We start from the raw sequence: 111,021 nt of genomic DNA on the forward strand, positions 1-111,021 counted from the left end.
GCATCTCTACGTCGGTGGCGTCACCAGAAGCAGCAGGGGCCTCGGACTCAGCGTCCTCAGCAGGCTTGTCCGGAGTCTCCTCGGCCTTCTCGGAGGAATCCTCCGACTCCTCAGCAGCCGGTGCGGACTCGCCCTCGTCACCGATGATGGCGATGACCTCGCCCACGTCTACGGTGTCATCTTCCTCTGCCTTGATTTCGAGGATGGTGCCGGCGACCGGGGACGGGATTTCGGTGTCGACCTTGTCGGTGGAGACCTCGAGCAAAGGCTCGTCGACCTCAACGGTGTCGCCGACGGACTTCAGCCACTGGGTAATCGTGCCTTCGGTTACAGATTCGCCCAGTTCGGGCATCACAACAGAGTGTGCCATAAGTATTAAGACTCCTCGAAAGTTGGAATTATTGAAACGCTAGTGTTCGATTCTACAGCGTGTTTATAAAAGGCGCGCACGGGTGGGGTGAATTAGGGCATCCTCCGCACGAAGGGGCTCAAGGATGCCTCCGGTAGGCTAAAGAGCCATGTTCAACCCCTTCCGCCGCAACAGCTCTAAGTCCCAGCTGCGCCCGCCCCGCGCACCGGGGGAGACGATTCGCGCAGAAGACGCCCGGGAGCTTCAAACCTGGGCACAGGGACGCGCATATATCGAGGCCTTCGTTGAGCCGGAAACCGTGGTCAACGAGATGTCCGTGGTCGTAGTTGATGAGAACGGCGCCTTCATCCGCCGCCGTATCGGCGGGCCGAAAGGGATCGATGCGGTAGCCAAGCTGCTTCGATGCGATGTCTATGACGTCGAGGAGACCGGCTATCCGCAGCGCATGCGTGAGCGCATTGAACGCGAGCGCATCCTGCGCAAGAGGGAAGAGCAGCGTGAACGCCGCGAGCGCTTTGAGAAGCGCCAGCAGCAGAATAAGGACTAGTCCTTCACGATGGTTGCGCCCGCATCCGCGAGCTCGGCAAGCGCGGCGGCGCCACGGGACTCATCGACAGGTGCGCAGTAGCGTGCCAGAACGCGGACGGCGAAGCCTTCCTTAACTGCGTCGAGCGCCGTGGCCCGCACGCAGTGATCGGTGGCGATGCCAACGATGTCCACGGCGGTGATGTTGTGCTCGCGCAACCAGTCTGCCAATGACACACCATCGGCCGCGCCTTCGAACCCGGAATACGCAGCGGTGTATTCGCCTTTGCGGAAGTAGGCTTGGGCGGCGCCGATGGATTCGTGCATGGCGGCGCCAAAGGAATCGGCAACGCAGTGCACTGGCCAGGAATCGACGAAGTCGGGCGATTCGGAGAAGTGGCTGCCTGGATCGATGTGCCAGTCCTGGGTAGCTACGACGGTGTCATAGCTAGGCTGAAGGGCACCGATGCGGTCGGCCACCTCGTTGCCTTTTTCGGTGGCAAGTGCGCCGCCAGGGCAGAAGTCATGTTGGACGTCAACGATGATGAGTGCAGGCTTCATACGCGGTAATTCTATAGGCTGGATGCCGATGAAATCACCGATTCCTTTTTATCTACAAAAAATCCTCGACCGCGTTCACGACCACGATTCCGGCGAGGTCGCGGACTATATCCCGGAGCTGGCCAGCGCAAACCCTGAGCAACTCGGCGTAGCCCTGTGCTCTGTGACGGGGCACCTGTACAGCGCTGGCGATGCGGAGAACCGCTTTACCATCCAGTCCATCTCAAAACCCTTCGTCTACGCGCTCGCTTTGAGTGAGTTGGGCTTAGATGCGGTGCGTGATGTCGTCGGCCTCGAGCCCTCTGGGCAGGCTTTCAACGAGCTTTCCCTAGCCAAAGACCACCGTCCGGTAAACCCGATGATTAACGCCGGCGCCATTGTGGTCAACCAGCTCATCAACGGTGTGGATTCCTCCGTGGAGGACCGCGTGGAAAAGATACGTAGCTTCGTCTCGCAGCTGGCGGGGCGCGAGGTAGACGTCGATAAGCGCCTGTGTGACTCCGAGCTCGAGCACGCCGAACGAAACCTTTCGCTCGCGCACATGCTGCGTTCTTATGAGATCATTCAGGACGATGCTCACGACGCGGTACTGTCCTATACCTCGCAGTGCGCGCTGTCGGTCGACGTGCGCGACCTCGCCGTCATGACCGCGACCTTGGCCAATGGCGGGCGCCAGCCGGTGACGGGGGAGAAGATTCTGGACGCCGATGTGTGCCGCATGACCTTGGCAGTGATGAGTTCGTGTGGCATGTATGACGGCGCGGGGCGGTGGATGGCGGAAGTGGGAATCCCCGCTAAGTCGGGTGTGGCCGGCGGGCTCATTGGTACGCTGCCGGGGCAGATTGGTGTGGCGACGTTCTCGCCGCGCCTCGACGAGCAGGGAAATAGCGTGCGTGGCACCGCGATTTTCCGTGAGCTCTCCTCGGACATGGGCCTGCACCTGATGTCCACGGAGAACCGCTTCGGCGTGCACCCGGTGCGCAGCGTCGACGAGGATGAAGAGACCGCGATTATCCGCCTGCAGGGTCACATCAACTTCACCGCCACGGAGGCCATCCTCCACGAGCTGGAGGAACGCCAATTCTCCGGCAAGCGCCTAGCGCTGGACTTCTCGCAGGTTTCCGGCCTGCACACGGTGGGCCGGCGCATGCTCAAGGAAGGCCTGCGCCGGCTGCGCGAGGGCGGCAACGAGGTGGCGCTTGTCGACGATAACGGGGTCGTCACCGACCGCGCCATGTCCGACGGCACCGTCCTCCCGCTGGCGGACAAGGAGGACTACGTCATCGCCGGCGAAGAGGTGTGAGCGGCCTGAAGCCGCACACACGAGGGGCCGAATTGAAGCCGCCCACACGAGATTAGGACTCGGAGATCTCGCGCAGCGTTGCCACCACGGTGCGCACCGGTACGCCGGTGGCGCGCTTCGGGGTGTAGCCGCGCGGAGCGGAACCGTTCCAGGAGGGGCCGGCGATATCGATGTGTGCCCACTCGATGCCTTCGCCTACGAACTGCTTTAGGTAGGTGCCGGCGAACTCCATGCCGCCCTCGCGCTTGGCGTTGATGTTGCGGATGTCCGCGGCCTGGGACTTAATCTCCTCGTCGTGCTCCTCCAGCAGCGGCATGGCCCACGCGTTTTCGCCCACCTCGCGGCCGATTTCGGCGATGCGATCGCGGAAGACCTCGGAGCCCATAACGCCCGCTGTGCGAGAGCCCAGCGCCACGATCTGCGCGCCGGTAAGAGTAGCGGTCTCGATGAGGTAGTCGGGCTTGTCCTCGCTGGCGCGCGCAATGGCGTCGGAAAGCACGAGGCGGCCCTCGGCGTCGGTGTTGAGCACCTCTGAGGTCAGGCCACCGTAGTGGGTAATGACATCGCCCGGGCGGGTGGCGCCAGAGCCCGGCATGTTCTCAGCCAGCGGCAGGGTAGCGGTGATCTGGACCGGCAGCTTTAGCTTGGCAGCCGCGATAATGGTGGCAGCCATGGCAGCCGAGCCACCCATGTCCGAGATCATGTCCCACATACCGTTGCCCGGCTTCAAGGAAATACCGCCGGTATCGAAGGTGATGCCCTTGCCCACAAGAGCCACGTGCTTCTTGGCCTTCTTGGGCTTCCAGCTCAGGCGCACCAGGCGCGGCGGGCGGGCCGAGCCCTTACCCACAGCCAAGATGCCACCGAAGCCCTGCTTTGCCAGCTGCTTTTCATCGAGCACCTCGACGTCAAGCCCGGCTTCCTTGGCCTGGCTGGAAATGATGGCGGCGTAGGACTCCGGGTAGAGCTCGTTCGCCGGGGTATTCACCAAGTCGCGGGTGAGCAAGACAGACTCTGCCACGGTGCGAGCGGCCTCGAACTCCTCGGAGGCGGACTTATCAGCCACAACGACGAAGGTTGCCGGCTGTTCCTTTTCCGTGAGCTCGGTGGAGCGGATGCCGCGGTAGGCGTAGCCGCCAAGGATGAGGCCTTCGACGGCGGCGCTCACACCGAAGTCCGCGAGGGGGGTCACGATGGTGCCCACGCCCGCGGTGGCGCGAGCGGCGCTGCCCGCGGCGCGGCGCAGTGCTTCATCGTCGAGTTCCTCGACGCCGCCCAAACCCAGCGCGATGACCTGTGCAGCGCCCGCCTTTTGCGGGGCGGGGACCTTCACGATTTCCCCAGCCTTGCCCGTCGCCCCCACTGCGGTGAGCGCCTCATACGTTGAGCGCAGCGCCGAGGAGCCGAGTAGGGAGGTACCCGGCACCTCGAGCCCATCCTCGCCAGCAAAGGTTGCGATTAACAGGGCGTCCGCCTGCTTGGGGGCCTTCTTGGCCAGCTCAACGGTGGGGAAAGAGCCGCGTGCGGGCAATTCGAACGTGGTAGAAGCCACGATGTCCTCCTTGAGAAAAGTGACAATGGGATGCTCCTCACACCCTACCCGTGTCCATGATGTGGAACGCGTCAGGGGCGATGCGCTCAAGGGGTGACTACGCCGCTAAGGCATTTCTGCATATCTATAGGTGTTGGGGGAGTACGCTATGATACATGTTGAATTACACCGTGACGCGAACTGAAAACCCCACCTCCCCGGAGCACCTGCAGGAGATTTTGGCTAACCCGGGCTTTGGCAAATACTTCACCGACCATATGGTGACGATTGACTGGACCGAGGACAAGGGATGGCACGACGCGCAGGTGCGCCCCTACGCGCCGTTCAGCATGGATCCAGCGTCCACCGTCTTCCATTACGGCCAGGCTATCTTCGAGGGCATCAAGGCCTACCGCCAGCCCGATGACAGCATCGCCACTTTCCGCCCGGAGCAGAACGCGCAGCGTCTGCAAGCTTCCGCGGAGCGCATGGCCATGCCGCAGCTTCCGGAAGAAGAGTTCATTGAGTCCCTGCGCCAGCTTGTCGACGTCGACCAGGCCTGGGTCCCCGAAGCCGGCGGCGAGGCAGCGCTGTACTTCCGCCCCTTCATGATCGCTACCGATGTGTCCCTGGGCGTGCACCCGGCGCACTCCTACCGCTATGTTGTCATCGCTTCCCCGGCCGGCGCGTACTTCTCCGGTGGTATCAAGCCGGTGTCCGTCTGGCTGTCCACCGACTTTGTTCGCGCCGCCCCCGGCGGCACGGGTGCGGCCAAGTTTGCCGGCAACTACGCGGCCTCCCTGCTCGCTCAGGCGCAGGCAGCGGAGAAGGGCTGCGACCAGGTGGTGTGGTTGGATGCTATCGACCGCACCTACATCGAGGAGATGGGTGGCATGAACCTGGCCTTCGTCTACGGCGAAGAGGGCAACCAGACTCTGGTAACTCCGGCGTTGTCGGGTTCGCTGCTTCCGGGCATTACCCGCAAGTCCCTGCTGCAGGTGGCCGAAGATATGGGTTTGAAGGTCGAAGAGCGTCGCATCACCTACAAGGAGTGGGAGCACGACGTTGCCTCCGGCGCGATGGTGGAGGCCTTTGCCTGCGGTACCGCTGCCGTCATTACCCCGGTGGGCCACGTCATGGGCACCGATACTGACTTCCACATCAACAACGATGAGGCCGGTGCCACGACGATGGCCCTGCGCGAGCGACTCACCGGCATCCAGCGCGGGGCCGTGGAGGATACCCACGGCTGGCTTCACACGCTGGTTGAAGCGAAATAAGTGGGTTGCCTAGGCGAGCTCGGCGGCCAGCTGCACCAGCGGCAAGGCCGCGAGCGCGCCGAGGGGGAAACCTTCACTCAGGTTTAAATCAAGCAGTGGGGTTAGTCCCAGCTCTTTGAGAGCAAGGGCATAAGCCGGTTCGGGGGTGGTCGTCCCTGCGCGCAGCCAGCCCTTCACGCCGGGCGCGGTGCGCTCGGCCAAGACGGCGGCGGTGGCGGCCAGTGGACCGTCGATAAGCACCGGCGTCCGCCGCGCCGTGGCTTGCGCGATGAAACCCACCAGCGCCGCGAGGCTCGGGGAACCGATGGTCTGCACGACCTCCCAGCCCTCCAGGTTGCGGGCGCGGAACATGGAGTCGCGCACGACGCTCACGCGGGCTTTCCACATTGCATCCGTGATGCCGCTGGCCAGAGTATTCGTCCCCACAATCGCCACCGGTTCGGTATGGGTAATCCGGCCCATGACACTGGCGGCGACGGTGTTTGCGCCGATACCACAATCAGACGTGATGAGCAGATCTGTGCCCGAATCGATCTCTCGGTCAGCCGTAGCCATACCGAGTTCGATGTGTGATTCGCACTCTGCCGGGGACATAGCGGCGGAGGAGTCGCCAGGCTCAGCGCTGGTGGACTCTGTGCTGCATTCGACGAAGTCGATGCCCGCTCCTGCACGCTCCGCGGCGCTGAAGAGATTATCGCGCCACCGATCTGCATCGTTGGGGGAGTGCTCTGTGGCCCCTGTACCGTCGACGGTGCGTTCAACGTTGGCATCAGTGCCCTCAAAGACGATGGCTCGGGGGCGCTGAAGGGGCTTCGCCTGCGGGGAATCCTGCGCTGCCGCCAACCACGCGGCAATTTCTGCTACGCGGTTTGGGTGAGCTGCGGTTGAAGGGCGCAGCTGGGGAACGGCGGTGAATTCAGGCATGTGTCCTCCGGATTAGACGGTGGCTCCGCGCTCCACCTGCGGGCGCGGGGTGCGCCACTTACGCGGCTGGGAGGCGCGGGAGTACGCGTAGAAGCCTAGGCCAAAACCGGCCTCGGTGGTGCCGGGGAACTTGAGGCGTACGGCGTTATTGCACTTGCGCGCGAGCCAGAAACCCTCGACAGCGAAGACAACGATGACCGCCATGGCGCCGATAGAAATGATCTGGGATAGGCGCGGATCCCGGCTGCCGACGAACATGAGCACCAGCAGCACGATCATAAAGGGCATGACCCATTCGTTGATGAAGCGGCGGGAATCTACCCAATCACGTACGTACCGGCGAACCTCGCCCTTATCGCGGGCGAGCAAGTAGCGCTCGTCACCGGCGGCCATGCGTTCCTGTGCCACCTTGTTGCACTCGCGGGACTCTTGACGCTCCTTGCGCTTATATTCCTTCCATTCCGCCTTAGACATGGAAGCCTTGAGTTCCTTGCGGTGCTGGTAGCGCTGCGCGTCCGACATCCCCCGGGGATCACGCTTGACGCCGCGGGCGATTTCCTGCGCATCACGCTTGGGCGTGGGGCGGCCCTTCGGCGGCGTGTAGCCCTTGCGGTGCGGTTTCTCGGCGGCGGGTTGCTCTTCCGGCGCCGGGGTCTGCTCGGCGGGGGAAGAAGTCTTGTCATCTTTTTGCCACGGAAGTTTCACGCTGTTTAGCGTACAAGGTCTAGCAGACATAGCGGGAATAGGCCCGCGGGAGAGAGCGTTGTGGTGAGGGAACAGGACACCAGTGAACCACTAGTGAACTGTGAGGCATCCTTTCTTCCTCACCTGTGAGGGGGTAGGGTGGGCTCCAGAAAAATTCCGCATATATAAGAGGAGAAATCATGACCGCTCCCGCATCTGCAACCGGAGTTATCCTGACCGAGGCCGCTGCCGCCAAGGCAAAGTCCCTGCTTGAGCAGGAAGGCCGCGACGATCTGTCACTGCGCATTGCTGTCCAGCCAGGTGGCTGCGCGGGTCTGCGCTACCAGCTCTACTTCGATGACCGCACCCTGGATGGTGACAAGGTGGACACCATTGGCGGCGTCAACCTCGTCGTGGACAAGATGTCCATCCCTTATCTCACCGGTGCCAAGATTGATTTCTCGGACACCATTGAGGCCCAGGGCTTTACCATCGACAACCCCAACGCCGGCGGCTCCTGCGCTTGCGGTGACTCCTTCAATTAAATTCAAGTAAAGTCACGTTGACAAAACGATAGAGCCCTCGTCCGCAGTGTGCGGCGAGGGCTTCGTCAGTTTTGTTGTTTGGACTAGAGCTTCACGGGATAATCGCGCTGCTCAATCTTGGGGTCGATGCGCTCTTCCACGAAGATGCCGTGCCAGATCATGAAGGACAGAACCGTCCACAGGCGGCGCGAGTGATCGGATACTCCGTCGCGATGCTCCTTGAGCATCTCCAGGACTTCCTTCTTGTCGAAGATGTCCTCGGTCTGAGATTCCGTGATCTGGTCCTGGGCCCAACCGTAGAGTTCATCGCCTGCCAGCCAGTGGCGCATGGGAACTGGGAAGCCCAGCTTCTTGCGGTGTAGCACGTGCGGCGGGACGATCTGCTCCATGGCCTTGCGCAGCGCGTACTTGGTGGTGCCGTGCGAAATCTTGAGGTCATAGGGGATGGTCTCCGCGACCTTAAACACTTCCTTGTCAAGGAAGGGCACGCGCAGCTCGAGCGAGTTGGCCATGTTCATCTTGTCGGCCTTGACCAAGATATCGCCGCGCATCCACGTAAACAGGTCGAGGTGCTGCATGCGGGCTACGGGGTCGAAGTCCTGAGACTGCGCATAAATCGGCGCGGTCACCTCGCGGTGGTCCCATTCCTGTTTAGCCCAGGGCAGGACGCGCTGGAGCTGCTCGAAGTTGAAGGAACGAGCATTTCCGTAGTAGCGCTCCTCCATGGTCATGGAACCGCGGTTGAGTAGGGACTTGCCCTTCATTCCTTCGGGGAGCACCTGCGAGAGCTTGCCCAAGCCGCGGCGCAGTGGGGAAGGAATCTTCTCAAACGGAGCCAGTGAGAGCGGTTCCTTGTAAATGGTGTAGCCACCAAAGAGCTCGTCTGCGCCTTCGCCGGAAAGTACCACCTTGACGTGTTTGCGGGCCTCTTGGGCGACGAAGTACAGCGGAACGAGGGAAGGATCCGCAACGGGATTGTCCAGGTACCACATGATCTTCGGGACGGCGTCGGCGTACTCCTCGGGGGAGACAATTTTGACGATGTGCTCCACACCGATTGCCTCGGCAGACTCGGCGGCGACATCCACCTCGGAATAGCCTTCCCGCTCGAAGCCAGTAGTGAAGGTGAGCAGGTTCGGATTGTGGCGCTTGGCCAAGGCCGCAATGGCAGTGGAGTCAATGCCGCCGGACAGGAAGGAACCTACGGTTACATCGGCACGCATGTGCTTCTCGACGCTATCCTCCAACGCCCGTGCAATCTTGTCGAAGAGCTTTTGCTCTTCGCCCTGCTTAACGGGCTGAATAGGGAAGCGAGGCTTGAAGTAGCGCTCAGACACGACCTTTTCGCCGGGACGAAGAGTAACGGTGCAACCTGACTCGACGCGGCGAATATTGGCGTGGAGGGATTCCGGTTCCGGCACGTACTGCAGGTCGGTGTAGTGCTCGATGGCGCGCTTATCAAGGCTGAGATCTAGACCTAGCGAATTGGCCATCGAGAGGATGCACTTCATCTCGGAGGCGAACACCGTGCCGGCATCCGTGGTGGCGTAATAGAGGGGCTTGATGCCGAACTGGTCTCGGGCGGCGAACATCGTGCGCGTTTCGGTGTCCCAAATGACGAAGCCAAACATGCCACGTAGGTGCTCTACTACGTCCTTGCCCCAGTGATGGTAGCCGACGACGATGGGCTCACCATCGCCCTCGGTGTTAAAGGTGTAGCCGGCGGCGATGAGCTCTTCGCGCAGCTCGACGTAGTTATAAATCTCGCCGTTGAAGGTGAGGGCGTAGCGCTGTGGGTTGTCTTCGGGGCCCCAACGCAGCGGCTGGTGGGAGTGCTCGAGGTCGATGATGGACAGGCGGTTAAAGCCAAAAGCCGCCTCATCGTCATGCCAAGTACCAGCAGCGTCGGGGCCGCGATGGCGCATGCACTGGAGGGACTGCTCGAGTGCCTCCACGTGTTGAGCGGCGTTGCGATCGGCGCTGAGCAGCGCGCAGAGTCCGCACATAAACTTGCTTCTCCTTATATATCAAGGTCTATCCTCGACACACTTTACGGCTGGAGTTCGGCGATTTGCGAACCCCGCGCCGCGTTCCCCGTTAGGGTGCGAACTTTCGGATGATGTACAGCAGTACGCCTTGTGAATTGAGTCATAGGTGGAAGGGGGAGGGTGGGGTAGCTGGTGTGACCTTGCGCAGGTGGGCCGGTAACATCCCGTACGTTCACTATTTATAGAGCGGAACTAACACCTGATCAGTCCAGCGAAAAGGTCTGAAATTCAGGCATGATCCTCTATCCTGATTGGGTAGGAATGCTCTGTGAGTATTCGAGAAGTTTGTGTGCACAGAAAGGCAGAACACACGTGGGACAGCGTAAGCAACGCAACCTCGGCCGTAAGGCAGGCTTGGCGGGCGTTATCGCTCTGGGCGGTCTAGCTCTGGCAGGTTGTGACGTCGCAGCGCCGACGGCCGTTGAAAATCTCCTAGGTATGGGTTGGCCGAAGGGTGTTACCCCTGAGGCTCACTCGATGTACAACTTCTGGATCTGGGTCTGGGTTGCTGCATGGATCATCGGCTTTATTATGTGGGGTCTCTTCCTCACTGCCATCTTCCGTTGGAGCGCGAAGAAGGCCGAGAAGGCTGGCAAGGGCGAGTTCCCGAAGCAGCTGCAGTACAACGTGCCGCTGGAGATGGCATTGACCATCATTCCGATCCTTATCATTATGGGCCTGTTCTTCTTCACCGTTCAGGCACAGCAGAAGGTTACGGCTTTGGATAAGAACCCTGAGGTCACCGTTGACGTGACTGCCTTCCAGTGGAACTGGAAGTTTGGTTACGCCGAGAACAAGGTTGATGGCGAGAATTACAATGGCGCCGATACTGAGCGCCAGAAGCTCGCTGAGGAATCTGCTGTGGATCCAGAGGGTACTGCGAACCCCAATCCGATTCACGGTAAGTCCATGGGCGACATTTCCTACCTCAACTTCAACAAGATTGAGACCGTCGGTACCACCGAAGAGGTTCCGGTTCTGGTTCTCCCGGTAGACACTCCGATTGAGTTCCGTCTTGCCTCCGGTGACGTTTCCCACGCATTCTGGGTTCCGGAGTTCCTGTTTAAGCGCGATGCCTACGCACACCCGGAGAAGAACTCCCAGGAGCGTCGCTTCCAGGTTGAGAAGATTGAGGAAAAGGGTGCCTTCGTCGGCCGCTGTGCTGAGATGTGCGGTACCTACCACTCCATGATGAACTTCGAGATCCGCACCGTTGACCGCGCGGACTTTAACGAGTACCTCAAGTTCCGTGAGGAGAATCCGCAGGCAACTAACGCCGAGGCCCTTGAGCACATTGGTGAAGAGCCTTACGCAGTTACCACTACTCCGTTCAACTCGCTGCGCGATACCCGCGATGCCGACAACTTCGTTGACACCTCGTCTGCGGCATAAGAAAAGGAACTGATACACAATGCGTGCAACATCTAAGGTCTTTTACGCAATTGCGACCTACCTCTTCGTGTCGCTCATCGTCTACATCATTGGTGTTAACTACGTCAAGGATGATGGCTACCTATACGGCACCGAGTGGGTCGGCATCGTCGGCATGGTTCTTGCCATGCTTCTCTGCATCATGCTGGGCGGCTACCTCCACTTCACCGATAACCGCGTTGACGTTACGCCGGAAGATTGGGAGGAGGCGGAGACTGAAGATGGAGCCGGTATCCTCGGCTTCTTCTCTCCGAGCTCCATTTGGCCGCTGTGCATGACCGGCTCCATTGCGGTGCTGGGTCTTGGTATCATCTACCTCTACTTCTGGATGATCATTCTGGGTGCTGTCTTGCTCGTGACGTCCGTTACCGGCCTGTCCCTGCAGTACGGTCTTCCGAAGGAAAAGCACTAAGGCTTAGCCACTCCTGCCGCGCGATTTAGCGCCACGACTTCTCACGCCCCTGCCACACAACGTGGCGGGGGCCTTGTCGATCTTCAAGGCGTCGTGAAGCGTTGTAAAAAGTTCCCGGAGGCCCCAAAAAATTTGTGTAGCCCGGCAGGCTGGGGGAGGGCTTGGGGTGGCAGGATGGCTGGGAGCAGGTCGGCCGTAGGAATTCCAGCACGTTAACGTGCGTTTTTACGGGGGTCATCCGAAAGTTGCAGTCCTGCACTTACGCGGGCGAATAGGGGTGTGATTTATCTCATTGGGGCACGTCATGGGGAAGTAGCTCTGGCGGACGGGCTTCGGGTAGTTGACGTGTTTTGAATGGTTGCCGCCTTCATTAGCACGTTGCACTACCTGCAGAGATGGGGCGTCGTAAAGCGCGGTGAAAAGTTCCCAACTATTTCCTGAATGATTTGGGGACTCCGGTCGCGCTGAAGATAGTGAAGGTCTATGCTCTGGGCTCAAAAAAATCGGGGGGGAAATGAGATGACTTATGCGGCTAGACCAGCCATACTGTTATGCGTGACGAGCGTAGTTTCTAACCAAGGTATGGCAGCACCACGTGTTGCCGCGCTGAACCGACCCAACATGGTCAGCGTTGGCACCATCGTGTTCCTGTCTCAGGAATTGATGTTCTTTGCTGGACTGTTCGCGATGTGGTTCACCTCGCGTGCGAACGGCCAGGAGGGTGACTGGGCTGAGCACACCGCGCACATCAACGTGCCGATGGGCTTCATCATTACGACAGTCCTGGTTCTTTCCTCCGTGACCTCTCAGTTCGGCGTGTTTGCAGCAGAAAGGGGTGATGTATACAAGCTCCGACTCTGGTACTCGGTGACCATCGCGTTGGGTGTTGTCTTCCTAGGCATCATGGCGTTCGAGTGGACAGAGTTGATCATGGCTGGTGTCACTGTTCAGTCCAGCGTGTTCGGTTCGGTCTTCTACATTCTGACCGGCTTCCACGCGGCTCACGTGACTGCGGGTCTGATTTCCTTCGGAATCATCTTGGCGCGCATCGCCCGCTCCAAGTTCACGCCTGCACAGGCCACCGCGGCAATGGCAGTGTCCTACTACTGGCACTTCGTTGACGTTGTGTGGATCGGCGTGTTCGTAGTCATCTACCTAGTTCAGTAGGCCGTAGTCGCCGGGGAGCAACCGGCCTACAGCCATTCATTTCCATGTACGAGTTATCTAAAGGAAAATGATGGATAACATCCAGCAGCCCGCCGCAGTGGAAGACACCACTGCCGCGGCTAAGAAGACCCGCCGTCGCCGCAAGGCGAAGCGCACGCTGGCTGGCGTCTTTGCGCTGAGCATCGGCCTTACCGGCGCTGGCGTCTTGGCTTCTGCCTTGACCCCTGACGCGCAGGTGGCTACAGCCGCAAAGGATGACCAGGCACTCGTTCAAGAGGGCAAGGACATCTACGAAGTCGCTTGTATTACCTGCCACGGCGCTAACCTGCAGGGCATCCAGGACCGCGGTCCGTCCCTCGTTGGCATTGGCGCCGGCTCCGTGTACTTCCAGGTTCACTCCGGCCGCATGCCGATGATGTCTAACGACGCTCAGGCTGAGCGCAAAACCCCGCGCTACACCGAGCAGCAAACCCTGGCGCTTGCCGCTTATGTTGCTGCCAACGGTGGCGGTGCCGATATCGTCTACAACGAGGACGGCTCCGTAGCGCAGGAATCCCTGCGCGGTGCTAACTACAACGGGCAGATTCAGGCAGAAGACGTAGCTAAGGGTTCTGAGCTTTTCCGCATGAACTGCGCGTCCTGCCACAACTTCACCGGCAAGGGCGGCGCGCTGTCCTCCGGTAAGTTTGCCCCGCCGCTGGCTCCGGCCAACGAGCAGGAGATCTACCAGGCAATGCTGACCGGCCCGCAGAACATGCCGAAGTTCTCTGACCGTCAGCTGACCGCAGACGAGAAGAAGGACATCATCGCCTACCTCAAGTCTGCAAAGGAAACCCCGTCCCCGGCCGGCTGGTCGCTCGGCGGTCTCGGCCCAGTGGCTGAGGGTCTGGCAATGTGGATCATCGGCATCAGCCTTCTGTGCGTTGCCGCTATGTGGATTGGATCTCGCTCATGAGCAACGTAAAGAAGAATTACTCTCGCAAAGAGCTCGATGCTATGAGCAACGACGAGCTCGCAGCACTCGGCACCGAGCTTGACGACGTCACCGTCGCATTCCGCAAGGAACGTTTCCCGGTCGAGGGTGACCCCGCTGAGAAGCGCGCCGCCGGCAATGTCACCTTCTGGCTCATTGTTTCTGTACTGATGGGTATCGCCTTCCTTGGCGTTTACCTCTTCTGGCCGTGGCAGTACAAGATGCTGGGGGAGGATGGCCTGTGGTGGCACACCCTCTACACCCCGCTGCTGGGCCTGACTTCCGGCCTGTGCATTCTGGGCCTGGGCTTCGCCATTGTTCAGTACGTCAAGAAGATTCTCCCGGAGGAGATCTCAGTTCAGCGTCGCCACGACGGTCCTTCCGAAGAGGTGGACCGCCGCACGCTGACCGCCCTGCTTAATGATTCTTGGAACACGTCGACGCTTGGTCGCCGTTCCACCATCAAGGGTCTGCTCGGCGGCGCCGGCGTTCTGTTCGGCCTGACGGTTATTGCGCCGCTGGGTGGCGCCATCAATAACCCGTGGAAGAAGCGCCACGATCTGAACTACGCCGGCGACGGCACGCTGTGGACCTCCGGTTGGACCATGCATGAAAAGGGCGTCAAGCTCTACCTTGCTCGCGACACCGGTACTATCGCCGAGAAGCACGAAGGTGAATCCGGCACTCACTACACCACCCGCGGTGTTACCCGCCTGGTTCGTGTACGCCCGGAGGACCTTGCCGCCGGCGGCATGGAGACTGTCTTCCCGCTGGCTGCTGAGGATGTTAACGATGGTGCTGAGTACTCCGAGGACAAGGACGTCTACGAGAACCACATGCACTCCATCCATGGCAACCGTAACGCCGTGATGCTCATCCGCCTGCGCAACGATGACGCCAAAAAGGCCATCGAGCGCAAGGGCCAGGAGGACTTCCACTACGGCGATTACTACGCCTACTCCAAGATTTGTACCCACATTGGTTGCCCGACCTCGTTGTACGAGGCTCAGACCAACCGCATTCTCTGCCCGTGCCACCAGTCGCAGTTCGACGCTCTGCACTACGGCAAGCCGGTCTTCGGTCCGGCAGCCCGTGCACTTCCGCAGCTGCCGATTGACGTGGACGAAGAGGGCTACCTCATTGCTAAGGGCAACTTCATCGAGCCCGTCGGACCTGCATTCTGGGAGCGTAAGTCATAATGAGTAACAAACTTGCACAGATGGGTAACAACATGGACGAGCGGTACTCCGCTGCCGGCGTCCTGCGTACCCAGCTCAACAAAGTCTTTCCCACTCACTGGTCCTTCATGCTCGGTGAGATGGCACTGTACAGCTTCATCATCTTGGTGCTGACCGGCATCTACTTGGCGCTGTTCTTCGATCCTTCCATCACGAAGGTCATTTACGACGGCGCTTACACCCCGCTCAACGGTGTGGAGATGTCGCGCGCCTATGCAACTGCGCTTGACCTCTCCTTCGAGGTCCGCGGTGGTCTGTTCGTGCGCCAGATGCACCACTGGGCAGCACTCATGTTCATGATGTCCATGATTGCCCACATGCTTCGCATCTTCTTCACCGGTGCGTTCCGTCGCCCGCGTGAGGCTAACTGGATTATCGGTTGCGCCTTGATTCTCTTGGGCATGATCGAGGGCTTCCTCGGTTACTCCCTCCCGGACGACCTCCTCTCCGGTGTCGGTCTGCGAATCATGTCCGCCATTATCCTGGGCCTGCCGATCATCGGCACCTGGCTGCACTGGGCCATCTTCGGTGGCGACTTCCCGTCCGACCTGATGCTGGATCGTTTCTACATCCTGCACGTGCTGGTTATCCCGGGCATCATCCTGGGTCTGATTGCAGCTCACCTCATCATGGTCTGGTTCCAGAAGCACACCCAGTTCCCTGGACCGGGTCGCGCTGAGAACAATGTTGTTGGCGTCCGCATTATGCCGGTCTTCGCCACCAAGGCCATTGGCATGGGCATGATGGTTGCCGGCGTGCTGGCACTCATCTCCGGTCTGATGACTATTAACTCCATCTGGAACCTTGGCCCGTACAATCCGTCTCAGGTTTCCGCTGGTTCCCAGCCGGATATTTACATGCTGTGGACTGACGGTGTTGCTCGTGTCATGCCGGCATGGGAGCTCTACATCGGCAACTACACGATTCCGTCCGCCTTCTGGGTTGCACTGCTCTGTGGCTTGATGGTTGTGTTGCTGTTTGCTTACCCGTTCATCGAGAAGAAGCTGACTGGTGACGACGCCCACCACAATCTCTTGCAGCGCCCGCGCGATGTCCCGGTTCGCTCCGCTATCGGCGCGGCTGCCATCACGTTCTTCCTTCTGGTGACGCTGTCCGGTGGTAACGACCACGTGGCTCACTTCTTCCAGATCTCCCTGAACGCGATGACCTGGGTTGGCCGTATCGGTCTCATCGTCCTGCCGCCGATCGCTTACTTCATGACCTACCGCATCTGCGTTGGTCTGCAGCGCTCTGACCGTGAGGTCCTGGAGCACGGTATTGAGACTGGCGTTATCAAGCAGCTGCCGAATGGTGCCTTCATTGAGGTTCACCAGCCGCTTGGCCCGGTGGATGACCATGGACACCCGATTCCGCTCGAGTACTCCGGTGCCGCGGTTCCGAAGCAGCTCAACCAGCTTGGTCTGGCTGACTCCGAGACTCAGGGCATCTTCTCTTCCGATGACCCGTCCATCGTCTCCCGCGTCAACGAGATTCGCCACGAGAACCACGCTGAGGAGGCGGAGATGTTCCGCCAGCTCAACGAGTCTAATCGCCGCGAAGACGAGGAGAACGGCCGCATCTAGCGCCTTCACTCGCTGAAACACGCTCACAAGAGCCCGTGCTCCTTTCCAATACGAGGAAAGGAACACGGGCTCTCAGCGTTTCTGTATCCGCTGTGTAGCGCTGTGGCGGGCGGAAGGCCGCCAGTGGGGCCCTAAGCCGGCAAAGTGGCCTATAACCCTGCCAGAGTTGGGCAGAGCGGCCGAAGTTAACGTGCCGTTAACCGTGAATCAACTCTGCCGCTTGTGGCTTGCAAGGTGGCTGGCCTTAGGTGAGTAGAGGAATAGTACTGGGGCCGGCAGAGAAATCCGCTAATAGACACAGTGTTGATCCCTTCTTCTGTGGTGTTTTAGGAGTGCACTGTGGGTAGATTGGGGCTTTTGATTCCTAGCATTACCGGTGTGTGACCAAGGTTACAACGTTATTTTTGTACCCGGTTCTGGTTCCAGGGATGCGCTATTGGTCTAGCGGTCCTGTGGTGGATTGTGACTCCGTTGTGGCAGGTCGTTGGCTGTATTCCCAACCGGGCTACGCCTATTGGCGTCAGAACTTGGCGGGTGATGTCTTTTAGGTTTCCGTTTGATAACAGGACGGTAACGAACCCAGTTTTGCGTTTCTGACTCGACATCGCTTGTGATGATTTCGTAACCTATTCGAGACATTGAGTTACCGACACGGTGTACACATCACCGGTGCTCAATACGAACTGAAGATTTAAGCGCCGCGTCTGGCCCCTCCTAAAACCGGGGGCCGAGCGGAGATGGCTCTAAAGGAATGGGTCATCGTCGAACGCTAGGCCCGTCCCTTGGGTCAGAGCTTTTGCCCGCGTCATCAAGAAGGTGAATGAATGATTCGCCGTCTTGGCGGGCGAAGTAGGCGCATAGGAAGATTTGGAGTTTAAATTCGTGGCTAAGCACCGTCGTCAGGGCAACGTGAACACCCGTCGCATCGCATCTACCGCTGCTATCGCAGCAACCGCAGCTGTTACCGTACCGGCTGCCGCCAACGCAGCCGAGGTCGTTGTTCCGGACACCGACATCCGTTTTGAGGTCGCCGGCTTGGAGAACGTCCCTAACATCCAGCAGCTGCCCAACGTTGATCGCTACATCCCTGCCTTCAAGGCAAACCAGGGTGGCGGTTACGCCGCCGCTGTTGAGTCCCCGGCGGCACCGGCCCCGGCGCCGACCCAGTCCGTGGGCGAGAAGGTTCTTGAAGCCGCTCGTTCCGCGATCGGTTCCCCGTACGTCTACGGCGCTAACGGCCCGAGCGCCTTCGATTGCTCTGGCCTGACCTCCTGGGCTTACCAGCAGGCTGGCGTGTCCATCCCGCGTACGTCCCAGGCGCAGGCATCTGCCGGCACCCCGGTGTCCCTCGATGCGCTGCAGCCGGGTGACATCATCGTGTACTACTCCGGTGCATCTCACGTTGGCATCTACACCGGCCATGGCACCATCATTGACGCTCTGAACTCCGGTACCCCGGTGGGTGAGCGTTCCCTGAACTACATGCCGATTCACTCCGCAGTTCGCTTCTAAGCGCACTCGGTAATCGTCCTAACCCCTTCCGCCGCTCTTGCCATGTTGATGGTGAGGGTGGGGAAGGGGTTCGGCTATTCTTGTAGCCGTTATGTTTTTGCTCGACTGAGGGTATAATTCAGTTATCTACTAACCTTCTCTAAGTTTCGGGGGTATCCATGTCGCGTCGTGGCATTGCGTGTGCCGTTGCTGCACTCGCTTTGAGCACGGTTCCAGTTGCCGTCCTTTCACCGTCGGCTGTGTCCCAGGAGGTTTCTCCGGAGCAGCAGCAGGAAGGCGCTCCGCAAGCGGAGGATCCTGAAGACCTGCCCGGCCTCATTGAGCGCATGGCGGACGTCGCCCAGCGCGTGTCTGCCAAGGGTGAGGAAGTCAAGGGGCTCGAGGATGAGCTCGCTGAGTCGGAGAAAGAGATCGGCGAGCTGGACTTAAAGGCCGAGGAGGCACAGCGTACTTCCGAAGACGCCTCAGCTGCCGTGGCCGAACAACAGGAACGCATCGATGCTCTAGCGCAGAAGCGCTATCGTAGGAATGCCGCTGCAACGTCGGTCTCCGCCGCCCTCAATGCAAATGACGTGGCCAGTGCGGTAGAACGGATGGGCTATCTAGGTGCCCTATCCAAGGCCGCGAAGCGTGAGGAAGACGCGATGGTCGCGGCTTCCACAGCGGCCGACGATGCGCATCAAGGGGCAGTTGATGCCGCCGAGGAGGCACGCCATAAGCGCGACGAGCTGCAGGTAAAGCGTGACTCGGTGTTGAAAGAAAAGACCGAGCTGGAAGAACAGCAGAAGGAACTCGAGGCCACCGTTGATGGCTTAAGCCCAGAAGCGCGTGAGGCATGGGTCCAGCACTTCGGTGGATCCTCCGACCTGGACCTGGCCGCGCTGGCCGATGGCTCTGGGTCTGCCGCTGTGGAAGCCGCTCTCAGCCGTATTGGTGCCCCGTATGGCTGGGGCGCAACGGGTCCTGATGTTTTTGACTGTTCTGGCCTGATGGTGTGGAGCTATCAACAGATGGGCAAGAGCATTCCGCGTACCTCGCAGGCGCAGCTCGCCGGTGGTACGCCGGTGCCGCTGGACCAACTCCAGCCGGGCGATATTGTGGGCTATTACCCCGGCGTTACCCACGTGGGAATGTACATCGGTGACGGCCAGATTGTTCATGCCTCCACCTATGGCGTCCCCGTGGCCGTGGTGCCGCTGAATTCCATGCCGGTGGAAGGTGCCGTACGCTATTAGGACATGGCGCGCACACTCCTCGTCACCAATGACTTCCCGCCCACCATCGGCGGGATTCAGTCTTATCTCCGAGACTTTCTGGTGACCCTCAACCCGCAGGACGTCATCGTCTTTGCCTCGACCCAAGACAGGGACGCCGCTGCGGAGTATGACTCGACGCTGCCTTATACCGTGGTCCGCTGGCCGCGCTCCATCATGCTGCCGACGCGTGCCACGGCCCGCCAGATGCAGCGCCTTATCCGAGAACACGATATCGAGACCGTGTGGTTTGGTGCCGCGGCCCCACTCGCGCTCATGGCGCCGGCAGCGCGTGCTGCGGGAGCGCGCCGCATCGTAGCCACAACGCACGGGCATGAGGTGGGGTGGTCCATGCTTCCTGGGGCACGACAAGCCTTGCGCAGGATCGGCAAGTATTCGGATGTCCTCACGTATATCTCGGACTACACGCGCAACAGGTTGGAGCCCGCGTTCGGCTCGGGTGCGCGGTGGGTTCATTTGCCCTCGGCGGTCAACCTGGAGGATTTCACTCCACCAACCGCAGACGAGAAGCAGGCGGCCCGCGCGCATTTCGGGGTGGGCTCCGGCCCAGTAATTGTCTGCATCTCCCGCCTGGTCCCGCGTAAAGGTCAGGACCAACTCTTGCGCGCTATGCCAGCTGTGCGTGTGCGGATCCCGGATGCGCAATTACTCATTATCGGACGCGGCCGCTACGAGCCGACCTTGCGTGAACTTGCGCATCTGTACTACCCAGACGCCGTGATTCAGGAGGCGCGGGATACGGCGGAATTGCGTTTGGCCCTCCATGCAGCCGATGTATTCGCCATGCCTGCACGCACACGAGGCGGCGGACTCGACGTCGAGGGACTCGGCATTGTTTACCTCGAGGCGCAGGCGGCGGGGCTGCCAGTGGTTGCTGGAGATTCCGGCGGAGCACCGGAAACGGTGACTCCGGAAACAGGGCTCGTTGTGCGCGGGTCTTCGGTGCCGGAGCTTGAGGAGGCGCTGTGCACGTTGCTTGGCGATGCCCCCCGGGCCCACCGTATGGGGGCAGCCGGGCGCCGCCACGTAGAGGAGCGCTGGACGTGGGAAATCATGGGCGCACGATTGCGCGAGATTCTCGAATGTGATCGAGGGCAAGCCGGGGTATATCCTACTAGTCATGCTTGAACACACTCCCTCCGCTGAAGACGGCCGCAGTGGCCTCACCATCGGGTTCGATATTGGTGGAACAAACCTGCGCGCCGCGGTGATTGATCCCGCCGGAGAGATTGTGGATTCGATGAGCGTGCCGACGGCCGCGGAAGCGCGAGAGCTCGAAGATGACATCGTGCGTTGCGTCGACAGCCTCGCAGCTTCTCATGACATTGATGCCGTTGGACTTGCCCTCGCAGGGTTTTTGGATCCCGAATGCGAAATTGTTCGTTTTGCTCCGCATTTGCCGTGGCGGGACGCCCCCGTGCGTGAAATCTTGAGCAAGCGCTTGGATGTTCCGGTCCGGCTTGAGCACGACGCCAACTCGGCCGCGTGGGGGGAGTGGCGCTTTGGTGCAGGGCGCGGGGCGAAGGAATGGGTTTTCTTCGCTGTTGGTACCGGCATTGGAGCCACGCTATTTAATGACGGCACGATTTACCGCGGAGCTTTCGGCACTGCCCCTGAGTTTGGGCACCTCGTTGTTTCACCGGGCGGACGCCAATGCTCGTGCGGAAAGCGCGGCTGCCTCGAACGCTATGCGTCCGGAACCGCTCTGCCGGACACCTGCGCGGATCTGCGCGGTGACTTTGAAACCACCCTCCCGGAGAATCCCTCCGGCGAGGAGATCACCGTGGCCGCTCGCCGGGGAGATCCCCTAGGTCTGGCTGTCATGGATAACTTCGGACAGTGGTTGGGGCAGGGACTATCCATGGTGGCGGATGTCCTTGACCCCGAGCTGATCGTCATCGGCGGTGGGGTATCCAAGGACGCGGATCTGTACCTAGATCGGGCACGGGAAGCCATGGCTAGCCAGATTGTCGGGGCCGGTCACAGGCCTCTGGCCCGAGTCGCAACCGCGAAACTGGGTTCCGCGGCGGGTATGATTGGTGTCGCTGATCTCGCCCGCCAGGAGCACCGAGGTTAACACCGCACATTTTTCTTTCACTGGACAGCGCGGCCTGTTCGGCATAAACAGATAGGACTATAAGCGATGCGAAACAAGTGGTACTGGGCCTTTAAGCACATCTTTTTTGGCCCGGCCCTTCGAGTATGGAACCGCCCATGGTCCGAAGGAATGGATCGCATCCCGGAATCCGGTTCGGCTATCTTGGCATCCTCTCACCAAGCCGTCATGGATTCTTTCTACTTCCCCCTGTTATGCCCGCGGCAGATTACTTTTCTGGCTAAGAGTGAGTATTTCACCACCCCCGGTTTCGTTGGCGGCCTGCAAAAGTGGTTCTTTAGCTCCGTGGGGCAGGTGCCGATTGACCGCGTCAACAAAGACGCGAGCGACGCCATGCTAGCGAGCGCGCAACGCATTATCGGCCGTGGGGATCTCTTTGGAATCTACCCGGAGGGAACTCGTTCGCCCGATGGACGCATTTACAAAGGGCGCACCGGCATGGCGCGCATCGCGTTGACCACTGGTGAGCAGGTAATTCCGATCGCCATGATTAATACCCGGAAGGCAAACCCGATCGGTTCATGGATTCCGCGCCCGGCTCGCGTCGGCATGCGCGTGGGTGAGCCCATCGATCCCCAGGCGTGGGCTGCCGAGCGCAACCTTGATCCACAGGACCACGCTACCGTGCGCGCCTTCACGGACTACGTGATGAAGCAGCTGGCTGAGTTGGCAGGTAAACCCTATGTCGACGTGTACGCCTCCGATGTGAAGGCATCCCTGCAAGCTGGACACGGCTACCCGGAAGGGGCCGAGCCCGGTTCGGAGGCGCAGTAATCTGTGAGCTCTTCTCTCTCTCAACGCCTTGCCTGGCCCGATGTAGCGAAAGGCATCTCCATCCTGGGCGTCGTGCTTCTGCACATCACGCTCACCGTTCCTGAATCAGGGGAGACGTGGCTGGCGGCCTTTAACGTCTGGCTGGATCCGCTTCGCTTACCTCTGTTCTTCTTGGTGAGCGGCTTTTTTGCCCAGAAGGTTTTTCGCTTTAGCTTCGCGGAGCTTTTCACACGCCGCCTGTGGTACTTCCTCGTTCCCTATGTGGTCTGGATGCTCGTTGAGCAACAAACCAAACGCGTGGAGTACCACTGGGTCTTTGGAGATCCCATCTTCGATGTTGACCAAATGACAGCTAGCCTGCTCGTGGGCCATTCCATGGCATGGTTTTTGCATTCGCTGATTCTGTTCAACATCTTCTTGTGGTGCGTACGCAAGCTCCCCGGGTGGGCAGCGATGGCGCTGAGCTTTAGTCCGATTCTGTTCATCGCTTGGCAGGCGCAATACACCTCGATTGCGAAGGCCATCATGTTTCTCCCGGTCTTTGTTGGCGCTGCCTATTTCCGTGATGCCATTTCCGACTTCGCTGCAGCTATCGAGGCACCGTTTAAGGGCATATGGGATCACCGCAGTTTTTGGGCGTATTCCGGGATGACAGTGGCCTACGCCATCGGCTTTTTTACTCGCCGCGCGTGGGATAACTTCTCCGGAGAAGTTGACGTTACGTGGTTGTTGCCTGGTACGGAGGCGCTGGTGAGGGATGACGTTCATATCCTTGTTCGCATGGTAGAGCAGTTTTTCGAGGTTCCAGTGGGAATCGCGGTGGCGGTGGTGGTGTCCTATATTCCGGCCCTGACCACCGGTCTGCGTTTCATCGGTGCTCACACGCTGCCTATCTATCTTGGGCATCCCATCGGCCTCACCATTCTTTATGGCTACCCCATGGCGCTCCATCCTCGGGAGGTTAGCCTGGCGGGCCAGTGGCCGCTGGAAAACACGTGGTTCTGGCTTAGCATGTGCGTTCTTTATTGCGCTGTTGCGTCGCTAGCACTTTGGGCTTTGGGCAAGGTGCCCGTCGTGGGCTGGACGCTTAAACCGCCGCCGATCGGTGCGAGTCGGCGAAAAACGGAACCGTCGTCTGTAGGCTCAAGCCTGAGCCAGCAGCTCACCGCGACAAGAAACACGACGAGCAAGAAATAGTCGTTGCCCGGAATCTGCTGCCACCACGACCACGTCAGTTCCAGCTGCTCATTGTGCGGGATGAGCCAGTGGCCGCGGGCCAGCAACGTCAGCCCTGTGAGGGCAGCTAGGAACCAGTGTCGGCGGGCGGTCAGATAGACCGCTGCCAAGCAGAGCCACGTGAAATGGTGAGACCACGAGACCGGGGAGCACAGCAGCGCCGCCGAGGAAGCGAGTAGCACGAGCTCAACCTGCGATGACGTATGTTCCATGAGCCACCACAGAAGCGCGACGATGGCGATGCATCCGAGAACCCAAAGGGTCGTTGCTTGCTCGGGGACAATACGGCTTAGCAAGCCACGGAGTGATTGGTTGCCGGAGTAGGCCAGCCCACCGATGCGCGAGGAATCACGGAGGGTATCGGTCCAATACACCGCTGAGCTCGCCGGGGAGGCGAGGTGCCCCACTACACCACATGCGACAAAGGAGACCACCGCCGTGGCAAGAGCGCGCCAGTCGCGGCGAACGAAAAACACGGCGAGGAAGACCGCTGGGGTGAGCTTGATGGCTATTGCAATGCCCGTAAGCACACCACGCCACGAGCTTCGTGGGCTCAGCAGTAGGCAATCTACAATGACTACCGCGGTCAACAAAAGGTTCACTTGGCCGAAGCTGAGCGTCTCAGTAACCGGTTCCATCAGCATGCAGGCGCACAATGCCCACGAGGACCACCAACCAGGTCGCTCAGTAGCACAGCTCCGAGAAATCACGGCATACAGGCAAACCCACAGCGCCCCGAGCGATGCTGCGGTGAGAAGAATGGACAGCGGCCACAACGGGAGCCATGACACCATGGCGAAAAGCGCTGCAGCAAAAGGCGGGTAGGTAAAAGGCAGCGAAAAGCCGTTGTCGAGCACATAGCTCTGTGCGAAAAGGTTTTCTCCGCGTAGAAGCGCGCGTCCTCCCTCGCGATAGACATCGAGGTCAATGTGGTAATAAGGCGCAATGCTGCCGCTGCTGAATAATGCCGGAAGCTGGATAATCCACGCTAGGGAGGCCAGCCCTGCTATGAACAAGGGGAGGAGAGGGGAGGAGAGAGCTTTCTTCACGCAGTTGAGTATAGACCCCCAGTGGGCAGGCCTATGTGGGCGGGAGACTAGGATACGGGGCGTGCGCTACTTCTACGACACCGAATTTATCGAGGACGGATCGACCATTGAATTGGTCTCCATCGGAATTGTCGGGGAAGACGGTAGCGAATACTACGCGGTATCCACAGACTTCGATCCGGCCAAGGCAAACGCATGGGTGCGTGAGAATGTTTTGGATAAGCTGCCGAGTCCAGCAGATCCGGTCTGGAAATCGCGCGAAACCATCCGCGAAGATCTCCTGAAATTCCTTGGCCGGCACTCCACTCCCATCGAGCTGTGGGCCTGGGTGGGCGCCTATGACCACGTGGTTGTTGCGCAACTCTGGGGCGATATGGCGAGTCTGCCCAAGGGCCTGCCGCGCTATACCCGGGAGCTTAAGCAGTATTGGGAATTCGCCGGCCGCCCCAAGCTGCCTCCAGTCCCGAACGGCAACCATGACGCGTTGGTCGACGCCCGCCATAATCTGGCCAAATTTCGGGTTTGTGAACAGCACTTGCCATTGACTAGGGGCAATCGCGTTAATAAAGCGTGAATTAATACCGTAGCCGAAATGCCATTAACTAACGCGCGATAGACCCAAGATGGTTAAATACTGGGTGTGAGTTGGACAGTAGATATTCCCAAAGAAGTGCTCCCTGATCTGCCACCGCTGCCGGAGGGGATCAACGAGAAGTTCCAAGATGCGATTGCCCGCGAGGCAAAGCAGCAACCCAGCTGGGATCAGCTGCAAGCCGATAACGTGCGCAAGATCCTGGAATCCGTCCCACCTATCGTCGTGGCCCCAGAGATTGAGGACCTCAAGCGCAAGCTTGCCGACGTCGCCTTGGGCAACGCCTTCCTCCTCCAGGGAGGCGACTGCGCGGAAACCTTCGAGTCCAATACGGAGCCGCACATCCGGGGCAACATCAAGACGCTGCTTCAAATGGCAGTAGTTTTGACGTATGGCGCGTCCACCCCGGTGGTGAAGCTGGGCCGTATCGCTGGCCAGTACGCGAAGCCGCGCTCCTCTGATCTGGACGCAAACGGCTTGTACAACTACCGCGGTGACATCGTCAACGGCGTAGAAGCCAACGAGGAATCCCGCCGCCACGATCCCGCCCGCATGATCCGTGCCTATGCGAACTCCTCGGCGGCCATGAACCTGGTCCGCGCACTGACCCAATCCGGTACTGCTGACCTTTACCGACTCCACGAGTGGAATCGCGAGTTTGTGGCCAACTCTCCGGCAGGCGCTCGCTACCAGGCCCTGGCGAATGAAATTGAGAACGGCCTGGCCTTCATGAACGCCTGCGGAGTCTCAGACGAGACCCTGCGTTCGGCACAGATCTACTGCTCCCACGAGGCCTTGCTGAAGGATTACGAGCGTTCCATGTTGCGCTTGGGTACGGACTCTAACGGCGAGACCAAGCTCTACGACCTGTCCGCTCACCAGCTGTGGATCGGCGAGCGCACCCGCGGCCTCGACGATTTCCACGTCGCTTTCGCCTCCATCATCGGCAACCCCGTGGGCATCAAGCTTGGCCCAGGAGTAACCCCGGAGCAGGCTGTGCAGTACGCAGAGCGTTTGGACCCGAACCGTGAGCCTGGCCGCCTCACCATGATCGCCCGCATGGGCCACGACAAGGTGCGTTCCGTCTTGCCGCCGATCATCAAGGCCGTGGAGGACTCCGGCCACAAGGTTGTGTGGCAGTCCGATCCGATGCACGGGAATACCTTCACGGCATCGAACGGCTACAAGACCCGCCACTTCGACAAGATCGTCGACGAGGTTCAGGGCTTCTTCGAGGTGCACCGTGAACTGGGTACCCACCCGGGTGGTGTCCACCTAGAGTTCACCGGCGAGGACGTCACCGAGTGCCTCGGCGGCGCTGAGGACATCACGGACGTGGATCTGCCGGGCCGCTACGAGTCCGCCGTGGATCCGCGCCTGAACACCCAGCAATCGCTGGAGCTGTCCTTCCTTATCGCGGAGATGCTGCGCAACTAGAAGTTGCGCAGGCTAATATGGCCTCCAGAGAATCGGCCACGTGCTGTATTCTCCGGAGCCAAACCACCAGGCCGCCACGGCGACGGCCAAGGTGGCAAGCCCGACGAGTATGAGGAAACCAATAAGCGCGATGGCGCTGCGGTTGCTCAAGGGGCGCTCTTCCGGCTCCTCCTCGGCACCGGCCGGGGGAAGCGGCGCAGAAGGTTCTGCTACCGCAGGGGACGGTGCCGGGGGATTTACCGGTGCGGCCGGCGGGAGAAAAGCATCGTTTCGAGGCTCTACACGGGTTTCCCGCGTGGGCGGTTGGGGCGCCGGGATCGTGGACGTGGCTTCGAAGACCCGGGTATTGCCTGCCCCCGAAAAATCCGTGGGCACAGCGGCTGTTCGTGCAGCAGCCGAGTTCCGCGGGACGGGGACGGTGAATTGCGGGAGCTGCAGTTCGCGGGATACATCATCTAGCGCATCGAGGAATTCGCCGGCATCCGCAAACCTTTCGGCCGGCTGGCGCGCGGTGGCGGTGGCCACGAGGGCGTCGAAAAGCATAGGCACCCCCTCGATGCGTGAGGACGGCGCCACCACATCCGCGTGCACGCGCGCTGTGGCGTGGGCCAGTGGGGTCTCGCCGTGGAAGGGGACCGTGCCGGTCAGGAGTTCAAACAGGACAATTCCGGCCGAATAGACATCGGAAGCCGGGGTGATATCCGCACCCGTAACCTGCTCGGGGGAGAGGTAGCTGACGGTGCCGACGATTTGACCCGAGCTATCGTGTTCCGCCTTGGTGGAGCGCACCAAGCCGAAATCGCCGACCTTAACGCGGTGGTTGTCCGTGATGAGAACGTTGTCTGGCTTGATATCGCGGTGCACGAGGCCGGCGTGGTGGACCTCGGTGAGCCCGGCCAGCACGGAGTGCATGACGCCGGCTGCGGCATGTGGCGGCATGGGGCCGCGTTCAGCAAGGAGCTCGCGCAAGGTGCCGCCGGTGATGAGCTCCATGATGAGATAGATGGGCAACCCATCCGCGGAGAAATCATGCACGGCGACGAGGTTGGGATGGCTGAGCTGTGCCATGGCGCGGGCCTCGCGCTCGAAGCGGGTGACGAAGACAGGGTCATCGTGATAGCGCTCATCCATGACCTTGGCGGCCACTGCGCGGCCCAAGCGCATGTCGACACAGCGATACACAGTGGACATGCCGCCGCGAGCGATCGGCTGATCGATGCGGTAGCGTCCCTCAAGAATGTCGCCCACGTTCAGCCTTGTCATGGATTCCAGTATGGCCGATCAGCGCCCCAAAGTGTGATCCGGCTACAGTTGTGTCCGTGACTAATTCTGAGAACAACTTCGAGAATCCCCACCCGGAACTACCGCAGCTCCTCGCCGGGGAAAAGCTGCTGACGCTCGCTGAGGTTGCTGAAAAGCTCGATCTCCCCATCACTCGCGTCTTCGACCTGCTCAACGCGCGTAAATTCATCGTGTGGCGAAACGCCGAGGGGGAGCGCCTCGTTCCAGAGGCATTCTTCAATTCCAAGGGCGTCATTTCCAAGCACGTGTCCGGAGTGATTACGGTCCTCTCCGATAACGGCTGGGGCGACAATGAAATTCTGGCGCACCTGTTTACCGAAGATGAGTCCCTGCCAGGCCGCCCCATTGACGCGCTCCACGGGCACCTTGCGCGCGAGGTTATTCGGCGCGCGCAGGCTTCGGCGTTTTAGCAGTAGCAGCCTCATCCATGGCCGCGGTGGTGCGTGGAACACCATCGAAAATCCACTGCGTTGCTGACCACGCCACGACCACCATGGCGATGTCCCAGAACCAGTTATAGAGCTGGTGGTTTCCGTCGCCAGCGAAGGCCACTCCGATAAAGAGGGCCACGCCGGTGGTTAGTTTGATCAAGGGCAGCGGTGGGCGGAAGGTTCCCATGAGCGTGAGCACGGAGGCGTAATACCAGGGAAGCGTCACAGAGTTGAAGACGAACGCCACCTGGTAGGCAGCAGCCGTAGCGGCAATCGCGCGGCGCACGCCCGTTCGCCCCCACCACCACACGACGACGAGGCCGAGGAGCATGAGGATCATCGCAATTGAACGCAACACGCTGAGCACCCCGTTATAGGTGGTATCGGGGGAGAAGACCTGGATGAGCGGTACCAGAATGTCGGCGAGCAAGGTAGGGCCGGCCAGGGGATTGATCACCTTGGAATTGCCGCTGATTTGTGACAACCAGCCCCACGAGCTTCCCGACGCCCACGTAATCACCGCCACCGCCAGCGCGACCTCCGCCACGGCAACGACGCCGGACAGGAGAAAGACCCCGAAGCGCTTGAGTGGCGTGGTGCCTTTCGGCGCCCAGTGGTGCAGCATGAGCCACACGATAAACGGCGCGGCGAATACAGCTGTGGCTTTGAGCGACACCGCTACGCCGACAAGAAGGAGGCTGAGATGAAACTTGTTGTGAACCGCGGCGAGCAATCCCAGCGATACCAAGCCCACCATGACCGATTCATTGTGCATGCCGCCGATGAGGTGCAATAGAATCACTGGATTCGCTACACCCAACCACAGTGCTAGCGCCGGATCGCCCCCGATGCTGCGTGCAAGGCGTGGAATCGACCAAGCGATGGCGGCAAAGCCGAGGACCGATATCGCCTTATAGACGATGATGCCCGCGGCGACATTGTCCCCCACGAGGTCGGTTACCCCGTTGCCCATCCACAAGTGCAGCGGACCATAAGGCGTAGTGGTGTTGCGCCAGTCGTGTGAGACTTCCAGCAGGAAGGGGCCGGGGTTAACAGCCGCGCCTTCGACATAAGGATCGAAACCATCGCGCACCATGGCTCCCTGCATGAGATAGGAGTACACGTCCCGCGAAGCCAGTGGGGCCGCGCACAACAGCGGGGCAACCCAGCACATCAGCATTCGGCGGATGTCAGACAGCGCGCCGTCGGGTTGCGGGTTCTTGAGCTGTGGGGCGATGAGATAACGCCCAGCCAGGACCCACGCGGCGACCAATCCAAAGAGGCCAACCCAATAGAGGACTATGCCGATGTTGCGGCCGTGGCCATACGCGAGGAATCCGATGTTGAGTGCCTCAAGAAAGCCGCCGCGGTTCCGGGTTGCGCCACCAGAGAAGGAGGCGAGAGCAAGGATCGCCGCGGAGACGATGCCCAAAGGAAGCGGGTTGGGAATGCGCAGGGATACGCGCGTGGATGCGGAGCGGGCCATGCTACATCCGGCGTGCGGTGGATTTGTGGGCAAGCTCTTCCAGCGTTGCCGTGACTTCGGGGGCGACCTGGGCATTATGAAGGTGGTCAAGGCCCGAGCGCGTGAGATCGCTGATGCGCTGCTCGACGACATCCGGTGCCCCGGAATCGGCAATGATCTGGGCCATGCGGGCAATATCTGCGGGATCCTCCGTCTGGCCGATGAGGCGGCGAAGCTCCGCGGCAGCAGCGGGATCAGTGGCATCCGCACGTTGCAGAGCCAATGACAAGAGGACCGTGCGCTTGCCCTCGCGCAGATCATCACCGGCGGGCTTGCCAGTAATTGCTGGGTCACCAAAGACCCCCAACAAATCATCGCGGAGCTGGAATGCGACCCCGATGTCTTGTCCATAGCCGCGGAAAGCGGCAACAAGCTTTTCGGGTGCTCCCGCTACGGCTGCGCCCAAATGCAACGGGCGCTCGATGGTGTACGCAGCGGTCTTGAAACGGTTTACTGAGTCCGCCAACGTTGCATCCTCGGAGCCTTCCGCTTCGAGGCAAATATCCAGCATTTGCCCGCCAATAACCTCGCGGCGCATCGCCCGCCACGGCGCCCGAGCGCGCGCGAGCGCCTCGGGGCTCAGGCCGGAATCCTGGAGCATGTCCTCGGCCCAGACCAAGGCCATGTCGCCCACAAGGATGGCGAGAGACTGCCCGAAGAAGTCAGCGTCACCGCTGAGCCCGAGCTCCCGATGGCGAGCGGCTACGCCACGGTGGACGGTGGGATTGCCGCGCCGGGTATCGGAAGCATCCACGATGTCATCGTGGATGAGAGCACAAGCCTGGATGAATTCTAGGGAAGAAGCTGCGCGGAGCATCGCCTGCGGGGACTCCGTGCCCTCGAGCCCATGTGCGCCGATAAAACCTGCCCACGCGTAGAGAGGGCGGATACGTTTTCCGCCGTCCAGTACGAAGGATTCCAAATAGGAGATCGCGTTAGTCACCGGGGAACCGATGGACGCGATGGCGTCGCGCTGACTATCTAGGAAAAGCTCGAGCTCCTCACGTACGGCTACGGGAATATCGTCCAGGGAAGGTATTTGCGGAGTAGTCACGCCTGCCACTCTACCTGGGCAGGCTCACGGATTAGACGCCAGGTTAAGCGGTACCGGCTGGTGCTAGCGGCACTGCTGATTGCAGGATGGCGAAGGGGCGTGAATCGGCGGGGTAATGGAGCTGGCGAAGGAAGTCACTAAAGCCCATTTTGCGGTAGAGGCCGAAGGCGGAGTTGGCTTCATTAGGAACCTCCGGTGTGGAGAGCAGGATGTAGCGGGCGGGGAGGTTCCAGGCCAGCGCTTCGAGCAGTGCACGGCCCAGACCGTGGCCCTGTGCCTCGGGTACTACGTGGATTTCCGCCAACTCAAAATAGTTGTGGAGAACCTCTTCTTGCTCTGGGGTTGCGCCGCCGTTGTTGGAGAGTGCTCGGCGGAGTTGCTTATCCCACCAGGTATCAGGAGAGCCTAGAAAGCCGTAGGCAAAGCCGGTGATGCCGTCTTCGGAGGTGGCCGCCACGCAGGAAAACCCCGGACGTATGAGATCCCCGCGCCACCGCATGATGGAGCTGTTGCGTACTGAGGGGTCGTAGTTCATCGCTGCAATATAGATATCCACCAAGTGCGGGAGGGCAATGGCGAACTCTTGGGGGCTTAGGCGGCGCAGCGTGTAACTCACATGTCTAATAACAACAGATTCTTGCGGTATGTGAAAGCAGGCGGCGAACCCTTCGCAGGCAAATTTGATGTGCATGTTCGAAAAACGTGGAGAAGTTCGTTAAAACTATTGTCAAATTCGAACATGTGGACTAAGGTTGGGGGTGGATGTAGGAAGGTGGCTTTAAGGTGAATTGCGTCAACGAACAACGACAGGAAATCAACAACACAGTCTCTATTGACAAGCTCAGGAAGAAGCCCAAGGGGGAGAGGTCATGGCACAGGTAATCTCAGCAACAGCAGCGGCGCGGAGCCGTAACCGGGAGGCGTTGCAGTGCGTACGCCGCGATCGTTTCGTGGGTCAAGCGTTGGATTTGTTGGTGGAGGCGCGCCAGAGCGCGGCGGAGGGGCGTTTCGCGGACGCTTTGGAAATGGCCTATCGCGCCTCGCTGCGCGCTGCCGGTGCTCGGGTGGCGGCGTCCACGGTGTCACGTCGCCGGCGCTTGCCTACCTCCGCTTGGGAGCAAGTGGCGCTCATCGGCCCGGCTGATGCGCAGTGGGCAGCGGAGTTTAAGGACTACTCGCGTGTGCGTTCGCGAGTGGCATCCGGACTGGATCCGGTCCCTGATCCTGATACGGTCTATCGCTATGTGGCGCTTGCCGCCCGCTATGTGGATGCGACTGAGTCTGAGCTGGGCTTCGGTGGTCTCGCGGCTTAATGTGGAGCGCGGGGCCACAGTAATGGGGCGTAGTGCGTTTAAAACGTGTGGACTGTCTTTGCGGGAACTATCTCGCTATCCTTGACGTTATAGAGGTAGTAATCCTATTTCCCAGTTCCACTACCTAAACCCAACCCACTACGGAGGATGCTGTGGCCCTTTCTGAGCACGAACAGCAAGCGCTGCGTGAAATTGAGCAGTCGTTGCTGGCCAATGATCCTGATTTTGGTGCGTCGGTGTCCGGTGAAACTTCTTTCGGCGCAAACTCGGGCGCTATCACCCTCCGCGGAGTTGCCTTGATTGTTGTCGGTCTCTGCATGATGGTGGGCGGTATTGCGTTGGCCCAGCAATCCCTGTGGTTTGTGAGCCTCTCGGTCCTCGGCTTCCTAGTCATGTTTGGATCCGGCGTCTGGATGCTGCGCGGAAACTCGGAGGATTCTCTGGTTGCAGCCGGTGCGCAGTCGTCCACTCGGGATCGCGGCAAGCAATCCAAGAAGGGTGGTAGCGACGTTGGAAACCGCCTCGAAGACAATTTCCGTCGTCGCTTTGAAGGCCGCTAAGCGCATAAGCACATAGGCGCCTAAAGGCCGGTTCGAAGAGCCCTCCGCTTTAAAATCAGCGGAGGGCTCTATTAATTGCGGTGGCCTAGGGCAGGATGGCTTCGGCCATTGCGTAGAGGGTTTGCGTTGCGCTGTTGAGCTTTTCCGGTGAGCCGTCCGCCAGTTCAGAGGCGCGGACGATGGCCGCATTGAGCAACGAGATATCTACTGAGGAAACTCCGGGACAGAACTCGTCAACGATGGAGGCGAATCCGCCATGTGATTTCTGTACTTCCTCGTCAGCAAAGGCTTGGGGGAAGTGCTGTGCGGCGGTCATCAAATGGCCGTGTGCACTATGAATGAAGAGATCGAGCGTGGCGTCGACATAGGCGTGGATGCGCTTCTTGGGCTCCGGGGAGGCTATCTTCATGGCGGCCTCGAGCTGCTCATTCCACGATTGGGTCGCCTGAATAAGCAGCTGTACCAGTAGATCGTGCTGGGATGATACGTATCGATAGATGCTGGGGCGGGCAAGCCCGACTTCTGCGGCAACTTCGGCCAAGGTGGGGACTGCACCATGGCTAGTGATGATCAGCTTTTCGGCAGCCTCAAGCACCGCGCGGTGCTGGACGGCGCGGTGCTCGGCTACTGTCGTTTCAGTGATCTTTGGCATGCGTGTGAGTCTACGTTAAGCTGCGCATTCTTTGCTTATCGCTGGGCAGAGGCGGTGGCCGGTGTTAAGCGGCCGTCGACCATCTCATAGACCTTGTCGCAGTGATCGAGAACCTCGTAGTCGTGAGTGACCATGATGCCCGCGACGTTAAAGTCGTGGCATTCTTTTGCCAAGAGCGCAACGATCTCCTGGGAGCGTGCACGATCCAGGGCTGCGGTGGGTTCGTCGACAAGCAGCACCTGGGGGTCGCCAACGAGTGCGCGCGCGATGCCAACGCGCTGCCGTTCACCGCCGGACAAGCTGCCCGGGCGGTGCTTGGCGCGATGTTTCATGCCAACCTTGTCGAGGAGCTCAGTGCTGGAATAGCGCCCAGTCTTACCAATGACTTTGCTGGCCAGCTCGAGCTGTTCCTCCGCAGTCAACGCGGAAGGAAGGTTACCGGTGGACTGGAAGACGAAGCCGATGTGGTTGCGGCGGATCTGTGCCAGTTGGGCGTCGCCAAGCTGCACGATGTCCTCGCCCGCGACGAGGACCTGGCCGGAATCGGGCGTCGTCAATGCGCCCGCAACAGCGAGCAGCGTGGACTTGCCGGAACCTGATGGTCCGACCACGGCAACGAATTCGCCGGGATCGATGCTGAGATTGACGGAATCGAGTGCCTTAACCTGCGAATCGCCATCGGTGTAGCTGACAGTGACGTCTTTTAGTTCTAAAGCAGGGCTCATCGGTTTTCTCCTAGGGCTGCGAGGGGGTTGGTTCGGGTGACACGGACAACGGCGATGAAAGCGCCGAGCAGACCAGCGACGAAGAGGATGAGGCCGCCACTGATGACGGAACTGAATTCGGTGGCATAAGGCATGGCGGTCTGCTCCAGGAGGCTACCCAAGCCGACGGCGACAAGCGCACCCGCCAGGATGGACAAGACAAGGATGACGACTGCCTGGCCGAGGCTATCGCGCAACAAGAAACCCTTGGTCGCGCCCATCGCGCGGAGGGTGGCGATATTGCCGGCCCGCTGAATGGTCCACACGAGGAAGAAGGCGCCGGTCACGAGTGCGGCGATGACGTACAGGAACCACGTGATCATGGACAAGGTCATCATCTCGGCGGTGTAGCCGGGGGATGAGTCGAAGCTTTCCTTGAGGGTTCGAACATCCAGGCCGGACTGTTCCGAGAGGGCCTCGGTGTCGGGCTTGTCTGACGTGCGGGCGACGATGACGGAGGCTTCGTCATAAGCGTCTGGGTTCACGGCTTCGCCGTGGCGACCGCCAGCGTGGATCTCTTGCCAGATGTCGAGCGGAAGGTAGGCCACGTCCACGTGTCCGAAGGTGCGTTGATTATCGGTAAACCCAATGACATTCAGCGGGATATCCAAGCGATCGAGCGTGATGGTGTCGCCGAGCTCGATGCCCTCGTCTTGCAGGGTGGAGGAGACGATGATGTCGTGCTTGGTGTTGCTGGGCTGGCCGTCGACCCGGTTGGTGTCAAGTGCGGGCAAGCCTGCCGGTGCCACGAAGGAGTCCGGTTCTACTCCCAGCAGGGTCAGGTCCACTGCCGTGCCGTTTTGGTTATGGGCATTGGCGATGGTCAGGCCAAGAGGAGCGGCTTCTTCCACGCCGTCGTGCTGAGCGAAGGACTCGCTATCAGAGGCATCGACAACCGAGCGGGTGAAAGCTGAGTCTTTCTGGGTGCCGTCGGCGAAAGCGACGACGTCGGCATCCATTGCTTTTAGTCCGGAGACGCCGTCGTTGACCAAACCTGCTGTGAGGCCGGAGATGATGACGACGAGCATGGACATGAGGGCAAGGACAACGCCCATGAGGATGAATCGGGTACGCGCGAAGAGCATCTCGCGCCAAGCTAGATACATAGGGGATCTTCCTAGTGGGTGAAGAAAACTAATGGAGCGCCATCCCGTGGTTCTCAAGATGGCAACACACTGTTTCTATCATGGAAACGATGCGTTTCTAAAAAGAAGCGGTGGTGGCGGCGCTTTTTGACGCTTTCCCTTAATTCCCCACTTTCACCCACCGTGTGTGGCCTAGAGGTCGGAGTCCTGGGTGCCGCTGACGGTTTTGTCAGGGGTGGGGAGGGTAAAGCTGCAGGATTCTGGGGCTGGTGGGGAGATCTAGCTTCTAAGGGGCGGAAGTTGCGTGGGTGATCGCGTGGGAAAAGCCTCTGCTTCGGTGGTGTGTCAAGGGGGTGCCGGGAAAACTTCCCACCGTAAAAACATCCTTTTATCTGGAGGTTTATTGTGACACGCGGGCGAGTGGGGTGCTAAAGGTGTTGGCGGTGGGGGAAAGTGGGGTAGAGTGGGGCGCAGCGGAGGAGAATTGTTCTCTTGTCGCGAGAGGAATCCGGAGTTTTCGAGTGACAGGAAGGTGGACCCGGGGATGTTTCTCGGCACCTACACTCCCAAGCTCGATGACAAAGGGCGGCTTACGCTTCCAGCGAAGTTTCGCGAAGAACTGGCCGGTGGCCTCATGGTCACCAAGGGGCAGGACCACTCGCTTGCGGTGTACCCGCGCGAGGAGTTCGCGGCACGAGCCAGGAAGGCTGCGGCTGTGTCTCGTACCAACCCGGACGCGCGTGCGTTCATCCGTAACTTGGCAGCGAGTGCGGACGAACAGCGCCCCGATGGGCACGGGCGTATCACGCTGTCTGCAGGCCACCGTGAGTACGCAAACCTGACGAAGGAATGCGTGGTTGTGGGCTCGGTCGACTTCCTCGAAATCTGGGACGCAGCCGCATGGGCTGAATACCAGGCGCAAACTGAAGACGCTTACTCGGCAGCAGACGCCGATGACGTACTTGCCGGACTGCTTTAGGGCTAGCCCGGTGCACTGGGAGTGCGTGTACGGACTCTGCCCGAGGAGGATGAGCTGGTGTACTTCCCCGACATCAGAACCCTTCCTCGGACAGGGCCCTATACGCACTCGATTTTTTATCGACCACATCAGACAGCAGCCTCAGGCGCCTGAACGGAAAGGGGGACAGCAGCTGTGGACCGCAATGGCACCATTACCTACGACGTGAATGACAACCACGGCCATGTCCCCGTCATGCGTGCGCGCATGGCTCAGCTGCTCGCCCCAGCGGTTGAAGCGGCAGGGGAGAACGCAGTGATTGTCGACGGCACCCTCGGCGCCGGCGGCCACAGTGAGTACTTCCTCAACTGCTTTCCCGCCGCACGCATCATTGGTGTGGATCGTGACTCCGCTTTCTTGAGCAATGCTTCTCGCCGTCTCAGTCCCTTCGCTGACCGCTTCGTCGCCGTCAACGCGCGCTTCGACGAGGTGGGCAGCGCCATTGCGCAGGGCGAGCACGAAATTTTTTCTATCGCGCGGGAGCACGGCATTGCCGGGGCGCTGTTTGATCTTGGTGTGTCATCCATGCAGCTCGATCAGATCGACCGCGGATTTGCGTACAAGACCGACGCGCCGCTGGATATGCGCATGGACCCACGCCAGGAAATGACGGCCGCCGACATTCTGAATACGTATAGTCACGGCGAGCTTGCCCGCATCCTCAAGACTTATGGTGATGAGCGCTTCGCCGGCAAGATTGCGTCCGCTGTGCTCAAAGAAAGGGAAAAGGAACCTTTCAGCAATTCCGCGCGATTAGTTGAGCTGTTGTACGCCGCTATCCCGGCGGCAACTCGCCGCACCGGCGGCCACCCTGCGAAGCGAACCTTCCAGGCTTTGCGCGTCGAGGTTAACCGCGAGCTTGAAGCGATTGAGCAGGTTATCCCCGTAATCACGGACGCCCTGTCCGTTGGCGGGCGCGCGGTGTTTATGAGCTACCAGTCGCTCGAAGATCGCATCGTCAAGCATGCCTTCACCAAACTCAGCACCTCGACCACACCTGCGGGCCTGCCCATGGATCTCCCGGGCACCGCAGCGCACTACTCCATTGTGACGCGTGGGGCCGAGAAGGCGAGCAAGGAAGAGATTGCGGAGAACCCGCGGGCGGCATCCGTCCGGGTGCGCGCTCTCGAGCGTCTTGAAGGGACCCCGTCTTTTCATGAACCGGGAGGTAGGCCATGACGTTGAGAGACCGCACTGCACAGGCAACCGACCACCGCGACCACGAGAGGACCCACACCATGGGCGCTAGCCGCGATTTCACTACTGGAGCCGACGTCTCGGGGCAGGGGACCGCACTACTTGAGCGGGGTCGCCGTACCACGCCGCTGCCCAGCCGCACTCCGCATCGCGGCACAGTGCCCTCACGACGGGGCGCAACCAGTCTGCGGGGAAACCGCCTTGGGTCGAAGCAGGTAGTGAGCAATCGTGGGCGCCGTGTTGTGCAGCCCACTCGGGTCACTGGTCTTTTCGCCCGCCTGTCCTTCATTGCCATCGGCCTACTTATCGCTGGTGTGGCTGCGGCCATGTGGCTTTCGGGCTTGTCGACGTCCCAGACTTTCAAGATTCAGGAGCTTACCGCACAGGAATCCACGCTGGATAACCAGCTAGAAACTCTCAACCGAGACTTGGAGAATGTTCGCTCCGCCTCCGATGTTGCCCGCCGTGCCCACGAAGCCAAGATGGGTATCCCGGTCCAGCCAGGCGTTGTGGAAGTCGGTCCGGACGGCAACGTGGAACAAAAGCGTGAGGCAACTCCGGATATGGAATCGGTCATCGATGTCAACGGCGAGCCGGTCCGCCCGGGGCAGGCTTCCAGTGACCCGAACGCGACCGCCAACATGTCCGACAACCTGAACGCCCGCCCGAATCTCAACGGAAGGCAGGGCGAGCGTGAGAGCTCTGCCCCGAATGATTCGCGTTCGGGAGACAACTCCGAGGGAGGTCAGTCGGGTGAAGGAAACGTAGAGCTGCCGGATATCCCGGCCCAGGCTCCTTACGCCGCTCGGGGATAGATTCCCTTCCCGCTCCGCGCGTGCCTGCGTGGACGGGCGGCGATCATAGGGCACAATTCGGGATGAGTTCATCTCCACCCCCGCACCAGTGGGGGCACGATGTTTAGCTGTTCAAATACCCATCCTCGCTGCAGATAGAAAGGTGACGTGTGACCCCACCACACTCAGGTGGCCGGCGCCCGAGGCGCGTTTCCGCCGCCCGTGCCGCCCAACCGCGCGGTACCTCTCACCAACCACGGCAGCGTTACGACGCCGACCGCGTCGTTCCCGCGACCCGTTCCCGAAACCCGCGTACCGGCAAGCCGTTTATGAGTCAGCAAAAGACGATGCACCATCGCGTTCATGTCATTGCGGCGGTACTACTCGTCGTCATGCTGGCGTGGATGGGGCGCCTCGCATGGGTGCAGATCGTGTGGGGCCCAGACTTGGCAGCGAAGGCCGCAGAACAGCGAACTCGTGTTTATGTGGATACCGCTGGGCGTGGCGAGATTCTTGCTCGCGATGGCCAGCGTTTGGCCTACACCATGCGCGCTCGGTCTTTGACTGTGTCACCGACCCGCCTGCGTGATGAGCTTCGTGAACAGGAAGAGCAGAAGGCCACCGACGAGGCTGAGTTTGCGTCCCTAGCGCCCGACGCAAAGAAGACCTACCTCGACGACAAGGTGACTGAGAGACTCACCGACATGTCGAAGGGAATCCCGGACAAGCTGAAGGAAGCGGGCATCGACGCCGGGGACGTGGATTCGGAGCAGATCATGGATAAGCTCCGCGCCGATACCCAGTACGAGGTTCTCGTGCGCAACGTCGACCCGGATGTCGCGGTAGCCATCGCTGAGGAATACCACGGCCTGGCTGCCGATGAACAGCAAATCCGCCAGTACCCCAACGGATCGATCGCTGAGAACGTCATTGGCAAGGTATCCATGGATGGCCAGGGACAATTCGGTTTCGAAGCTTCCGGAGACACCACACTCACGGGAATCGATGGCAGCTCGACGGAAGACGTTTCCGCCAGCGGCCAGGTCATCCCAGGTACTCTCCGCGATCAGGTGCCCACCACCGACGGCAAGAACGTGACGCTGACGCTGGACCTCGACTTGCAGACTTACGTGCAACAAAAGCTGGAGAAGGCGAAGGCCAACTCGAAGGCGAAGAGCGCCGAGGCAGTCGTCTTGGACGCAGCTACCGGCCAGGTTTTGGCGATGGCAAATACTGGAACGGTTGATCCGAACAAGGACATCGAAAAGCAGCTGGACAAGGATAAGACCTTCGACAACCTCGCTGTCTCGCACCCCTTCGAGCCGGGCTCGGTGGCAAAGATCATCACCGCCGCAGCAGCCATTGAAGAGGGGCTTACTGACCCCAATGAGGTTCTGCAGGTGCCCGGTTCCATCGACATGGCCGGCGTGACTGTGAACGATGCCTGGCCGCACGGGGTCGAGCCGTACACCACGACTGGCGTCTTCGGTAAGTCATCGAACGTGGGAACGCTGATGTTGGCGGATCGACTCGGACAAGATAAGTATGCCGACTACCTGAAGAAGTTCGGCCTCGGCCAGACCACCGGCATTGAGCTGCCCAACGAGTCCCCGGGACTTGTTCCCGATCGCTCGCAGTGGTCGGGCGGAACGTTCGCTAACCTGCCCATCGGCCAAGGCCAATCATGGACCGCCTTGCAATTGGCATCTATTTACCAGGCCCTGGCCAATGATGGTGAGCGCATCGAGCCGCGCATCATTGACTCGATTACAGCGCCGGACGGGACGAAGGAAGAACTGGACGAGCCCGAGACCACCCGCGTGGTCAGCGCCGAAACCGCGCACACAGTCGTGGACATGTTCCGCGCCGTTTTCCAGGATGACCCGCAGGGCATCAACAATGGTACCGCCGGAAACGCAAACATTGAGGGCTATCAGCTCTCCGGCAAGACCGGTACCGCGCAGAAAGTCGATGAGGAAACTGGGGCCTATTCCAACTCCAAGTACTGGATCACGTTCGCGGGCGTTGCGCCTGCCGACGACCCCCGCTTCGTCGTCGCCGTCATGCTTGATGAACCTGAATCCGGCGTCAACGACGACGGTTCCGGCGGTCAATCTGCGGCCCCCGTATTCAGCGATATTGCATCCTGGTTGCTAGACCGCGACAATATTCCGCCCTCCCCGCCAGCACCGAAACTGACCTTGCGTGCCGAGTAAAAGTAACAGCGCCGATAAATACACCTAGAGCACAGAAGAACAGAGAAGAGGAAGCATCGTGACAAGCAGCACCAGCCTTGAGCGCCTAGCAGAGATTTCTGGGGGCACGGTGATCGGGGATGCCTCGATCACCGTGGGGGCCTGTGGATTGAATTCTGCGACGCTGCCGCCCGGCGGCCTGTTCGCGGCGCTTCCTGGAACACGCGTACATGGCGCGAAGTTCGCCGCAGATACCGCGGCGGCTGCCATTCTTACGGATGCCGAAGGCCAGCGCATTCTCGTCGAAGCAGGGGAGTCGCGGCCGATTCTCGTGGTGGAGGATATCCGCGCCATCCTCGGTACCGTCTCTGCCGAGATTTATGGTCATCCCACGCAGAAGCTCACCATCCTCGGCGTGACGGGCACCTCCGGTAAAACTACGACGAGTTACCTCCTTGAGGCGGGGCTGTTGCACGCAGGCTATTCGGTCGGCCTCATCGGCACGACGGGCACTCGCATCAACCGCGAGCCGGTCCCGACCTCCCTGACCACTCCGGAAGCGCCGACCTTGCAGGAGCTTTTTGCACGAATGGTTTCCGAGGGCGTCACGCACGTCGTGATGGAGGTGTCCTCCCACGCGCTTTCCTTGGGGCGAGTTCAAGGCACACACTTCAACGTGGGCGGATTTACCAACCTGAGCCAGGACCACCTGGACTTCCACCCGACAATGGAGGACTATTTCGAGGCCAAGGCCATGCTTTTCGACGGCCCCCAAGCCGCCGACCGCTCAGTGATTTGCATCGATGACGAATGGGGGCGTCGCATGGCGCAGCGAGCAGCTGCACGCCCGGTGATTCAGGTGTCGACGGGTTCGGAGGCGCGCGAGGCCGATATCACTGGCCGCCAGCTCAGCACCGAGGTCACCGGTGCGCAGCAGGTGGAACTCAAGGTCGCCTCTGGTGAGCAGGCCGGTACTTATGAATTCCGCCTGCCCATGCCGGGCACCTTCAACATTGCCAATGCGGCACTCGCGACGGGAATGGCCGCCGCTGTGGGAGTCGAGCCACGAGTTTTCCTCGAAGGAGTCGAAAAGGTGGCGGTCCCAGGCCGCATGGAGCGCATCGACCGCGGCCAAGACTTTGTCGCCGTGGTTGACTACGCACACAAGCCGGCTGCAATCGCGGCTGTGCTGGACACCCTGCGTACGCAGTTGGACGGCAGCGCGGGCCGCATCGGCATCGTCGTTGGCGCAGGTGGCGACCGTGACTCTTCCAAGCGCCCGCTTATGGGCGCGGCGGCCGCGAATGGCGCCGACCTTGTTGTCGTCACCGACGACAATCCCCGAACCGAAGACCCGGCCGCCATCCGCGCTGCCGTGCTGGCGGGAGCCCGCGAGGCGAACCCGTCGGCCGATATTCGAGAAGTTGGCTCCCGCGCCGAGGCCATCGATGAGGTCGTGACGTGGGCGCAGCCGGGTGATGCTGTCATCGTCGTCGGCAAGGGCCATGAGGTAGGACAGTTGATTGGCGATACCGTTCATCACTTCGATGACCGCGAGGAGATGGCTCGCGCCCTTGATGCCATGGCCACTGCGACTACCCTGAGTAACGAAGAATCCAAGGAGCAAGCATGATTGCGTTAAGCCTCGCTGAGATCGCTCAGATCACGGGCGGCCGCCTGGATAATGTCAACGATCCAGATACCCGAGTGACTGGGTTCGTCGAATTCGATTCTCGTAAGGTCACCCCGGGCGGTCTCTTTGTGGCGCTGCCCGGCGCTCGGGTAGATGGGCACGACTTTGCCAATACCGCGATTGACAAAGGGGCCGCGGCTGTTTTGGCGGCGCGGCCGGTGGGTGTTCCGGCCATCGTCGTCGAGCCGCACGGGCGCGTCGAAGGCGACGGTGCCAATGCGGACATTTATGCCAATGATGCCGATGGCTCCGCCGCGGCCGTCGTTGAAGCACTCTCCGCGCTCGCCCGAGCAGTAACCCAGCGGCTTGCAGCCGAACAGGAGCTCACCATTGTGGGCGTTACTGGTTCGGCGGGAAAGACGTCCACCAAAGACCTCATAGCCACTATCTTCCGTGAGGTGGGGGAGACCGTTGCCCCGCCAGGCTCCTTCAACAATGAAATTGGGCTGCCCTATACAGCCCTGCGCTGCGATGAGCACACGCGCTACCTCGTGGCGGAGATGTCGGCCCGCGGCATTGGACACATCCGGCACCTGACCAACATCACTGCGCCGCGCGTCGGCGTTGTTCTCAACGTCGGCACAGCACACCTTGGTGAGTTTGGTTCGCGCGAAAATATCGCGAAGGCCAAGGGAGAACTCGTAGAAGCACTGCCGAAGGCTGTCGACGGCGGCGTGGCCGTCCTCAACGCTGATGATCCTTTCGTCGCTGCGATGGCTCCCCGCACGGCGGCCAAGGTGGTGTACTACTCCACGGAAAACCGCCGCGGAGGCGCACCGGCAGCGCAGTATTACGCCACCGATATTGAACTCGATGACGTCGCCCGCCCCTCCTTTACCTTGCATAGCCCGGATGCGGAGCCCGTTGCCGTGAAGCTGCAGGTTTTTGGCTCCCACCAGGTATCCAACGCGCTCGCTGCCGCGGCCGCAGCGATCGAGCTCGGGGTATCGGCCGCCACCGTGGCTGCTGCCCTGTCTGGGCATCGTCTCGCCTCCGAGCACCGGATGGACGTGCGCACACGCCGCGATGGCGTCACAGTCATCGATGACTCCTATAACGCTAACCCGGATTCGATGCGCGCGGCGATCGCCGCCTTGGCCTATACCGCCGCCGCGCGCCCCGATGCTCGTGCCATCGCGGTGCTAGGGGAGATGGGAGAACTGGGCAGCGATGCGGAAAAATCTCACCGCCAGCTCGGTGAGATTTTGGCCAAATACCACGTGGAGCACCTAGTTGCAGTAGGGGAGAATCCCAACTGCCGGGCAATGGCCAAGGCCGCTATGCAGCAGGGTATAAATACAGTGGTGTGCGCCGATGCCGCGGCGGCTGCAAAGGCTGTCGACGGCATTCTGCGCGTGGCCCCGGCAGGGGTCGATGATTGGGCTAGCCGTAGCGTTAAGGACGTGGTCTTGATTAAGGCCTCCAATGCCCAACGCCTCTGGTTGGTCGCGGAACAGCTGAACCACAGCTAGCCGCTAGAAAGGACTTCAAGCTCGTGACTCAGATCATCATCGCTGGTGCGGTTAGCTTCCTCGTGGCGATCTTTACCACCCCGGTTCTTATCCGGTACTTTTCCGACACTGGCCGCGGACAGGAGATCCGTGAAGACGGTCCCAAGTCCCACCTGCGCAAGCGTGGTACGCCGACGATGGGTGGACTCGCCATCCTGGCCGGCATCCTTGTGGCCTATCTCGTTGCCAGCATCTACGGGCTCCTGACAGGGCATGAGGGTTTCACCGCGTCGGGTCTCCTCGTTCTTGGTTTGACGCTGGGACTTGGCGCAGTGGGGTTTGCGGATGACTTCATCAAGCTCTTCCGGCACCGCAATCTCGGCCTCAACAAGACCGCAAAGCTCGTCAGCCAGCTCGTGCTGGCGCTGCTCTTCGGCTTCTTTGTTCTGCGCTTCCCCAATGATGATGGTCTGACCCCCGGTTCCACGAAGCTGTCCTTCATCCGTGACCTGAAGACTTTTGACCTCGCCGTCGGCGGCCCCGTGATCGGAACCATCGTGTTCTTGATCTTCATGTACATCCTCATCGCGGCGTGGTCGAATGCCGTCAACCTCACCGATGGCCTCGACGGGCTTGCGGCCGGTGTCACGGCCATCGTCATGGGCTCCTACTCGCTGATGACCTTCTGGCAATTCCGGTACTCCTGCGCCACCAACTTCGCCGCCGGCTGCTACCAAGTGCGCGATCCCCTCGATCTGGCCGTGCTTGCGGCTGCGGGCTTGGGCGGCTGCCTCGGATTCCTGTGGTGGAACGCCGCCCCGGCAAAGATCTTCATGGGAGACACTGGCTCCCTGGCGCTGGGTGGTCTGGTCGCCGGCATCTCCGTCACCAGCCGCACCGAGCTGCTCATGATCATCATCGGCGCGCTCTTCGTCATCGAGACGGTGTCCGTTGTCATCCAAATCGTGGTCTTCCACTCCACGGGCAAGCGCTTCTTCCGTATGGCTCCGATCCACCACCACTTCGAGAACGGCGGCTGGGCGGAAACGGCCGTCGTCGTCCGTTTCTGGCTTTTGGCCGCCATGGCGGCCATGGCCGGCGTCGCCATCTTCTACGGTGATTGGCTGACTGCTGCGGGCATTGGAGTCGGAGCATGACGCGTCCAGAATTCCTATCCGGCCGCGTCCTTATCGCCGGCGCAGGCGTATCTGGTCGCGGTTGCGCGGCGGTCTTGGCCAGCCTGGGCGTGGACCTCACGGTGGCTGACGGCAACGCGGAATCCCGCAGCCGCATCGCCTCCGAGCTGGGCGTCGCTGCCGTAGACACGGCTGCGGCCGACCTTTCGGAGTACTCGCTCGTCGTGACCTCACCAGGATGGCGCCCCGACTCGCCGTTGCTCGTCGCGGCCGCTTCCCAAGGCCTTGAGGTCATCGGCGATGTTGAGTTGGCCTACCGCCTCGACCGCGCAGAGGTCTTCGGCGCCCCTCGCCGCTGGCTCGCGATAACCGGTACGAACGGCAAGACCACGACGACCGGCATGCTCGCCGCCATCATGGCTGCCGATGAGCAGTGCTCCGGCCAGCGCGCACAAGCGGTAGGCAATATCGGCGTCTCGTCCTTTGATGCCCTGGCCGCCGAGCCCCGCGTGGACATCCTCGTGGCGGAGCTCTCCTCTTTCCAACTGCACTGGTCCTCCCAGCTGCGCCCGGAGGTGGGAGCGCTTCTCAACCTCGCCGATGATCACCTTGATTGGCATGGTTCCTTCGATGCCTACGCCGCCGACAAAGCCAAGATCCTGCGCGGGCAGCACGCCGTCTACGGCAAAGATGACGAGCACGTTGTAGCTCTCGCTTCCTCGATTCCGGCAGCGACTGCCTTTAGCCACGCCGAGCCCGCTCCGGGTGAGGTGGGAGTTAGCGCTGGAAGCCTCGTGGTGAACGAGGTCGCTGGGATGAAGGCCGCCGTTGTCGAGGACGTCACCACCATCCAGCCCGCCGGCCTGGCCGGGGTGCTGGACGCTGCCGCTGCGTCTGCGGTTGCCGCTCTCGCCGGCGCGCGCCCCGAGTCCATCGCTGAAGGCCTCGCCTCCTTTGTGGTGGCAGGCCACCGCGGAGAGGTCGTTCACCGCCACTCTGGCGTGACCTATATCGATAATTCAAAGGCCACGAACCCGCACGCCGCGGAGGTAGCCATGCGTGGTCTCGACTCCGTGGTGTGGGTCGCCGGCGGTCAGCTCAAAGGCGCCGACGTTTCGGACCTACTGCGCACCCACGCGGCGCGGTTGAAGGCGGCGGTTCTGGTGGGCGTCGACAAGCATGTGCTTGCCCAAGCCTTAGCAAAGGAAGCGCCGCACGTCCCCGTCGTCATCGTGGATAGCCACGACCCAGAAGCAGCAATGGAGCAGGCAGTGGCCGCCGCAGTGCAACACGCCGAGGCCGGCGATACCGTACTTTTGGCGCCCGCTGCGGCATCGTTGGACATGTACACCGGAATGAGCCAGCGCGGCGACATCTTTGCCGCCGCTGCCCGCCGTCTCGCCCGCTAGCTAGGAGCACCCAGAAGCCGTGACTGCCACCAGCACCCAGAAGCCACCACGCACGCTGGGACACCACCTGCGTGATCTCCGTGAGCGCCTGCGCGCTTATCCCGGGCTCGATTACTTGGTGCTGCGTATTGCCATCTTTTCACTCGTTGGTATCGGCGTGCTCATGGCCTTTTCCTCGTCGATGGCGACGTCCCTTTCAGAAAGCGATAGCCCGTGGTCAGCCGCCCTGCGTCAGTGCGTGCTCGTCGTCGCCGGCCTCATTGTGTTCTGGATTGGCCTGCGCATGTCACCACGCACGCTGCGGGTGCTCGTGCCCTGGTTCTTGGGGCTGTCCATCCTGCTTCTCATCCTCGTTCTCGTTCCCGGGATCGGTACTGGCCGCGCGGAGGTCGGTTCGCAGTCATGGATCATGCTGCCGGGAGGCGTGGCCTTCCAGCCTTCAGAGTTCGCGCGTGTGGCTGTGGGCATGTACGGTGCCTCGGCGCTGGCGGATAAGACGCATCGCTCGATGCGCCTGACGGATCCATTCATGATGTACTCCATCATCGCCGGCATCATGTTCGTACTTATCGTTGCTCAGGGTGACTTGGGCATGGGCGTATCCTTTGCCCTCATCGTTGTCTTTACCCTGGTTTTCGCAGGCGTGGATTGGCGCGTTCCTACCGTCGTCGGCGTCTTCGGCGCTATCGGCATGATCACCGTTTTCCTAGCCGGTGGCTTCCGCTCGCACCGCTTCCACACCTACTTCGATGCCTTGCGCGGAAACATTGAGGACACGCAAGGTACAGGTTTCCAGGCTTACCAGGGCTTCCTTTCGCTTGCCGACGGCGGCTTCTGGGGCGTGGGCCTCGGCCAATCGCGCGCTAAGTGGTTCTACCTCCCAGAAGCGAAGAACGACTTCGTCTTCGCCATTATCGGCGAGGAACTAGGTCTGTGGGGCGGTGCCCTGGTCATCGGGCTTTTTGCCGTGCTGGGCTATTTCGGGCTGCGGACCGCAACCCGCGCGCAGGATCAGTTCCAGTCCCTGCTCGCCGCCACGTTGGCGGTCGGTGTTGTCGTGCAGGCATTCATCAACATTGGCTACGTCATCGGCGTGCTGCCGGTGACGGGTATTCAGTTGCCGATGATTTCCGCGGGCGGTACAGCTGCGGTGATTACGATCGGTTCGATGGGGCTGCTGTGCAACGTGGCGCGCCATGAGCCGCTCCAAGTGTCCGCGATGCAGAACTTTGGCCGCCCGCTCTTCGACCGCATTTTCTTCATCCCCGAGCCGACGCCGCCCAACGAGCGCCGCGGCGGAGCCCACCGAGCCCCGCGCGAACGCGCGCAGGGCAAGCACCCTCAGCGCGTGCGCCGCGAGCACTCCCAACGACAGGTGGAGCGCAGCCGCGAGGAAAGGTTTGGACGCGCTGTGACGGGGCGCCCGCCGCGTGCGCAGGTACCGCGTGAGGAGCAGCGGCGGGAGTACCGCCGAGAGCGTCGGCGCGGCGAGCGTCGGTAGGGCGGGGCCGCGCTGGTAGCGTGTAGAGCATGAATGACACGCCGATTTCCGTCGTTATCGCAGGTGGCGGCACTGCCGGTCACATTGAACCCGCGCTCGCGGTGGGGGAGGAGCTGCGCTTACGCCACGGCGCGCGGGTGACCGCATTGGGAACCCCACGCGGATTGGAGCGCGATATTGTGCCGGCGCGCGGAGTCGATTTGCGCATGATTACCCCCGTCCCGGTCCCGCGCAAGATCAACGCTGACGCTGTGAAGCTGCCTTGGCGCATCCTCACGTCCGTGCGCGAAACCCGCGCGGTACTCAAAGACGTTGGGGCCAACGTCGTGTTTGGAACCGGCGGCTATGTCGCCGCCCCGGCCTATTTGGCGGCCAAGTCCTTAGGCATCCCGTTCTTCGTTCTCGAAACCAATGCCCTGGCCGGCATGGCAAACAAGTTGGGCGTGCGTTTGGGCGGCACGGGCATTAACGCGCAAGAAGGTTCCGGGATGCCCGGGGATGTCTTGGGCATCCCCGTGCGGCCGGGCATGGGGGAGGACCCCGACGGCGCAAAGGCGGCGGCTGCTCGCCAGAACTGGAACCTGGACGCACATCGCCCGACCATCGTGGTGACCGGCGGATCACAGGGCGCGGTGAGCATCAACACCGCTGTCGCCGGCGCGCTCGATGAACTGTGCCGGGATTTCCAAGTGCTGCATGCTTATGGCAAGAAGAACGAGGCGCCGGCTGGGTGCGAACACTACACGGCGGTGCCTTATATCGATGACATGGCTGGCGCGCTCGCGGTTGCTGACCTCATGGTGTGCCGCTCCGGTGCAATGACCGTGGCCGAGGTTTCCGCCGCCGGTCTGCCCGCGCTCTACGTGCCGCTGCCGCACGGCAATGGCGAGCAAGCGCTGAACTCGCGGGCATTGGTGGAGGCGGGGGCCGCAGTCCAGATTCCGGACGCCGAGTTAACCTCGGAGCGCCTTATCAGAGAGGTTCGCGCTATTCTTGACCACCCCGAGGCCCTGGCAGCCATGCGTGCTGCCGCTGACGCCAGCACGGCCGGCGACGTTGCGGCTGTCATCGCTGACCGCATCGCGCAGCGCGTCGCCGCCGGCGCCCGCGATTAAGCGCACAGTACAGGTTTATTAAAGAAGGATTTTTTCACTATGACTGACACCCCCTCCACCACGGACCTGTCCCGCGTTCACTTTGTCGGAATCGGAGGCTCCGGCATGTCCGGTCTTGCGCGCATCCTGGTCAGCCGGGGCGCGGTCGTCACCGGCTCGGACGTGAAGAAGTCGACGGCTGTCGACGTCCTCCGCACAATGGGCGCGCACATTGCCATTGGGCATGCGGCCGAGAACCTTGAAATGGCCGGCGATAAGCCGACGGTTGTCGTGACTTCCTTCGCCGCCATCCCGCAGGATAATCCTGAGCTCGCTGCCGCGCGCGCCGCCGGTATTCCGGTTATTCGCCGTTCCGATCTATTGGCCGAGTTGATGGAAGGGCACCGCCAGGTGCTGCTTGCCGGAACCCATGGAAAGACCTCGACCACGTCCATGGCGGTATCCGCGCTCCAACAGGCGGGGCTGGATCCTTCCTTCGCTATCGGTGGACAGCTGAACCGTGCCGGTACGAACGCACACGGCGGTACGGGCGATGCCTTCGTGGCGGAGGCCGATGAGTCCGATGCTTCGCTCTTGCGCTACAGCCCATCCGTGGCCGTGATTACGAACATCGAGCCCGATCACCTCGATTATTTCGGCACCGCGGAGAGCTACTTCCAGGTCTTTGATGACTTCGCCGACCGCGTCGTCGACGGCGGCTACCTTGTCGTCTGCCTCGAGGATGCGCAGGCGGCCGCCACCGGTGAGCGTGCCGCTGAGCGCGGTATTCAGGTGCTGGGCTATGGCGCGCGCGGCGAGGCAGACGCTGCTTCTTCTCTGCCCCTCGCGGCTGAGGTTCTGGAGGAGACAGTCTCCGCCGTCGGCGCGCACGTCCGCGTTCGCCTGACCCTGCCGGGCCAGGCACCGCAGGAGCTGAGCTATGACCTGCACGTCCCCGGACATCACATGGTGCTTAACTCGGCGGCGGCGCTGCTTGCCGGTGCGCTCGCTGGCGGGGATCCGGCGGAGCTCGCCGTGGGCTTGACCGACTTTACGGGCGTGCGCCGTCGCTTTGAGTACCGCGGAAGCGAGCGCGGCATCCGCGTCTTCGACGATTATGCGCACCACCCCACGGAGGTTTCCGCAGTTCTCGATGCGGCCCGCGCAAAGGCGGATGCGGAGGGCGAGGGTGCGCGCGTCATCGCCTGCTTCCAGCCACACCTGTACTCCCGGACGATGAAATTCGACGCTGAATTTGCCCAGGCGCTGGCGCTTGCCGACGCCGCCGTCGTCCTCGACATCTACGGCGCCCGTGAGAAGCCGGTAGAGGGCATTACCTCCCGCATCATCACCGACAAGATGCCGGAAGACATGCCGGTTATCTTCGAGCCCGATTTCTCCGAAGCCGCCAGCGACGTCATCTCCTTGGCACAGCCCGGAGATATCGTCCTGACCATCGGCGCGGGCACGATTACCTACGTGGCTGGCGAGATTCTGTCCGAGCTGGGCAATAAGGACGAGGCGGAGGAGCCGAAGGAACCGAATGTCTAAAAAGGCTGGGGTGCTCGTGGTGGGCGCGGTCCTTCTCGTAGCGGTGATCGCTGCCGCAGTGGTGTGGCTTTTCCCGATCCTTACGGTGAAGTCCTTCGAGGTAGTGGGAAATGACCATGTCACGGCTGAGGACGTGGAACAGGCCAGTGGCGTGCCTAAGGGCACAAACCTGGCGCGCCTGGACGCTCGCGAGGCCGCGCAGGGCGTGGCGGAGATCCCCTGGGTGGAAAGCGCAACTGTGTCGCGGGCTTTTCCCTCGACGGTGCACATTGAAATCGTCGAGCACGAGGCAGTGGCTTTCGTGCGCGACGGTGACAGCACCGTCCTAGTGGATAACCACGGCAAGGAATTCGTGGAAGCCGAGGCTCCGCCCGAAGCCGTGGAGGTCACCGGGCGCACCGACTCCGGTTCCCCGGAAATGCAAGCGGCCGTCGATGCCGTAGCGGCCCTTCCTGCTCCAATTCGGGAAAAGGTATCGACCCTCGAGGTCAAGGATAGGTACTCGCTGACGTTCCGAACCAAGGACAACAAGACCATCTTTTGGGGTGCCTCGGAGGACAACAAGAACAAGGCGATCGCTTTCGAGGATGTGCTCAAACTCGAGGGTGAATCCTGGAACATTTCCAACCCGTCGCTGGTGACTCGCCGCTAGGTCCGTCGCGAGTGGGGCGGGTGTGGCGCTTGTTAAGAAAACCGCATGTCAGCAACCCTAAAGTAGAGGTTGAGGGTACCGACACGCGGCAAAATGTGCGCCGAAATTACCCCGTTGTCGTTAAAGATGGATGTAACCGCCTCTCGCGAAAAGAGGCGCCTCCTCGTTTACATTAAAAGCTTATTCGAAAGGCAAGAGACCCTCGTATGATCTCATCTAGCAACAACCTCGCGGACATCAAGGTCGTCGGCGTCGGCGGCGGCGGTGTCAACGCTGTCAACCGCATGATCGAAGAAGGGCTCAAGGGAGTCCAGTTCGTCGCCATCAACACCGATTCCCAGGCGCTGATTTTCTCCGATGCGGACACCAAGCTCGACATCGGCCGCGAGGCCACCCGCGGCCTCGGCGCCGGCGCTAACCCGGAGGTGGGCAAGACCTCCGCGGAGGATCACAAGACCGAAATCGAAGACGCCCTCCAGGGCTCCGATATGGTCTTCGTGACGGCCGGCGAAGGCGGCGGAACCGGCACCGGCGCGGCCCCCGTCGTGGCGTCCATCGCGAAGAAGATGGGGGCTTTGACCGTTGGCGTCGTTACCCGCCCATTCAAGTTTGAGGGCGCGCGCCGTACCCGTCAGGCCATGGCCGGCATCGAAGAGCTGCGCGAGGTCTGCGATACCCTGATTGTTATCCCGAATGACCGCCTCATGCAGCTGGGTGGCGAGGAGCTGTCCATCGTCGAAGCCTTCCGCGCCGCCGATGAAGTTCTGCACAATGGTGTTCAAGGTATTACCAACCTCATCACTATCCCGGGCATGATCAACGTCGACTTTGCGGACGTTCGCTCCGTCATGTCCGACGCCGGCTCCGCCCTCATGGGTATCGGCTTCGCCCGCGGTGACAACCGCGCGCTCAACGCCGCCGAGCAGGCCATCAACTCCCCGCTGTTGGAGTCGACCATGGAAGGCGCCAAGGGCGTTCTACTGTCCATCGCTGGTGGCTCCGACCTGGGCCTCCACGAGGTCAACGCAGCCGCCTCCATGGTGGAGGAGCGCGCCGACGAAGACGCCAACATCATCTTCGGCACCATCATCGATGACAACCTCGGTGATGAGGTTCGCGTCACTATCATCGCCACCGGCTTCGACGCACAGGCCAACATGACTACGCAGCCGGCGCAGCCCGGTCAGGCTGCACCGCAGAGTCAGCAGGCCACCCCGGCTGCCCGCCCGGGTTCCCTCTTTGAGAACCGCGCCGAGGCACAGGCGGAAAGCCCCGCCGCATCCCGCGCCGAGGCCCCGCGTGAGGACTACACCCGCGCCGAGCCGCAGCGTGTCGACGCCCAGCGTATCGAGCGCGAGGAGTACACCCCGCGCCACTCCTACGAGCGCGAGCAGCCGGCCGAGCCGGCCCCGTCCAGCGGGCTGTTTACCACCTCGGACCGCTTCCGCGGTGAGGAGTACCGCCGCGGCGCCGACGACGAGTACCGCCTCTCGCGCCCCGCTGAGCGCCGTGGCCGCGACTTCGATGATGACGGCGACGACGATCTCGACGTGCCGTCCTTCATGCGTTAGTCCCAGCCCGCTACTCTGGAGTGCATGCCAGTAAACGAGGAAGCACACGTAGCACAACGCCCCGTCCGCATGGTTTTCACCAGCCGTGCCGGCGGGGCGTCGTCGTCCCCTTATAACTCTTTCAACTTGGGTGATCACGTTGGTGATGACCCCGAGGCCGTGACCGCCAATCGCCAGCGGCTTCTGCGGGTGACTGGTCTAGAAGACATCGTGTGGATGGAACAGCTCCACACCAACACGGTCACGGTGGTGGGGGCCGAACGCCGCGGTGTCCGCGAACCCGTCCCCGCCACCGATGCCGTAGTAACCACCGAAAAGCGCTTGGGGCTAGGCGTGCTCGTTGCTGATTGCACACCGGTGCTGCTTGTCGACGTCTCCGCGGGCGTCATCGCCGCCGCCCACGCCGGGCGCCTCGGCGCACGTAACGGAATCGTCCGGAACACCGTGAACGCAATGGTTGAGCTGGGGGCGACTCCCGCGTCGATCCAGGTACTTATGGGGCCTGCTGCTTCTGGGCGCAACTATGAGGTGCCGGAGGAGATGGCGGACGACGTCGAGAAACACCTGCCCGGCTCCAAGACTCGCACCTCGTCTGGTACGTGGGGAGTTGACGTGCGCGCCGGCCTGATTCGCCAGCTGATGGGGATGGGGGTTACGGCCATTGAGTCGGATCCACGCTGCACGATCGAAGACACTGATTTCTTTTCTTATCGCCGCGAGGGCGTCACCGGGCGTCAAGCCGGTGTGATTTGGTTGGAGGATTAAATGACTAGCAAGGACCCCGCTGAGCGTCGCGAAGAACTACGGGCCGGGTTGGAGCGCACCCGCGCTGAGATTCGACGTTTTGCCGCCACGTATGACCGTCCCGTGCCACAGCTGCTGCCGGTGACGAAATTTCACCCGGCAGAGGACATCGCGCTGCTGGGGGAGCTGGGAATTGCGGATGTAGCAGAAAACCGTGAGCAGGAGGCGCGCGCCAAAGCAGAGGCGCTGCCCGAGATTCGCTTCCACATGATCGGCCAGATTCAAACCAAAAAGGCGAACCACGTCGCCCGCTGGGCGCACAGCGTGCACTCCCTTGACTCAGAAAAGCTTGCCCGGGCGCTGGACCGAGGAGTGGCGCTTGCCCAAGAACGCGGGCAACGCGAGGACGCCCTTCCGGCATTCATTCAGGTTTCCGCCGATGGCGACACCGCACGCGGCGGATGCCCGCTGGAGGACGTCCCCGCTCTGGTGGATGTCGTTGAAGAGCTGGAGAATGTGCAGCTGCAGGGATTCATGGTGGTTCCTCCACTGGAGAGCGAGCCTGCGGAGGTATTCGCTCGGGTAAGGGCGCTGACCGACGAGGTCGCGGCGAAGCTCGGACGGGCTTTAAAAATGTCAGCCGGAATGAGCGCAGATTTGGAGGCGGCGATTGCATCTGGAACGGATATCGTGCGTGTCGGAACCGGAATCATGGGAGCTCGCCCGCTAGGTTAATTGACATTGCAAAAGTGCATTACAAGACAGCAAATGAACAGCACACACTAGGTCAGAGGGAGACCCAGAATGTCACTGATTGATAGGACTAAAGAGTTCTTCGGGCTGGGCCCGATGGACATGGACACCGACGATGCTTACTACGCTGACGAGCGCAGCTACAGCGCACCGGCGTATGCACCTTCCTACGAGAAGCCGGAAGAGGAATTTGTCCCGACCATCGTGGCGCTGTCGCTCGTCTCTTTCGACGATGCAGCGAAGGTTGGTGGCCCTTTCCGCGACGGTGACGCAGTGGTCTTCGAGCTCACTGACGCTGACCGTGGCTCCGCAAAGCGCTTCGTCGACTTTGCCGCTGGCCTCTGCTTTGCACTGGAGGGCCGCATGAAGAACCTGACCAAGGGCGTGGACACCAGCCGTAAGGTGTTTGCCATCGTGCCGAAGGGCGCCGATATCTCCACTGTTGAGCTGGAGCGCGCAGCGCATCTGCGCTAAGTACGTCGCGTTCTACCGCCTCATCGATTTCTTTTCTCCCGTGTTGGCTTAGGGGAGGGGAAGCGATGGGGCGGTTTCGTATTTATGAGGCCAGCGGCGAACTGAGTTCGGGGATAGTTCAGCCGACGATTAGCCGTTCATGTTCGCCGAGCGCGAACCGGAGGGCAGGGGAATACCGTTAGCGGGGGTGGTTCGGATAGGCTCGGGCACTGTGAATGCTTTAGGTTCAATTCTCCTCGTTGCCGTGAGTCTTTACTCGTGGATTTTGTTAGCGCGAATCGTCATCGAAATGATTCAATCTTTTTCGCGCCAATTCAATCCACCCCGCTGGTTCATGATGGTTGCAGAGGTGCTTTTCGTAGTCACTGACCCGCCGGTTAAGGCGCTGCGAAAGGTGATTCCTCCGCTGCAGTTGGGAGGCGTTGCGCTCGACGTTTCCATCATTGTTTTGTTCCTGCTTTTGTCCATTCTTTCGCAACTGATTTCGTGGCTATTTTTCGGCCCCAGCGGACTTGCTGTGTAACTAACGGGTGTATTAAACCCTCCTGTTAACGTTGAGACTCGTGCCAGCGTTAGATAATGTGTTGATTCGGATACAATGAGTTAGCAAAATCCGTATTATTAACCGCACATGTACCCGGCCTCTGGAACCTCTAGAGGTTTGACCGATTCGTAAGGGGAAGAGAAGTCAATGCCACTGTCACCCGCTGATGTACACAACGTCGCTTTCAGCAAGCCGCCAATTGGCAAGCGTGGCTACAACGAGGATGAGGTAGATCAGTTCCTCGACCTCGTTGAGGATGCTCTTGCTCAGCTGCAGGACGAGAACGATGATCTCCACGCCCAGGTTGAGGAACTGAAGTCTCAGACTTCGGCCGGCGCCGCTGGCGGCGCTACTGCCGCTAAGGTCGACGAGGCCGCTGTGCGCAAGGAAGTTGAATCCAAGCTTCGCGCTGAGTACGAGGCAAAGCTGGCTGACTCCAAGAATGAGATTGCCAAGGCCAAGGAAGAGACGAAGCGTGCGCAGGAGCAGGCAAAGGCTGCTCAGGCACAGTCTTCCCAGGCGCCGGCTGCTCAGGCAAAGGACAACTCCGCCGAGCTCAAGGCAGCTCGCGAGGAAGCTGCCGCCGCCAAGCGCGAGCTCGAGGCTTCCAAGAAGGAACTGGCGAACACGAAGAAGGAGCTGGAGTCCGCAAAGAAGAACTCCGCAGCCTCCACCACCGCCTCTTCCGCCGCTGCCGTGGCTGGTGCGGGCGCTGCCCAGTCCAATGCACAGGGCCTGGCTACCCCGGATACTCACATGCAGGCAGCCCGCGTGCTGGGCTTGGCTCAGGAGATGGCGGACCGTCTCACCAGCGAGGCCAAGGCTGATTCCGAGTCCATGCTGGCTGAGGCCCGCACGGCGGCAGAGAAGCAGCTTGCCGATGCTGACTCCCACTCCAAGGCCCAGCTCGCGGATGCCCAGAAGCGCTACGAAGCTCAGCTGCAGGAGGCCGATACCCGCTCCAAGAAGCTGGTGGCGGACGCTGAGAACAAGGCAAAGCAGACTGAGTCCGACGCTACGTCCCGCGCCGAGGCGCAGATTCGCCAGGCAGAGGAGAAGGCAGCTGCGCTGCAGGCCGATGCCGAGAAGAAGCACACCGAGGTCATGAACACGGTCAAGCAGCAGCAGACCGCTCTGGAGGCTCGCATCTCCGAGCTGCGCACCTTCGAGCGCGAGTACCGTACTCGCCTCAAGACGCTGCTGCAGTCTCAGCTTGAGGAGCTGGAGTCCCGCGGTACCGCTGCTCCCAACGGTGAAGCCGGCAAGTCCAACAATTAATCACTGAATCAGCGGCGTCCCTGCGGGGGCGCCGTTATTCTTTTCTGTGGGTATGTATTCTCAGTAGGTATTGATTTTTCAGGCAGTGACGGGGAAGGAGAGCGCGCATGCTTATTGGTGCATTGCTTTTGGCCTTTGTGGCTTTCTTGGCGTTCGTGAATTACATCCTCTCCGCCGCTGAGTGGTCTCTGTACCTGCTCTTTGCTTCTGCCGGGGTAGGCATTGTTCTGTTTATCGCAGATACCGTGATTAAACTGCGCCGCAAGCACGACGAGTAGCCCTCGCCCCAGCAGTAATTCTGGGTGGAGGGCTTTTGCGAAGACTCCTAGTTGTGTCGCTCCTAGTCGTCTCTTTCCAGGGCGTCGAATAGCCCGGGAGGCGCTTGCAGAGGCGTGGGCGGCGGGAGGGGACCGTACGTCCTCATGGCCGTTCCGTTGACCCGGGCTATGCGGCCGCGTCCCGGTGGCGCGTTCGGATCGTCCTGGTTCACGCCATTGTGATATGGGCACAGCATCACCAGGTTTTCCTGGTTGGTATACCCGCCGTTCTTCCACGCGATGAGATGGTGAACTTGGCATTCATCGGCGGGCTTCATGCAGGAGCCCCAAGCACAGACCGGGAACTCGGCCATGGCCATGATGCGCTGCTTGATGCTGGCGGAGCGCTCCTCATAGTAGAGGTTGACCGGCCCGTGATAGGGGTGGAAGAGAGTCGCGAGCGCGCCATCGAGGTTGATCTCTTCGGCTAGGACCTTGTTGAGGTATTCCGCGCCGGTCATCGTTGCGCCGTTGGTCATCTGCAGCGTGATTTCCTCGCCGTCGCCGTTGAGAATCTTCGTCATTGCATCCAGCGGGACCAAGATATTGGTTTGCAAACCGCGGCGCGGGGCGGCGCCTTTGAAGAAAGCTTCGCGGATGGATTCGGGGGGACGTTCGCGGTCGACGGCGTCGCTAAGCTCTGCAATCATTTGCGCGGGGCCTGTGATTGCCATCGTCCACGGTGCATTGCGGCGGCGGTAGATGGTCACGCCCTCCTTCGGTGCGGGCGGGGCCGAGTGCTCCTTGAGCTTCTTCTTCGCCAGTGTTTCCATCGCGAGGGTATCGGCGCTGGTCCGGCACAACTCTAGGCGCAGCTTCCAGCCCAATGCCTGTGTCTTGGCTTTGCGGGCATAGCGGTCAATGACTTCCAGGGTGGGCAATGAGTGGCCGCGCTGGCGCGCAGCCTTCACCGCATCACGTTGCATCTTGGTCATGGCGGTCTTGCCAAAGAAGCTCGTGTGCAGCCGCACCAACTGCGCGGCAGTTTTGTCTGGGGAACCGGCGGCGATGAGGTCTGCTTCAGACATGCCTTCGCACTCGGCGATGACATCGATGCCGGCCCCGAGTGCGTTGAGGAAAGTCTGTAGCACGTTCATATCTGTGGAGCATAAAACACCTTCTGAGCTGCGCGCATTAGAAAAAATGTTCCTGTGGAAAACCGTTTCTCAGGCACCTCTTTTGTGCACTGTCGTTTCTATCTTGGGGTTCACGGGAACCTGCGCCTGTGAAAACTTGACCCCTCGGTTATACTTTGGAGCTATATGCAGTGAGCCGGCTATCACCGGGGAGCATTCCGGAAGAACGTGAGGCGCGTGAGCGTCGCATCATTAGAACCGGGCGGGTAGGGACCGTCATCTCCTTCACATCAACGAAGCGGGGCGCCTTGGCGCCCAAGCGGGGTGGTACCGCGAGCCGTATGGCGCGTCCCCGTCACAGCGAACGAGTGAAGGAATTTTTAGATGAGTAATAACCCCGCGAACGTCGGCAGTGTTTATCCCAAAGTCGATATGACTGCTGGGTCTTCCCGTTTCCCCGATATGGAGCAGGAAGTCCAGAAGTACTGGAAGGCCGACGACACCTTTAAAGCCAGCCTCAAGCAGACAGAGGGCTGCCCCGAGTATGTCTTTTATGATGGCCCTCCCTTTGCCAACGGTCTGCCGCACTACGGCCACCTGCTGACCGGTTATGTCAAGGACATCGTCCCGCGCTACCGCACCATGGCCGGCAACCACGTTCCTCGCGTCTTTGGCTGGGATACGCACGGACTGCCGGCGGAGCTGGAGGCAGAGAAGCAGCTCGGCATCACCGACAAGGGCCAGATCGAGGAGATGGGCCTGGAGAAGTTCAACGAGTACTGCGCCAAGTCTGTCCTCGAGTACACCGATGAGTGGGAAGAGTATGTCAACCGCCAGGCTCGCTGGGTGGATTTCGAGAACGGCTACAAGACCATGGACTTGGAGTACATGGAATCCGTCATGTGGGCGTTCAAGGAGCTCTATGACAAAGGCCTGATCTACCAGGGCTTTAGGGTTTTGCCGTATTCCTGGGCGGAGCACACCTCCCTGTCGAACCAGGAGACCCGCCTGGATGACTCCTACAAGATGCGCCAGGACCCGACCCTGACGGTGACGTTCCCGGTGGCTGGTGCCGTGGAGGGAAGTGCGGCGGAGAAGACGTTGGCGGAGAACGCCGAGCTTGCCGACGCCTCCTTCCTCGCCTGGACCACCACCCCGTGGACCCTGCCGTCTAACCTGGCTTTGGCGGTTCACCCGGAGGTTGATTACGTCCTGTTCAAGGCCACCGAGGGCGACTTTGCTGGCCGTACCTTCGTGATGGCTGAAGCACTGACCGGCACCCTGGCGAAGGAGCTGGGTGAGGCGGAAGTCCTCAAGACGTTCAAGGGCGCGGAGCTGGAGGGCTTCAAGTACCAGCCCATCTTCGGCTTTTTCCCGGACGTGGAGAATGCGTACCAGGTCTTGCTTGCTGACTACGTCACCACCGAGGACGGTACCGGTGTGGTCCACCAGGCCCCGGCCTTCGGTGAGGACGATATGCTCACTTGCCAGAAGTACGGCGTGGGGCTGGTCATCCCGGTGGATGAGGACGGCAAGTTCACCTCCCAGGTACCGCCGTATGAGGGCCAGCTCGTCTTCGATGCCAACAAGGCCATCATCAAGGACCTCAAGGCCGCTGGCCGCGTGGTACGCCACGTGACCATCGAGCACTCCTACCCGCACTCCTGGCGCTCCGGCGAGCCGCTCATCTACATGGCGCTGCCTGCATGGTTCGTCAAGGTGACGGAGTTCCGTGACCGCATGGTCGAGCTCAACCACAATGAGATCGAGTGGCTGCCGGAGCACATCCGCGACGGTCAGTTCGGCAAGTGGCTGGAGGGCGCTCGCGACTGGAACATCTCCCGCACCCGCTACTGGGGCGCTCCGATCCCGGCGTGGATCTCCGATAACCCGGAGTACCCGCGCGTCGATGTCTATGGCTCGCTGGATGAGCTGGAGCGTGACTTCGGAGTGCGTCCGACGAGCCTGCACCGCCCGTACATCGATGAGCTGACTCGTCCGAACCCGGATGATCCGACGGGCAAGTCCACGATGCGCCGCGTGCCGGACGTGCTGGATTGCTGGTTTGAGTCGGGCTCGATGCCGTTCGCGCAGAAGCACTACCCGTTTGAGAACAAGGAATGGTTTGAGACGCATTCCCCGGCGGACTTCATCGTGGAGTATTCCGGCCAAACGCGCGGCTGGTTCTACCTCCTGCACGTGTTGTCCACCGCCCTGTTCGACCGCCCGGCGTTCAAGAAGGTTGTGGCCCACGGCATCGTTCTGGGCAATGACGGCTTGAAGATGTCCAAGTCCAAGGGCAATTACCCGAACGTCAACGAGGTCTTTGACCGCGATGGTTCGGATGCGATGCGCTGGTTCCTCATGTCTTCGCCGATCTTGCGCGGCGGCAACCTCATCGTCACCGAGCAGGGCATCCGTGAGGGCGTGCGCCAGGCTATCCTGCCGATCTGGAATGCCTACACCTTCCTGCAGCTCTACGCTTCCCAGGACGCGAAGTTCGATGTCAGCTCCACCAACGTGCTGGACCGCTACATCTTGGCCAAGACGCATGACTTGGTGAAGAACACGAATGATGCGCTGGCGAATACCGATATTGCCTCGGCGACCGAGGAGGTTCGTCTCTTCGCGGATGCCTTGACCAACTGGTACGTGCGCCGCTCCCGTGACCGTTTCTGGGAGGGCGAGGAAGCCCATCCGGAGGCCTTCAACACCCTCTACACGGTCCTGGAGACCGTCTCCCGCGTGGTGGCGCCGTTGCTGCCGCATGTGGCCGAGGTTATCTACCGCGGCCTGACCGGTGAGCGCTCCGTGCATTTGGCTTCCTACCCGAAGGCCGAGGACTACCCGGCTGACGATGCCCTCGTGGCCGCCATGGATGCCACCCGCGCGGTGGCCTCCGCGGCGTCCTCGGTGCGCAAGTCCAACAAGCTGCGCAACCGCCTGCCGCTGCCGAAGCTGACGGTGGCGATGAAGGATTCGGCGCGCCTGGCGGATTTCAAGGACATCATCCGGGATGAGGTCAACGTTAAGGACGTTGAGCTTACCGACGATGTCGACGCGGTGGGCACCTTCGAGGTCGTGTGCAACGCCAAGGTAGCCGGTCCGCGCTTGGGCAAGGATGTTCAGCGAGCCATCAAGAACCTCAAGGCGGGCAACTACGTGCGCGAGGGCGAGGACGTCGTGGTCGACGGCGATATCCGCCTATCTCCGGACGAGTACACCGAGCGCCTCAAGGCGGCGAATGCGAAGTCGACGGCTCGCGTGGAAGGGCTCGATGGCCTTGTCGCCGTGGATACCGAGGTGACGGAGGAGCTCGAGGCAGAGGGCTGGGCAGCGGATGTCATCCGCGGCCTGCAGGATGCGCGTAAGGCCGAGGATTTCGTGGTGACTGACCGCATCACCGTGGTTCTCTCCGTTCCAGCGGAGAAGGAAGAGTGGGCTCATCGCCACCGCGAGCACATCGCGGCGGAGGTGCTTGCCGTCGACTTCACTGTGACGGCCCAGGCTCTCGAGCCAAGCGATGGACAGAACATCCATGATGTCCTCAAGGGCGTGACGGCTACCGTGGCCAAGGCCTAAATCCGCAGCGAAAAGCTCCGCTTCCCTCGAGTGGGAGGCGGAGCTTTGAGCATTTGCGCACTGGTGGCGCAAGGCGGCCCGGAGGATGCCGCCTTTACGGGGTGACCGTGTTAGCGGCGGGTGCCGGGCAGGTGCGCGCGCCAAGCAAGGATGACATTGATGAGGCAGACCAGAGCCAAGAAGCTGCCGATGCTGAACAACGCGGTGAAACCGATATAGGGTGCAAGCGCACTGAAAGCCATCGGGATGAAGAAGCCGGTGTAGGAAATGGAGTAGTACACGGCGGTCAGGCCGGCGAGCTCACGCTCGCCCGCGATGCGCTGGACCTCAGACAATCCAGCGACCAGCGCCAAACCGTATCCCGAGCCCATCGTGGCGGCGGCCGCGATGCCGAGCGGCAGGGACAGTGAGTGAGCAGCAAACGCTCCGAGGATTGCGCCGACGGTGATGACGAACATCGACAGGGCCGAGGCTCGCGCGGACTTGTGGGTATCAACCAGGCGGCCCAGCATCTGGACGGCCACGCCGCAGCCCAGGGTGATGACGGTCATCAGGCCGGAGAAAGCGATGGGGGCGTTTCCAGCGGATTCGGATAGCAGCTGTGGAAGGAGCGCATAGGCCGCTCCCGCACAACCAAAGACCCAGGGGGCCACGGGCACGACGACACGCAGGAAACGCTTGTGCGCAGCGGCGGGGATGTGGAGCATCTCCAGCATGTCACGCACCCTGAGCTCCAGGATGGTGGTCTTGACATCGCCTCGGCTGGGCTGGCGGGTCTCAGGCGTATGCAGGAGCCACACGGCAGTCAACAGCGTGAGCAGCATGTGGAGGATATAGGCCGTGTGAGTCGGCCATGGCCCCCACTGGGCCAGCACCGAAGCGATACCCGCGCCGACGAGGAAGCCGGCGGTCAAACACAATGAAGCCTTACGAGCGCCGGACGCTGGGTCGCCGCCGGCGCGCGTGATGAGCTCCGTAATCCACGTTGAACCCACCGCCATGACTAGGCCTAATGCCATACCGCACAAGACGCGTCCCAACGCGATGATGAGTGGTTCGTTGGGGGCGATGGAGAGCAAGAAAGATCCCGCCAAGGACAGCGGTGCCGCGGGGAGCAACAGTGGGCGGCGGCCAAGCAGATCGGACAGCGGGCCGCCGATAAGGAGCGCGGGGATGATGCCAACCACGTAGGCGGCTAAGAGCCCGTTGACCGTCACCTGGGAAAAATTCGAGGTCTCGCGGTACATCACGAGCAGCGGGGTGAATTCATTTCCGCCCCAAGCAACCGCGATCATGGCACCGGCGACGGGGAACCACGCGCGCTTAGGCAGCGGCGCTTCGGCGGAGCGGCTGGGCGAGCCTGGGGAGGCAGCGCTTTCAGTGCTTTCGGTGGTGTCGGCGTCTGTGGGGGCGTCGGGTTGGGGAGTAGGCGCCTCGACAAGCGGGTTCGAATGCGCAGAGACAGTCACAGTTGCTTCCTTGAGGAGTTGAGGTGGGAATGGAGTTCGGTCAGGTAGGTGTCGATGTCGCCGGTGCGGAGGGCGTCGGCAAGCAAGGCGTGCTGGGCCACGAAGCCGCGTGCCTTCTCGACGCTGCGGCCGATGGCAGTTGCGGTAAATCGCTGTTGGCGCTCGCGCAAGGTGTGGCCGAGATGGGCGAGGAGGCGGTTGCCGCCGTTGTCCATGATGGTTTGGTGGAACTTCGCATCGAGTTGGGTATAGGTGCCCAGATCGCCAGCGTCGAGGGCAGCCTTTTGCTCATCGATGGTGGCGACGAGGACATCGGCGATGAGACCGCGCTCCTCGGCGGACAGCCCGCAAATATGGCGGGCAGAGTTCTCATCCACGAGGAGGCGCGCCTCGTAGACCTCACGGATCTCGCGGGGGCTAATCGGTACGACCAGCGCACCGCGCTTGGGATAGAGCTTCAAGAAGCCCTCCACCTCCAAGCGGAGGAAAGCCTCGCGCACCGGGGTTCTACTCATTCCCAGCTCGGCGGCAAGGGCGGCTTCGGAGAGCATCTCCGAGTCATCGATGTCGTCATCGATGATGCGGCGCTTGAGGTGATCGTAGGCCCGTTCCGCGGCGGGTACCTTGTCTTTTTGCATGTATACATGATGCATGCATGCGGTGCTCTCGGTCTAGCGCAAACGCCAATTCGTGAGACATTGATCACGCGGTGGGCAAGTGAGAGCTAGTTCTCTCACGGCACGGTTGGGGTGCCTTGCTGATGCGAATGTGTGTTTTAGACTTGAAGGCATGCAGCGCTGGGTTCTTCACATCGACATGGACGCGTTCTTTGCGTCGGTGGAGCAGCTCACCCGCCCTACCTTGCGCGGTCGGCCGGTGTTGGTGGGTGGAACGAGCGGACGCGGCGTCGTCGCCGGCGCCTCTTATGAAGCCCGCGCATATGGAGCTCATTCCGCTATGCCCATGTTCCGAGCGCAGCAGCTCGTGGGTTATAAAGCCGTGGTGGTGCAGCCGCGCCGGGCGGTGTATGTGGCGGCCTCGCGCCGGGTATTTGGAATTATTGCGCAGCACGCTGGGGTCATCGAACAGCTCTCCATCGATGAGGCCTTCATGGAACCAGCTGCACTCGTCGGGGCCACGCCCACCGAAGTCCGTGAGTGGTCGGAGAATCTGCGCCGAGTGATTCGAGCCGAGACGGGCCTTCCCAGCTCCATCGGCGCCGGTGCAGGAAAGCAAAGCGCGAAGATCGCGTCAGGGGAGGCCAAACCGGACGGGACTTTCATCGTGCCCCAGGAGCGCTTCGATGAGCTCATCCACCCGCTGCCGGTGGGCAAGCTTTGGGGAGCGGGCCCAGTCACCCAGCAGAAGCTCGCAGCTATCGGCGTGGAGACTATCGGCCAGCTGGCGGCGATGAGTCGCAAGGAAGTCGAGATCTCACTGGGCAACGTGGTGGGCGTGCAGCTGTGGGAGTTCGCCCAAGGGATTGATGAGCGCCCGGTTGCCCCGCGCGCGATTGCCAAACAAATCTCCACCGAGTTCACCTACCCCACGGACCTGCGCACGGCGGCGGAGGTGGATGCGGCACTGATCCGCGCGGCGCAGGGCGCGCATTCCCGCCTGCTCAAGGACGGCCGCGGCGCGCGCACGGTGACGGTGAAGTTGCGGATGGCGGATTTCCACATCGAATCCCGCTCGGCCACGCTGCCCTATGCCACGGATGACCTGAAGGTCCTCGAGGCTAAGGCCTTGAGCTTGGCGCGCTACCCGGAGGAGCTCGGGCCCATCAGGCTGGTCGGGGTGAGCTACTCGGGGTTGGAGGAGGCCCGCCAAGACGTGCTATTTCCTGAGCTCGACCGCGAGGTCGTGCGTCCAGCTCCGGATACGGATTACGAGACTGGCGTCAGCGACCACCTGCCCGGCGCGCCGGAACCCGAGGCAGAGCCCGGAGCAGAGTCGGAATCGCTGGGAGAAGCGGGATCGGATTCGATGCGCCGCTGGCACGCTACCCAGGACGTCTACCACTCCGAGTTTGGCCACGGCTGGATCCAAGGCGCCGGCCACGGGGTGGTTAGCGTACGCTTTGAAACTCGCGCTACGGGCCCGGGGTTTGTGCGCTCTTTCGCGGCTGAGGATGAAGATCTCCACCCGGCCGATCCATTGGATTCACTGGCGTGGGAGGGGGCGCTGCTAGGCGACGCCACCGAGGCCGATGACCCCGAGACTGACACCGCTGGGGAGGAACCGCCACGCGAGGATAGCTAGCCCGCGGTATAAGCAGTGGCGGAGGGGGCAGTGCTAAACATCTCTGCCACCGGTGTGTCGGTAGCGAGTGCCGCGGCGAGCATAATGCGGGCTTGGCCGGCTCGGAATCCGCCGGAGGCCACCGCGCCCATCTCGCCCAAGGTGGCACCGCCACCTGCGCCGCCATAGGCCAGCTTGGTAGCTCCGTAGGGTGTGCGGGTGCTAATCACCACGGGCACGCCAGCTTGCAGCGCGCGGGCAACCCCTTCTCCCATCTCTTCACCCATGTTCCCCGAGCCCATCGCCTCGATGACGAGGCCATGGGTGTGGTTGAGGGAGGCGTCGACAAGCGCGGCGCCGGCACCCGGGTAGGCGGCGATGATCTCAACGGGGTGTTGCGCCATGGGGGAGAGCGGCAACGGCGGCAGAGCGGAGTCACCCACCGGTAGCTCCTCAAAGCCGTTGAGCTGCGAAGTATGCCACTTGCGCGCGCCGCGTCCGGGAATGGTCTTGCCGCCGAATTGCACCCACACGCCGGCCTTTCCGGAACACAGGAGCTCATAGGAATCGCGCAGGTTGCGCGGGCCATCACCAGCCGGGTGGTCGAAGGCGCGCTGCGCGCCAGTGAGCACGATGGGCCCCTCGCCGAGGTCGAAGAGGGATAACGCCAGCGCGGTTTCTTCCATGGAATCGGTGCCGTGCGTGATGAGGACGCCATCAATCTCTGGGCGCGCAAGGTGCTGGCGCACACACAGCAGTAGCTCATCGAGGTCTGCCAAAGTAATCGAGCTGGAATCCAGCGCGCGGAATTCCACCACCTCAATGTCGTGCGTTCCGCTTTCAGCGTTGAGGAATTGGGCTAGCTGTTGCCCACTGACGGTGGGGACCAGGGATCCGTCACGGACCGTCGTGCAGGCGATGGTGCCACCGGTGGCGATGAGGGCGAAAGTCATGACAGCAGGCTACTACAGGCACGCACCTGCGCGGGAACCCCAGGGCGGCGGTCGTGGACGCTAAAGTAAAAGGGATAAACCACGATCCCCTACGTGAGGAGTATTTGTGAAATCCTTCAAGCTGAGCGCCGCCGTTGTGGCCCTGGGCGCCGCGACTGCCCTGGCTGCCTGCTCGTCTTCCGAGGATGCAGACACCGAGAACAGCACCGCCGCTAAGCCTTCGGGCGAAACCTCCGCATCGCAGGTGGCCTCCACCGAGATGCCTACCGTGGAGCAGCTCAATGAGATCCTGACCAAGGCCGCAGACCCGAACCTTCCGCAGGAAGAGAAGGTCCAGCTGGTCCAGGGCAGCGAGACGGCGCCGGAGCTTTTCGACGTCATGTCGCAGTCCCAGGCCGAGTCCGGCGCCACCTTCGAGGTCGTTGCCCCGGTCATCCCGGGCCTCGTGCCGGATTCCGCGCTGGCCACCGTCCACATCAACACCCCGGACGGCCAGCAGCAGACCGCTGACCAGGTGGAGTTCATCAACGAGGGCGGCACGTGGAAGCTGTCCAAGACGTGGGCCTGTGTCCTGGTCACCAACATCGTCCCGCCGGAAGAGGTGCCGGAGATGTGTGCTGATTCCGTACCGGAAGGCGCAGAGGCGCCTGCCGACGCCCCGGCAGAAGGCGCTGAGGCCCCAGCCGACGCCCCGGCTCAGTAAGACTGGGATTCAAGCTTCAGCGCCCGCCACCACACTGGATTGAGAGCCAGTGGGTGGCGGGCGCTGTGCTGTCCGAAGGTCGGCGCGCGGTTGCCTGATGCGGGGCAGGCTCGGCGCGCAGCGGACTAGTCGGTGGTGAACGTCATATCGGTGGCGCTGGTTTGCACCACGCGAAGATCGGAGCTGTCCGCACCATAAGAAATGGCAGTAGTCACGGAGACATCGCCGGCGGTGGGAAGCGGTTTGGTCAGATCAACGGTGACCGTCCCCTTCGACGTCGACGTGGTGTCCATGACCTTGAGCTCTTTGCCCCGCAGCTCCTCGGGCGCGTCAGCGCCGTCGAAGGAGAGCGCGCCCAGGGACGGCCGCTGCTCAACCTCGACGTTGAGCGTGGCGATATCCCCGTCGAGCTTGTCCAAGGTATAGGTCGTGGTTTGCAGCAGCGTGGACTCGCCGGTAACGCGCGATTCCACGACCCACTGAGCACCGGAGCCAATTTCCTCATCCGGGAAGACGATGGGCAGCGAGGTCAGGCTGGTGATGGCGCGCTCCACAGTGCTGCGGGCCTCGTCGGTTGCGGCCTGCGGGGCGGCAAGACGCAGCGAGTTCATTTGCCCGCTATCCGTGCCGCGCCACCCAAACTGGAAGCCCTCGGCGGAGGAGACGTCCGCGCCTTCGGCCTCAGGCTTGCCCACGGTAACGAAGGCGTTGCGGCTGGCCGGCAACTGGCCCTCAACATTCTCGGTGGCAGCCTCCACCGAGGCCTGTAGCGGAAGGGTGACTTTGTCCTTGGCCGCTGGTGCAGGAGCCGAGCTGCCGTCCTTGCGTAATTGCTGGTCAAAACCCGTGGCGACCTCATAGGTCAGCTCCTGAGTAGCATCGAGATCCTTATAAGCCACAACGCGGCTTGCGTCGTCACCGGGTTCTAGGAGGGTGACGCGTGGGGCATCGAGGGCTAAGCCCACTGGCTCCTCGACTGGCTTGGCCGGCTGGGAATAGGAACAGCCGGCGAGCGCGCCGCTGACTCCCAAGACGGTGGCGGACAGGACTGCTAGAGCTCTCACACGAAACACGCATTCCAAATTACCGGATGAGCCTGTTTAGAATGGAACGGGTGAAAGCAAGGAGTTATATCGGAGTGATGGTTGCGGTGGTGCTCGGTGTGGCCGCCGTCGACCAAGCCGTGAAGGCACTGATGCTGTCCATCCTCACGGAAGGCGAAGCCCTACCGGTAATCGGTGACTGGTTCCGCTTCTACCTTCTCTTTAACCCCGGCGCCGCCTTCTCCATGGGAGGGGAAGGCTCGACGTGGCTGTTTACCACTATCCAACTCGCCTTCGTTGTTGGTGTAGCAATCGCCGCCCCGCGCATTCATGACAAGTGGCAGGCCATCGGGCTGGCGATGATCGCCGGCGGTGCTCTGGGCAACCTCATCGACCGCCTCGTGCGCGAGCCAGGGTTTTGGTTCGGCCACGTGGTGGATTACATCTCCGTGGGCAGCTTCGCTGTTTTCAATATCGCGGATGCGGCCATTACCTGTGGCGTCGTGGTATTCATCATTGCGATGCTTTGGGCGGAGATGCACGAGAAAGCTGAAGAAAAGGAAACGGGGGGAGAGTAATGCGCGAAAGCCGTAGGTTGCCGGTGCCCGAAGGGCTCGATGGCATGCGTGTGGATGCCGCCTTGGCCAAGCTCCTGGGCATTTCCCGCGCCCGCGTGGCCCAGCTGTGCACGGCGGGTGATGTGGAAATCGACGGTGCGGCCGTGGGCAAGTCCGAGCGCTTAAGCGCCGGTGGCTGGATCGACGTCATGATGCCAGCGCCCGAGGAGCCGCTCATTCCTAAGGAAGAGCTGGTGGAGGGCATGGATGTCCTCTACGCGGACGAGGATGTCATCTGCGTGTTCAAGCCCGTGGGCGTGGCCGCCCACCCGACTTTGGGCTGGGATGGGCCCACCGTCATCGGCGGGCTGCGGGCGGCGGGCTATGCGCTTGCCGACGCTGGCCCTACCGAACGCAAGGGCATCGTCCACCGCCTCGACGTGGGAACCTCAGGCGTCATGGTGGTCGCCGCTAGTGAGCGGGCCTACTCGCAGCTCAAGAACGCCTTCCGCGAGCGCACCGTGAAAAAGACCTATCACGCTGTGGTCCAGGGCCTGCCCGATCCCATCGTCGGCACCATTGATGCGCCTATCGGGCGTCATCCTTCCGCGGGCTGGAAGTTTGGGGTCATTGATGACGGCAAGCCGGCGGTGACGCACTACACGCTGCTCGAGGCCTTCCGCGAGGCCAGCCTCCTCGAAGTCCACCTGGAGACCGGCCGCACCCACCAGATCCGCGTGCACATGTCTGCCACCGGGCATCCCTGCGTGGGCGACCCGATGTATGGCTGTGATCCGAACCTGGCGAAGCGCGTGGGGCTTAACCGCCAGTGGTTGCACGCGGTCGAGCTCGGTTTTACCCACCCGGGCACCGGCAAGTGGTTCGAATGCACCGCACCCTACCCGGACGATCTCAAGCACGCCGTGGAGGTATTGCGCGGATGAGCCCGCAGCGGAGCACGCGCCAGCGCATCTATCGGCGCCGCCGTGCCGCGGCACTGGTGCTGCTGGCCGTGCTGGCGCTGGTGGTGATTGTCCTTTTTGGTCTGCTTGGCACGCAGCCTCGCTCGGCGTTGCAGGGAGATCAGCTGGGCCCGGATGGAACCGAGACTGCCTCCGAGTACCGCGAGCGCGCGGAGGCCTCGCTAGCGCAGGCGGATAAGCCAGCCTATGCGCTGGTGGGTTTTACTAAGCCGCTGAGTCCGCACGACGTCTCTGAGGCTCTGCAACCAATCCAGCGGATGGATGCCATCGTGATTGGGCTGGCCGCTCCTATCGCTGTTCCCGAACCCGTCTCAGGAGCCGAGCGCGCCGACGTCATCGAGGCGGTGTTGGCGCGCGTGGATGAGCAAGCCGGTGGCATGGGGGAGGAGGCGCCGACGGAGGTCGACGCCGTCGTGGTCTATTCCGAAGGGAGTCAGTTGCGCGCACTCGCCTCCGACCCGCGGGTCGATACCGTGGAGGTTGCCCCCGACGATGCCGCCTGGGGATCCTTCGGCGTGCGCCCGCCCGCTAACGTCGGACAGAACGAGAACCGCTAAAACAGTCAAGGAGAAGACATGCGTTTGTTTCCGAACACCTCCACGTGGCCGCCGAACTACCGTTTTGCCTACCTCTTGATGTGGGCGGGCGCGTTCATAGCCTCCGGGGCTGCCATCGCACAAGGGATCTGGGGTGCGGACAAGCTCGCCCTCGGTATTCTCATCGTGGTGGCCATCTATTGCATCGCCATGGCCGTCCTCATGCCGCGGTGGGCGCTCAACGCACGCGAGGAATCCGCCCGGCGCGCCGAGGCTAAGCAGGCGCGCGAGGAGCTGAAGCGCCGCTAATCCTTTGCAGTGGCGCGTGATGCGTCGGCGGGGTGGAGGCGGGCGCGGCGTCGAGAAGCGCGGCCCATGCGCACCAAGTCCGCAAGGTAGATGATCACCGCAACCCAGATGATGGCAAAGCCAATCCAGCGTTCGGTGGACATGTGCTCCTGGGTCACGAACAGTGCCCACAGCATCTGCATGATGGGGGTCATGTACTGCAGCATGCCGAGGGTAGACAGGCGCAGGTGCTTAGCACCCTGCGCGAAACACAGCAGCGGTAGGGCGGTGACGAGGCCGGAGGTAATCAGCAGCGCGATGTGCCCGGGGCCTTCGGTAGTGAAGGTGGATTCGCCCTGTGCTTGGAGGTAGCCCAGGTAGATGAGTGCGAAGGGGAGCATGACAATTGTTTCCGCGGCCACCGACCCCATGGAGGAGACCGTGATGCGCTTTTTAAGCAGGCCGTAGATACCGAAGCTGAAGGCTAGGGCCAGTGAGTAGTAGGGGGCCTGACCGGTCATGAAGGTTAGCCACAACACGGCGATGAAGGCGATGCTGACCGACGCCACCTGCGCCTTCGTCAGCTTTTCCTTGAGGAAGATGATTCCTAGGGCCACGGAGACAAGCGGGTTGATGAAGTAGCCCAGTGCGGCATCGGCCACGTGGTCGCTGTTGATGGCGATGACGTAGGTGCCCCAGTTGATGGTGATGGCCACGCCGCAGGCGAGCATCCACCCCCAGGTGCGCAAGCTGAACGCTCGTAACTCGCGCCAGCCGCCGGTCACCAAGAGCATTGCGGTGACAAGAACCGCGGTCCACACGATGCGGTGGGCCAAGATCTCGAAAGGGCTGGCGGGGCGCAGCAGCGGGAAAAACGCCGGGAAGAAGCCCCACATGAGATAGGCAGCAATAGTGTAGAACATTTAAGAAAATGTACCTCAGCGAGGACCTACGGGCGAAGTTTGACGTCCCCGCTAAGATGAGCCGCATGGCCAAAAACTCCTCCTTCGTCCACCTGCACAACCACACCGAGTTCTCCATGCTGGATGGCATGGCCAAGGTGGATATGTTGGCGGATGAGGTGGTTCGCCAAGGAATGCCTGCCGTCGGCATGACAGACCACGGCAACATGTATGGCTCCAATGCCTTCTACCAAAGGATGACGAGCGCTGGCGTGAAGCCCATCATCGGCATCGAGGCCTATCTTGCGCCCGAGTCACGCTTCAACAAGAAGCGCGTGCTGTGGGGAACCCCGGACCAGAAGCGCGATGACGTCTCCGCTTCCGGTGCCTACCTGCACCAGACCATGCTGGCGGAAAATGAGACCGGCCTGCGCAACCTGTTCACGCTGTCCTCCCTGGCCTCCTATGAAGGCCAATTGGGCAAGTGGCCGCGCATGGACGCGGAATTGATTGCCGAGCATGCCGAGGGCATCATCGCCACCACCGGCTGTCCGTCGGGTGACGTGCAGACCCGCCTGCGCCTGGGCCAGTTCAATGAGGCGTTAGAGGCCGCCGCTATGTGGCAAGACATCTATGGCAAGGACAACTTCTTCTTGGAGCTCATGGACCATGGGCTGGACATCGAGAAGCGCACGCGCGATGGCCTGTTGGAAATCGGCCGGAAGCTGGACCTGCCGCCGCTGGTGACCAATGACTGCCACTACGTGCTGGAAACCCAAGCCCCCGCGCACGAGGCGATGCTCTGTGTGCAGACCGGCAAGACGTTTATGGACCCGGACCGTTTCAAGTTCGACGGCACCGGCTACTACATCAAGTCCGCCGCGCAGATGCGTGAGCTGTGGGACCATATGGTCCCGGAAGCCTGCGATAACACTCTGTGGATTGCGGAGCGCGTGCAAGACTACGGCAAGATCTGGGAGGAACATACCCACGACCGCATGCCGATTGCCGACGTCCCCGAAGGCCACACCCCAACCTCCTGGCTGACCCATGAGGTAATGGAGGGACTGAAGGATCGCTTCCCCGGTGGGGATGTGCCGCAGGAGTACATCGACCGTGCTGAGTACGAGATCAGCGTCATCGATATGAAGGGCTACCCGTCCTACTTCCTTATCGTGGCCGAGCTTATTAAGCACGCGCGGTCCATCGGCATTCGCGTTGGTCCGGGCCGTGGTTCGGCGGCCGGTGCGCTCGTGGCCTACGCGCTGACGATTACCAATATTGACCCGATCGAGCACGATCTCCTCTTCGAGCGATTCCTGAACCCGGAGCGCCCCTCCGCGCCGGATATCGATATCGACTTCGATGATCGCCGCCGCGGCGAGATGATTACCTACGCCGCCGAGAGGTGGGGCGAGGACAAGGTGGCGCAGGTGATCACCTTCGGCACCGTGAAGACGAAGCAGGCTATTAAGGACTCCGCGAAGGTCCACTTTGGCCAGCCCGGCTTCCAGATGGCCGACCGCATTAACGGCGCTCTGCCACCGGCCATCATGGCCAAGGACATCCCGCTCGCCGGCATCATGGACCCAGAGCACGAGCGCTATTCGGAGGCGGCCGAGGTCCGGCAGATGATTGAGACCGACCCGGACGTCAAGAAGATCTACGAGACCGCCCGTGGTCTTGAGGGCGTGGTCCGCCAAGCCGGCGTGCATGCGTGTGCCGTGATTATGGCTTCGGTGCGCCTCATGGACCACATTCCGATGTGGAAGCGCCCCGCCGACGGCGCCTACATCACTGGCTGGGATTACCCGGCCTGCGAGGCCATCGGCCTGCTGAAGATGGACTTCCTGGGCCTGCGCAACCTCACCGTGATCGGTGACTGCCTGGAGAACATCAAGAAAAACCGTGGCGAGGAAGTCCACCTCGAAGACCTCCACGCCGATGACCCGAATGCCTCAAAGGTCTATGACCTGCTCTCGCGCGGCGATACCCTGGGCGTGTTCCAGCTGGACTCCGGCGGCATGCAGGAGCTGCTCAAACGCATGAAACCGACGGGCTTCAAAGATATTGTGGCCTCGCTGGCGCTCTATCGCCCGGGCCCGATGGGCGTGAACGCGCACTGGGATTACGCGGACCGCAAGAATGGGCGCAAGGAAATTACTCCGATCCACCCTGAACTGGAGGAGCCGCTCAAGGAAATCCTCGATGAGACGTACGGTCTCATCGTGTACCAGGAGCAGATCATGCGTATCTCGCAGAAGGTGGCGAACTACACCGCCGGCGAGGCAGACGGCTTCCGCAAGGCCATGGGTAAGAAGAAGCCCGAAGTCTTGGCGCAGCAGTACGACAAGTTCTGGGGCGGCATGAAGGACAACGGCTACTCCAAGGAAGCGATGGACGCTTTGTGGGGCACCATCGAGCCCTTCGCCTCCTACGCGTTTAACAAGTCGCACGCCGCAGGCTACGGCTTGGTGTCCTTCTGGACGGCCTACCTCAAGGCCTATTATGCGCCGGAGTACATGGCTGCGCTGTTGACCTCGGTGGGTGACAAAAAGGATAAGTCCGCCATCTACCTGGCCGACTGCCGCCACCTGGGCATCCGCGTGCTCTCCCCGGATGTCAATGAATCGGTGGAGACTTTCCAGGCCGTGGGCGATGATATCCGCTTTGGCATGGGCGCTATCCGCAACGTCGGTGGGGACGTGGTGGATTCCATCGTGAAGACCAGGCGGGAGAAAGGTGCCTATACGTCCTTCTCCGATTACCTGGACAAGATTGAGCTGGCGGCCTGTTCGAAGCGCGTCACCGAATCCCTCATCAAGGCCGGTGCCTTCGATTCTTTGGGGCATCCGCGCAAGGGACTCATGCTCATCCACGAAGATGCCGTGGATTCGGTGCAGACGACGAAGAAGGCGGCCGACAAGGGCCAATTCGATCTCTTCGCCGGCTTTGGCGGGGAGGAAGGACAAGGCGAGTCCGTCTCCGCCTTCGCCATCGATATTCCGGACGAGAACTGGGACCGCAAGCACGAGTTGGCACTGGAGAGGGAAATGCTGGGCCTGTATGTCTCCGGCCACCCGCTCGACGGATTCGAAGAAGCCCTCAACGCGCAGACCGATACCCCGATTACGAAGATCCTCAACGGTGAGGTGGGCAATGGCCAAGAGCTGGTGATTGGCGGAATCATCTCGGGTGTTGACAGGCGCTTTTCCAAGCGTGATGGCTCGCCCTGGGCTATCGTCAGCATGGAGGATCACAATGGTGCACAGGTAGACATCCTCGTGTTTAACCAGGTGTATTCGTTGGTGGCCGCGCAGATCGCGGAAGATAACATCATCCTGGCCAAGGTGCAGGTGAAGATCCGCGATGAGCGCATGTCCCTGTTCTGCTCTGATATCCGCATCCCCGATCTTGGCCCCGGCAACGGTGCCGGCCTGCCGCTGCGCCTGACCATGCGCACGGATCAGTGCACGATGGACAACATTGCGCGCCTCAAGCAGGTCCTGGTCAACAACAAGGGCGAGTCGGATGTGTACCTCACGCTTGTCGACGGCGAAGAGTCCACCATGATGGTCCTTGGTGAGCATTTGCGTGTGGAGCGCTCCAGTAATCTCATGGGTGATCTCAAGGCGACGATGGGCGCCGGCATCCTCGGGTGAATTTATCTTCGCTTTCGCTATGGGTAGACGGGCCTTGACAGCTAGGCTAGACAGCACAGTCTAGAAGAAAGGAACCCCGTTTCCCATGGTCAATAAGATTCGCACCACCCACGTTGGCTCGCTGCCGCGCACCAAGGAGCTGCTGGAGGCAAACCTCGAGCGCTCCGCAGGCACCATCTCCGATGAGAAGTTCCACGTGATTCTGGAACGCTCGGTCGCAGACGTCGTTAAGCGCCAAGTCGATCTCGGCATCGACATCATTAACGAGGGCGAGTACGGCCACATCACCTCCGGCGCCGTGGACTACGGCGCGTGGTGGAACTATTCCTTTACCCGCCTGGGTGGTCTGACCATGACGGACAAGGACCGCTGGGAAATCGGTGACAAGATTCGTTCCGAGCCGGGCAAGATTCGCCTTTCGTCGATGAAGGATCGCCGCGACCGCGCCCTTTTCGCCGAGGCCTACAACGACCCGGATTCGGGAATCTTTACCGGCCGCAAGAAGGTGGCCAACCCGGAGTTCACCGGCCCGGTTACCTACATTGGCCAGGAACAAGTCGAGGCAGACGTGAAGCTGCTTGCCGACGCCCTGCCAGAGGGCACCGAAGGTTTCGTCGCCGCCCTGTCCCCGGGTGCTGCGGCGCGCTTGCCTAACAAGTACTACGAGGATGAGACCGATCTCGTGCGTGCCTGCGGTGAAGCGCTCAAGGTGGAGTACAAGGCCATCACGGATGCTGGCTTGACCGTGCAGTTCGACGCCCCGGACCTGGCTGAAGCCTGGGACTCCGTGGTCCCGGAGCCGACGGTCGCGGACTTCCAGGCCTTCCTACGCGAGCGCATTGAGATCCTCAACGAGTCCATCAAGGACATCCCGCGTGAGCAGACTCGTCTGCACATCTGCTGGGGTTCCTGGCATGGCCCGCACGTGACGGATATTCCGTTCGAGGACATCATTGAGGAGATCCTGCAAGCCAAGGTCGGCGGATTCTCCTTCGAGGGTGCCTCGCCGCGTCACGCCCACGAGTGGCGCGTGTGGAAGGACCACAAGTTGCCGGAGGGCACCGTCATTTACCCGGGTGTGGTTTCTCACTCCACCAATGCTGTGGAGCACCCACGCTTGGTAGCAGACCGCATCATCCAGTTCGCTGAACTGGTCGGCCCAGAAAACGTGATTGCATCGACGGACTGTGGTCTCGGCGGCCGTCTGCACCACCAGATCGCGTGGGCCAAGCTGGAGTCCCTCGTGGAGGGTGCGCAGATTGCCACCGAGGAGCTGTTCTAATCAGCGAGCGGCCATGAACCAGTGAGCAAACTAAATAAACGCGCGAACCTCCTTGGTTCGCGCGTTTAATTTTTGGTGGGGAGGCGGTTACTTCGCAGCCGCTTTCTCGCCTTCCTTCTTCTGGGAGTTATCCCAGTAGAAGCCGTGGCTCTTGAGGAAGGCGCGCAGACCATCGAGAACGGATGGGTCGAATTGTGCGACCACGGTCAGCGCATTAATAGCGACGGCGACCAGAGCGATAATGCCGCCGACCCACGCAAAGACCTCTTCGGCTGTGTCATTGGGGCGGGCGGACTGTACCCATTCGGGCATCTCGTCCCATTCCTTCTCCAACTCGGCGTCCTTTTCCGCTTGGACGCAGTCTGGCTCTGCTGGCATGCCAGAGGAACCATAACCGTTAAGGATGCCGAGCCCCAGCTCCTGCGGCCCCATGAAGGAAGAACCTGCGGTGCCATCAGCCACCGCCTGCTCGTGCTCCTCACGCGCCTTGTGCACAGCGTCCGCACATTCCTTGGAGAGATCGGAGGTGTCGATGTGACCGACGTTCATCGAGCTTCCACCGTTGGGGCCCTGAGAGCTTCCGCCACTAGAGCTTTGGCTCTGGGAGGAAGCGGAGGACTGGCTGCTCTCAGCGGAGTCAGCGGCTGTGGCCAACGGGGTGACCAGGGCCATCGTCGTCGCGCACACTGCGATAAGGGAGGTGGAAAGGCGCATAATCAGGAATTCTCCTTGAAAGAAGGTGCGAAGGGGGTGTGAGAAAAAGGGGGCTAGCTTGTCCTAAGCCCACTTCAATGTAGCAGCCCGCCCCGAGGAAAAGTAGGGATTACAGGAACTTCTCCAGCTGCTCACGCAGCGGCGCCGGTGCAAGGCTGAGGACGGTTTCGCGGATACCCGGAGTGTTCAGCAGGCCTACCGCGGCAGCCACCGCGGCGATGACTCCGATGACAGAACCGGCGATGATGCCCGCGGTGGATGAGTGGGAGCTGTGGTTATTCTTGCCCTCGTCGTCCTTGTTGTCGGCAGCGTCTTCGTCGTCGAGCACATCTTCAACGGAGTAGATGGTGGTGGTTCCGGAGACTTCGTTGCCCACGATGAGCAGGTGCTCGCCGTTGGGGGAGTTGGCCTTGTCGACGAAAGTGAAGCCCTCCGGGCCCAAGTCACCGGCAGCGGCGAACTCATCGGTGGAGAAGTCGCGGTTGTTGACGTAGGTGACGAAGGAGGCATTGGCCGGGTCAGTGACGTCATAGACGAAAACGCCGCCGACGCGCTCGGCGCCAACGAAAGCATAGGTGCGATCCCCAACCTTGCCGATTGTCAGGGCCTCCGGTTCAGGGCCCTTGTTGTCAGAGCGGTCATCAAACTCGGCCGCTTCGTTATCGGCGTTGTGGTGGAACACACCCGGTTCATTCAGCTCAGCGGTGATCTTTTCAAAATCGCTACCGGAGTCGAAGACGACCGTGCCGTTGGCATCGTAGATGCTAAAAGACCGGGAGCCGTAGGCATAGAGTTCATCGAAGCAGCCCTTCTCTTCATTCCAGCCGGAAGCAGTACTCAGCTTCAGGTTGCCGGCCTGTTTCTTATCGGCGAGGTCTTCCGCAGAGACGTCGCCCAGCGCGCCCTCGCACACCTTGCCGTCCTCGATGAGGTCCTTGAGCTCGACTTCATCGGTGTAGACGCCGGAACCACCGTCCTTTTCCTTGACACCCCACTCGCGGGCATCGCCTTCGTTCGCGGTAGCAAAGTAGGTCTGGCCACCGGCGGTGAAAGCGCCGATGGAATCCGGCATGGACAGCCCCTTGACCGGGATGGTGCGCAGCTCAGCCGAATCATCCTTGTTGGAGGAGTCGAGTGCTACCTGCGAGTGATCCGCAATGTGAGCCGGCAGGATCTTCTCCACGGTGGCGGATTCAATATCGATGACCCCAATGGCATTGGCCTCCTGCAGCGTCACGTATGCCTTGCCCGCCTGGGAGGAGATGTACTCCGGTTCGAAGTCAATGGAGGGCTTCGCCTCGTGCCCGGAGGGACCAAAGACGCGCACGCCCTCAGGCAGTGGCTTGCCGTCGAAAGCCGTGAAATCAGCGATGCGGGCATCCGCCTGAGTCGGCGCCGCAACTCCCGCCGGCAGCTTGATAACGGAGACGGAACCTTCTGGGTCGGCGACGTAATCGGTGCCCTCGGCGTTGAGCTCGTTCGACGGCTCGCCCTCGTTGGCCACGAGAGCGTAGCTTCCGTCCGCAGTGAGGTGGACGTTATCCGGCAAAGCGCCCACCACCACGCGCCCCAGCTCGGCGGTGGACAAGTCCTCGGCCGCGGCGTTGAAGAAGAGCGCCTCGCCGTTCTCGGTCTTGTCCGCCTGCTGGACGGCGGCCACAGCTAGGCCATCAGGGCGCACGGCTACGGAGTTGATTTCCTTGCCTTCACCGGCAGAAATCGAGCCGAGCAAGGTGGGCTTGGCCGGGTCAGCGGCGTCGAGGACGTCGATCTGGCCCGCGTGCGCGTTAACCGTAAGGATGCGCTTGGAGGCTGGGTGGAAGGCCACGATTTCCGCGGCCGATTCTGCGTACACGCCGGACTCATAGGTGCCGATCGGCGTCACCTTGAGGCTGGCGTCAGCGGCGGAATGCCCGATGACGTTGTCCACAATCGCGGCCGAGGATGCCGGCACGGTCAGGCTAAGGCTAGTCGCGGTCGCAGCACACAGCGCGAGAGCGCGGCGGGAGAAAGAGCGAGACATTGAGAAAGACTCCTTGAAGCGGAACGAAAAAGTTTCCGAACCACCGTACGTTGCACCCATGGTGCTTTTGGGGAACGCAGCGTTGCAAACAAACGATATCTAGGTAAACGTTCGGTGAATCGGTCGAATGCTAGGTAATGTGCGACGGGAGAAAGCTGGGGCGCTAAAATGAGCCACCATGACAAGCACCCCGCAAGACTTCGAGCCAATCCACGCCTCTGATATCCAACTGGCACAATCGCGAATTAGCTCGGAGATTGCCCCGACTCCGCTGCAGTATTGCCCGCGCCTGTCCCAAGAAACCAGCTATGAGGTGTACTTAAAGCGCGAAGATCTGCAGGACGTGCGCTCCTACAAGATTCGCGGCGCTCTGTACGGCATGTCGAACTTAAGCCAAGAGCAGCGGAAGCAGGGGATTGTCACCGCCTCTGCCGGCAATCACGCCCAAGGCGTGGCTTATGCCTGCCGCACCATGGGGATCCACGGCAAGATCTTCGTGCCGGAGCCGACCCCGAAGCAAAAGCGCGACCGCATCCTGGTCCATGGCGGTGACGTCGTGGAACTCGTGGTCACCGGCGCCAATTTCGATGAAGCAGCAGCCGCCGCACACGCGGATGCTGCGGAGCGCGGTGCCTTCTTTATCGAGCCTTTCGACGCACGCGATACCGTTACCGGCCAGGGAACCGTCGCCGCGGAAATCGTGTCCCAACTCTCGTCCATTGGTAAATCCCTCGACACCGTGGTTGTCCCCGTGGGCGGCGGCGGCCTGATCTCCGGCATCACCTCCTACCTCGCTGACATGGCCCCCCGCACCGCGGTAGTTGGCATTGAGCCGGCCGGGGCGGCGTCGCTCAGCGCTGCGTTCGCTGCCGGCGAGCCGGTAACGCTCGACACCGTCGATCCTTTCGTCGATGGAGCTGCAGTCAAGCGCATCGGTGAGCTGCCCTTCAAAATCCTGGAGGCCAATCAAGGACGCTTGCACTGGGATGTCGTCTCCGAAGGCGCCGTGTGCACTGAGCAGTTGGCGCTGTACCAGAACGAAGGCATCATCGCCGAGCCCGCCGGCGCGCTGAGCGTGACCGGTCTGCGCACGCTTAACCTGCAGCCGGGCTCAACGGTGGTCTGCGTTATCTCCGGCGGCAACAATGACGTGCTGCGCTACGCCGAAATCATGGAGCGCTCCCTAGTGCACCGCGGCCTCAAACACTACTTCTTGGTGAACTTCCCGCAGGAGCCAGGCCAGCTGCGCCACTTCCTGCAGGATGTACTCGGCCCTGAAGATGACATCACGTTGTTCGAGTACCTCAAGCGCAATAACCGCGAGACCGGCGCCGCGCTGGTAGGCATCGAACTGGGCAGCGCAGCGGGCATCGATGGTCTGCTGGAGCGCATGGAGAAGTCGAAGCTGAATTGCCAGCAGCTTAAGCCGGGCACCCCTGAGTACGACTTCCTCGTCGCGTAATGCTGGAGAGTTATCAACGCCCGGTCGCAGGTGACGTCGTCGAGCACGAGATTGAGATCAAACGCTCGCGGTTTATCACCCTCATCGGCCGCGCCACGAATGAGGCGGAAGCACGCGCGCTTATCGACGCCGCCCGCGACCGCTTTCCCGACGCCCGCCACCACTGCTCGGCGTATATCTACCACGTCGATGGCTCGAATCCAGTGGAGCGCTCCTCCGATGATGGCGAGCCTTCCGGCACCGCCGGTAAACCGATGCTTGATGTTTTGAAAGGCTCGGGGCTGCTTGATATTTGTGCGGTGGTCGTGCGCTATTTCGGCGGTATCAAGTTGGGCGCGGGCGGGCTCGTTCACGCTTATGGCGGCGCCGTGAGCGAGACGATGGAGCAGGTTGAGCATGTTACGCGCGCCTTGCGCGAGCTCTATACTGTCGAGGTTTCCCACGCGGAGGCCGGCCGGCTGGAAGCGGAGCTGCGCAACCGCGGCGTCGACATGGTGGATACCGCTTATGGCCAGGCAGTGACTTTCACCGTGTCCGTTGAGCCCGGCGGTGAGGAGAAACTCGCTGCAACGCTCGCGGCACTGACTCAGGGTGGGGTAAAGCCGAAGGAAGCCGGAACAGCCTGGGTGGAGCTTTAAGGTTGCGGGCTTCTGGCCATGTAAAATAAGCCCCATGACTATGCAGCGACGCCCCAACAATCCCATTGAGCAACGCAAACAAGCCGTACGCACCCACGCACGCAACGGCGCTGTGTGTGTCGTGGGAGGCGTCGCCGGCGGCATCCTCCTGGGTTGGGCATTGACTGGTTTCTGGACCTGTATGGCCATTGGCCTCATCGTCGCCGTGGTGGGTGGCGTGTACAACTGGGTCAAGATCCAGAAGATCGTCAACGAAAACCACAACCTTTAAGCGCCTATGGTGAATCAGCCCGACGGGCGGCCCGTCCGCATTGACGCCTGGGTCTGGTCCGTGCGCATGTTCAAGACTCGGTCAGAAGCTGCCACAGCGGTGCGCGCCGGGCACGTCAAGCTTAACGGCAACGCCACCAAGCCCGCACAGCAGGTTGTCCCCGGCGACCGCGTGCGCGTGTGGCGCAACCACCACGAACATGATCTCGAGGTGCTCGCCACCGTGTCCAAGCGCGTGGGCGCTCCCATCGCGCGGACCTGCTACATCGACCACGCACCGCCGCCACCGCCGAAGGAGTTTTTACCCTCGGTTCCGGTTCGCCCGCGCGGTGCCGGCCGCCCCACGAAGAAGGAGCGCCGGCAGATGGACAAGTTCCGCGGCGGATTCCGCTAATTATTCCGGAAGTTTTTTAAGGCCTTCAGGCGCGCGTTCAGGCGACGCTTGCGATCCTTGCGGTCGCCGGCTTGGGCGGTGGCCTCGATGTGCTGGGCACCGAACTTGTTGAGCAGCAAATCGTCGATAAGCCTGACTTGGCCCGGGCGGAAGCGGTAGCGCATGGCGTCATGCACGTGGGCGATGGCGTCTTCATCGAGGAGCTGCTTGAGCTGGCTTAGACGATTGATGCCGTTGTTTTCTAAAAGCTCCGCCAGGAAGCGGTAGTGCTCCGAGCGTGAACGCGGAAAGCGGTTACCCAGAATGATGGCGAGGACGCCGGGGAGGGTCTCTGCCGTGATTTCCACGTCATCGTCCGCCTCGGAGCTGGGGGCCTTAAGCGCCGCAATCTCATCGAACTGTTGGTCCGCCAACTCAATGAGGCCCGCAGCGAGCGTGAAGAGCCGATCCACCTGTGGGGATGGCGGGTTGGGGCCCTGCTTGTACCGGATATCGTGCTCAAATTCCGCCCAGGCGTGCTGCAGCACAGTGCGGATTTGAATCTCAAAGGTCCAGCCAACATAGGCTTCAAGTTCCTCAAGGGCAGCGGCACTATCTTCAGAAACCTTGAGCACTAGGTGGTGTGAACCATAGCCAAAGCCGCCGGAAATCCGCGTTTCTGCTGCCTTGTCCACCGAGCGAAGCACGGTGAAGGTTTCTCCCAGAACTTCGAGGGCCTCCGGAATAACCGTGGAGTGGAAGACGGTAATCCGCACGCCCAAGACATCGTGGATATCCTCCCACGGAGTGGGATACATGAGCTCGCCGTTGCCGCGACGCTTCTTTGCCTTGGCCTTCAGGGACGGCCATTGCTTCACACGGGTAGCTACGCGGTCGAAGATAATTCCGGCGTCGTTAAGCAAGTCCTCGATGGCATCGCGGAAGTCCTGCGCCGCAGTGGGATGCGCGTGCACCCAGGAATGATACTGGTTGCTCAAGCGGGACATGGATGATTCAGCCATCGTGAAACGTGACTCCTTTCGGCCACGGCGGAAAAGTGCGGGGGTGTGTCTACACCTCCAACGGGAAGCCGTTAGCTAATACTAGCGGTTGCATGCTGAGCGGGGCTCGATGGCGCGGACGCAATTCAGCAGCGCGCCACGCTAACTCCGTGGCGCGATGCGGGGATACGTTGAACAACGCATAAAGAGTGTGCGCATCAGGCACGAGGTACGTGATGCTTCGAGCCTGGCTGAGCCTCTGAAGATGATTGTCTAGGATAACGAAAGCCTGCGGATGGGCCAACCAGGACGATATCGTGCAGCGATGAGCACGCACCTCGAGACCTGCCTCGGCCCCCATGAAGCCCAGCTCGGCAGGGCGGGTGAAGAACCGCAGTCCCTGCTCCGTCAACGCTCGCCGCTGCAGATTCAGCGCTGCGGAATCCCATGCCTGGCGTACGGTCAAGCCCATATCATCCAGAGCGCGCTGGCTTACACGCTTGGCCTCCGTACCCGTGCCGCGCACTATGGACATCGATAGCGTGCGCGATAGCTGGAGGCTAGCAGGTGAGTCCCCAAAACCATCATCGCACAGCTTAATTCCGGTCAGCTCTTCGCTCGGGCAGAGCGAGGGGAGAAGGCGATCGACGTGGAGGGAAGTGGACAGCGCGATGGTCATAAGGATTTATCTCCGTAACGGTTGGGCAGGTGCAGATTCCTTATGCTTATTGGACTGCGCTCCACGCCCACCGGTTCCCAGCGAAGAGGAGAATTCCTTTGTAATGGGGCTTATCGCGGGTGCCTTGAGCCCAATCGCGGGTTAAAACGGAGGTGCTTCATCGAGCTGAAGCTCCTCGAGGAGCTTGTCTGTCTGCCAGATCTCAATATCCTGGCCCTTGCCTTGTAGCTCTTCGGCGCGCTTTTCCTTCGATGTCTTGGTGGCCCACTGGCCCACGACGAGGATGGTGGTCTTCTTCGTGACGTTCTTGCCCACCTTTCCACCGCGCTCAGCAATCTTGGACCACAACAGACCTTTATCAAAAGGTTCGAAGTCACCGGTGAGGGTGACATTCTGGCCAAACAATGCGCCTTCTGGATCGGCGTCGGGGTTCGGATCCGGGATAGTGTCCGGCGTGGATACGGACTGCCATGGGGCCGGCCCGCGGCGCTGTGCGGACCCGGAGCTCTTCTTTTTCGCACCCGAGGTCGTCCCCGCCATGCGCGTCTTGTCGCGGAAATCCGTGCCGGCGCCTAAGTCCGCTGCAGACAACGGAGCAGTGTTGGCGCGCAGAACTGGGATGACGGACTCCTCGCTCAAGGTGCCCAGGGCAAAGTCCCGGGTGGTGAACAAGTCCTCGATGGAACCAGAGTGACCAAAGCGCTGGGCCAGAGCGCTAACAATTTCGCCGGCTGCCCGGGCATCCGCTGTGGCTTCGTGGTGGTGGAAGTCCTCGGCCCCGATGCAGGATGCGACGGTCGGAAGCTTATGGTTGGCCACGTCGATGACACCGGCGCGGGAGGCATCGCGAGCCAGGGCCAGCGAGCACGCCAAGCGAATCTCCGGAACCGGCGCCGCAGATTTCATAAGGCCGCTGCGCAAGGCCGTGGAATCGAACTGTGCGTTGTGGGCCACCATCGTGTCAGAGCCGAGGAAGTCGAAGAGCTCGGCAGCAGCATCCGCAAAGGGCGAAGCATCAGCGACGTCATCTGGTGTGATGCCGTGGATACTGATGTTGACGTCGTCGAAGTGCTCTAGGCCCGGCGGGGGAGTGCACAACCACGTACGGGACTCGGTCTCTTCGCCATCGCGGAAGCGGACCGCGCCGATCTGGCACACCGAACCCCAGTTGTCATTGGCCGTTTCCACATCGACGGCGGTGAAGTTCAATCCCTGAACACGAGTGCTGGCGGCCGGTGCTTCGCCGCGCAAGGCAGCCTCCACCGCCTGCGCGAAAGCCGTGGCATCCTGGCCGGGTGCAAAACGGATGACCGTGTCACCAACACCACCTTCGGCACCGCTAGTGCCGTGAACGATGACCTGCCCAAAACTCGTTGCCGTCGGCTCCGTGCATTCCACGCCCGTGGCTCCAGCGAGGGAGAGACTCTCGTGGGCTGGTGCGCCGAGGGAAGAAGCAAGCAAAGAGCGGCGGAAGACAAGGGCTTCGGCGGTGACATCAATGACGGCACCGTGGGCAGTGTAGGACACGGATTCCTTTCAAAGCATGGTGTTGGTGGTGGAGAGCAAGCGGTGAAGAAGCAGCCAAAGCTTCAGCTGCTTCTTGCCGAAGCAACCGATTATGCAGATTCGTCGTTGTCGTCGAAGACCGGGGGCTCGGTCTGGCGCAAGATCAGCGTGGAGCGCGGCTGCACCATGATGGTTCCTTCGGCAGCGATCAGCTTTTCCTCGTCCGGGTATCCGCCGGAATCAGAAGTATCGACGATGAGCCGCCAGCTAGCACCCAAGTCCTTCTTCGGCAGGGTGAACTCAATGTCCTCGTGGTGGGCGTTGAAAATCATGATGAAGGAATCATCCGTGATGCGTTCGCCGCGGGCCGTCGTTTCCGTGATGGCGTTGCCATTGAGGTAGACCATGAGGGCCTTGCCGAATTCAAAATCCCAGTCCTCCGGAGTCATCAGCTTGCCGGAGGGCACGAGCCATGCAATATCGCGGTCTTTCACCTCAGAACCAAAGGGGCCACCGGCCAAGAAACGCTGGCGACGGAACACCGGGTGGTTCTTGCGGATGTTAATCAGGCGCTTAGTAAAACCGTGCATGGCGATGTTCTTTTCCTGCTCCAACATCGACCAATCGATCCAGGAAATCTCGTTGTCCTGGCAGTACACGTTGTTGTTGCCGCCCTGGGTGCGGCCTAGTTCATCGCCGTGACACAGCATCGGGGTGCCCTGGGAGAGCAGAAGGGTAGTGAGGAAGTTGCGGACCTGGCGGCGGCGAAGCTTCTTAATTTCTTCGTCGTCAGTCGGGCCCTCCACGCCGTGGTTCCACGAGCGGTTGTGGGATTCACCGTCGCGGTTGTCCTCCCCGTTGTCCGCATTGTGCTTTTCGTTGTAGGACACCAAATCACGCAGCGTGAAGCCGTCGTGAGCGGTGATGAAGTTAATGGATGCGGTGGGGCGGCGGCCGTTGTTGGCATACAAGTCGGAAGAGCCGGTCAAGCGTGAGGCAAACTCACCCATCTTCGACGGTTCCCCGCGCCAGAAATCACGGACGGTATCGCGGTACTTACCGTTCCATTCGCTCCAAATGGGCGGGAAGTTACCAACCTGGTAGCCGTTATGGCCCACGTCCCAGGGCTCGGCGATGAGCTTGACCTTGGAGACCACCGGGTCCTGCTGCACCAGATCGAAGAAGGTGGCGAGCTTGTCGACGTCATCCAGCTCGCGCGCCAGAGTAGACGCGAGATCGAAACGGAAGCCATCCACGCGCATCTCCGTCACCCAATAACGCAGCGAATCCATAATCAGCTGGAGGGAGTGCGGGTGGCGGACATTGAGGGAGTTACCGGTGCCGGTGTAGTCCATGTAGTGCTCGGGATTGTCATCGACCAAGCGGTAGTAGGCATGGTTATCAATACCGCGGAAGGCAATGGTTGGCCCCATGTGGTTGCCTTCGGCGGTGTGGTTGTAGACGACATCGAGGATGATCTCAATCCCTGCCTCGTGGTAAGCGCGAACCATAGCCTTGAACTCAGCCACTGCCTCGCCTGGCTTCTTGGCGTAGGCGTAGTCCGCATGCGGCGCGAAGAAACCGAAAGTGTTATAACCCCAGTAGTTGCGCAGGTCCAGCTGGCGCAGACGGTCATCCTGGAGGAACTGGTGGACCGGCAGCAGCTCGACGGCCGTCACACCCAAGTCCTTGAAGTAGTTGATGATCGCTGGGTGCGCCATGCCGGCGTAGGTGCCGCGCAGCTCCTCTGGCACATCCGGGTGCGTCATCGTCATGCCCTTGACGTGGGCTTCGTAGATGATGGTTTCGTTATCCGGGGTATGCGGCCGGTTGTCGCCGTGCCACTCGAAGAAGGGGTTGATGACCACCGACAGCATCGTGTGGCCCAAGGAATCATCTTCGTTGCGCCCGGTGCCAGGCTCTTCAGCGAAGATATCGTAGGAGTACAGCGAGGCATCGCCGTCAAAATCACCGTCGAAGGCGCGGGCATAAGGATCGACAAGTAGCTTCGAGGGATCGCAGCGCAGGCCGTGCTCCGGTTCATAAGGGCCGTGGATGCGGTAACCGTAGCGCTGTCCGGGGCTGACGTTGGGGAGGTAGGCGTGCCAGACATGGGCGGTGACTTCAGTCAACTCAATGCGCTCTTCGCTGCCATCGTGGTCGATGAGGCAGAGCTCAACCTTTTCCGCGATTTCGGAAAAGATAGCAAAATTAGTTCCGGCTCCATCGAAGGTGGAGCCGAGCGGGGAGGGGGAACCAGGCCACACCTGGCGAGATGGCGTTAGATCAGCACGGGTCTCAGTCATGAGGCTCAGCTTAGTCAATTCTATTCGCAGCGATCGGTTCGCAGTGACTTTAGACCGGCAACCATGAGTTCCGCGGCGCGCACAGAGGTGGCGTCCACGGGCGCGGTGCCCGGAGAAGGAGAGGCCGTGCTGGGCGACGCCCCACTGAGCTGCTCGCGGGATTGCTCCATGAACGTAGCCCCGAGTGTGTAGTGGATCAGCGTACGAGCGGCGACGGCGATATCCTCCGGTGACGCATCGGGGGCTTCTTTCTGCATCGTGGTTGTGAATAGCTTTTCTAAGTCGGTGCTGGCTGAAGACTCTGGGAAAGCGGCGCCAGCGATGGCTACCTCGGCTCCATCGCGCCAGCGGCGCAGCTCCCGGTGCAGCGAGCTGACCAACTCCGCCGTGGTTTCACCCGCGACGGGGGAGAGGATCTCAGCGGTCATGGCGGCGATGAGCGATTGCTTGTTAGCTACATGCCAGTACAAGGCGCCGGGAGCCACGTCGAGGTTGGTGGCGACGCGGCGCATGGTAACGTCGGCAAGCCCGTAGCGGGTCAAGAGTTCGAGGGCGGTGGAAACGATAGCGTCGCGAGATAGATGCACACGACCAACTCTACGCGGCGCAAGAAACCCCTAGTGGGGCTCACAGGAAGCTTCAAGGTGTAAAATATGATTTCTTCAAACAGCCCTTGTTAGGGTTGTCGGAGATGCCCAAGAGCAACCACCACGCCTAGCGTGGATTTACCTATCGCTCTCTATTTAATTTGAGGAGTTATCCCTTGTCCTTTTTGACACCTGCCAAGAAGTCCCTCATCGCTGTTGCACTCGTTGCACCGCTTTCCTTGGCTGCTTGTGGTTCCGAAGACGAGAACGCAGGCGACACCACTTCCTCTGCGGCAAAGACCACCACGACGACGAAGTCCAAGGAAAAGACGTCTGAGAAGAAGACGGAAGAGAAGACTTCTGAGGAAAAGAAGGAGGGGGAAGAGAATAAGGACGGCGAGAGCGCTGCTCCGAAGCCGGAGGGAGAGAATCCTGAGGGCGGCAACCAAGCCGTGGCCAACCCCTTCGAAGAGGGCGCTGACCCGTTCCAGAACATGCCAAAGGTTGAACCGGTTCAGGGCGAGGCCGCAAGCCAGGAGGATATCGACGGTATCAACACCCTGGTACGTGGCATGTATGAGCAGCAGACCATGCGCTCCTTTGTGAAGTACCTTCCGGAGCACACCTGCGCGGCCGTGCGTAATGATCCGAACTCCGGCCTCGACCAGGTGGACTACAACCAGGTCCCGGATGTGCCGATGAACCAGCTCAAGGACATGATGGCCGCAGCTGGCCAGGACACCTCCCAGATGGAGGGCTTCGACTGGTCCAAGACCGGCGTTGAGTCCATCAACGATGTCGTGGTTAACGGCGATGACGCCTCCGCGACCGTGAACGTCAACACCAGCCAGGGCATGGATAGCTCCACCATGCGCTTCAAGCGCGAGAACGGTAACTGGACCTTCTGCGGCTAGAGATTATCGTGCCTGCACTGCGTGCACCTAGCTTTCATATACCCCGCGCCATTGGATTCGGCGCGGGGTTGCTCGCGTTAGCGCTCCTTGGTTTCTCCGCTGTTGGCGCTGTCTGGGGGCTGTGGCGGCCTACTCTGGAGGGCCATCGCATGGAGGATGGCGGCTATGTCCTGCGCAACGTTGCCGACGTGCAATTCGATTCTTATATCACCTTCGTGCTGATCACCGGAGTCCTCGGTATGGCCTTGGGAGCAATCGCCCACCGTTGGGGAGAGCGCTACCGTGGCGTCGGTGTGCTGCTGTGGGTGGCGCTGGCGGCTTTGGCCGGTGCGGCGTCCTTCTATGTCTTCGGTGGGGCGACGGCCACTGATGTTCCGGAGAACCCCGGGGAATTCGTGGAGTTCGTGCCGAAGTTTTCGCCCGGCATCGCGTGGCTTGTGGGACCATTTATGGCCATGTTTGTCTACTGGTCCGCGCTGTTCTTTGAGCCGCCCAGCGTGGCGCTCGAAAGTGAAACGGAAGAAAATGAGGCAGCGGTCGACGTGCGCTAGGGCCACGCGACGGGGGAGGAGCCCACGGCATCGCGTGAAATGTCATCGATGCCGTGGAGGACGTGCTTGATGCCGCGGCCGAGGGCGGTTATCAGTTGGGCGTCGGAAAGCCCGGCGCCCGTCATGACCGCGTAATCAATGCGCACCTGCAGCCCGTCAACGTTGGAGTGGCAGAAGGCCGAGGCCGAGTGATTGTTCCGGTTCCAATCATTGCAAATAAGGAAAATCCTGGAGAACTCGCTGCCCTGTAGGTTCGGGTCCCAATGGCCTTTGATGATGAGGCTTGGGCCGGAGTCAATGGCGAAGGCAAAGAGGACGTCATTGATCCAGGCATAAACTGCTTCATCGCCATCTGATTGGAAGCGCGAAATTCCCAGAGCGGGTAAGAGGGCTTCGAGGCGGTCCGTATCGACGCTGGCGACGGGGCCGTCGAGTTCTGTCTGTTCTTCCGGGACTGCCGGGCGGGGAAGCGTGAGAACGGGGAAAAGTTTAGCCAGTTCTTCGAGGCAGGCCGCGGCGTTGTGGAGCGCTGGCACTACCGAAGCGGAGAGTTGGGCGCTTGTGGGTTTCTGGTGCACCACGAGGAAGGAGTGACCCCACACTTCGACTTCGGTAGGGGAGGAATAGTTGAGCACGAGGTGCGGCGAGAGGCAGTCGTGGTTCCAGTCGTTGACGAACTCGCTGAGACTGGGGATATCGCCGAAACCAAGAATGCCATGGTGGGTGGTGTAGAAACGCAGGATCGGCTCGCCCTCAGTGTCCATGAAAGCGCGGGTTTCCCCGAGTGGCGAGTGCGGGAAGAGGAGCTCGTGTGCGGTTACCCGTATGCAGTCAAGGTTTTCCCGGCGCGTGAGGCGTTCGACGCGGGCAAGCAGGTCTGACGGGGACTGGCGGTCCAGGCCGTCGGCGCCGTTGCTCATTTCGCCACCTCCCTCTACCGATTCGGGATGCCGGAATGTGTTACTAGTGGCACATTCTATAACCCGCACCTGCCGGTTCGCTGGCTTTTCGGTCCGGGTATAGTAATGGGAAGGTATAGAAACCACTGCATATTATAAAAGAGGTCCCAGCATGCTACGAACCATCGACCTGCGTGGAGAGGCACTTACTACCTCCCGTTTGCGCCGAGTATTGCCGCGAGGGGGCACGGACGTGTCCTCGGTGATGGGCACTGTTATCCCCATGGTGGAGAAGGTCCGTGACGGCGGAGCGGCGGCTGCCCTCGACTTCGGCGAAAAATTTGACGGCATTCGCCCGGCCGCGGTGCGAGTTCCTCAGGAGGAGCTAAAGAAAGCAGCCGATGAGCTGGACCAGAAAGTGCGGGCAGCCATCGAGGAATCCATCGCGCGCGTGCGTGCTGTCCATGCTGACCAGAGGCCGGATTCGCACACGACCACTCTGGCACCGGGGGCAACGGTCACCGAGGTCTTTCACCCCATCGAGCGGGTGGGGCTGTACGTCCCGGGCGGCAAGGCGGTGTATCCATCTTCCGTCATTATGAACGCCGTCCCCGCCCAGGAAGCGGGCGCTGAGGCGATGGTCGTGGCCTCCCCACCACAGAAGGAGTTTGGTGGTCTGCCGCACCCGACTGTCTTGGCAACGTGCCACATGCTCGGCGTGGACGAGGTGTGGGCAGTAGGCGGCGGGCAAGCCATTGCGCTTCTGGCCTATGGCGATGATGAACCGGTTACCGGTGAGGAAGTACTGGAGCCTGTCGATATCATTACCGGCCCGGGCAACGTGTTTGTTGCCGCTGCTAAACGCGCAGTGCAGGGCGTGGTGGGCATTGATGCGGAGGCCGGGCCCACGGAGATCGCCATTTTGGCAGACGATAGCGCCAACCCCGTCTACGTGGCCTATGACCTCATCTCCCAGGCAGAGCATGATCCCATGGCTGCTTCCGTGCTCATTACTGATTCAGAGGAGTTTGCCGCCGCCGTGAACGCGGAGGTAGCGCAGCGTTATACCGCCACCGCCAATGCCGAACGCGCCGCCGAGGCGCTGCGCGGTGAGCAGTCGGGCATTGTCGTGGTTGAGGACCTTGAGGCAGGAATCGCCGTCGCGGATGCCTATGCCGCCGAGCACTTGGAGGTTCACACGAAGAACCCCCGGGCAGTTGCGGAGCGCATTCGCCACGCCGGTGCCATCTTCGTTGGCGACTATTCGCCCGTACCTCTTGGTGATTACACCGCGGGCTCCAACCACGTTTTGCCAACCTCTGGAACCGCGCGGTTTAGCGCCGGCTTGTCGACGCACACCTTCCTTCGCCCAGTAAACCTCATCGAGTATGACCGCGCGGCACTCGGCGAGGTAGCGCAGAACGTTATCGCCTTCGCCACCGCGGAGGCGCTGCCCGCCCACGGTGAAGCAATCGCCGCACGATTCGCCGAAGACACAGATGCCCAGAAAGGAGAGGCTTAAACCATGGCTGAGCTGAAGGATCTTCCCCTGCGTGAAGAATTGCGTGGTTCCAGCGCCTATGGCGCCCCGCAGCTGACGGTAACCAACCAACTCAACACCAACGAGAATCCTTATCCGCCGTCGGAGGCGCTGGTGAAGGACATGGTGGAGGCCGTCGAGAAGCACGCACGCCAACTCAACCGCTACCCGGAGCGTGATGCCGTCGAGCTGCGCACGGCGCTGGCGGAATACGTCAGCGAGCAGACCGGTGTCACCGTGGGCGTGGAGAACGTGTGGGCAGCCAACGGTTCCAACGAGGTGCTCCAGCAGCTGCTGCAGGCCTTCGGTGGGCCGGGCCGCAGCGCGCTGGGATTTACGCCGAGCTACTCCATGCATCCGATCCTGTGCGCAGGTACGCAGACCGAATTCATTTCCTGCCCGCGCGATGAGGACTTCCGCATCGATGAGGAGGCGGCGCTGGGGGCCGTCGCCAAGCACAGCCCCGACGTCGTCTTCATCACCACCCCGAACAACCCCACCGGTGACGTCACCCCGATCGAACTGGTGGAGAAGATCGTGCAGGCCGCGCCGGGCATCGTCATCGTGGACGAGGCCTACATGGAATTCTCGCCCTCGCCCTCAGCTACAACACTGCTGGCGAAGTACCCGACCAAGCTCGTGGTCTCGCGCACGATGTCCAAGGCCTTCGATTTCGCCGGCGGGCGCTTGGGCTACTTCGTGGCGGATCCCGCTTTCGTGGAAGCCGTGATGCTCGTCCGCTTGCCGTACCACCTCTCCGTGCTATCCCAGATCGCGGCCACAGTGGCTCTTGCTCACAAGGAGGAGACCTTGGGTACCGTGGCGAAGCTTTCGGCGGAGCGGGATCGGGTTGTCGCACGGCTCCAGGAACTTGGCTATTACGTTGTGCCGAGCGAATCCAACTTCGTCTCCTTCGGACGTTTTGCCGATCAACACGCGGTGTGGCAGGGATTCCTCGACCGCGATGTGCTGATCCGAGACAACGGCGTACCGGGTCTCCTGCGCGCCACGATTGGGCTGCCCGAAGAGAATGACGCCTTCCTTTCGGCCGCGGCGGACTTGGCAGATACAGTAGAGATGACTAACTGAGAACTGAAACTTGAGCCCAGACAAAGGCTCATGATGAAAAGAAGGAGCGTGGGACAATGAGCGCTGGTGAAGCTACACGCCACGACTTAGGCGACCGCATTGGCCGCGCAGAGCGCGTGACTGGGGAGACAAAGATCTCCGTCGAAATCAACCTCGATGGCACCGGCCAGGCGGATATTTCAACGGGGCTGCCGTTCTTTGACCACATGCTCAACGCTGTGTGTACCCACGGCTCCTTCGACCTTAAGGTCCATGCCGAGGGTGATATCGATATCGATGCCCACCACACAGTGGAGGACACCGCGATTGTGCTAGGCCGCGCTTTCCTCGAAGCACTGGGGGATAAGTCCGGCATCCGCCGTTTCGGCTCCCAGCTTCTGCCCATGGATGAAACGCTGGTGGAGGCCGTCGTTGACATTTCTGGGCGGCCCTACTTTGTCATGAATGGCGAGCCGGAGAACTTGGAGTGGCAGGTTATCGGCGGGCACTACGCCACGGTGATCAACCGGCACTTCTTCGAAACCTTTGCCACACACTCGGCGACGACTCTGCACGTCAACGTGCGCTATGGGCGCGATCCGCACCACATCACGGAAGCCGAGTACAAGGCAGTGGCCCGCGCCCTGCGCCAGGCAACCGAGCGGGATCCGCGAGTAACCGGAGTTCCTTCGACGAAGGGAGCACTCTAAGACGCTATGAATGTCATGGTTCTCATTCTCTTTCTCGTCGCCGGTCTGCTCGTCGGCGGCGCGTGGGCGGCGTATCAGAACGGTTCAGTATTGCTGACTGTGGTCGCGGGCGCGCTCGCGGCGGTCGCCGTGGCCGCCGCGTTGGTCTGGTTCCTCGACATCTTTTCGGCAGGATTGGCGGCAAAGTGACAGATAACGCCCCTCAGAGTGTGTGGAAGGTTGCCGGCTTCAAGGAAACCATGATCGCGGTGGTTTCCGCCTTCGGCGCGTGGTCAGTCTTGCTACCCGTGGTGCCGTTGGCTGTGTTGGATTCCGGCGGATCGGCCACGCTGGCTGGCGCCACAACCGGCGTGTTCATGCTGGCCACCGTGCTTACCCAAATGGCGACTCCGATGCTGCTGCGCATCTTTGGCTACCGGCCGATCATGGCGGCGTCGGCGCTGCTCTTGGGCGTGCCGGCGTTGGGCCACATGCTGGGCGACGCCGCCCCAATCGCCCTAGGCTTTTCCGCACTGCGCGGTATTGGCTTTGGTGCCCTGACGGTGTCGGAAAACGCGCTCATCGCGGAAATCACGCCGCGGCGCTTGTTGGGCAAGGCCACTGGAATCTTCGGCCTTTTTATCGGCGCGGCACAGATGGCCTTCTTGCCCGTCGGCCTTGCCGTCGCCGCAGCGTACAACTATAACGTGGTGTACCTCTTGGCCGCCGGCCTCGGCCTGCTGGGTTTCTTCACCTGCATCCTGGTACCGCAGATCAAGGCTGCCCCGGTGGGAGTGCCGGACCCATCGGATACCACTCCGCGTGCTCCAATGTGGAAGCTTGTGCTCGTGCCGGCACTGGCGTTGATGAGCTTCTCCGTGAGCTACGGCGTGGCCTCGAATTTCATTTCGCCGGCCGTGCGCGAATTGGATCCTGAACGCGGCGCGGTTTTGGGCGGCTTCATGCTGTCCGTGATTGGTGGCGCGGGCATGATTGCGCGCTACGTCGCCGGTGTCGTGGCGGACCGGGTGGGCAAGCCCGGCACACTCATGATTCCGGCCCAGGCTTCCTCGGTCGTGGGTGTGGGACTCATCGCCGCTGTGCTGTGGCAAGAGTGGTCGGTATGGCTGCTCGTGTTCGGTACGGTCATCTACGGTGCCGGCTTCGGCATCGTTCAAAACGAGGCGCTGCTGTCGATGTTTGACCGCCTCCCACGCGAGCGGCTCTCCGAGGGTTCTGCGGTGTGGAACATCTTCTACGACGGTGGTACTGGCCTTGGTTCGACGGTCCTTGGCGCCGTCGTGGCGATGTCAGGATACAAAGGCGCTTTTGCCGCAGGTGCCGCCATCATTGCGGTGGGCTTGCTCATGACTGCTGCTGACCTAGCTTTGGGTAAGACCCGCGTGAGCGAACTCAATGACATCCAAACGCGCTTGCGCAGGATTAGAAGGCCGAGGAGGCCCGGAAAGGAGCCACGATGAGCTCACACGACGTAGTTGTCCTTGATTATGGTGCCGGCAACGTCCGCTCGGCTGTGCGCGCACTGGAACGGGTCGGTGCCACCGTGACGGTGACCGCAGACCCGAAGCTGGCGGTGGAAGCCGATGGCCTGCTGGTGCCCGGCGTAGGCGCCTTCGCCGCCTGCATGGAAGGCCTGCGCGCGGCCCAGGGCCCACGGATCATTGGCCAACGCCTAGCTGGCGGCCGCCCAGTTCTCGGCATCTGCGTAGGTATGCAGATACTCTTTGAGTCCGGTACAGAACACGGCGTTTTTACGGAAGGCTGTGGTGAGTGGCCGGGGGAGGTGACCCGCTTGCAGTCGCCAGTTCTGCCCCATATGGGCTGGAACACCGTCGAGCTTCCCGACGATAGCCTTATGTTCCATGGCGTGAGCGCGCAGGATCGCTTCTACTTCGTGCACTCCTATGCCGCGCGGAGCTGGGAGCTCGAGACTGAAATCACTGAGCCGCCGAAGGTGGCGTGGTCCGAATATGGCGGTGACCGTTTTGTCGCCGCGGTAGAAAACGGTGCGCTATGGGCCACGCAATTTCATCCGGAGAAGTCGGGTGACGTCGGCTCGCAGCTGCTAAAGAACTGGATTGGAACGCTTTAAAGAGCCCACTCGAAAGGTAGACTACCCACCATGAGCTTTACACTGTTGCCCGCGGTTGATGTCGTCGACGGTCAGGCGGTTCGCCTTGATCAGGGAGAGGCCGGAACTGAAAAGCCCTATGGCTCGCCGCGTGAGGCCGCCCTTAAGTGGCAGGCCCAAGGCGCGCAGTGGCTGCACGCAGTAGATCTGGACGCAGCCTTTGGCCGCGGCTCCAACCACGAGCTGCTCGCTGAGATCACCACGAGCGTGGACCTTAACGTGGAGCTGACCGGAGGTATCCGGGATGATGACTCCTTGGCCCGTGCACTCGCCACCGGAGCCCGCCGCGTCAATATTGGTACCGCGGCTTTGGAGAACCCCGAATGGATTGCCAAGGTCTTGGCAGAGCATGGTGACCGCATCGCGGTCGATCTCGCAGTCCGGATGGTGGACGGCGAGTGGCGCACGCGCGGTAACGGCTGGGTTTCCGATGGTGGCGACCTCTGGGAGGTGCTCGAGCGCCTTGACGCCGCTGGTTGCACTCGCTTCGTGGTGACGGACGTGTCCAAGGACGGGACGCTGCAAGGCCCCAACATCGAACTGCTGCGTGAGGTTGCGGCCGCCACGGAGGCAAAGGTAACAGCCTCCGGTGGGATTTCCACCCTTGATGATCTGCGTGAATTGGCCCTCTACGAAAATGAGGGAATTGATTCCGCCATCATCGGCAAGGCTCTCTATGAGGAGCGCTTCACACTGGAGGAGGCGCTCGCGGCGGTTGCGGAAGTTACGCCGTTGCCGGGTGAAGAATACATTGACCCGATCGAGGAGAGGTAGGCCAATGGCCCCGATGTCAGGAACCTCCGCGTCGGATCCGCGCGAACTCGTGGCCTTTGCAGAAGCAGCGGTGGACCAGGTTGATGATCTCTTCCGCCGGGGCCTCGGTGCAGCGCCCGCGCGTTTCAAGGGCGAAGGGGACTTTGCCACCGAGGTGGATTTGCTGATTGAACAGCAGCTGCGTCTGACGCTGAACCAGCTCACCGGTATCCCGGTACTCGGTGAAGAATCAGGCGGCAGCCTTGAAGAAACGGTGTGGGTTGTGGATCCCGTGGATGGAACCGCGAACTACTCAGCCGGGAATCCATGCTGCGGCATTCTTGTCACGCTTATCCACGAAGCAAAGCCGGTTGTTGCAGTAGCGGATTTCCCTCTGCTACACCGCCGCGTCGTTGCGGCGCAGGGCATGCAGCTGCGAACCAGCGGCGGCCCCTCCACTGGTTTCGGTGGTGGCGAAGAAGCCCAGGGATTCGACGAGGCTCGTGGCCACGTGGGCTGCTCCTCGCACCTGCCGACGGGCCTGTTCAATGATCTCCGGGAGACCGGGCTGCGTCCCCGCATGACCGGGTCGGTGGGTCTGGATAATGCATTTGTGGCTCAAGGCGTGTTTGACGGCGCGGTGAATTTCTCGCCGCACCCGTGGGATAACGCGGCGGGTGCTCTCATGATCAAGGCTGCCGGTGGCCGCGTGAGTGATCCAGAAGGCAACGAGTGGACCGCGCATTCACAGGGATTCGTGGGCGGTACCCCGCAGGTGCATGCCACGATCTTGGATGCCATCGCCCGAAACCCCCGCGGAAGCCGTTGATACGCGTTTGGCTTGCCTAGGACGCTAGCGCTCGTCGCTGGCGCCGCATACCGGACTTGAATTTCACCAATCGGCAGTTCGATTCGAGCTGCCTTTCATTTCGCTTTGAGCTTTAGGAGGATTGTCACCATGGCTCTTGCCGTGCGAGTGATCCCGTGCCTTGACGTTGATAATGGCCGCGTGGTCAAAGGCATTAACTTTGAAAACTTGCGTGATGCCGGCGACCCAGTTGAGTTGGCCGCCCATTACGACCGCGTGGGTGCTGATGAGCTGACTTTTCTCGATGTGTCAGCGTCGAAGGACGGCCGCGGTACCATGCTTGACGTCGTACGCCGCACCGCCGATCAGGTCTTTATCCCGCTGACCGTTGGCGGTGGAGTGCGGTCTGTCGACGACGTCCGTGAACTGCTGCGTGCCGGCGCCGATAAGGTCTCCGTCAACTCCTCTGCCATCGCGCGCCCGGAGCTACTGCGTGAGCTTGCGGATGTGTTTGGCTCGCAGTGCATCGTGTTGTCGGTGGATGCGCGCCGTGCTGCAGATTTCCCTAGCGGATTCGAGGTCACCACGCATGGCGGAACGCGTTCTGCGGGCCTCGATGCCGTGGAATGGGCCAAGCGCGGTGAGGAATTGGGTGTCGGCGAAATCTTGCTGAACTCCATGGACGGCGACGGAACCAAGGCGGGCTTTGATATCGAATTGATCGAGGCAGTGCGCGAGAAAGTTTCCGTTCCGATCATCGCCTCCGGCGGTGCGGGAAAGGCCGAGGACTTCCCACCGGCTGTCGACGCTGGGGCAGATGCGGTGCTGGCCGCCAGCATTTTCCACTTCGGAGAAGTGGGGATCTCCGAGGTCAAGCAGGCGCTAGCTGCGGCAGGCAAGGAGGTGCGACAGTGACGAGGAACAGCGACAACCCCACCACCGACCCAACGGCTGTCGGGGCTTATGAGCTGAGTGATGAGATTGCTCAGCAACTTAAGCGCAACGAGTTGGGGCTTGTTCCAGCCATCGTGCAGTCGGAGCGCGGTGAGGTGCTCATGTTGGCGTGGATGGATGACCATGCCTTGGCCTACACGTTGGCGACGCGCCGCGGAACCTACTATTCACGTTCCCGCCGCGAGTATTGGATCAAAGGCCTAACATCCGGCAACACCCAAGAGGTGGTCGGCGCGCGCTTGGATTGCGATGGTGACACCATCCTGCTCACCGTTCGTCAGCGCGGCGGGGCATGCCATACCGGTGACCGGACCTGTTTCGATGCACGTGATCTCTTAGGGGAGGAGAATGATGGCTAAGCGCATTGGGCCCTTGTTGATGTTTGTCGGTGCCATCCTATTGTGGCTGTCTTCCCGCATGACGTGGGTAAAGGCTGCGGTTGAGGATGATAAGGCCGGCTCCAGCGTTGCGGAGCTATCGGGTTCCTTGTGGTCCCTCGAGCTCATCGCGTTGAGCGTTGTGGTCCTCGCTGGCGGTGTTGCGGCCTTCGCGCTACGGCGCACCGGCCGCCGAATCGTATCTGGCCTCACAGCACTTGCCGCGGCGGCTGCGGGATGGCGGCCTGTTGCGTTGCTGACCGCCGGCCCGGAGGCGGAGCGCGCCGAGGAACTGCTGCAGGGAGGCACGAATGATACCTCCGTGGAGTCCACGACCATTTCTGACTGGGCCACGGTGCTCTCCGCGGATGCCTCGACTGCCGGCCCTGTCCTCGCCCTCGTCGGCGCTGCACTCGCGCTCTTTGGTGCGGTCATGGTGGCCAGCAATCCGGGAGGCGATAAGCCCCGCTCCGCCAAATATGAGACACCAGCTGTACGGCAGGAGCGCCTGCAGGAAGATCTAGAAACCTCCCAGGATTCTGGCCGCGTGATGTGGGACGCTTTGGACGCCGATATCGACCCCACAGATCCTCGCACCACCTAGGGGAGGTGGCGGCACGAGCCACCGGCTCGTCTCATCTCCACCACGGGGTGTTGCGCTGATAGAAGGGGACCCCGGATTTCTGGTTGGAGGTAAGAGCGCGCTAGCCTAAGTGTGATCTCGAACTCCATCCTGTTTCTTTCATTGAGTTTCCTTCGGGGAAGGGAGGTGCTCCATGCCTACCCCGATTGCCGTCGATCACCTCGTGGCCGGCGTACTAGCTGATGTCGCCGCGCGGGAGGCCCGCGTTCCCTTCAAGGAAGTAAAGGCGCGTTCCCGAGACATGGATGCCCCGCGCGATGCTGCACAGGCTTTGCTGCGTCCGGGATGCTCTATCATTACCGAAATAAAGCGCGCCGTACCTTATGGCGGTGAAATTGCGCATTTGGAGAGCCCGCAGTCCGTGGCAGCGTTGGCGCATAGCCTGGAGGAAGCCGGAGTGCATGTGATGGCGTGTCAAACGGATCGCCGCCGCTTCCACGGTTCCCTCGAAGACATGCGGGCGGCCCGGTCCGCCGTTGACATACCGATGCTATGCCGCGACACCATCGTCGACCCCTATCAGATCCATGAGGCGCGGTGCTATGGGGCGGATGCGATTCCCCTGCAAGTGGAGCTGCTCGACCAGGCTCGCCTCGAGTCTCTCCTAGACCGCGTGGAATCTCTCGGCATGACCGCCATCCTGGAAGTTCGTACGTGCGCTGAGGTGGATCGCGTCATTAAGGCAGGGGGAACTGTCGTGGCGATCAACGCGTGGTCTTTGGCCTCCGATGCTATTAATCGGGAGGCCTTTTCTACTATTTCGCCGGGTCTTCCTGAGAGCATGACGCGCATCGCGGTGGGTGGGGTCAATAGCCCGCGAAACGTGTTGTCTTATGCTTCTCAGGGCGCTGATGCCATCTTGGTCGGTGAGTCCATCATGGCTGCCCAAGACCCCATGGCCTTGGCGCGTTCTTTGGTGGCTACCGGCCAGCATCCGGCGTGCCCTTCGCGCAGGACCTAGACGCGTTGTAGTGGGCGTTATTTTCAGGCACACTGTTTCCCGTGCAAATTTACAATCTCGCCAACATTCCCTCTCCGCCGCAAGGCGTGTGGCATCTAGGTCCGGTCCCAATTCGCGCTTATGCCATGTGCATCATCGTCGGCATCCTCGTTGCGATGTGGATGACGCTGCGCCGCTATACTGCCCGCGGTGGAAACCCGGATGTGGTGTGGGATGCGGCCTTGGTGGTGATACCGGCCGGAATTATTGGTGGGCGCCTCTACCACGTGATTACGGATAACGAAAAGTACTTCTGTTCCACGTGCAATCCAGTTGATGCGCTGAAGATTACCAACGGCGGCCTCGGCATTTGGGGCGCAGTGGCGCTGGGCGCAATAGCGGTGTGGATCATGTTCAAGGTTAAAGGCATCCCATTGGGGCCATTTGCGGACGCCGTCGCGCCCGGACTTGTCTTGGCCCAAGCTATCGGGCGCTTGGGTAATTGGTTCAATCAGGAGCTCTACGGCCGTGAAACCACGGTTCCGTGGGCCTTGGACATCTACTACCGAGTAAATGACAGCGGCGCGTACGCACCAATCAGCGGACGCTCGACCGGGGAAGTAGTGACCTCAGTGCATCCGACCTTCCTCTATGAACTGCTGTGGAATGTGGCGGTGTGTGTGTTCCTGCTGTGGGCGCACAAGGCGTTCAAACTCGGCCATGGGCGTGTGTTCGCGCTGTACGTTGCCGGATACACGGCGGGGCGCTTCGTTGTAGAAAACATGCGCGCTGATGAGGCCACGCACATCTTCGGGTTGCGCGTCAACGTCATTGTTTCGGTGGTCTGCTTCGTTGTCGCGCTCATCGTGTACTTCCGGTTGCCACGTGGGCAGGAGTCACCGGAGGAAGTGGATCCCGCTCGTTCCGCGGAAGTTGAGAAGAATGGTGGCTCCGCAGGCTTTAATTAGGTACGGCTTTCGTAGCGTCTGCCTGTTTTAGGCGCTGAAAACAGAAAAAGTAGCCGGGATCACACACGGTGTTTTTGAGCTCTTATTCGGAAGCCTGAGGTTCCGAATGATAAGTACGAAATGCCCAGATGTGCCCGGGTATTCCCGTTTGTTGCCGAATATTTGGGGCTTTGCTCAGTCCTGGAGAGCACTCGGGACGAGGCTTGAAAACGCGCTATGAGCGTCATTCGTAGTGGCCGAGACCAGTAAACCGGGGTAGTTTGGGAACCGTTAGAAGCTCCCGATGTGAGTAAGGCATTCCATGTTGGATAGAAGAACCAAAATCGTTTGTACGTTGGGTCCCGCGGTAGCAAGCAAGGAAGGAATCCTTGGCCTCGTTGAAGCGGGCATGGACGTGGCGCGTCTGAACATGTCTCACGGCGAGCACGCGGATCATGAAGCGAACTATCGCTGGGTCCGCGAGGCCACCGATGAGACCGGCCACGCCGTCGGTGTGTTGGCGGACTTGCAGGGTCCGAAGATCCGTCTGGGTCGCTTCATCAACGGTGAAGAGATGTGGAAGGACGGCGAGATCGTCCGCATCACTGTTGAGGACGTGGAAGGCACGCACGACCGCGTGTCCACCACATACAAGAACCTGGCGAAGGACGCGAAGCCGGGTGACCGCCTGCTTATCGACGATGGCAAGGTCGCCGTCGTGTGCAAGGAAGTCGATGGCAACGACGTCGTCTGTGAGGTCACCGAAGGCGGTCCGGTCTCGAACAACAAGGGCGTGTCCCTGCCGGGCATGGACATTTCCGTCCCGGCCCTGTCGGAAAAGGACATCGCAGATCTCCGCTTCGCCTTGAAGCTTGGTGTCGACCTGATTGCTCTGTCCTTCGTGCGTTCCCCGGCCGACGTGGACAAGGTCCACGAGATTATGGATGAGGAAGGCCGCCGCGTTCCGGTCATCGCCAAGCTGGAGAAGCCGGAAGCTGTCGATGCCCTCGAGTCCATCGTGCTGGCATTCGATGCCATCATGATTGCCCGCGGTGACCTCGGCGTCGAGGTGCCGCTGGAGCAGGTTCCGCTGTTCCAGAAGCGCGCCATCCAGATTGCGCGTGAGAACGCCAAGCCGGTAATCGTGGCAACACAGATGCTCGATTCCATGATTTCCAATCTGCGGCCGACCCGCGCGGAGGCGTCCGACGTTGCCAACGCAGTGCTCGACGGCGCCGATGCAGTCATGCTCTCCGGCGAGACGTCCGTGGGCATCGACCCACAGAATGTCGTGCGCACCATGTCCAAGATCGTCGCGAATGCCGAGCAGGGTGGCCGCGTTCCTCCGCTGACGCACGTTCCGCGCACCAAGCGCGGTGTCGTGTCCTACTCCGCACGCGATATCGCTGAGCGCCTTAACGCGAAGGCAATCGTGGCGTTCACCACCTCCGGTGATACCGCAAAGCGCGTGGCTCGTTTGCACTCGCCGCTGCCGCTGCTTGCCTTTACCCCGCATCCGGCCGTGCGCTCGCAGTTGGCTTTGACCTGGGGCGCCGAGACCTTCCTGAGTGAATCGGTGGAGTCCACCGATAACATGATGGAAGCCATCGATGAGGCGCTGCTGGGGATGGATAAGTACAAGGAAGGCGACATGATCGTCGTCATCGCCGGTACGCCTCCTGGAATCTCCGGTAACACCAACATGATTCAGGTCCACGAGCTGGGTCAGACGCTGCGCGATAAGTAGGGCTCTCGCGCAGTAAGGCAACGCCGCCTCACTCGGCCTCTTTCCCGCAATGGCGGAAGGGGGTAATTGAGTGGGGCGGCGCTTTTGCCTTGAAGGAGTCTTGAAGGACTACCCATCTAAGGGTTAATAGGCACTAGCGCGCCTATTAACCCCGTCTACCTAGACGTTGGCGATGGGAGTCGGGGCCAGCTTCCACACCTCGTTGGCGTAGTCGGCGATTGTGCGGTCGGAGGAGAAGCGGCCGGAGTAGCAGATATTAAGCCATGCCTTCTTGGCCCATGCCAGCTCATCAGCGTCATAGTCGGCTGCCATGCGGTCGCGGGTCTCGCGGTAGTCGGCAAAGTCCCCAAGAACGTAGTAGGTGTCTTGGGCATGCTCGCCAAATCCATCGAGCAACGAGGAGCGAAGATCACCAAACATGCCCGCATTTTCAGAGCCCAGCGTGCCATCGGTGAAGGCGTCGAGGACGCGTGCCAAGCCCGGAACCGTGTTGTAGAGCTCACCCGGGTTGTACTCGGCGCGCAGCTGCGGGATCTCCTCGTTGCGGGCACCGAAGATGTAGGCGTTTTCTTCGCCCACTGCCTCGACGATCTCCACGTTGGCGCCGTCCATGGTGCCCAAGGTCAGGGCACCGTTCATCATGAACTTCATGTTGGAGGTACCGGAAGCTTCCTTGCCAGCGACGGAAATCTGCTCGGAGACGTCAGCGGCCGGGATGATGTGCTCGGCGGGGGAGACGTTGTAGTTCTCAACGAAGACCACGTTGAGTACGTCCTTGGTGGCTGGGTCGTTGTTGACCAAGTCACCGATGGCGTTGATGAGCTTGATGATGGCCTTGGCGCGGACATAGCCCGGGGCGGCCTTCGCGCCGAAGATGAAGGTGCGCTTCGGGACGGTCTCGCCGTCGACCTTGATGCGGAAGTACAGGTCCAGGATGTAGAGCGCGTTCATCAGCTGGCGCTTGTACTCGTGCAGGCGCTTAATCTGGACGTCGAAGATGGAATCCGGGTCCACGGTTGCGCCCTGGTGCGCGTCAATCCAGGCGGCGAAATCCTGCTTGTTGGCGCGCTTGATATTGATGAGTTGGCGCAGTACCTTCTCATCCTCTGCCAAAGGAGCCAGCTTCGCCAGCTCAGTCAGATCGGTGACCCAGGCATCGGAGCCAGCTTGTTCTGTGAGCAGGTCGGACAGGCGCGGGTTGCACATGCGCAGCCAGCGGCGCGGGGTCACACCGTTGGTCTTGTTGTTGAACTTCTCCGGCCACAGCTCGTGCCACTCGGAGAGCGTGTCCGCCTTGATGATTTCGGTGTGCAGGGCAGCGACGCCGTTGATGGAGTACGCGGCATAGCAGGCGATCCACGCCATGTGGACGTGGCCGTCGGATACCGGGGCCATGTAGTCGATGCGGCCCTGATCCAAGCCGCGTTGGGCCATGTCCTCGCGGAAGCGGCGGTCGATCTCTTCCACCAGTTCCCAGATGCGCCAGAACAGCTTCTGGAAGATGGACACTTCCCAGCTCTCCAGGGCCTCAGCCAGCACCGTGTGGTTGGTGTAGGCGAAGGTCTCGGTGACGACCTTCCATGCGTCATCCCAGCCCATCCCGTGTTCGTCGAGAAGCAGGCGGAGCAATTCCGGGATGGCCAGCACCGGGTGGGTGTCATTGAGCTGGATGCAGTTGTACTCAGCGAAGCCGGTGAGGTCCTCGCCGTGGTGCTCGATGTAGTTATCGATCATCTGCTGCAGCGAGGCCGATACGAAGAAGTACTGCTGGCGAACGCGCAGGACCTTGCCCTCGTAGGTGGTGTCGTTGGGGTAGAGCACGCGGCAGATATCCATGACACGCTCGCGCTCGACGATGGCCTCGGTGAAGCGCTGCGAGTTGAAAGCATCGTAATCGAATTCATCGATGGGTTCGGACTTCCACAGGCGCAGGGTGCCCACGTTATCGGTGCCATAACCGGTGATCGGCATGTCATAGGGGATGGCGCGCACGTCCATGTCGTCGAAGTGGACTAGGCGCTGCTCGGAAGCGCGGCGAATGATGAAGTCGTAGCCGTTTTCCATCCATGCATCCGGCTCCTCGCGCTGGAAACCGTTGTCGAAGGACTGGCGGAACAAGCCATAGCGGTACAAGAGACCATAGCCGGTCACCGGGTAGTCCTGGGTGACGGCGGAGTCGAGGAAGCAGGCGGCGAGGCGGCCCAAGCCGCCGTTGCCGAGTGCGGCATCGTGCTCGGCTTCGAGGACATCAGCCAACTCGTGGCCCGCAGCCTTAGTAGCGGCGCGGGCCTCATCGACGAGACCGACGTTGGTGAGGTTGTTGAGCAGGGCACGACCCTGCAGGAACTCAGCGGAGAAGTAGTGCTGCTGACGAGTGGCAGCGTAGGCGCTGCGGGTGGCCTCCCAATTGTCTGCAATCTGCTCCATCACCGAGGAGGACAGACCGGACCAAAACTTGCGGTCGGTCGCACGAGAGGGGGAGACGCCGGCTGCGGCGCGAACGTGTCCAGGAACTGCGGATTGGAAATCGGAGTGCTGGGGTTGACTCATGAGAATCCCTTCACTTGAGGCAAATAAATGCGGAAAAATACCAACTCCCAAGCTTAACCAGTTCTGTATGCACCTGCAGACCAGGACACTGACCAACGTTTTACGCAGACCGTGATGTCGAGTGGCGTTGGGTACAGAGGCTTAGCGGCCGAGGAAAGACAGAACGGCGGCGGCCCCGGCGCGAGTGGCCGAGCGCATCGTGGGCTCATAGTCCGGTAGGAAGGTGGCCTGGTGGTTAACGGGCGGGTTGTCGAGGAGGTTTTCCGGTGTGGAGCCGATGAACCAGAAGTAATAAGGCACGCCCCAGGCCTGCGGGAGATAGCAAAAGTCCTCGGAGACGGTGGAGGGCGCGGCGGTGACGGAGAGCTCGCCGAAGACCTCGTCGAAGGCGGCGCGAACAGCCTGGTGAGTGTCAGCATCGTTATCGGTGACCTCGCCGTGAGCGAAGTATTCGAAGGTCGGTGCCGCCGGGCACCCAGACGCCTCGCACTCGGCGCGCACCATGCGCTCGAGGGAAGCATAGACGCGCTCGGCCAATTCCGGTTTGTAATAACGCGTGTTGAGCACTAGCTCGGCGCCACCTGGAATGATGTTGTTCTTATCACCCGAATGTAGCTCGCCCACCGAGATGACGAAGAAGTCATGGGGAGGAACTTCGCGGCCGACGATGGCCTGCAGACGCGTGACCACCATGGCGGCCACATAGGAGGGGTCGATGGCCTCGTGCGGCATGGAGGCGTGCGCCGAGCGCCCCGTGATGCGAATGCGAAGGGAGTCGCAGCCGGCCAGGATGGGGCCGGCGGTGGATTGGACTTGCCCGGCGGGGCCCGGCATGACGTGCTGGCCGAAGCACACATCCGGTGCGGGAACGCGCTCGGTGAGCCCGTCGGCGATCATGTATTTGGCACCCATGGACGATTCTTCGGCGGGCTGGAACAGTGCTAGGAAGGTGCCGCGCCAGGCGTTGCGGTGGGCGTCGAGAATCGCGCACGCGCCGAGCAACGCGGTGGCGTGCACATCGTGCCCGCAGGCATGCATCGCGCCGTTGGTGGAGGCGAAGGGGACGCCGGTTTCCTCGGCTACGGGGAGGGCATCGAAATCGGCCCGCATCAGCGCGGTGGGGCCATCCCCATTGCGGAAGATAGCGACGATACCGTGTCCGCCGATGCCGGTGACGAGTTCACAATCGTAGTTTTCTAGTTGTTCCAGAATCCGCCCGGCGGTGCGTTCCTCTTCATGGGAAAGCTCAGGGTGGGCATGCAGATCCTCGTAGAAGGCCCGTTGCCAGCTGAGATCGACGGAATCGTCCACTAAGAGCTCGGTCAGACGGGAAAGTGTGGGATCTGCCATAGTTACTGTCCTCCAAATTTGGGTAGGGTTACCTACATGCCATTGATTCACTTTGATGTTCTGGTGCCGGATGCCCAAGCCGAGCGTGTGGCCGAAATCTTTAGTACTGCCACCCACAAGCTGGTGGACAATAACTCGCTGGCCTCTGCTGAGGTTACTCGCGTGCACGAGCCCGCACTCCCGGAGGGGCTGGAAGAGCAGCTGCGCCAAACCTACCGGGAGGAGCATGAAGAACGTGACCTCGAAGACGCAAATGTTTACCGCTACGCCATCGACGTCGATGGCGTGAAGGGGTCCGTTAACCAGCTGACCATGGTCCTCGCGCGCCTGTTAACTCCGCATTCGGTCTTGCCGAAGGATCACGTACTGCTGGAGGATGAGCTCGCCCACGAGCGCCCGGCCATCTTCCCGTGGGCGGTGCAGGTAACCCCTTAGTCCTGCAGAGAAGCTTTAGCCCCCCTGCAGAGAGCTAGCTCTGTAGAAAGCTGTGGACGAGGCGTTCGGCTGCGGAGCTCAAGCGCTGGGCGACGTCCCCGCGTTCATCCCCGTCGAGCTCCTCTAGGAGCGCGCCTTGCGGCGCCGGTGCCGTAGCGGAGCCAGCGATGATGCCCAGCGTCGGCGGCCCGGTCATCTCCGCCAGCGTGCCCACGACTTTTCCGGTGAGCGATTGATCGTCGAAACGCCCCTCGCCGGTGAGGACGAGATCGGCCTCGGCGATGCGCGCGGGCAGGTCGAGTGCCTCGGCCACATAGCGCCCGCCGGGAACGATGCGGCAGTGCTCCGCCGTGTCCCACAGTGTGCGTGAGAGCCAGCTTAAGGCGATGGGGATGCCGCCGGCGGCACCCAAGAACTCCGCTTGCGGGTCGGTATCCGTAACCTCGCATAGCTTCAGCATCGCGCCGGCGAGCAGTGCCACCTGTTCGCCCTCGGCGCCCTTTTGAGGGCCGTACATCGTCGCGGCCTGGATGGGCACGGCGCGGGTGTCCGTAACCAAGGTGTAGTCCATCATCGCCGCCTTCATGTTGAGCTGTGCGGTGTCGATGTGATCGAGGTTGACCAGCGGGGCGCCGCCTTTGGGCAGGGCGTAGCCGCGGGAATCGTGGGCGGCGGCGCCGAGCGCGGCGAGGATGCCGAGCCCGCCGTCGATGCTGGCGCTGCCGCCAAGTCCCAAGACGATGTGCTTGGCGCCGCGCGATTCGGCGTCGGCAAGCAGCACTCCCGTGCCATAGGAATCCGCGTGGAGCGGATCGAGGGCGTCGGAGACAGCGGGCAGGCCGGTGGCCGCCGCGACGTCGATGAAGGCCGTGTCACCCACGAGCTGGTAGCTGGCCTCGGTGAGGCGCCCGATGGCATCGGTGGTGGGCAGCGTAATGGTCTGGCCCGCCGTACCGTCGCGGTGAACGGCAGCGCTGGCGAGTACCTCCGCGGTGCCCTCGCCACCATCGGCCATAGGGAGAGTGGTTACCTGTGCCGTAGCGGCGTGCGGGGAGGAGCCGAGGGCGCGGCGCGCGCCCAAAGCAATGGCGGCAGCGGCTTCGGCGGCAGTGGCGGTGCCTTTAAAAGAGTCGGGGGCAACAAGTATGCGCATGCACATGAGTATATGGAAGCGGAAACGGGAAAAAATTTTCGCCCTCTGACCTGCCTTTAATAAATTTCCCCGTACGCTCGTCTTGCAATTTAGGTCGATTGATAGAAAACTAGCGGTTGTTCAACGGAGGACGCACCAGCAGCTAAACACGGTGCCGAATGAAAGGATTGCCATGTCCATCGACCAGCAAATCTCCGACTATTACAGCAAGCTTCTCAAGCGCAATGCTGGTGAACCGGAATTCCACCAGGCGCTCGCTGAGGTCCTGGATTCCCTCAAGATCGTCCTCAACAAGGACCCTCACTACGCTGATTATGGCTTGGTCGAGCGGCTGTGCGAACCCGAGCGCCAGCTCATCTTCCGTGTCCCGTGGGTGGATGACAACGGCCAGATTCAGGTCAACCGCGGCTTCCGCGTGCAATTCAACTCGGCCCTCGGCCCGTACAAGGGCGGCCTGCGCTTCCACCCGAGCGTGAACCTGGGCATCATCAAGTTCCTTGGCTTCGAGCAGATTTTTAAGAACTCGCTGACCGGCCTTCCCATCGGCGGCGGCAAAGGCGGTTCTGACTTCGACCCGAAGGGCAAGTCCGAAGCCGAGGTCATGCGCTTTTGCCAGTCCTTCATGACGGAGCTGCACAACCACATCGGTGAGTACCGCGATGTGCCGGCCGGCGATATCGGCGTGGGCGGCCGCGAAATCGGATTCCTGTTTGGCCAGTACCGCCGCTTAGAAAACAAGCACGAGTCCGGGGTCCTCACGGGCAAGGGGCTGACCTGGGGTGGCTCCCTCGTGCGCACTGAGGCCACCGGTTACGGCCTGGTGTATCTGACCTCGGAGATGATGAAGACCCACGGCGAGTCCTTCGACGGCGCCAAAGTCATTGTTTCCGGCTCCGGCAACGTTGCTATCTACGCCGCCGAGAAGGTTCAGCAGCTCGGCGGAACCGTCGTGGCGATGTCCGATTCCTCCGGCTACATCACGACGCCGAACGGCGTGGACTTGGAGCTGCTCAAAGACATCAAGGAAGTACGCCGCGAGCGCATCTCTACCTACGCCGGCGAGGCTGGCGCGGGCGTGGAGTACCACGAGGGCGGCAACGTATGGGAGATCAGCGCCGACGTTGCCCTGCCGTGTGCGACCCAAAACGAGCTCGACGGCGATGACGCCAAGCTCCTAGTAAAGAACCACATCCGCTACGTTGCTGAGGGTGCAAACATGCCGTGTACCCCGGAAGCCGCGCACTACTTCGGGGAGAGCGGAATCGCCTTTGCGCCGGGCAAGGCCGCGAATGCGGGCGGTGTGGCAACCTCCGCGCTGGAGATGCAGCAGAACGCATCCCGCGACTCCTGGTCCTTCGAGTACACCGACCAGCGCCTGCATGAGATCATGTCCAATATCTTCCGCAACATCGACAAGACCTCCAAGGAATACGGCCTGGAAGGTGACTACGTGGCGGGCGCCAACATTGCCGGCTTCAAGAAGGTGGCCGACGCCATGCTGGCCCAAGGCGTAATCTAGCCGTTTCCTTATCTCTGTATCCGCGCTTAACCTCCTCGCTTGCCGGGGAGGTTTTCGCCATTTCTTCCCGCGTGGGATACGTCGCAGTGTGCGTGCGCTTGGATAGGCTGGTGCCATGTACCGCGTATTTGAGTCCCTCGATGAACTTGTTCGCAATCTGGAACAGGCCTATGCCGTTCCCATGACCTCCAACTGCATGGTTCCGCGCCACGAAATGCTGGCGCTTCTCGACGATCTCCGCAACGCCCTCCCCGTTGAAATGGATGACGCCCAGGACGTCCTAGACAAGCAGGACGAGATCCTCCAGGGTGCTGAGGAGCGCGCGGAGCAGATTATTTCTGAGGCCACCGCCGAGGCCGATGACACCGTTGCCCGTGCGCGTGAGGACTCAGACGCCATGCTTGCCGACGCTCAACACCGCGCCACCACCTTGGTAGCCCAGGCGGAAGATGAGGCCACCAACCTCGTAGAGAACGCACGCTCCGACGCCGAGCGCACCCGCGCCCAGGCGGATGAGGAGTACCAGCGCGCCGTCGCAGCAGGCCAAGCCGAGCAGGACCGTTTGGTCTCCGAATCCGAGGTTGTGCGCCGCGCCGACGATGAGGCGCACCGCATTGTGGAGACCGCGCACTCTGAGTCCAACCGCCTGCGCACCGAGTGCGATGAATTCGTTGACGCCAAGCTCGGGGAGTTCGAGACCACCTTGTCCGATCTCTTGCGTACTGTCAACAACGATCGCTCCGCGCTGCGGCGGGGCGCCGGCGTGCGTTCCCGCGGTGAATCACATGGTGAGGGACGAAGCGCTGTGCGCGAGACCCGGGAGCCTGTGCGCCGTGCGCCGCGTGCGCCCCGTGATTACTAAGCCGAATTGTTGAATTAAGGTGCGGGCAACTACCTAGTGGTGACGCTTCGGCGTAGCCGAAGCGAGGTCGAGTGAAGCGAGGTAGAGTCCTGCGCCGCAGCGCGCGCCTGTTCCGCGCGGCGAATCCGGGCGGCTTCCTTGGCCGGCATGGTGCTTAAGGCTGCGGCCAATCCCGCGGCGACGAGGCCCGGCAGTGCATAAAGCACCCACATAATGCCGAAGTCCGTGCCCGTGGTGTGAGGCTCGGGGATGGGGCCCCAGGCGGCGTCGACAAGCAACAGCACCACATTGACCGCACCGACGGTCAGCATCATCACACCAATCCCCATGCCGGCGGCAGAAAAGGACTCGCGCGCGCTCCACGCGATGAGCGCGGCACACAGCGAGAACAGCGCCGATGAGAGTATGACGATAGGCCCAAAATGCAGGGGAAGAAAGGACACCGCGCCCACGGCCAATCCCGCAAGGGCGCTGGCGAGGGCCGCGCGGTGCAGGGAGAGGCCGGCATCGCCGAAAATGCTGGGGCGGACTCGCGTGATGAGGTGGCGGCAGGTCACTCCTACGACGGTCAGGACCACGGCGGGGACAAGGCACTGCAAGGGAAAGCTGAGCGCGAGTTCACGTGCCGTGGCGCCCAGAGACGCCGTGTCGGTCGCGGTGTAGCTCATGGAGTTTTAGGGCTCTTCCGGTTTCGGGGTGCGTAGCGGGGTG

The 111,021-nt window shown here is 61.4% G+C and carries 103 protein-coding genes and 1 pseudogene; 72 read left to right on the forward strand and 32 right to left on the reverse strand.

The window, feature by feature from the left end; genetic code table 11:
• A partial coding sequence (locus tag HMPREF2967_RS04955; protein WP_304440860.1) for a biotin/lipoyl-containing protein occupies positions 1-370 on the reverse strand: 370 nt, incomplete at its 3' end.
• Positions 371-518: 148 nt separating this feature from the next.
• On the opposite strand from HMPREF2967_RS04955, the gene HMPREF2967_RS04960 reads away from it, so the two are divergent.
• The gene (locus HMPREF2967_RS04960; RefSeq protein WP_070596816.1) at positions 519-917 is read left to right on the forward strand and encodes an oxidoreductase; all 399 of its coding nucleotides are present in this window, start codon (positions 519-521) and stop codon (positions 915-917) included.
• Here the strand turns inward: HMPREF2967_RS04960 and HMPREF2967_RS04965 are convergent.
• On the reverse strand, positions 914-1,456 hold the full coding sequence (locus HMPREF2967_RS04965) for an isochorismatase family protein (protein ID WP_070596817.1): 543 nt from the start codon (positions 1,454-1,456) through the stop codon (positions 914-916). The two genes, HMPREF2967_RS04960 and HMPREF2967_RS04965, sit on opposite strands and share 4 nt — an antisense overlap.
• 28 nt (positions 1,457-1,484) lie before the next feature.
• On the opposite strand from HMPREF2967_RS04965, the gene HMPREF2967_RS04970 reads away from it, so the two are divergent.
• Positions 1,485-2,759 (forward strand): glutaminase, encoded by a 1,275-nt coding sequence (locus tag HMPREF2967_RS04970; RefSeq protein WP_070596818.1) that lies wholly within the window; start codon positions 1,485-1,487, stop codon positions 2,757-2,759.
• A gap of 52 nt (positions 2,760-2,811) precedes the next feature.
• On the opposite strand, the gene HMPREF2967_RS04975 is transcribed toward HMPREF2967_RS04970, so the two are convergent.
• Positions 2,812-4,311, reverse strand: a complete 1,500-nt coding sequence (locus HMPREF2967_RS04975; RefSeq protein ID WP_070685250.1) for a leucyl aminopeptidase — start codon at positions 4,309-4,311, stop codon at positions 2,812-2,814.
• 155 nt (positions 4,312-4,466) lie between these two features.
• On the opposite strand from HMPREF2967_RS04975, the gene HMPREF2967_RS04980 reads away from it, so the two are divergent.
• Complete coding sequence (locus HMPREF2967_RS04980; protein WP_070685252.1) at positions 4,467-5,570, forward strand: branched-chain amino acid aminotransferase; 1,104 nt, start codon at positions 4,467-4,469, stop codon at positions 5,568-5,570.
• Positions 5,571-5,579: 9 nt separating this feature from the next.
• Here HMPREF2967_RS04980 and HMPREF2967_RS04985 read toward each other — a convergent pair whose 3' ends face one another.
• Positions 5,580-6,494, reverse strand: coding sequence for a nicotinate-nucleotide--dimethylbenzimidazole phosphoribosyltransferase (locus HMPREF2967_RS04985; protein ID WP_070519793.1), 915 nt, complete (start codon positions 6,492-6,494; stop codon positions 5,580-5,582).
• 12 nt (positions 6,495-6,506) lie between these two features.
• Positions 6,507-7,199 carry a DUF3043 domain-containing protein gene (locus tag HMPREF2967_RS04990; protein WP_070685254.1) on the reverse strand — a complete coding sequence of 231 codons (693 nt, stop codon included), beginning with the start codon at positions 7,197-7,199 and terminating at the stop codon, positions 6,507-6,509.
• Positions 7,200-7,378: 179 nt separating this feature from the next.
• On the opposite strand from HMPREF2967_RS04990, the gene HMPREF2967_RS04995 reads away from it, so the two are divergent.
• On the forward strand, positions 7,379-7,723 hold the full coding sequence (locus HMPREF2967_RS04995; protein ID WP_070512402.1) for a HesB/IscA family protein: 345 nt from the start codon (positions 7,379-7,381) through the stop codon (positions 7,721-7,723).
• Positions 7,724-7,806: 83 nt separating this feature from the next.
• Here the strand turns inward: HMPREF2967_RS04995 and asnB are convergent, their stop codons facing one another.
• Positions 7,807-9,729, reverse strand: coding sequence for an asparagine synthase (glutamine-hydrolyzing) (gene asnB, locus HMPREF2967_RS05000; RefSeq protein WP_070685256.1), 1,923 nt, complete (start codon positions 9,727-9,729; stop codon positions 7,807-7,809).
• A 354-nt stretch (positions 9,730-10,083) separates the two neighbouring features.
• Between asnB and HMPREF2967_RS05005 the strand changes: the two genes are divergently transcribed.
• The 12 genes and pseudogenes from HMPREF2967_RS05005 to HMPREF2967_RS05060 all read left to right on the forward strand — a co-directional run.
• Positions 10,084-11,163 carry an aa3-type cytochrome oxidase subunit II gene (locus HMPREF2967_RS05005; RefSeq protein WP_070519800.1) on the forward strand — a complete coding sequence of 360 codons (1,080 nt, stop codon included), beginning with the start codon at positions 10,084-10,086 and terminating at the stop codon, positions 11,161-11,163.
• Positions 11,164-11,182: 19 nt separating this feature from the next.
• Positions 11,183-11,614: an aa3-type cytochrome oxidase subunit IV gene (locus tag HMPREF2967_RS05010; protein ID WP_070685258.1), complete on the forward strand. Its 432-nt coding sequence runs from the start codon at positions 11,183-11,185 to the stop codon at positions 11,612-11,614.
• 555 nt (positions 11,615-12,169) lie between these two features.
• On the forward strand, positions 12,170-12,781 hold the full coding sequence (locus HMPREF2967_RS05015) for an aa3-type cytochrome oxidase subunit III (protein ID WP_369815732.1): 612 nt from the start codon (positions 12,170-12,172) through the stop codon (positions 12,779-12,781).
• A 67-nt stretch (positions 12,782-12,848) separates the two neighbouring features.
• Positions 12,849-13,736, forward strand: a complete 888-nt coding sequence (locus tag HMPREF2967_RS05020; RefSeq protein ID WP_070519807.1) for a cytochrome bc1 complex diheme cytochrome c subunit — start codon at positions 12,849-12,851, stop codon at positions 13,734-13,736.
• Positions 13,733-14,953 (forward strand): cytochrome bc1 complex Rieske iron-sulfur subunit, encoded by a 1,221-nt coding sequence (locus tag HMPREF2967_RS05025; protein WP_070519809.1) that lies wholly within the window; start codon positions 13,733-13,735, stop codon positions 14,951-14,953. Before HMPREF2967_RS05020 ends, HMPREF2967_RS05025 begins: the two co-directional genes overlap by 4 nt.
• Positions 14,953-16,575 (forward strand): cytochrome bc1 complex cytochrome b subunit, encoded by a 1,623-nt coding sequence (locus HMPREF2967_RS05030; protein WP_070533360.1) that lies wholly within the window; start codon positions 14,953-14,955, stop codon positions 16,573-16,575. The genes HMPREF2967_RS05025 and HMPREF2967_RS05030 overlap by 1 nt, the downstream gene beginning before the upstream one ends.
• Before the next feature lie 882 nt (positions 16,576-17,457).
• Positions 17,458-18,087 carry a C40 family peptidase gene (locus HMPREF2967_RS05035; protein WP_070533388.1) on the forward strand — a complete coding sequence of 210 codons (630 nt, stop codon included), beginning with the start codon at positions 17,458-17,460 and terminating at the stop codon, positions 18,085-18,087.
• A 158-nt stretch (positions 18,088-18,245) separates the two neighbouring features.
• Positions 18,246-19,322, forward strand: coding sequence for a C40 family peptidase (locus tag HMPREF2967_RS05040; protein WP_070685260.1), 1,077 nt, complete (start codon positions 18,246-18,248; stop codon positions 19,320-19,322).
• A 3-nt stretch (positions 19,323-19,325) separates the two neighbouring features.
• The gene (locus HMPREF2967_RS05045) at positions 19,326-20,489 is read left to right on the forward strand and encodes a glycosyltransferase family 4 protein (RefSeq protein WP_070685262.1); all 1,164 of its coding nucleotides are present in this window, start codon (positions 19,326-19,328) and stop codon (positions 20,487-20,489) included.
• Entirely contained in the window at positions 20,482-21,438 is a 957-nt protein-coding gene (locus HMPREF2967_RS05050; RefSeq protein WP_070685264.1) for an ROK family protein, read from the forward strand. Before HMPREF2967_RS05045 ends, HMPREF2967_RS05050 begins: the two co-directional genes overlap by 8 nt.
• Positions 21,439-21,504: 66 nt before the next feature.
• Entirely contained in the window at positions 21,505-22,251 is a 747-nt protein-coding gene (locus tag HMPREF2967_RS05055) for a lysophospholipid acyltransferase family protein (protein ID WP_070685266.1), read from the forward strand.
• Between the two features lie 72 nt (positions 22,252-22,323).
• Positions 22,324-23,238, forward strand: a pseudogene (locus HMPREF2967_RS05060) (hypothetical protein); the annotation flags it as partial.
• A 35-nt stretch (positions 23,239-23,273) separates the two neighbouring features.
• Here HMPREF2967_RS05060 and HMPREF2967_RS13545 read toward each other — a convergent pair.
• A complete protein-coding gene (locus HMPREF2967_RS13545; RefSeq protein ID WP_369816018.1) occupies positions 23,274-24,536 on the reverse strand; it encodes a glycosyltransferase 87 family protein in 1,263 nt (420 codons plus the stop codon).
• A 61-nt stretch (positions 24,537-24,597) separates the two neighbouring features.
• On the opposite strand from HMPREF2967_RS13545, the gene HMPREF2967_RS05070 reads away from it, so the two are divergent.
• Both HMPREF2967_RS05070 and HMPREF2967_RS05075 read left to right on the forward strand, forming a co-directional pair.
• Positions 24,598-25,110, forward strand: coding sequence for a polyadenylate-specific 3'-exoribonuclease AS (locus HMPREF2967_RS05070; RefSeq protein WP_070519824.1), 513 nt, complete (start codon positions 24,598-24,600; stop codon positions 25,108-25,110).
• A 66-nt stretch (positions 25,111-25,176) separates the two neighbouring features.
• Positions 25,177-26,565 (forward strand): class II 3-deoxy-7-phosphoheptulonate synthase, encoded by a 1,389-nt coding sequence (locus HMPREF2967_RS05075; protein WP_070565440.1) that lies wholly within the window; start codon positions 25,177-25,179, stop codon positions 26,563-26,565.
• A gap of 12 nt (positions 26,566-26,577) precedes the next feature.
• Here HMPREF2967_RS05075 and HMPREF2967_RS05080 read toward each other — a convergent pair whose 3' ends face one another.
• A complete protein-coding gene (locus HMPREF2967_RS05080) occupies positions 26,578-27,828 on the reverse strand; it encodes a protein kinase domain-containing protein (protein WP_070685270.1) in 1,251 nt (416 codons plus the stop codon).
• A gap of 50 nt (positions 27,829-27,878) precedes the next feature.
• Here HMPREF2967_RS05080 and HMPREF2967_RS05085 point away from each other — a divergent pair, with 50 nt between their 5' ends.
• A complete protein-coding gene (locus HMPREF2967_RS05085) occupies positions 27,879-28,277 on the forward strand; it encodes an Rv2175c family DNA-binding protein (protein WP_070519830.1) in 399 nt (132 codons plus the stop codon).
• On the opposite strand, the gene HMPREF2967_RS05090 is transcribed toward HMPREF2967_RS05085, so the two are convergent.
• Genes HMPREF2967_RS05090 through HMPREF2967_RS05100 form a run of 3 tightly spaced genes read right to left on the reverse strand, consistent with a single transcriptional unit; the run spans position 28,246 to position 31,493 of the window.
• A complete protein-coding gene (locus HMPREF2967_RS05090) occupies positions 28,246-29,784 on the reverse strand; it encodes an alpha-(1->6)-mannopyranosyltransferase A (protein ID WP_070685272.1) in 1,539 nt (512 codons plus the stop codon). The genes HMPREF2967_RS05085 and HMPREF2967_RS05090 overlap by 32 nt on opposite strands.
• A 1-nt stretch (position 29,785) precedes the next feature.
• Positions 29,786-30,877, reverse strand: a complete 1,092-nt coding sequence (locus HMPREF2967_RS05095; RefSeq protein ID WP_070685276.1) for a polyprenyl synthetase family protein — start codon at positions 30,875-30,877, stop codon at positions 29,786-29,788.
• Positions 30,878-30,920: 43 nt separating this feature from the next.
• Positions 30,921-31,493: a GNAT family N-acetyltransferase gene (locus tag HMPREF2967_RS05100; RefSeq protein ID WP_070685278.1), complete on the reverse strand. Its 573-nt coding sequence runs from the start codon at positions 31,491-31,493 to the stop codon at positions 30,921-30,923.
• 253 nt (positions 31,494-31,746) lie between these two features.
• Between HMPREF2967_RS05100 and HMPREF2967_RS05105 the strand changes: the two genes are divergently transcribed.
• Entirely contained in the window at positions 31,747-32,190 is a 444-nt protein-coding gene (locus tag HMPREF2967_RS05105) for an SAV_6107 family HEPN domain-containing protein (RefSeq protein ID WP_070565446.1), read from the forward strand.
• Positions 32,191-32,342: 152 nt separating this feature from the next.
• Complete coding sequence (locus HMPREF2967_RS05110; RefSeq protein ID WP_070685280.1) at positions 32,343-32,750, forward strand: DUF3040 domain-containing protein; 408 nt, start codon at positions 32,343-32,345, stop codon at positions 32,748-32,750.
• Positions 32,751-32,835: 85 nt separating this feature from the next.
• On the opposite strand, the gene HMPREF2967_RS05115 is transcribed toward HMPREF2967_RS05110, so the two are convergent.
• The 3 genes from HMPREF2967_RS05115 to HMPREF2967_RS05125 are packed head-to-tail and all read right to left on the reverse strand — an operon-like array spanning position 32,836 to position 35,272.
• Positions 32,836-33,402: a TetR/AcrR family transcriptional regulator gene (locus HMPREF2967_RS05115; protein WP_070685282.1), complete on the reverse strand. Its 567-nt coding sequence runs from the start codon at positions 33,400-33,402 to the stop codon at positions 32,836-32,838.
• A gap of 35 nt (positions 33,403-33,437) precedes the next feature.
• Positions 33,438-34,127, reverse strand: coding sequence for an ABC transporter ATP-binding protein (locus HMPREF2967_RS05120; protein ID WP_070565448.1), 690 nt, complete (start codon positions 34,125-34,127; stop codon positions 33,438-33,440).
• Positions 34,124-35,272 (reverse strand): ABC transporter permease, encoded by a 1,149-nt coding sequence (locus HMPREF2967_RS05125; RefSeq protein WP_070596833.1) that lies wholly within the window; start codon positions 35,270-35,272, stop codon positions 34,124-34,126. The genes HMPREF2967_RS05120 and HMPREF2967_RS05125 overlap by 4 nt, the downstream gene beginning before the upstream one ends.
• Positions 35,273-35,795: 523 nt before the next feature.
• On the opposite strand from HMPREF2967_RS05125, the gene mraZ reads away from it, so the two are divergent.
• The 19 genes from mraZ to HMPREF2967_RS13230 all read left to right on the forward strand — a co-directional run bounded on the left by mraZ (position 35,796) and on the right by HMPREF2967_RS13230 (position 56,584).
• Positions 35,796-36,230 (forward strand): division/cell wall cluster transcriptional repressor MraZ, encoded by a 435-nt coding sequence (gene mraZ / locus HMPREF2967_RS05130; protein WP_010190539.1) that lies wholly within the window; start codon positions 35,796-35,798, stop codon positions 36,228-36,230.
• Positions 36,231-36,404: 174 nt separating this feature from the next.
• Complete coding sequence (gene rsmH, locus HMPREF2967_RS05135) at positions 36,405-37,448, forward strand: 16S rRNA (cytosine(1402)-N(4))-methyltransferase RsmH (protein WP_070685284.1); 1,044 nt, start codon at positions 36,405-36,407, stop codon at positions 37,446-37,448.
• Complete coding sequence (locus HMPREF2967_RS05140) at positions 37,445-38,281, forward strand: cell division protein FtsL (protein WP_070685286.1); 837 nt, start codon at positions 37,445-37,447, stop codon at positions 38,279-38,281. The genes rsmH and HMPREF2967_RS05140 overlap by 4 nt, the downstream gene beginning before the upstream one ends.
• Positions 38,282-38,607: 326 nt before the next feature.
• Positions 38,608-40,476 (forward strand): peptidoglycan D,D-transpeptidase FtsI family protein, encoded by a 1,869-nt coding sequence (locus HMPREF2967_RS05145; RefSeq protein WP_070685288.1) that lies wholly within the window; start codon positions 38,608-38,610, stop codon positions 40,474-40,476.
• 58 nt (positions 40,477-40,534) lie between these two features.
• On the forward strand, positions 40,535-42,088 hold the full coding sequence (locus tag HMPREF2967_RS05150) for a UDP-N-acetylmuramoyl-L-alanyl-D-glutamate--2,6-diaminopimelate ligase (protein WP_070685290.1): 1,554 nt from the start codon (positions 40,535-40,537) through the stop codon (positions 42,086-42,088).
• A complete protein-coding gene (gene murF / locus HMPREF2967_RS05155; RefSeq protein ID WP_070685292.1) occupies positions 42,085-43,620 on the forward strand; it encodes a UDP-N-acetylmuramoyl-tripeptide--D-alanyl-D-alanine ligase in 1,536 nt (511 codons plus the stop codon). Before HMPREF2967_RS05150 ends, murF begins: the two co-directional genes overlap by 4 nt.
• Positions 43,621-43,643: 23 nt before the next feature.
• A complete protein-coding gene (gene mraY, locus HMPREF2967_RS05160; RefSeq protein ID WP_070685294.1) occupies positions 43,644-44,756 on the forward strand; it encodes a phospho-N-acetylmuramoyl-pentapeptide-transferase in 1,113 nt (370 codons plus the stop codon).
• Positions 44,753-46,144: a UDP-N-acetylmuramoyl-L-alanine--D-glutamate ligase gene (murD, locus tag HMPREF2967_RS05165; RefSeq protein ID WP_070685296.1), complete on the forward strand. Its 1,392-nt coding sequence runs from the start codon at positions 44,753-44,755 to the stop codon at positions 46,142-46,144. The genes mraY and murD overlap by 4 nt, the downstream gene beginning before the upstream one ends.
• Positions 46,145-46,163: 19 nt before the next feature.
• A complete protein-coding gene (locus HMPREF2967_RS05170) occupies positions 46,164-47,645 on the forward strand; it encodes an FtsW/RodA/SpoVE family cell cycle protein (protein ID WP_070685298.1) in 1,482 nt (493 codons plus the stop codon).
• 29 nt (positions 47,646-47,674) lie between these two features.
• Positions 47,675-48,760: an undecaprenyldiphospho-muramoylpentapeptide beta-N-acetylglucosaminyltransferase gene (murG, locus tag HMPREF2967_RS05175; protein ID WP_070685300.1), complete on the forward strand. Its 1,086-nt coding sequence runs from the start codon at positions 47,675-47,677 to the stop codon at positions 48,758-48,760.
• Positions 48,761-48,799: 39 nt separating this feature from the next.
• Complete coding sequence (murC, locus tag HMPREF2967_RS05180) at positions 48,800-50,290, forward strand: UDP-N-acetylmuramate--L-alanine ligase (protein WP_070685302.1); 1,491 nt, start codon at positions 48,800-48,802, stop codon at positions 50,288-50,290.
• Positions 50,283-50,942 (forward strand): cell division protein FtsQ/DivIB, encoded by a 660-nt coding sequence (locus HMPREF2967_RS05185; protein WP_070685304.1) that lies wholly within the window; start codon positions 50,283-50,285, stop codon positions 50,940-50,942. The genes murC and HMPREF2967_RS05185 overlap by 8 nt, the downstream gene beginning before the upstream one ends.
• A 206-nt stretch (positions 50,943-51,148) precedes the next feature.
• A complete protein-coding gene (gene ftsZ / locus HMPREF2967_RS05190) occupies positions 51,149-52,513 on the forward strand; it encodes a cell division protein FtsZ (protein WP_070596842.1) in 1,365 nt (454 codons plus the stop codon).
• Positions 52,514-52,537: 24 nt separating this feature from the next.
• The gene (gene pgeF / locus HMPREF2967_RS05195; RefSeq protein WP_070533307.1) at positions 52,538-53,278 is read left to right on the forward strand and encodes a peptidoglycan editing factor PgeF; all 741 of its coding nucleotides are present in this window, start codon (positions 52,538-52,540) and stop codon (positions 53,276-53,278) included.
• Positions 53,279-53,992, forward strand: a complete 714-nt coding sequence (locus HMPREF2967_RS05200) for a YggS family pyridoxal phosphate-dependent enzyme (RefSeq protein ID WP_070685306.1) — start codon at positions 53,279-53,281, stop codon at positions 53,990-53,992.
• A gap of 69 nt (positions 53,993-54,061) precedes the next feature.
• Positions 54,062-54,484 carry a cell division protein SepF gene (locus tag HMPREF2967_RS05205; RefSeq protein WP_070519876.1) on the forward strand — a complete coding sequence of 141 codons (423 nt, stop codon included), beginning with the start codon at positions 54,062-54,064 and terminating at the stop codon, positions 54,482-54,484.
• A gap of 211 nt (positions 54,485-54,695) precedes the next feature.
• Positions 54,696-55,007, forward strand: a complete 312-nt coding sequence (locus HMPREF2967_RS05210) for a YggT family protein (RefSeq protein ID WP_070520150.1) — start codon at positions 54,696-54,698, stop codon at positions 55,005-55,007.
• Between the two features lie 168 nt (positions 55,008-55,175).
• A complete protein-coding gene (locus tag HMPREF2967_RS05215; RefSeq protein ID WP_070685308.1) occupies positions 55,176-56,306 on the forward strand; it encodes a DivIVA domain-containing protein in 1,131 nt (376 codons plus the stop codon).
• A gap of 107 nt (positions 56,307-56,413) precedes the next feature.
• Positions 56,414-56,584: a hypothetical protein gene (locus tag HMPREF2967_RS13230; RefSeq protein ID WP_168162406.1), complete on the forward strand. Its 171-nt coding sequence runs from the start codon at positions 56,414-56,416 to the stop codon at positions 56,582-56,584.
• A gap of 62 nt (positions 56,585-56,646) precedes the next feature.
• Here the strand turns inward: HMPREF2967_RS13230 and HMPREF2967_RS05220 are convergent, their stop codons facing one another.
• Positions 56,647-57,720, reverse strand: a complete 1,074-nt coding sequence (locus HMPREF2967_RS05220; RefSeq protein ID WP_070685310.1) for an HNH endonuclease signature motif containing protein — start codon at positions 57,718-57,720, stop codon at positions 56,647-56,649.
• A 363-nt stretch (positions 57,721-58,083) separates the two neighbouring features.
• Between HMPREF2967_RS05220 and ileS the strand changes: the two genes are divergently transcribed.
• Positions 58,084-61,281, forward strand: a complete 3,198-nt coding sequence (gene ileS, locus HMPREF2967_RS05225; protein WP_070685312.1) for an isoleucine--tRNA ligase — start codon at positions 58,084-58,086, stop codon at positions 61,279-61,281.
• 110 nt (positions 61,282-61,391) lie between these two features.
• On the opposite strand, the gene HMPREF2967_RS05230 is transcribed toward ileS, so the two are convergent.
• Both HMPREF2967_RS05230 and HMPREF2967_RS05235 read right to left on the reverse strand, forming a co-directional pair.
• Positions 61,392-62,576 (reverse strand): MFS transporter, encoded by a 1,185-nt coding sequence (locus HMPREF2967_RS05230; protein ID WP_232770668.1) that lies wholly within the window; start codon positions 62,574-62,576, stop codon positions 61,392-61,394.
• A 170-nt stretch (positions 62,577-62,746) separates the two neighbouring features.
• The gene (locus HMPREF2967_RS05235) at positions 62,747-63,388 is read right to left on the reverse strand and encodes a GntR family transcriptional regulator (RefSeq protein ID WP_070562676.1); all 642 of its coding nucleotides are present in this window, start codon (positions 63,386-63,388) and stop codon (positions 62,747-62,749) included.
• 151 nt (positions 63,389-63,539) lie between these two features.
• On the opposite strand from HMPREF2967_RS05235, the gene HMPREF2967_RS05240 reads away from it, so the two are divergent.
• Positions 63,540-65,012: a DNA polymerase IV gene (locus tag HMPREF2967_RS05240; protein WP_070685316.1), complete on the forward strand. Its 1,473-nt coding sequence runs from the start codon at positions 63,540-63,542 to the stop codon at positions 65,010-65,012.
• On the opposite strand, the gene HMPREF2967_RS05245 is transcribed toward HMPREF2967_RS05240, so the two are convergent.
• A complete protein-coding gene (locus tag HMPREF2967_RS05245; protein ID WP_070685318.1) occupies positions 65,009-65,944 on the reverse strand; it encodes an asparaginase in 936 nt (311 codons plus the stop codon). The genes HMPREF2967_RS05240 and HMPREF2967_RS05245 overlap by 4 nt on opposite strands.
• A gap of 106 nt (positions 65,945-66,050) precedes the next feature.
• On the opposite strand from HMPREF2967_RS05245, the gene HMPREF2967_RS05250 reads away from it, so the two are divergent.
• The gene (locus HMPREF2967_RS05250; RefSeq protein WP_070685320.1) at positions 66,051-66,647 is read left to right on the forward strand and encodes a WKL family lipoprotein; all 597 of its coding nucleotides are present in this window, start codon (positions 66,051-66,053) and stop codon (positions 66,645-66,647) included.
• Positions 66,648-66,772: 125 nt separating this feature from the next.
• Here HMPREF2967_RS05250 and HMPREF2967_RS05255 read toward each other — a convergent pair whose 3' ends face one another.
• The gene (locus HMPREF2967_RS05255; protein ID WP_070685323.1) at positions 66,773-67,720 is read right to left on the reverse strand and encodes a DUF6263 family protein; all 948 of its coding nucleotides are present in this window, start codon (positions 67,718-67,720) and stop codon (positions 66,773-66,775) included.
• A 32-nt stretch (positions 67,721-67,752) separates the two neighbouring features.
• Between HMPREF2967_RS05255 and lspA the strand changes: the two genes are divergently transcribed.
• Genes lspA through HMPREF2967_RS05275 form a run of 4 tightly spaced genes read left to right on the forward strand, consistent with a single transcriptional unit; the run spans position 67,753 to position 70,075 of the window.
• Positions 67,753-68,268 carry a signal peptidase II gene (lspA, locus tag HMPREF2967_RS05260; protein WP_070623200.1) on the forward strand — a complete coding sequence of 172 codons (516 nt, stop codon included), beginning with the start codon at positions 67,753-67,755 and terminating at the stop codon, positions 68,266-68,268.
• Complete coding sequence (locus HMPREF2967_RS05265) at positions 68,268-69,191, forward strand: RluA family pseudouridine synthase (RefSeq protein ID WP_046647986.1); 924 nt, start codon at positions 68,268-68,270, stop codon at positions 69,189-69,191. The genes lspA and HMPREF2967_RS05265 overlap by 1 nt, the downstream gene beginning before the upstream one ends.
• A complete protein-coding gene (locus HMPREF2967_RS05270; RefSeq protein ID WP_070685325.1) occupies positions 69,188-69,787 on the forward strand; it encodes a hypothetical protein in 600 nt (199 codons plus the stop codon). The genes HMPREF2967_RS05265 and HMPREF2967_RS05270 overlap by 4 nt, the downstream gene beginning before the upstream one ends.
• An 18-nt stretch (positions 69,788-69,805) precedes the next feature.
• Positions 69,806-70,075, forward strand: a complete 270-nt coding sequence (locus HMPREF2967_RS05275; RefSeq protein WP_070685327.1) for a permease — start codon at positions 69,806-69,808, stop codon at positions 70,073-70,075.
• Here HMPREF2967_RS05275 and rarD read toward each other — a convergent pair.
• On the reverse strand, positions 70,072-70,977 hold the full coding sequence (gene rarD / locus HMPREF2967_RS05280; protein WP_070685329.1) for an EamA family transporter RarD: 906 nt from the start codon (positions 70,975-70,977) through the stop codon (positions 70,072-70,074). The genes HMPREF2967_RS05275 and rarD overlap by 4 nt on opposite strands.
• A gap of 65 nt (positions 70,978-71,042) precedes the next feature.
• Here rarD and dnaE point away from each other — a divergent pair, with 65 nt between their 5' ends.
• Both dnaE and HMPREF2967_RS05290 read left to right on the forward strand, forming a co-directional pair.
• On the forward strand, positions 71,043-74,618 hold the full coding sequence (gene dnaE / locus HMPREF2967_RS05285) for a DNA polymerase III subunit alpha (RefSeq protein WP_070596921.1): 3,576 nt from the start codon (positions 71,043-71,045) through the stop codon (positions 74,616-74,618).
• An 85-nt stretch (positions 74,619-74,703) separates the two neighbouring features.
• Entirely contained in the window at positions 74,704-75,900 is a 1,197-nt protein-coding gene (locus tag HMPREF2967_RS05290) for a cobalamin-independent methionine synthase II family protein (protein WP_070685331.1), read from the forward strand.
• Positions 75,901-75,987: 87 nt separating this feature from the next.
• Here HMPREF2967_RS05290 and HMPREF2967_RS05295 read toward each other — a convergent pair whose 3' ends face one another.
• Together HMPREF2967_RS05295 and HMPREF2967_RS05300 are read right to left on the reverse strand one after the other, a co-directional pair.
• Positions 75,988-76,614, reverse strand: coding sequence for a hypothetical protein (locus HMPREF2967_RS05295; RefSeq protein WP_070685333.1), 627 nt, complete (start codon positions 76,612-76,614; stop codon positions 75,988-75,990).
• Between the two features lie 109 nt (positions 76,615-76,723).
• Positions 76,724-78,637 carry a choice-of-anchor I family protein gene (locus tag HMPREF2967_RS05300; RefSeq protein ID WP_070685335.1) on the reverse strand — a complete coding sequence of 638 codons (1,914 nt, stop codon included), beginning with the start codon at positions 78,635-78,637 and terminating at the stop codon, positions 76,724-76,726.
• Between the two features lie 178 nt (positions 78,638-78,815).
• On the opposite strand from HMPREF2967_RS05300, the gene ilvA reads away from it, so the two are divergent.
• Genes ilvA through HMPREF2967_RS05320 form a run of 4 tightly spaced genes read left to right on the forward strand, consistent with a single transcriptional unit; the run spans position 78,816 to position 81,401 of the window.
• On the forward strand, positions 78,816-80,099 hold the full coding sequence (ilvA, locus tag HMPREF2967_RS05305) for a threonine ammonia-lyase IlvA (protein WP_070519912.1): 1,284 nt from the start codon (positions 78,816-78,818) through the stop codon (positions 80,097-80,099).
• On the forward strand, positions 80,099-80,737 hold the full coding sequence (locus tag HMPREF2967_RS05310) for a YigZ family protein (RefSeq protein WP_070519914.1): 639 nt from the start codon (positions 80,099-80,101) through the stop codon (positions 80,735-80,737). The genes ilvA and HMPREF2967_RS05310 overlap by 1 nt, the downstream gene beginning before the upstream one ends.
• Positions 80,738-80,771: 34 nt before the next feature.
• A complete protein-coding gene (locus HMPREF2967_RS05315) occupies positions 80,772-81,008 on the forward strand; it encodes a hypothetical protein (protein ID WP_070519916.1) in 237 nt (78 codons plus the stop codon).
• 6 nt (positions 81,009-81,014) lie between these two features.
• Positions 81,015-81,401 carry an RNA-binding S4 domain-containing protein gene (locus HMPREF2967_RS05320; protein ID WP_070519918.1) on the forward strand — a complete coding sequence of 129 codons (387 nt, stop codon included), beginning with the start codon at positions 81,015-81,017 and terminating at the stop codon, positions 81,399-81,401.
• On the opposite strand, the gene HMPREF2967_RS05325 is transcribed toward HMPREF2967_RS05320, so the two are convergent.
• The 5 genes from HMPREF2967_RS05325 to HMPREF2967_RS05345 form a co-directional block, all read right to left on the reverse strand.
• A complete protein-coding gene (locus HMPREF2967_RS05325) occupies positions 81,398-82,402 on the reverse strand; it encodes a GTP pyrophosphokinase (protein ID WP_070533272.1) in 1,005 nt (334 codons plus the stop codon). The two genes, HMPREF2967_RS05320 and HMPREF2967_RS05325, sit on opposite strands and share 4 nt — an antisense overlap.
• Before the next feature lie 49 nt (positions 82,403-82,451).
• Positions 82,452-83,060 (reverse strand): hypothetical protein, encoded by a 609-nt coding sequence (locus HMPREF2967_RS05330; protein WP_070685337.1) that lies wholly within the window; start codon positions 83,058-83,060, stop codon positions 82,452-82,454.
• A gap of 141 nt (positions 83,061-83,201) precedes the next feature.
• A complete protein-coding gene (locus tag HMPREF2967_RS05335) occupies positions 83,202-84,587 on the reverse strand; it encodes a 3'-5' exonuclease (protein ID WP_070685339.1) in 1,386 nt (461 codons plus the stop codon).
• Positions 84,588-84,676: 89 nt separating this feature from the next.
• Positions 84,677-86,872, reverse strand: coding sequence for a glycogen debranching protein GlgX (glgX, locus tag HMPREF2967_RS05340; protein ID WP_070565499.1), 2,196 nt, complete (start codon positions 86,870-86,872; stop codon positions 84,677-84,679).
• Positions 86,873-86,892: 20 nt separating this feature from the next.
• Positions 86,893-87,459 carry a TetR family transcriptional regulator gene (locus HMPREF2967_RS05345; RefSeq protein WP_070685341.1) on the reverse strand — a complete coding sequence of 189 codons (567 nt, stop codon included), beginning with the start codon at positions 87,457-87,459 and terminating at the stop codon, positions 86,893-86,895.
• Between the two features lie 176 nt (positions 87,460-87,635).
• On the opposite strand from HMPREF2967_RS05345, the gene HMPREF2967_RS05350 reads away from it, so the two are divergent.
• A complete protein-coding gene (locus HMPREF2967_RS05350; RefSeq protein ID WP_070685343.1) occupies positions 87,636-88,373 on the forward strand; it encodes a hypothetical protein in 738 nt (245 codons plus the stop codon).
• Positions 88,374-88,522: 149 nt separating this feature from the next.
• Entirely contained in the window at positions 88,523-88,924 is a 402-nt protein-coding gene (locus HMPREF2967_RS05355) for a hypothetical protein (RefSeq protein WP_227485693.1), read from the forward strand.
• Here the strand turns inward: HMPREF2967_RS05355 and HMPREF2967_RS05360 are convergent.
• Positions 88,921-89,844 carry a YbjN domain-containing protein gene (locus tag HMPREF2967_RS05360; RefSeq protein ID WP_070533262.1) on the reverse strand — a complete coding sequence of 308 codons (924 nt, stop codon included), beginning with the start codon at positions 89,842-89,844 and terminating at the stop codon, positions 88,921-88,923. The two genes, HMPREF2967_RS05355 and HMPREF2967_RS05360, sit on opposite strands and share 4 nt — an antisense overlap.
• Before the next feature lie 151 nt (positions 89,845-89,995).
• Between HMPREF2967_RS05360 and hisD the strand changes: the two genes are divergently transcribed.
• The 14 genes from hisD (at position 89,996) to pyk (ending at position 102,441) form a co-directional block, all read left to right on the forward strand.
• Complete coding sequence (gene hisD / locus HMPREF2967_RS05365; protein ID WP_070685345.1) at positions 89,996-91,345, forward strand: histidinol dehydrogenase; 1,350 nt, start codon at positions 89,996-89,998, stop codon at positions 91,343-91,345.
• A 3-nt stretch (positions 91,346-91,348) separates the two neighbouring features.
• Positions 91,349-92,452: a histidinol-phosphate transaminase gene (locus HMPREF2967_RS05370; protein WP_070685347.1), complete on the forward strand. Its 1,104-nt coding sequence runs from the start codon at positions 91,349-91,351 to the stop codon at positions 92,450-92,452.
• A 56-nt stretch (positions 92,453-92,508) separates the two neighbouring features.
• Entirely contained in the window at positions 92,509-93,141 is a 633-nt protein-coding gene (hisB, locus tag HMPREF2967_RS05375; protein ID WP_070519938.1) for an imidazoleglycerol-phosphate dehydratase HisB, read from the forward strand.
• A 6-nt stretch (positions 93,142-93,147) separates the two neighbouring features.
• A complete protein-coding gene (locus tag HMPREF2967_RS05380; protein WP_070519941.1) occupies positions 93,148-93,330 on the forward strand; it encodes a hypothetical protein in 183 nt (60 codons plus the stop codon).
• Between the two features lie 50 nt (positions 93,331-93,380).
• Positions 93,381-94,601 (forward strand): MFS transporter, encoded by a 1,221-nt coding sequence (locus HMPREF2967_RS05385; RefSeq protein ID WP_070596922.1) that lies wholly within the window; start codon positions 93,381-93,383, stop codon positions 94,599-94,601.
• A complete protein-coding gene (gene hisH, locus HMPREF2967_RS05390; RefSeq protein ID WP_070596862.1) occupies positions 94,598-95,233 on the forward strand; it encodes an imidazole glycerol phosphate synthase subunit HisH in 636 nt (211 codons plus the stop codon). Before HMPREF2967_RS05385 ends, hisH begins: the two co-directional genes overlap by 4 nt.
• 30 nt (positions 95,234-95,263) lie before the next feature.
• Positions 95,264-96,046 (forward strand): bifunctional 1-(5-phosphoribosyl)-5-((5-phosphoribosylamino)methylideneamino)imidazole-4-carboxamide isomerase/phosphoribosylanthranilate isomerase PriA, encoded by a 783-nt coding sequence (priA, locus tag HMPREF2967_RS05395; protein WP_070519945.1) that lies wholly within the window; start codon positions 95,264-95,266, stop codon positions 96,044-96,046.
• Positions 96,047-96,050: 4 nt separating this feature from the next.
• Positions 96,051-96,854 (forward strand): inositol monophosphatase family protein, encoded by an 804-nt coding sequence (locus HMPREF2967_RS05400; RefSeq protein WP_070533252.1) that lies wholly within the window; start codon positions 96,051-96,053, stop codon positions 96,852-96,854.
• A gap of 129 nt (positions 96,855-96,983) precedes the next feature.
• Entirely contained in the window at positions 96,984-97,748 is a 765-nt protein-coding gene (hisF, locus tag HMPREF2967_RS05405; protein WP_070685350.1) for an imidazole glycerol phosphate synthase subunit HisF, read from the forward strand.
• On the forward strand, positions 97,745-98,146 hold the full coding sequence (hisI, locus tag HMPREF2967_RS05410; protein ID WP_070685352.1) for a phosphoribosyl-AMP cyclohydrolase: 402 nt from the start codon (positions 97,745-97,747) through the stop codon (positions 98,144-98,146). The genes hisF and hisI overlap by 4 nt, the downstream gene beginning before the upstream one ends.
• A complete protein-coding gene (locus HMPREF2967_RS05415) occupies positions 98,139-98,768 on the forward strand; it encodes a TIGR02234 family membrane protein (protein ID WP_185963198.1) in 630 nt (209 codons plus the stop codon). The genes hisI and HMPREF2967_RS05415 overlap by 8 nt, the downstream gene beginning before the upstream one ends.
• A 172-nt stretch (positions 98,769-98,940) precedes the next feature.
• Positions 98,941-99,768 (forward strand): indole-3-glycerol phosphate synthase TrpC, encoded by an 828-nt coding sequence (locus tag HMPREF2967_RS05420; RefSeq protein WP_070519958.1) that lies wholly within the window; start codon positions 98,941-98,943, stop codon positions 99,766-99,768.
• A 41-nt stretch (positions 99,769-99,809) separates the two neighbouring features.
• Entirely contained in the window at positions 99,810-100,715 is a 906-nt protein-coding gene (gene lgt / locus HMPREF2967_RS05425) for a prolipoprotein diacylglyceryl transferase (protein ID WP_070685354.1), read from the forward strand.
• A 304-nt stretch (positions 100,716-101,019) separates the two neighbouring features.
• Positions 101,020-102,441 carry a pyruvate kinase gene (gene pyk, locus HMPREF2967_RS05430; RefSeq protein ID WP_070520168.1) on the forward strand — a complete coding sequence of 474 codons (1,422 nt, stop codon included), beginning with the start codon at positions 101,020-101,022 and terminating at the stop codon, positions 102,439-102,441.
• Positions 102,442-102,600: 159 nt separating this feature from the next.
• Here the strand turns inward: pyk and HMPREF2967_RS05435 are convergent, their stop codons facing one another.
• A complete protein-coding gene (locus HMPREF2967_RS05435) occupies positions 102,601-104,991 on the reverse strand; it encodes a glycogen/starch/alpha-glucan phosphorylase (RefSeq protein ID WP_070685361.1) in 2,391 nt (796 codons plus the stop codon).
• A 141-nt stretch (positions 104,992-105,132) separates the two neighbouring features.
• Positions 105,133-106,341, reverse strand: a complete 1,209-nt coding sequence (locus tag HMPREF2967_RS05440) for an amidohydrolase (RefSeq protein ID WP_070685362.1) — start codon at positions 106,339-106,341, stop codon at positions 105,133-105,135.
• 36 nt (positions 106,342-106,377) lie between these two features.
• Here HMPREF2967_RS05440 and HMPREF2967_RS05445 point away from each other — a divergent pair, with 36 nt between their 5' ends.
• A complete protein-coding gene (locus tag HMPREF2967_RS05445) occupies positions 106,378-106,776 on the forward strand; it encodes a hypothetical protein (RefSeq protein ID WP_070596871.1) in 399 nt (132 codons plus the stop codon).
• Between the two features lie 34 nt (positions 106,777-106,810).
• Here the strand turns inward: HMPREF2967_RS05445 and HMPREF2967_RS05450 are convergent, their stop codons facing one another.
• Positions 106,811-107,929: a glycerate kinase gene (locus tag HMPREF2967_RS05450; protein ID WP_070685365.1), complete on the reverse strand. Its 1,119-nt coding sequence runs from the start codon at positions 107,927-107,929 to the stop codon at positions 106,811-106,813.
• A gap of 172 nt (positions 107,930-108,101) precedes the next feature.
• Here HMPREF2967_RS05450 and gdhA point away from each other — a divergent pair, with 172 nt between their 5' ends.
• Both gdhA and HMPREF2967_RS05460 read left to right on the forward strand, forming a co-directional pair.
• Entirely contained in the window at positions 108,102-109,448 is a 1,347-nt protein-coding gene (gene gdhA, locus HMPREF2967_RS05455; protein ID WP_070685367.1) for an NADP-specific glutamate dehydrogenase, read from the forward strand.
• Between the two features lie 115 nt (positions 109,449-109,563).
• Positions 109,564-110,310 (forward strand): DivIVA domain-containing protein, encoded by a 747-nt coding sequence (locus HMPREF2967_RS05460; RefSeq protein WP_070519973.1) that lies wholly within the window; start codon positions 109,564-109,566, stop codon positions 110,308-110,310.
• Positions 110,311-110,339: 29 nt separating this feature from the next.
• On the opposite strand, the gene HMPREF2967_RS05465 is transcribed toward HMPREF2967_RS05460, so the two are convergent.
• Entirely contained in the window at positions 110,340-110,978 is a 639-nt protein-coding gene (locus HMPREF2967_RS05465) for a hypothetical protein (RefSeq protein WP_232770667.1), read from the reverse strand.
• Between the last annotated feature and the right edge of the window lie 43 nt (positions 110,979-111,021).

This window comes from Corynebacterium sp. HMSC059E07 (genome assembly GCF_001814395.1).
In the GTDB taxonomy this organism is placed as follows: domain Bacteria; phylum Actinomycetota; class Actinomycetes; order Mycobacteriales; family Mycobacteriaceae; genus Corynebacterium; species Corynebacterium hesseae.

Excerpts from the sequence above, each read along its gene's own strand:
- gdhA (WP_070685367.1), top strand. The coding sequence starts at position 108,102 with ATGTCCATCGACCAGCAAATCTCCGACTATTACAGCAAGCTTCTCAAG.
- HMPREF2967_RS05120 (WP_070565448.1), bottom strand. The coding sequence starts at position 34,127 with ATGAGCCCTGCTTTAGAACTAAAAGACGTCACTGTCAGCTACACCGAT.
- HMPREF2967_RS05140 (WP_070685286.1), top strand. The coding sequence starts at position 37,445 with ATGACGTTGAGAGACCGCACTGCACAGGCAACCGACCACCGCGACCAC.
- HMPREF2967_RS05200 (WP_070685306.1), top strand. The coding sequence starts at position 53,279 with ATGACTAGCAAGGACCCCGCTGAGCGTCGCGAAGAACTACGGGCCGGG.
- HMPREF2967_RS04970 (WP_070596818.1), top strand. The coding sequence starts at position 1,485 with ATGAAATCACCGATTCCTTTTTATCTACAAAAAATCCTCGACCGCGTT.
- HMPREF2967_RS05380 (WP_070519941.1), top strand. The coding sequence starts at position 93,148 with ATGAATGTCATGGTTCTCATTCTCTTTCTCGTCGCCGGTCTGCTCGTC.
- ileS (WP_070685312.1), top strand. The coding sequence starts at position 58,084 with ATGAGTAATAACCCCGCGAACGTCGGCAGTGTTTATCCCAAAGTCGAT.
- HMPREF2967_RS04980 (WP_070685252.1), top strand. The coding sequence starts at position 4,467 with ATGTTGAATTACACCGTGACGCGAACTGAAAACCCCACCTCCCCGGAG.
- hisD (WP_070685345.1), top strand. The coding sequence starts at position 89,996 with ATGCTACGAACCATCGACCTGCGTGGAGAGGCACTTACTACCTCCCGT.
- HMPREF2967_RS05025 (WP_070519809.1), top strand. The coding sequence starts at position 13,733 with ATGAGCAACGTAAAGAAGAATTACTCTCGCAAAGAGCTCGATGCTATG.
- HMPREF2967_RS05205 (WP_070519876.1), top strand. The coding sequence starts at position 54,062 with ATGTCACTGATTGATAGGACTAAAGAGTTCTTCGGGCTGGGCCCGATG.
- HMPREF2967_RS05265 (WP_046647986.1), top strand. The coding sequence starts at position 68,268 with ATGCGCGAAAGCCGTAGGTTGCCGGTGCCCGAAGGGCTCGATGGCATG.
- HMPREF2967_RS05445 (WP_070596871.1), top strand. The coding sequence starts at position 106,378 with ATGCCATTGATTCACTTTGATGTTCTGGTGCCGGATGCCCAAGCCGAG.
- lspA (WP_070623200.1), top strand. The coding sequence starts at position 67,753 with ATGGAACGGGTGAAAGCAAGGAGTTATATCGGAGTGATGGTTGCGGTG.
- HMPREF2967_RS05370 (WP_070685347.1), top strand. The coding sequence starts at position 91,349 with ATGGCTGAGCTGAAGGATCTTCCCCTGCGTGAAGAATTGCGTGGTTCC.
- HMPREF2967_RS05320 (WP_070519918.1), top strand. The coding sequence starts at position 81,015 with ATGGTGAATCAGCCCGACGGGCGGCCCGTCCGCATTGACGCCTGGGTC.
- HMPREF2967_RS05030 (WP_070533360.1), top strand. The coding sequence starts at position 14,953 with ATGAGTAACAAACTTGCACAGATGGGTAACAACATGGACGAGCGGTAC.
- HMPREF2967_RS13230 (WP_168162406.1), top strand. The coding sequence starts at position 56,414 with ATGCTTATTGGTGCATTGCTTTTGGCCTTTGTGGCTTTCTTGGCGTTC.
- pgeF (WP_070533307.1), top strand. The coding sequence starts at position 52,538 with ATGCCAGTAAACGAGGAAGCACACGTAGCACAACGCCCCGTCCGCATG.
- HMPREF2967_RS05115 (WP_070685282.1), bottom strand. The coding sequence starts at position 33,402 with ATGCCAAAGATCACTGAAACGACAGTAGCCGAGCACCGCGCCGTCCAG.
- murF (WP_070685292.1), top strand. The coding sequence starts at position 42,085 with ATGATTGCGTTAAGCCTCGCTGAGATCGCTCAGATCACGGGCGGCCGC.
- HMPREF2967_RS05080 (WP_070685270.1), bottom strand. The coding sequence starts at position 27,828 with ATGACAAGGCTGAACGTGGGCGACATTCTTGAGGGACGCTACCGCATC.
- HMPREF2967_RS05245 (WP_070685318.1), bottom strand. The coding sequence starts at position 65,944 with ATGACTTTCGCCCTCATCGCCACCGGTGGCACCATCGCCTGCACGACG.
- HMPREF2967_RS05360 (WP_070533262.1), bottom strand. The coding sequence starts at position 89,844 with ATGAGCAACGGCGCCGACGGCCTGGACCGCCAGTCCCCGTCAGACCTG.
- HMPREF2967_RS05315 (WP_070519916.1), top strand. The coding sequence starts at position 80,772 with ATGACTATGCAGCGACGCCCCAACAATCCCATTGAGCAACGCAAACAA.
- hisH (WP_070596862.1), top strand. The coding sequence starts at position 94,598 with ATGAGCTCACACGACGTAGTTGTCCTTGATTATGGTGCCGGCAACGTC.
- glgX (WP_070565499.1), bottom strand. The coding sequence starts at position 86,872 with ATGACTGAGACCCGTGCTGATCTAACGCCATCTCGCCAGGTGTGGCCT.
- mraZ (WP_010190539.1), top strand. The coding sequence starts at position 35,796 with ATGTTTCTCGGCACCTACACTCCCAAGCTCGATGACAAAGGGCGGCTT.
- rarD (WP_070685329.1), bottom strand. The coding sequence starts at position 70,977 with ATGTTCTACACTATTGCTGCCTATCTCATGTGGGGCTTCTTCCCGGCG.
- HMPREF2967_RS05230 (WP_232770668.1), bottom strand. The coding sequence starts at position 62,576 with ATGATCGCGGTTGCTTGGGGCGGAAATGAATTCACCCCGCTGCTCGTG.
- HMPREF2967_RS05300 (WP_070685335.1), bottom strand. The coding sequence starts at position 78,637 with ATGTCTCGCTCTTTCTCCCGCCGCGCTCTCGCGCTGTGTGCTGCGACC.
- HMPREF2967_RS05290 (WP_070685331.1), top strand. The coding sequence starts at position 74,704 with ATGGTCAATAAGATTCGCACCACCCACGTTGGCTCGCTGCCGCGCACC.
- murD (WP_070685296.1), top strand. The coding sequence starts at position 44,753 with ATGACGCGTCCAGAATTCCTATCCGGCCGCGTCCTTATCGCCGGCGCA.
- HMPREF2967_RS05125 (WP_070596833.1), bottom strand. The coding sequence starts at position 35,272 with ATGTATCTAGCTTGGCGCGAGATGCTCTTCGCGCGTACCCGATTCATC.
- HMPREF2967_RS05460 (WP_070519973.1), top strand. The coding sequence starts at position 109,564 with ATGTACCGCGTATTTGAGTCCCTCGATGAACTTGTTCGCAATCTGGAA.
- HMPREF2967_RS04995 (WP_070512402.1), top strand. The coding sequence starts at position 7,379 with ATGACCGCTCCCGCATCTGCAACCGGAGTTATCCTGACCGAGGCCGCT.
- HMPREF2967_RS05355 (WP_227485693.1), top strand. The coding sequence starts at position 88,523 with ATGGAGGATGGCGGCTATGTCCTGCGCAACGTTGCCGACGTGCAATTC.
- HMPREF2967_RS04965 (WP_070596817.1), bottom strand. The coding sequence starts at position 1,456 with ATGAAGCCTGCACTCATCATCGTTGACGTCCAACATGACTTCTGCCCT.
- HMPREF2967_RS05185 (WP_070685304.1), top strand. The coding sequence starts at position 50,283 with ATGTCTAAAAAGGCTGGGGTGCTCGTGGTGGGCGCGGTCCTTCTCGTA.
- HMPREF2967_RS05145 (WP_070685288.1), top strand. The coding sequence starts at position 38,608 with ATGCACCATCGCGTTCATGTCATTGCGGCGGTACTACTCGTCGTCATG.
- HMPREF2967_RS05295 (WP_070685333.1), bottom strand. The coding sequence starts at position 76,614 with ATGCGCCTTTCCACCTCCCTTATCGCAGTGTGCGCGACGACGATGGCC.
- HMPREF2967_RS04960 (WP_070596816.1), top strand. The coding sequence starts at position 519 with ATGTTCAACCCCTTCCGCCGCAACAGCTCTAAGTCCCAGCTGCGCCCG.
- HMPREF2967_RS05055 (WP_070685266.1), top strand. The coding sequence starts at position 21,505 with ATGCGAAACAAGTGGTACTGGGCCTTTAAGCACATCTTTTTTGGCCCG.
- HMPREF2967_RS05040 (WP_070685260.1), top strand. The coding sequence starts at position 18,246 with ATGTCGCGTCGTGGCATTGCGTGTGCCGTTGCTGCACTCGCTTTGAGC.
- HMPREF2967_RS05325 (WP_070533272.1), bottom strand. The coding sequence starts at position 82,402 with ATGGCTGAATCATCCATGTCCCGCTTGAGCAACCAGTATCATTCCTGG.
- HMPREF2967_RS05440 (WP_070685362.1), bottom strand. The coding sequence starts at position 106,341 with ATGGCAGATCCCACACTTTCCCGTCTGACCGAGCTCTTAGTGGACGAT.
- ftsZ (WP_070596842.1), top strand. The coding sequence starts at position 51,149 with ATGATCTCATCTAGCAACAACCTCGCGGACATCAAGGTCGTCGGCGTC.
- HMPREF2967_RS05385 (WP_070596922.1), top strand. The coding sequence starts at position 93,381 with ATGATCGCGGTGGTTTCCGCCTTCGGCGCGTGGTCAGTCTTGCTACCC.
- priA (WP_070519945.1), top strand. The coding sequence starts at position 95,264 with ATGAGCTTTACACTGTTGCCCGCGGTTGATGTCGTCGACGGTCAGGCG.
- HMPREF2967_RS05450 (WP_070685365.1), bottom strand. The coding sequence starts at position 107,929 with ATGCGCATACTTGTTGCCCCCGACTCTTTTAAAGGCACCGCCACTGCC.
- HMPREF2967_RS05270 (WP_070685325.1), top strand. The coding sequence starts at position 69,188 with ATGAGCCCGCAGCGGAGCACGCGCCAGCGCATCTATCGGCGCCGCCGT.
- HMPREF2967_RS05420 (WP_070519958.1), top strand. The coding sequence starts at position 98,941 with ATGCCTACCCCGATTGCCGTCGATCACCTCGTGGCCGGCGTACTAGCT.
- murG (WP_070685300.1), top strand. The coding sequence starts at position 47,675 with ATGAATGACACGCCGATTTCCGTCGTTATCGCAGGTGGCGGCACTGCC.
- HMPREF2967_RS05090 (WP_070685272.1), bottom strand. The coding sequence starts at position 29,784 with ATGGCCCGCTCCGCATCCACGCGCGTATCCCTGCGCATTCCCAACCCG.
- asnB (WP_070685256.1), bottom strand. The coding sequence starts at position 9,729 with ATGTGCGGACTCTGCGCGCTGCTCAGCGCCGATCGCAACGCCGCTCAA.
- HMPREF2967_RS05020 (WP_070519807.1), top strand. The coding sequence starts at position 12,849 with ATGATGGATAACATCCAGCAGCCCGCCGCAGTGGAAGACACCACTGCC.
- HMPREF2967_RS05105 (WP_070565446.1), top strand. The coding sequence starts at position 31,747 with ATGGCACAGGTAATCTCAGCAACAGCAGCGGCGCGGAGCCGTAACCGG.
- HMPREF2967_RS05275 (WP_070685327.1), top strand. The coding sequence starts at position 69,806 with ATGCGTTTGTTTCCGAACACCTCCACGTGGCCGCCGAACTACCGTTTT.
- hisB (WP_070519938.1), top strand. The coding sequence starts at position 92,509 with ATGAGCGCTGGTGAAGCTACACGCCACGACTTAGGCGACCGCATTGGC.
- HMPREF2967_RS05415 (WP_185963198.1), top strand. The coding sequence starts at position 98,139 with ATGGCTAAGCGCATTGGGCCCTTGTTGATGTTTGTCGGTGCCATCCTA.
- HMPREF2967_RS05400 (WP_070533252.1), top strand. The coding sequence starts at position 96,051 with ATGGCCCCGATGTCAGGAACCTCCGCGTCGGATCCGCGCGAACTCGTG.
- hisF (WP_070685350.1), top strand. The coding sequence starts at position 96,984 with ATGGCTCTTGCCGTGCGAGTGATCCCGTGCCTTGACGTTGATAATGGC.
- HMPREF2967_RS05235 (WP_070562676.1), bottom strand. The coding sequence starts at position 63,388 with ATGCAAAAAGACAAGGTACCCGCCGCGGAACGGGCCTACGATCACCTC.
- HMPREF2967_RS05435 (WP_070685361.1), bottom strand. The coding sequence starts at position 104,991 with ATGAGTCAACCCCAGCACTCCGATTTCCAATCCGCAGTTCCTGGACAC.
- HMPREF2967_RS05310 (WP_070519914.1), top strand. The coding sequence starts at position 80,099 with ATGCTGGAGAGTTATCAACGCCCGGTCGCAGGTGACGTCGTCGAGCAC.
- murC (WP_070685302.1), top strand. The coding sequence starts at position 48,800 with ATGACTGACACCCCCTCCACCACGGACCTGTCCCGCGTTCACTTTGTC.
- HMPREF2967_RS05240 (WP_070685316.1), top strand. The coding sequence starts at position 63,540 with ATGCAGCGCTGGGTTCTTCACATCGACATGGACGCGTTCTTTGCGTCG.
- ilvA (WP_070519912.1), top strand. The coding sequence starts at position 78,816 with ATGACAAGCACCCCGCAAGACTTCGAGCCAATCCACGCCTCTGATATC.
- HMPREF2967_RS05010 (WP_070685258.1), top strand. The coding sequence starts at position 11,183 with ATGCGTGCAACATCTAAGGTCTTTTACGCAATTGCGACCTACCTCTTC.
- HMPREF2967_RS04985 (WP_070519793.1), bottom strand. The coding sequence starts at position 6,494 with ATGCCTGAATTCACCGCCGTTCCCCAGCTGCGCCCTTCAACCGCAGCT.
- HMPREF2967_RS05220 (WP_070685310.1), bottom strand. The coding sequence starts at position 57,720 with ATGAACGTGCTACAGACTTTCCTCAACGCACTCGGGGCCGGCATCGAT.
- dnaE (WP_070596921.1), top strand. The coding sequence starts at position 71,043 with ATGGCCAAAAACTCCTCCTTCGTCCACCTGCACAACCACACCGAGTTC.
- HMPREF2967_RS05465 (WP_232770667.1), bottom strand. The coding sequence starts at position 110,978 with ATGAGCTACACCGCGACCGACACGGCGTCTCTGGGCGCCACGGCACGT.
- HMPREF2967_RS05330 (WP_070685337.1), bottom strand. The coding sequence starts at position 83,060 with ATGACCATCGCGCTGTCCACTTCCCTCCACGTCGATCGCCTTCTCCCC.
- HMPREF2967_RS05045 (WP_070685262.1), top strand. The coding sequence starts at position 19,326 with ATGGCGCGCACACTCCTCGTCACCAATGACTTCCCGCCCACCATCGGC.
- HMPREF2967_RS05050 (WP_070685264.1), top strand. The coding sequence starts at position 20,482 with ATGCTTGAACACACTCCCTCCGCTGAAGACGGCCGCAGTGGCCTCACC.
- HMPREF2967_RS05215 (WP_070685308.1), top strand. The coding sequence starts at position 55,176 with ATGCCACTGTCACCCGCTGATGTACACAACGTCGCTTTCAGCAAGCCG.